This is a genomic window from Faecalibacterium sp. An121, assembly GCF_002160915.1.
Taxonomy (GTDB): domain Bacteria; phylum Bacillota; class Clostridia; order Oscillospirales; family Ruminococcaceae; genus Faecalibacterium; species Faecalibacterium avium.
In genome coordinates, this window is record NZ_NFLM01000002.1 from 115344 (window position 1) to 203274 (window position 87931).

Annotated in this window: 70 protein-coding genes, 3 pseudogenes and 1 riboswitch (1 of these 74 running past the window's edge); of the genes and pseudogenes, 33 read left to right on the forward strand and 40 right to left on the reverse strand. The window is 64.1% G+C overall.

Going from position 1 to position 87931, the window contains the following annotated elements; genetic code table 11:
- The 10 genes from B5E66_RS01745 to B5E66_RS01790 all read right to left on the reverse strand — a co-directional run.
- Window positions 1-328, reverse strand: partial view of a cell envelope biogenesis protein TolA gene (locus B5E66_RS01745; RefSeq protein ID WP_087228255.1) — the start only. The gene continues 941 nt to the left of window position 1, outside the view; 328 of the gene's 1269 nt are visible here — the first part of the coding sequence; it begins with the start codon at window positions 326-328; the stop codon falls past the left edge of the window.
- A gap of 15 nt (window positions 329-343) precedes the next feature.
- Window positions 344-544, reverse strand: a complete 201-nt coding sequence (locus B5E66_RS01750; RefSeq protein ID WP_087228256.1) for a hypothetical protein — start codon at window positions 542-544, stop codon at window positions 344-346.
- Between the two features lie 17 nt (window positions 545-561).
- On the reverse strand, window positions 562-2433 hold the full coding sequence (locus B5E66_RS01755) for a hypothetical protein (protein ID WP_087228257.1): 1872 nt from the start codon (window positions 2431-2433) through the stop codon (window positions 562-564).
- A 12-nt stretch (window positions 2434-2445) separates the two neighbouring features.
- Window positions 2446-2826 carry a hypothetical protein gene (locus B5E66_RS01760; RefSeq protein ID WP_087228258.1) on the reverse strand — a complete coding sequence of 127 codons (381 nt, stop codon included), beginning with the start codon at window positions 2824-2826 and terminating at the stop codon, window positions 2446-2448.
- A gap of 65 nt (window positions 2827-2891) precedes the next feature.
- Window positions 2892-3107 carry a hypothetical protein gene (locus B5E66_RS01765; protein WP_087228259.1) on the reverse strand — a complete coding sequence of 72 codons (216 nt, stop codon included), beginning with the start codon at window positions 3105-3107 and terminating at the stop codon, window positions 2892-2894.
- A 15-nt stretch (window positions 3108-3122) separates the two neighbouring features.
- A complete protein-coding gene (locus B5E66_RS01770; protein ID WP_087228260.1) occupies window positions 3123-4169 on the reverse strand; it encodes a N4-gp56 family major capsid protein in 1047 nt (348 codons plus the stop codon).
- A gap of 59 nt (window positions 4170-4228) precedes the next feature.
- Window positions 4229-5149, reverse strand: a complete 921-nt coding sequence (locus B5E66_RS01775) for a ribosomal-processing cysteine protease Prp (RefSeq protein ID WP_087228261.1) — start codon at window positions 5147-5149, stop codon at window positions 4229-4231.
- On the reverse strand, window positions 5146-6933 hold the full coding sequence (locus B5E66_RS01780; RefSeq protein ID WP_087228262.1) for a portal protein: 1788 nt from the start codon (window positions 6931-6933) through the stop codon (window positions 5146-5148). The genes B5E66_RS01775 and B5E66_RS01780 overlap by 4 nt, the downstream gene beginning before the upstream one ends.
- Window positions 6934-6944: 11 nt before the next feature.
- The gene (locus B5E66_RS01785; protein ID WP_242955958.1) at window positions 6945-8336 is read right to left on the reverse strand and encodes a phage terminase large subunit; all 1392 of its coding nucleotides are present in this window, start codon (window positions 8334-8336) and stop codon (window positions 6945-6947) included.
- Between the two features lie 53 nt (window positions 8337-8389).
- Window positions 8390-8659 (reverse strand): hypothetical protein, encoded by a 270-nt coding sequence (locus B5E66_RS01790; protein ID WP_087228263.1) that lies wholly within the window; start codon window positions 8657-8659, stop codon window positions 8390-8392.
- 250 nt (window positions 8660-8909) lie between these two features.
- Here B5E66_RS01790 and B5E66_RS13065 point away from each other — a divergent pair, with 250 nt between their 5' ends.
- Together B5E66_RS13065 and B5E66_RS01795 are read left to right on the forward strand one after the other, a co-directional pair.
- Window positions 8910-9053, forward strand: coding sequence for a hypothetical protein (locus B5E66_RS13065; protein WP_158098309.1), 144 nt, complete (start codon window positions 8910-8912; stop codon window positions 9051-9053).
- Window positions 9054-9074: 21 nt separating this feature from the next.
- A complete protein-coding gene (locus tag B5E66_RS01795) occupies window positions 9075-9815 on the forward strand; it encodes a histidine phosphatase family protein (protein WP_087228264.1) in 741 nt (246 codons plus the stop codon).
- Between the two features lie 90 nt (window positions 9816-9905).
- Here B5E66_RS01795 and B5E66_RS01800 read toward each other — a convergent pair whose 3' ends face one another.
- The 8 genes from B5E66_RS01800 to B5E66_RS01835 all read right to left on the reverse strand — a co-directional run bounded on the left by B5E66_RS01800 (window position 9906) and on the right by B5E66_RS01835 (window position 22307).
- Window positions 9906-10460, reverse strand: coding sequence for a hypothetical protein (locus B5E66_RS01800; RefSeq protein ID WP_143406919.1), 555 nt, complete (start codon window positions 10458-10460; stop codon window positions 9906-9908).
- Window positions 10461-10619: 159 nt separating this feature from the next.
- Window positions 10620-12998: an efflux RND transporter periplasmic adaptor subunit gene (locus B5E66_RS01805; protein ID WP_087228266.1), complete on the reverse strand. Its 2379-nt coding sequence runs from the start codon at window positions 12996-12998 to the stop codon at window positions 10620-10622.
- 200 nt (window positions 12999-13198) lie between these two features.
- Window positions 13199-14506 (reverse strand): histidine kinase dimerization/phospho-acceptor domain-containing protein, encoded by a 1308-nt coding sequence (locus tag B5E66_RS01810; protein ID WP_087228267.1) that lies wholly within the window; start codon window positions 14504-14506, stop codon window positions 13199-13201.
- The gene (locus tag B5E66_RS01815; RefSeq protein WP_087228268.1) at window positions 14499-15224 is read right to left on the reverse strand and encodes a response regulator transcription factor; all 726 of its coding nucleotides are present in this window, start codon (window positions 15222-15224) and stop codon (window positions 14499-14501) included. The genes B5E66_RS01810 and B5E66_RS01815 overlap by 8 nt, the downstream gene beginning before the upstream one ends.
- A gap of 142 nt (window positions 15225-15366) precedes the next feature.
- The gene (locus B5E66_RS01820) at window positions 15367-16758 is read right to left on the reverse strand and encodes a glycoside hydrolase family 32 protein (protein WP_087228269.1); all 1392 of its coding nucleotides are present in this window, start codon (window positions 16756-16758) and stop codon (window positions 15367-15369) included.
- On the reverse strand, window positions 16755-18143 hold the full coding sequence (locus B5E66_RS01825; RefSeq protein WP_087228270.1) for a PTS transporter subunit EIIC: 1389 nt from the start codon (window positions 18141-18143) through the stop codon (window positions 16755-16757). Before B5E66_RS01825 ends, B5E66_RS01820 begins: the two co-directional genes overlap by 4 nt.
- A 203-nt stretch (window positions 18144-18346) precedes the next feature.
- Window positions 18347-19363, reverse strand: coding sequence for a LacI family DNA-binding transcriptional regulator (locus B5E66_RS01830; RefSeq protein WP_087228271.1), 1017 nt, complete (start codon window positions 19361-19363; stop codon window positions 18347-18349).
- A gap of 160 nt (window positions 19364-19523) precedes the next feature.
- Window positions 19524-22307 (reverse strand): insulinase family protein, encoded by a 2784-nt coding sequence (locus B5E66_RS01835; protein ID WP_087228272.1) that lies wholly within the window; start codon window positions 22305-22307, stop codon window positions 19524-19526.
- Window positions 22308-22672: 365 nt separating this feature from the next.
- On the opposite strand from B5E66_RS01835, the gene B5E66_RS01840 reads away from it, so the two are divergent.
- The 8 genes from B5E66_RS01840 (at window position 22673) to B5E66_RS01875 (ending at window position 32726) form a co-directional block, all read left to right on the forward strand.
- Window positions 22673-24067 carry an MFS transporter gene (locus tag B5E66_RS01840; RefSeq protein WP_087228273.1) on the forward strand — a complete coding sequence of 465 codons (1395 nt, stop codon included), beginning with the start codon at window positions 22673-22675 and terminating at the stop codon, window positions 24065-24067.
- Between the two features lie 211 nt (window positions 24068-24278).
- On the forward strand, window positions 24279-25304 hold the full coding sequence (locus tag B5E66_RS01845) for a glycerophosphodiester phosphodiesterase (protein WP_158098310.1): 1026 nt from the start codon (window positions 24279-24281) through the stop codon (window positions 25302-25304).
- A gap of 210 nt (window positions 25305-25514) precedes the next feature.
- Window positions 25515-26012, forward strand: a complete 498-nt coding sequence (locus tag B5E66_RS01850) for a MarR family winged helix-turn-helix transcriptional regulator (RefSeq protein ID WP_087228275.1) — start codon at window positions 25515-25517, stop codon at window positions 26010-26012.
- A gap of 250 nt (window positions 26013-26262) precedes the next feature.
- Window positions 26263-28014 carry an ABC transporter ATP-binding protein gene (locus B5E66_RS01855; RefSeq protein WP_087228276.1) on the forward strand — a complete coding sequence of 584 codons (1752 nt, stop codon included), beginning with the start codon at window positions 26263-26265 and terminating at the stop codon, window positions 28012-28014.
- Window positions 28014-29939, forward strand: a complete 1926-nt coding sequence (locus B5E66_RS01860) for an ABC transporter ATP-binding protein (RefSeq protein WP_087228277.1) — start codon at window positions 28014-28016, stop codon at window positions 29937-29939. The genes B5E66_RS01855 and B5E66_RS01860 overlap by 1 nt, the downstream gene beginning before the upstream one ends.
- A gap of 173 nt (window positions 29940-30112) precedes the next feature.
- Window positions 30113-30940, forward strand: coding sequence for a Cof-type HAD-IIB family hydrolase (locus B5E66_RS01865; protein WP_087228278.1), 828 nt, complete (start codon window positions 30113-30115; stop codon window positions 30938-30940).
- A 20-nt stretch (window positions 30941-30960) separates the two neighbouring features.
- The gene (locus B5E66_RS01870; RefSeq protein WP_087228279.1) at window positions 30961-31965 is read left to right on the forward strand and encodes a 3'-5' exonuclease; all 1005 of its coding nucleotides are present in this window, start codon (window positions 30961-30963) and stop codon (window positions 31963-31965) included.
- Between the two features lie 158 nt (window positions 31966-32123).
- Window positions 32124-32726 (forward strand): TVP38/TMEM64 family protein, encoded by a 603-nt coding sequence (locus tag B5E66_RS01875; protein WP_087228280.1) that lies wholly within the window; start codon window positions 32124-32126, stop codon window positions 32724-32726.
- Window positions 32727-32776: 50 nt separating this feature from the next.
- Here B5E66_RS01875 and B5E66_RS01880 read toward each other — a convergent pair whose 3' ends face one another.
- From B5E66_RS01880 to B5E66_RS01900, 5 genes are all read right to left on the reverse strand, one after another.
- Entirely contained in the window at window positions 32777-34321 is a 1545-nt protein-coding gene (locus tag B5E66_RS01880) for an AAA family ATPase (RefSeq protein WP_087228281.1), read from the reverse strand.
- Between the two features lie 11 nt (window positions 34322-34332).
- Entirely contained in the window at window positions 34333-35760 is a 1428-nt protein-coding gene (locus tag B5E66_RS01885; protein WP_087228282.1) for a vWA domain-containing protein, read from the reverse strand.
- A gap of 29 nt (window positions 35761-35789) precedes the next feature.
- Complete coding sequence (locus tag B5E66_RS01890; RefSeq protein ID WP_242958056.1) at window positions 35790-36797, reverse strand: leucine-rich repeat protein; 1008 nt, start codon at window positions 36795-36797, stop codon at window positions 35790-35792.
- Window positions 36798-36872: 75 nt separating this feature from the next.
- Window positions 36873-37274 (reverse strand): FMN-binding protein, encoded by a 402-nt coding sequence (locus B5E66_RS01895; protein WP_087228284.1) that lies wholly within the window; start codon window positions 37272-37274, stop codon window positions 36873-36875.
- Window positions 37275-37307: 33 nt separating this feature from the next.
- Window positions 37308-38999, reverse strand: a complete 1692-nt coding sequence (locus B5E66_RS01900; protein WP_087228285.1) for a glutamine--tRNA ligase/YqeY domain fusion protein — start codon at window positions 38997-38999, stop codon at window positions 37308-37310.
- A 281-nt stretch (window positions 39000-39280) separates the two neighbouring features.
- On the opposite strand from B5E66_RS01900, the gene B5E66_RS01905 reads away from it, so the two are divergent.
- The gene (locus B5E66_RS01905) at window positions 39281-40165 is read left to right on the forward strand and encodes a YitT family protein (protein WP_242958058.1); all 885 of its coding nucleotides are present in this window, start codon (window positions 39281-39283) and stop codon (window positions 40163-40165) included.
- 196 nt (window positions 40166-40361) lie between these two features.
- A complete protein-coding gene (locus B5E66_RS01910) occupies window positions 40362-41231 on the forward strand; it encodes a phosphoribosylaminoimidazolesuccinocarboxamide synthase (RefSeq protein ID WP_087228286.1) in 870 nt (289 codons plus the stop codon).
- An 87-nt stretch (window positions 41232-41318) separates the two neighbouring features.
- Here the strand turns inward: B5E66_RS01910 and B5E66_RS01915 are convergent, their stop codons facing one another.
- Both B5E66_RS01915 and B5E66_RS01920 read right to left on the reverse strand, forming a co-directional pair.
- Complete coding sequence (locus B5E66_RS01915) at window positions 41319-41783, reverse strand: Hsp20/alpha crystallin family protein (RefSeq protein WP_087228287.1); 465 nt, start codon at window positions 41781-41783, stop codon at window positions 41319-41321.
- A gap of 261 nt (window positions 41784-42044) precedes the next feature.
- Entirely contained in the window at window positions 42045-42467 is a 423-nt protein-coding gene (locus B5E66_RS01920) for a BlaI/MecI/CopY family transcriptional regulator (protein WP_087228288.1), read from the reverse strand.
- A gap of 312 nt (window positions 42468-42779) precedes the next feature.
- On the opposite strand from B5E66_RS01920, the gene serC reads away from it, so the two are divergent.
- Entirely contained in the window at window positions 42780-43862 is a 1083-nt protein-coding gene (gene serC / locus B5E66_RS01925; RefSeq protein ID WP_087228289.1) for a 3-phosphoserine/phosphohydroxythreonine transaminase, read from the forward strand.
- A gap of 18 nt (window positions 43863-43880) precedes the next feature.
- Window positions 43881-45041, forward strand: coding sequence for a phosphoglycerate dehydrogenase (locus B5E66_RS01930; protein ID WP_087228290.1), 1161 nt, complete (start codon window positions 43881-43883; stop codon window positions 45039-45041).
- 85 nt (window positions 45042-45126) lie between these two features.
- Here the strand turns inward: B5E66_RS01930 and B5E66_RS01935 are convergent, their stop codons facing one another.
- The 12 genes from B5E66_RS01935 to rsmD all read right to left on the reverse strand — a co-directional run bounded on the left by B5E66_RS01935 (window position 45127) and on the right by rsmD (window position 59014).
- Entirely contained in the window at window positions 45127-46605 is a 1479-nt protein-coding gene (locus tag B5E66_RS01935; RefSeq protein ID WP_087228291.1) for a UDP-N-acetylmuramoyl-L-alanyl-D-glutamate--2,6-diaminopimelate ligase, read from the reverse strand.
- A gap of 6 nt (window positions 46606-46611) precedes the next feature.
- Window positions 46612-48006, reverse strand: coding sequence for a cell division protein FtsQ/DivIB (locus B5E66_RS01940; RefSeq protein WP_087228292.1), 1395 nt, complete (start codon window positions 48004-48006; stop codon window positions 46612-46614).
- Window positions 48007-48042: 36 nt separating this feature from the next.
- On the reverse strand, window positions 48043-49170 hold the full coding sequence (gene murG / locus B5E66_RS01945) for an undecaprenyldiphospho-muramoylpentapeptide beta-N-acetylglucosaminyltransferase (protein WP_087228293.1): 1128 nt from the start codon (window positions 49168-49170) through the stop codon (window positions 48043-48045).
- A 30-nt stretch (window positions 49171-49200) separates the two neighbouring features.
- Window positions 49201-50526 (reverse strand): FtsW/RodA/SpoVE family cell cycle protein, encoded by a 1326-nt coding sequence (locus B5E66_RS01950; protein WP_087228294.1) that lies wholly within the window; start codon window positions 50524-50526, stop codon window positions 49201-49203.
- Between the two features lie 27 nt (window positions 50527-50553).
- Window positions 50554-51576 carry a hypothetical protein gene (locus B5E66_RS01955; protein WP_087228295.1) on the reverse strand — a complete coding sequence of 341 codons (1023 nt, stop codon included), beginning with the start codon at window positions 51574-51576 and terminating at the stop codon, window positions 50554-50556.
- A 25-nt stretch (window positions 51577-51601) separates the two neighbouring features.
- The gene (locus B5E66_RS01960) at window positions 51602-53014 is read right to left on the reverse strand and encodes a UDP-N-acetylmuramoyl-tripeptide--D-alanyl-D-alanine ligase (protein WP_087228296.1); all 1413 of its coding nucleotides are present in this window, start codon (window positions 53012-53014) and stop codon (window positions 51602-51604) included.
- 111 nt (window positions 53015-53125) lie between these two features.
- On the reverse strand, window positions 53126-55615 hold the full coding sequence (locus tag B5E66_RS01965) for a peptidoglycan D,D-transpeptidase FtsI family protein (protein ID WP_087228297.1): 2490 nt from the start codon (window positions 55613-55615) through the stop codon (window positions 53126-53128).
- A gap of 126 nt (window positions 55616-55741) precedes the next feature.
- Window positions 55742-56248, reverse strand: coding sequence for a cell division protein FtsL (locus B5E66_RS01970; RefSeq protein WP_087228298.1), 507 nt, complete (start codon window positions 56246-56248; stop codon window positions 55742-55744).
- Window positions 56249-56293: 45 nt separating this feature from the next.
- Window positions 56294-57262, reverse strand: coding sequence for a 16S rRNA (cytosine(1402)-N(4))-methyltransferase RsmH (rsmH, locus tag B5E66_RS01975; protein ID WP_087228299.1), 969 nt, complete (start codon window positions 57260-57262; stop codon window positions 56294-56296).
- A 50-nt stretch (window positions 57263-57312) separates the two neighbouring features.
- Window positions 57313-57732 carry a division/cell wall cluster transcriptional repressor MraZ gene (mraZ, locus tag B5E66_RS01980; RefSeq protein WP_087228300.1) on the reverse strand — a complete coding sequence of 140 codons (420 nt, stop codon included), beginning with the start codon at window positions 57730-57732 and terminating at the stop codon, window positions 57313-57315.
- Between the two features lie 245 nt (window positions 57733-57977).
- Entirely contained in the window at window positions 57978-58439 is a 462-nt protein-coding gene (locus B5E66_RS01985; RefSeq protein ID WP_087228301.1) for an ATPase, read from the reverse strand.
- A complete protein-coding gene (gene rsmD, locus B5E66_RS01990) occupies window positions 58436-59014 on the reverse strand; it encodes a 16S rRNA (guanine(966)-N(2))-methyltransferase RsmD (RefSeq protein WP_087228302.1) in 579 nt (192 codons plus the stop codon). Before rsmD ends, B5E66_RS01985 begins: the two co-directional genes overlap by 4 nt.
- 225 nt (window positions 59015-59239) lie before the next feature.
- Between rsmD and B5E66_RS01995 the strand changes: the two genes are divergently transcribed.
- The 5 genes from B5E66_RS01995 (at window position 59240) to B5E66_RS02015 (ending at window position 64585) form a co-directional block, all read left to right on the forward strand.
- A complete protein-coding gene (locus tag B5E66_RS01995) occupies window positions 59240-61648 on the forward strand; it encodes a glycoside hydrolase family 2 protein (RefSeq protein WP_087228303.1) in 2409 nt (802 codons plus the stop codon).
- A gap of 139 nt (window positions 61649-61787) precedes the next feature.
- Complete coding sequence (locus tag B5E66_RS02000) at window positions 61788-62183, forward strand: hypothetical protein (protein WP_087228304.1); 396 nt, start codon at window positions 61788-61790, stop codon at window positions 62181-62183.
- Window positions 62184-62186: 3 nt separating this feature from the next.
- Complete coding sequence (locus tag B5E66_RS02005) at window positions 62187-63020, forward strand: DUF5685 family protein (RefSeq protein WP_087228305.1); 834 nt, start codon at window positions 62187-62189, stop codon at window positions 63018-63020.
- Between the two features lie 112 nt (window positions 63021-63132).
- Entirely contained in the window at window positions 63133-63879 is a 747-nt protein-coding gene (locus B5E66_RS02010) for a J domain-containing protein (RefSeq protein WP_087228306.1), read from the forward strand.
- 208 nt (window positions 63880-64087) lie between these two features.
- Window positions 64088-64585, forward strand: coding sequence for a pilin (locus B5E66_RS02015; protein ID WP_087228307.1), 498 nt, complete (start codon window positions 64088-64090; stop codon window positions 64583-64585).
- A 63-nt stretch (window positions 64586-64648) separates the two neighbouring features.
- Here B5E66_RS02015 and B5E66_RS02020 read toward each other — a convergent pair whose 3' ends face one another.
- Window positions 64649-64852, reverse strand: coding sequence for a hypothetical protein (locus B5E66_RS02020; RefSeq protein WP_087228308.1), 204 nt, complete (start codon window positions 64850-64852; stop codon window positions 64649-64651).
- A 315-nt stretch (window positions 64853-65167) separates the two neighbouring features.
- Between B5E66_RS02020 and B5E66_RS02025 the strand changes: the two genes are divergently transcribed.
- The 7 genes and pseudogenes from B5E66_RS02025 to B5E66_RS13580 all read left to right on the forward strand — a co-directional run.
- The gene (locus B5E66_RS02025; protein WP_087228309.1) at window positions 65168-66007 is read left to right on the forward strand and encodes a bifunctional hydroxymethylpyrimidine kinase/phosphomethylpyrimidine kinase; all 840 of its coding nucleotides are present in this window, start codon (window positions 65168-65170) and stop codon (window positions 66005-66007) included.
- Between the two features lie 13 nt (window positions 66008-66020).
- Window positions 66021-66527 (forward strand): tRNA (cytidine(34)-2'-O)-methyltransferase, encoded by a 507-nt coding sequence (locus B5E66_RS02030; RefSeq protein WP_087228328.1) that lies wholly within the window; start codon window positions 66021-66023, stop codon window positions 66525-66527.
- 10 nt (window positions 66528-66537) lie between these two features.
- Window positions 66538-67407: a DegV family protein gene (locus B5E66_RS02035; RefSeq protein WP_087228310.1), complete on the forward strand. Its 870-nt coding sequence runs from the start codon at window positions 66538-66540 to the stop codon at window positions 67405-67407.
- Between the two features lie 159 nt (window positions 67408-67566).
- Window positions 67567-67662: riboswitch (PreQ1-III riboswitch) on the forward strand.
- Between the two features lie 8 nt (window positions 67663-67670).
- A complete protein-coding gene (locus tag B5E66_RS02040; protein ID WP_242955954.1) occupies window positions 67671-68210 on the forward strand; it encodes a QueT transporter family protein in 540 nt (179 codons plus the stop codon).
- A 21-nt stretch (window positions 68211-68231) separates the two neighbouring features.
- Window positions 68232-68873 carry an HAD family hydrolase gene (locus B5E66_RS02045; protein WP_087228311.1) on the forward strand — a complete coding sequence of 214 codons (642 nt, stop codon included), beginning with the start codon at window positions 68232-68234 and terminating at the stop codon, window positions 68871-68873.
- A 220-nt stretch (window positions 68874-69093) separates the two neighbouring features.
- Window positions 69094-71704, forward strand: a pseudogene (gene secA / locus B5E66_RS02050) (preprotein translocase subunit SecA); the annotation flags it as partial.
- A gap of 185 nt (window positions 71705-71889) precedes the next feature.
- A pseudogene (locus B5E66_RS13580) lies at window positions 71890-72054 on the forward strand (SEC-C metal-binding domain-containing protein); the annotation flags it as partial.
- Between the two features lie 63 nt (window positions 72055-72117).
- Here the strand turns inward: B5E66_RS13580 and B5E66_RS02055 are convergent.
- Window positions 72118-73296 carry a phosphopentomutase gene (locus B5E66_RS02055; protein WP_087228313.1) on the reverse strand — a complete coding sequence of 393 codons (1179 nt, stop codon included), beginning with the start codon at window positions 73294-73296 and terminating at the stop codon, window positions 72118-72120.
- Between the two features lie 295 nt (window positions 73297-73591).
- On the opposite strand from B5E66_RS02055, the gene pyk reads away from it, so the two are divergent.
- The 3 genes from pyk to B5E66_RS02070 all read left to right on the forward strand — a co-directional run bounded on the left by pyk (window position 73592) and on the right by B5E66_RS02070 (window position 77809).
- A complete protein-coding gene (pyk, locus tag B5E66_RS02060; protein WP_087228314.1) occupies window positions 73592-75358 on the forward strand; it encodes a pyruvate kinase in 1767 nt (588 codons plus the stop codon).
- 12 nt (window positions 75359-75370) lie between these two features.
- Window positions 75371-75823, forward strand: coding sequence for an S-ribosylhomocysteine lyase (locus B5E66_RS02065; RefSeq protein WP_087228315.1), 453 nt, complete (start codon window positions 75371-75373; stop codon window positions 75821-75823).
- A gap of 294 nt (window positions 75824-76117) precedes the next feature.
- Window positions 76118-77809, forward strand: coding sequence for a M3 family oligoendopeptidase (locus tag B5E66_RS02070; RefSeq protein WP_087228316.1), 1692 nt, complete (start codon window positions 76118-76120; stop codon window positions 77807-77809).
- A gap of 114 nt (window positions 77810-77923) precedes the next feature.
- On the opposite strand, the gene B5E66_RS02075 is transcribed toward B5E66_RS02070, so the two are convergent.
- Window positions 77924-79474, reverse strand: coding sequence for an alkaline phosphatase (locus tag B5E66_RS02075; protein ID WP_087228317.1), 1551 nt, complete (start codon window positions 79472-79474; stop codon window positions 77924-77926).
- 422 nt (window positions 79475-79896) lie between these two features.
- On the opposite strand from B5E66_RS02075, the gene B5E66_RS02080 reads away from it, so the two are divergent.
- The 4 genes and pseudogenes from B5E66_RS02080 to B5E66_RS02095 all read left to right on the forward strand — a co-directional run.
- Window positions 79897-84399, forward strand: coding sequence for an acyl-CoA dehydratase activase (locus B5E66_RS02080; protein ID WP_087228318.1), 4503 nt, complete (start codon window positions 79897-79899; stop codon window positions 84397-84399).
- Between the two features lie 454 nt (window positions 84400-84853).
- Window positions 84854-85912: a substrate-binding domain-containing protein gene (locus B5E66_RS02085; RefSeq protein WP_087228319.1), complete on the forward strand. Its 1059-nt coding sequence runs from the start codon at window positions 84854-84856 to the stop codon at window positions 85910-85912.
- Between the two features lie 127 nt (window positions 85913-86039).
- Window positions 86040-87581: a sugar ABC transporter ATP-binding protein gene (locus B5E66_RS02090; RefSeq protein ID WP_087228320.1), complete on the forward strand. Its 1542-nt coding sequence runs from the start codon at window positions 86040-86042 to the stop codon at window positions 87579-87581.
- 19 nt (window positions 87582-87600) lie between these two features.
- Window positions 87601-87931: pseudogene (locus B5E66_RS02095) on the forward strand (beta-methylgalactoside transporter); the annotation flags it as partial.

Sequence of the window (87931 nt, forward strand, 5' to 3'; positions counted from 1 at the left end):
CGGCCGCCTGGGCCGCGGCGTCCGTGCTGGCGTCGTGGGCATTCTGGCGGTAGCTCTGGGCGTACTGGCGGTAAATGGGGTCGGCCGCGTGGTCGTAGCTGAAGGTTTTCTGGCTCAGCGCCTTGTCCAGCAGCCCGTCGATCTGCCCCTGGTACTGGCTCTGGTAGGCCCCGGGCCGGCTGGACTGCCACTGCTCCAGGGCGTCGGCGGCCTGGGTCACCGTCTCGCTGGGACGGTACTGGGCTGCGGCCAGGGCGTTCTGCACCGCGTCCTTGCTGTTCAGGCCGCTGGTGCTGTATTGGATGGTGGTTTTCTTTTTGGTCGCCATCGGGCTCCTCCTTTCTCATTCGGCGCCGGCGTCCGTCCCCTCCAGGCGGCTGCGCAGCCCCTCCGAAAGGTTCTCGGTGTCGATGTTGCTCAATACGTACTGCAGCTGTTCCTGCATCTGATACAAATAGTTTCGTATCACCCGGGCGTCCTCCGGGTCCATCCGGCTGCTCAGCCGGGGCAGGCCCAGTTTGCTCAGCCCTGCAATGCTTGCCATGGCTTTCCTCCTTTCTCTCACAGGCCGCCCCTGGCCGCGGCAAAGGTGCGGCTGGCGCTGCGCAGGGTCAGCTGACCGGCGCCGGTCAGCCGCAGGCGCATCGTGTCATGCCGCCGGGGCGTCAGGGGGATGTACAGCTTTTCCTTGGCGGTGCGGGCAGCCGCGCTGGCCAGCTTTTCCCAGGGGCCGCCGTCGCAGCTGGCCCACACCGTCAGCGTGGAACCGGGCTGCGCGTCCAGCCGCAGGGTCAGCCTGCACAGGTACTGGTCCTCGTTTTCCTCCAGGCCGATGTCCCCTGTCTCCAGGGCGAAGGGGATGCTCTCCTCGGCCTCTCCCGCCCCGCCCGCCAGGACGGCGTCCTCCTCCCGGGCCGGACCGGCCGCCCACAGGGACTGCCCGTCCCAGAGATACAGCTGCCGCCCGCTGGACAGCAGCTCCAGCTGGCCGCTGGGTCCGGGGTCCTCCTGGTGCCACAGCCCCTTTTCGGTGTCGTACACCAGCAGCCGGGCGCCGCTGTCCCGGGCCAGGTAGAGATAATACCGCCCGTCCAGCCAGCCGCCGGCGGCCCGCTGGGCGCCCGCCAGACCGCTGGGGTCCAGCATCCCCGACACCTTCACCGGCAGGCTGCCGTCCCAGGCCATCACCCCTTCCGGGGAGAGATAGTACAGCGTCTCGTTGATGACGCACAGGCTCTCGGCTGCGTATTTGGCCACGCCCCGGCACCGCAGGGAGCTGAGCTGGAAATCGGAGGGCTTGGAGCCGCACAGCTTGTGCAGGGTGTTCTCCTTGAAGAACAGCACCGAGCCCATACAGGTGGCCGCGCCGGTAAAGCTGCCGTCGCTGCCCACCGTCACCGCATAGCTGTCGGCGGCGGTGTTCCGGTAGGAAAACCAGTTGGTGGGGTCCCCCAGCTTGCAGGCATAGATCACATTTTCGCCGCTGCTGCAGCCCCACACCCGGTTGTCGCACTCGGTCAGATAGTCCAGGTCGGGCACCCGCCGGGTGCAGCTCACTGCCTGCTCCGCCGTATAGGTCAGGGTGCTTTTGCCGTCCAGACTGCTCCAGGAGGCCGACTGCCCGGTCTGGACGATGCGGCCATAGAAGTGCTCCCCGCCCGGGGTGATCCGCACCATCAGCCAGTCCTCTCCCGCATCGTAGAGCACCTTTTCCCCGTCCAGGTCATCGCACAGGCCCGCCGCAGCGGCCGCCGTCCCCTGTATCGTCACGGTGTCCCACACGGCAAACGCTTCACCGATGCCGTCGGAGCGGATCTTGCAGTGATCCAGGGTCACCGCCGTCCACCGCTCCAGCGAGCTGCTGTATACTTCCAGGGTGCCGTCGGCGTTCCACGGGCTGGACTGGCTCACCACCTTCAGGAACACTTCTCCGTCCTGGGGGTCTTCGGGTTCCTGGGTGCCCCAGCTGCCCACCGTGTAGGTGTTGCCCTCTCCGTCGCAGGGCACCATCTCCACCGACGCCCCGCCGCCGCTCCAGGCCGCGCCCAGGGGCTTCAGGGTGCCGCCGGCTGTGTCAAAGGCCGCCTTGTCCGGGAAGATCAGCACCCGGGTGCCAAGACCCACCAGGGTCTTTTTCCCCTCCGACAGCACCCCGGTCAAGACGGTGGGTTCCTCCCCGCTGTCGGGGATGTAGGTCAGGCCGCCGCCGCTCACCAGCACAAAGCCATTCAGATGGTACATCCCGTCCACGTTGGCCAGGGTCCGCAGCTTCCGCCGGGGCGTCCGGGTGGACAGAGCCGGAAAGTCCCGGCTGGAGAAGTTCTCCCCCGCCGCGTATTCCGCCTCGCTGCACCCGAAAGTTTCGTTCAGCCCACCGAACACCCGCAGCTGCCGGCGGCTGTTTTTGAGGTCGGGCAATTCGGGCAGATACATCCTCTCACCTCCTCACCAGCGCATCCGCCGCACCGGGGGCGGACAGCTGCGCCGCAGCCACGCCGCAAACTCCCCCAGGATCGCGTTGCACCGGGTCATCGCACCCGCATAGCGGTCGTTTTCCCCCAAAGCCGCGTCGATCATGGCGCACAGGTAGTGGGGATACATCCCGTCAAAAGGGAAGGGCACCAGCAGTACGGCGCTGTCCTCAAGCCCTTCTGCCCACAGCTTGTCTGCGCCCACTTCCCCGTAGTCCGCCGCGCCGCCGGGCTCCACCACCCGCGCCCGGATCTCTCCATCCTGCCGGCGCAGCCATTCCTTCATCTCGTTTTCGCCCACGCTGCAGCCGGGGCGCAGGGCCCTGGCCCGGGCCACCGCTTCGCCTGCTGTCATCTGCAAGCCTCCTTTCTCTGTCACAAAAGGCCCGGCGCTCAGGCTGCTGAACGCCGGGCCGCCGGTCACTTGCCCGCTGCGCCCTCAGCCGCCGCGATGCGGGCCGCAGTCAGGTCGTCCTGCTGCTGGCTGTGCTCCAGCACCTCGGCCACCGAGCGGGGCACTTCCACCTCCACGCCCCTGCGGATCTTGTAATTGACGCCGTTCACGCTGACAAACAGATCGCTTTTGTAGCGCCCGTTGTCCTTGAACAGCCGGATACGGACCTTTTCTTCTTCCATCTTCCTGCTCCTTTCTCAGTTGGCTGCGGCCGAGGCCGAGTAGCTCGACAGGCTCTCGATCCGCACCATGTACTGCTCCACCAGCCGCTCGGCGGCGCGCATTCCCTTCCAGCCCACGCTGGCGCGCTGGTTCAGGGGGTCGTCGCCATAGCCCAGCTGCTTGACGATGTGCTCCAGGCCCCCGCCCTCCAGCTCGGTAACGCCGTAGGCATGGGCGCCCAGCACCAGGGTGCCAAACACCGCATAGTAGCCGTCGCCGTTGGCCGGGCAGGTCTCGTCCTTCCAGATCTTGGCCTCGCTGGTCTCAATGAAGCGGATGTTGCCCAATTTGCCGATCTCGCCCCGGTACATGGCCTCGGGGTCGGCGTACTTGTGCACCTCGATCCACTCCTTGCAGGTCTTGAGGTCATAGGCGGCGTAGGGGTGGATGATGGCCACATAGCTGTCCCCCAGGGTGTCGGCGTTCATGGCGCCCAGCTGAGCTGCCGCCTGGAAAAACAGTTTGGGGGTCAGCTTGCAGTCAAGGGTCAGGGCGGTGCGGCTGGTCACCGCCGTCTCGGCGCCGTCCGCACCCACCTTGGGCGCATAGATCACGTTGGTGCCGCCCGCCAGCACGTCCCGGGTCAGGGAGTCCAGGGTGCGGCCCGCCTGGCTGGCCAGGATACGGGTGGCCTGCACCACGTTGTTGTCGATGGCGGTCATCTGCAGCACGTCGGTCAGGGGGGTCCAGCCGCCGTACTGGTGCAGATCCGCCGTGATGGTGGAGACGGTCAGGGCCTGGCCGTCGGGGGTCACGCCCTCCTGCAGGGGGACGGTGGCCTTGGGCAGGCTGTCGTACTTGCGGAACTCAATGGTCTTGCCGCCGCCCACCGGCATGGGGTAGTAGTCCGCAAACTGGTCGTGTACCAGCCGGGGCTCGGCCTGGTCGATGAGGCGCTTCTCATAAAAGACCTTCATCTCGTTGGTCATGGTGCCGGTGGTGTTCAGCAGTTTGCTGTCCGTGCCCGAAGCGCCGTCCTCCGCAAACAGCTGCAAGTCAAAGATGGCCTTGTAATCTTTCATCTGTCCTGTTCCTTTCTCTTGTGTATGTGGTTCCAGCCCGCAGGCCGGCCGTACCTTGTTCACAGCCGGATCTTGGCGCCCCGCATCACTTCCCGCTCGATGGCTTCCCGCTGGGCCCGGCTCATCCGGCTGACATCGGGACTGGTGGTGGCCGCGCCGGTGGGGCGCAGGCCGTTTTCGGCCGGACGGACGCCCCGCTCCCGGACCCGGTTCACGACGCCCCGTTCCACGGCCCGGGCGGTGCTCTCCATCAGCCGGTCGTAGTTGGCTGCCCGGTAGGCGTCCCGCATCCGCATCCCCGGCATCCGCATCATCCGGCGCATATCGGGGCTTTTCAGCGCCTCCCGGAAGGAATACCCCGGGTCATACCGGCGCATCTCCGCCTCCTCCCGGGCCCATCTGCGGTGCAGCTCGTGGATCATCCGCAAAAAGGCGCCTGCCTCCCCGATGCCCAGCATGGAAGCGGGCCGCGGCTCCGGGGCCTCCTGTTTTTCTTTTGCCCCGGCAGGCTCCGGAGCCGCAGGTTCCGGGCTGCGCCGCCCGCGGCGTCCCATGGTCCCTTCCGCCATCGCCTGGCGCTTCTGCTCCCGGCTCAGGGCGGGGCCCTGCCCGAACATCTGCAGATCCACCATGCAGGCTTCGCCCTCCCGGCTGGTGTCCGCATAGCGCAGGTTGTCGGGGTAGCGCTCGGCCAGCAGGGCCAGGCCCGCCTTGACCAGGGCAAAGCCCCCTGCCACTTCCGGTCCCTCGGCCCCGGGGCCGGCTGTCACCGACACCCGCGGCCCGTCCGGCCCGTCGGACGCGGCGCTCTCCACACCGGCCCGGTCCGCCGTCATCCACACCAGGGCCTGCATCAGGATGCTGGCGCCGGCGCAGACAATGTCCTGCCCTGCGGGGGCGTAGTTGGCGTGGCCCTTCACGCTCAGCCGGCGGGTCACGCCGTCCGGGCCTTCCAGCTCACTGTAAACTGCTTTGATCATACTTGCTGCCTCCTTGTGTTGGTGTTCATGGCCCGGCGTGCCGCGGCGTCGGGAGCGGCGGGCCTTGCAGCCCGCACCGGCTCCGGCAGGCCCTTCCGGGCCTTCACCAGCTGCGCCAAACGGGTCAGCTGCTGCTGGGCCGCCTGCAGCTGCCTGGCGAGGGTGCCGTTCTGCCGCACCCGCTGGCGCACCTTCTCGATCCCTTCAAAGTCCATCATCTCCAGAGCCGCCAGGGCGGCGTCCGCGTTGGCGGGGTTGAAGAAGCCCAGCTGATAGCACTCCTTGGCCGTCTCGTTCTGGGTCAAGCGGCTGAAGGTGGATTTTTTGGCCGCCGAGATGGTGATGTCGAACACCGGCTCCCGGCTGCCCAGTTCCACCCCGGCCAGGTCTTTCACCGGCACAGGCCGCAGCATGGCGGCGCTGAAGGGCAGGTAGACATTCTGCCCTCTCTCCCCCGTGATCCGGAAGACCCGCTCCTCATCGTAGAACTGCCGCATCAGGTCGATGACCAGGTAACACTCCTGGGCAAAGGCCCGGTAGGCGCTCTTGATCATATCCCGGCTCAGCTTGCTGCCCGCCTCCTGCAGGGCCGCGATGGCCGAAGCCGCCGTCACGCCCCCCGAAGTGCCGCCCTGGCTGATGTCCCGGTTGCCGCTGATCTCCTTCAGCTCGTCCACACGGCTGTTGCGGTAGGTGATGGAGCTGGGCTGCAGCCCGGCGGTCTGCAGCTGGTGGAAACTGTCGTCGCTCAGCCGCCCCGACACATGGATGATGTCCCTGCTCAGGTCGGCCAGCTCTTCCTCGTTCACCCCCGCCCCGTCGCTGAGGACATACCGCTGCTTGGAAGCCAGCAGCACGTTCTCGTCCATGGCCTGGTTGATCCGGTCGATGGAGTTCTGGCAGTCCTTCATCACGTCGATGTACCCGAACCCCGCCGGGCTGTCCTCCTCCTGGAACAGCACGTCGAACACAAAGGGATACTTGCCGTGGTCATAAAAGCCGCGCCGGGCCAGCCGGGGATCGTTCTCGCTGGCGTACAGGGGCACCCCGTTGCAGAACTTGCAGTAGTGCACCAGCATCCGGCCGCCCGGCCCCGGCTTTTTGTAATACCAGTCCACCACCACGCTCTTGTGGGTGGTGTCGATGCTGTCGTCGTGGATGTACCGCGCCGCGTCGATGGTGCCGCCGGTGCGTCCTTTCAGCTGGGGCCAGCGCTGGGCCAGCTGGTCCGAGTCCTCCAGGCTCAGGCTGAAAAAGTGGGGGCTGTCCTGGATGTCCATGACGCCCGGCTCCCAGTACAGCATCAGGATGTTCATCGAGCGGATGGCGATCTCTCCCAGGCCCCCCTGGGCCGAGGGGTCCCAGAAGATCCCCTTGACCCCCGTGCCCTGCTTGAGCTTGCGCCACCAGCTGTCCGAATAGACCTGCTCGTAGCCCGCCTGCTCCAGCACCACCGGCAGCACGCTGGACAGGGTGCGCGCGGCGGTCTCATCGTCGGCGGCCCGGGGCATCACATTGGGCTCGGGGTAGTTGTCCATGGCGTCGGCGTGCTTGCTGGCGATGGAGTTGAACAGCCACCCGCTGGAGGGCTGGGGCTTTGCCTCCATCATCCGGTTTTTGTACTGCTTCCAGTGCGCCATCCTGAACCACAGCTCATTGTCGATCAGCCGCCGGTCCAAAGCGGCCTTGCCCGCCTTGTAGCGGTGCAGCGTGCGCTCGGCCTGGGCCACCTGTTCCGTCCCGATGACCGGCGCCGGCTGCAAAATATCTTCCTGTTCGCGCATTTTCTTTCACCTCAGATCCTGTAAAATACCGCTTTCCTGCCGGGCCGCAGGTCCAGCGGGTCGTCGGGCGCCGCCGCCGGGCAGGGCCGCGCCGGCGGCGTGATGGGGTTTTCCATCAGGACATACCGGCACTCGTCGTAGATGTGATCCTCCTGCCGGGTATCCACGTCCTCCACATTGCTTTCGTCGTACACCAGCGCCGGGATGGTCCGCACAAAGTGCTTGCAGGTGCGGAACACCTGGAACATGGGCCGGCCCTCCCCGTCGAAGGCCAGGCGGTAATGCAGCTGCATCTTGCCGGCCAGGCGGGTGTTGTCCGCCGCCGTCCAGTGCAGGCGGCCGGGGCTGCGGGCCATCATGTCCGCGATGCTCTCCCCCCGGCTCTCGTCAAAGATGGCCGGGTCCGCCACCCCGCGGATCACCCGTCCCCGCAGCTGGGGGTCGTTCTGCTCCGCCTCCCGGATCCGCCGGGCCTGCTCCACCGGGTCCAGACGCAGCCCTTCGTTGGGCCTGCCGGTGCTGCCGTACAGCTCCTTGATCCGGTAGATCCGCCCTTCCTCGTCCACCGCGTACCACCCCACCGAGAAGGGCCTGGAAAACCCGAAGTCGTAGCCGCGCCAGATCCGCCAGTGGGCCGGGATGGCAAAGGGTTCGATCACATGGGTCCAGCGCTGGTCCCGGTAGTGTTCGGGGTCGTTGCGCCACTCGGTGAACACCTGCCCCGAAAAGCTGTCCCAGCTGCCATACAGCAGCGCCTGCTTTTCCGCTTCGGGCAGGGCCGCCAGGTTGGCCAGATAGTCCGGGTCGTTGGCCAGCAGGGCCGGGTTATCGAACACGGTGGACTGGATGAACACCCTGGCCCGGGTGTAGGTGCGCTGGGTGCCGTCCGGCATCCTCACCTTATATTCCTCCAGGATGGGGGTGCCCGGCGGGGCCGGCGTGATGAACCGCTCCTTCACCCAGCCGTGCCCCACCCCGCCGGGGTTGGTGGTGGCGCGCAGGTAGACCCGGGTGCCGGGTCCTGTGGGACGGTTGCGGCTCATCATATAGCTGTACTCCTCCCACGCAAAGTGGGTCAGCTCGTCAAAGCCGATGAAGTCGAAGGCTTTGCCCTGGTAGTTGGTGCGGTCCTTGGTGTACTGCATGGCGCCAAAGTAGATCTTGGCCCCGCTGGGGAACACCCACACATGGGCGGTGGCGTTGTACTGCGCCCCCGGGAAGGCCCGCGGATAATAGTTCATGCTCTTGTCCACCAGGTCCGTCAGCTGGGGGAAGGTCTTGCGCAGGATCAGCCCCCGGTAATGGGGGATGTGGGCCTGCCGCAGCGCCTCCACCACCAGTGCATCGCTCTTGCCGCCCCCCGCCGCGCCTCCATACAGGGCTTCGGGTTCGCTGCGGGCCATGAAAGCCCTCTGCCGGGGCTGGGGCTTCCAGATCACCGGTGCGTGCCGGTCTGTCAATCCGATTCCTCCTTTCCTGCGCAGGCTTCGGGCAAAAGCACGACGCCGCATTCTTTCCGGCCCTCCTCCGGGCTCTGTTCGCCCAGGCTCCTGGCCACGGCTGCCAGATCTTTCAGCACGGCGGTGATCTCCTTCAGGGCCTTGATGTCGCCGCCCTGCGTCTTGCGCCGGCCGGCCAGGTCTTTTGCCTCCTGGGCCACAAGGCCGCTCAAAAGGTCGGTGGCCCGCTGCAATTCCGCCAGGCCGCCGCTTTTCTTCCTCGCCATCCCTTTCCTCCTTTCTGCCGTTTCCCGGCTGCCTGGCCACAGGATACCATCTTTTGGCGGCCGGGCACAGTGTGTCCTTTCGGGGCTTTTTCTCTGCGCCAAAAACCACCCTTTTCTTTTCCAAAAGCACAGATCCCGCCCCCACTTTCCTCTTTGGCTCTGTTGTGCTACAATAGATTCAAAGCACCCCCACCTTTTTTGATAAGGAGGACCCTTTCCATGTCCCATCGCGAACGCAGGCTCACCCCTGTTGGCCGAGATCATGATCCTGGGCGGCGGGGGCGATTTTCTCATCCTTCTCCAGCTGCTCCGCTACCGTCCCGCTTCCCCCGACGTCCTCTGCCTGGACCATCCCTACGAATGCGGCTTTGTCGCCTTTGAAAAGGCCGTCTGATCATCCTGGAGGTATACCGCTATGAAACTGCTCATCATCCGCCACGGCGAACCCGATTACGTCCACGACACCCTCACCGAAAAAGGCTGGCGGGAAGTCCGTCTGCTGGCCCGGCGCATCGCCCCCATGGACGTCAAACAGTATTACGTCTCCCCTCTGGGCCGCGCCCAGGACACCGCCCGCCCCACCCTGGAGCTGGCGGGCCGCACCGCCATCACCTGCGACTGGCTGCGGGAGTTCACCGGCAAGGTGGAAAAGCCCAACCTTCCCGGCCAGCAATCCATCGCCTGGGACTGGCTGCCCCAGGACTGGACCCGGGACGAGCGCTTTTTCTCGGACACCGCCTGGCTGGACAACGAGGTGATGGCCGCCGGCAACGTCCGGCAGGCCTACGAGAACGTCATCACCCACTTCGATGACCTGCTGGCGCAGCACGGCTACGTCCGGCAGGGCCGCCTCTACCGCGCCGTCCGCCCCAACAACGACACATTGGTGTTCTTCTGCCACTTCGCCCTGGAATGCGTGCTGCTCAGCCGCCTGCTCAACGCCTCTCCCATGGTGCTGTGGCACGGTTTGTGCGCCGCCCCCTCCTCGGTGACCACCGTGGTGACCGAGGAACGCCGCCCCGGCATCGCCTGTTTCCGGATGCTGCAATTCGGGGATGTGTCCCATCTCCTGGCCCACGGCGAACAGCCTTCCTTCATGGCCCGCTTCTGTGAGTGCTATGGCAATGAGGGCGAGATCTCCGACGACAACGACTGACTGTACAGCAGCAAAAAACCGCCGCGCCAGAAAGCTCTGACGCGGCGGTCTTTCTATTTCTTTATTTCCGTTTCATGCCGGATGCAGCTGTCACTGCTGCACCATCCGGATGACAGCGGCGCCGTCCTGCATGTTCACATCGATGCGGGCCCAGTCCTCGCTGCCGTAGGGCTCGATCTCGGTCTCGGTGCCGTCGCTGTTGATGAGGTACAGGTCATATCCGGCGATGTCCTCCCGGGGGAGCATGACGCTGGCCGTGACCCCCTTCATGGCAGAGACGCCGCTGCTGATGCAGGAGACGGTCATCACCTTCACCCCGTTGTCCAGGGTGCCCATGTGGACATAGGTGTCACTGAAGTTGGAGGAGGTGTCGTCCAGCTCGGTCAGACCGCTCTCCCCGTTCACATCTCCGCACTCGGCGCAGATCACATAGTCCTTGGTCTCGCCGTAGGGGCTGGTGAACCGCACCGTCATCTGGGCGTCGTCGCTGCCCCCGCAGTCGCTGTCCATATGGTCCAGCACCTGGGCGGTGTAGCGGGACGTGCCGTCGGTCCCGGCGGCAAAGCTGGACAGGGCGCCTCCCGCCAGCATACAGGCGGACAGGCTGAGCATAGCGGCGGTCTTGATCCAATTCGATTTCATCATAATTCTCACCTTTCTCCCTTTTGGGGTCGTAATACGAACGTTGTTTGTGATGTTGGGTGTCTTTATCTCCAGAGGCATCGCCTCCTTGGGGCTTGCTGCAAGGATACCATCTCCAGCTTGAGCCAGCCTTGACGGCGCCTTGATTTTTCCTGGAACTTTTCAGTCCTTTTTCACCGCCACCAGCACCCGCACCTTGCCTCCGGCGGCGCAGCCCATGCTGTCGTACCAGCCGATCAGGTGGTAGTTCTCGGCGTCCACCTTGGCCAGGGTGGTGGGGTAATACTGGCCCTTGTACCACAGGTACACCTGCATATCGTCGGCGGTCTCGTAGCGCTTCTCCCCGCTCTTTACCCAGGCGGCCCCCAGCTGGTCCACCATCACCGGCATCAGCTGGGTCATGCTGGTCACATCGCCCGAGGCATTGGTGCCCACGGCGATGCCGCCTGCCACCACCGGATACTTGACGGTGGTGTTGAGGGTGGTGTTCTCCCCGTCGATGTAGCAGCTGTAGCTTGCCCCGTCTCCCAGGAAGCCCAGGATGCTGCTCAAAAGGCCGGTGGTGTTGTCCGAGGCCACCTCCAGCAGCCAGCTGGCGATGCTGCTGGGACTGCTGGTGAGGGTCTCCCACAGGGTACTGCCCACGCTGCCGTCGATGATGCCGTACAGGATCTCGCTGGTGCTGGGCAGCAGATCCAGCAAGCTGGTGCTGCCGCTCACCTCGGTGGAGCTGTCGCTGGACACCGCGTTCACCAGGTTGCGCACATCGTCCAGCACGCCGTAGGTCCACAGGTCCCCTGTGACGTTATCCAGGATCAGCCGGTCGATCTGGCCCTCCTCGTTGGTGGTGTAGTAGCGCACATCCCCGCTGTCCAGGGTCACCCCTGCCAGCCGTTCGGGGCGGACCGTCCCGGCCATCCCGTCCGAGGTGGTGTCCAGGATCTCTACGTTTTCAGCCAGGACCTGCCCTCCCAGCGACCCGCCGTCCTGGCTGAACGTGCCGCTGGTCTGTTTTGGGTCGATGGCCTCCACCTGTTCTCCGTTTTCGTCCACGGTGATCTCCACCAGCCACCCGGCCGGGAAGTTGAGGCTTTTGTCCACGTGGACCGTCCGGGTCACCCCGTCGGTACAGGCCACAGCCACGCTCTGCTGTACATCGGCGCCGTTGTCCTCGGTCAGGCTGCGGGATGCGCTCTGCACCACCCCGTAAAAGACCGCGTCGGCCTGGTCGCCGGTCAGCACCCGCACCACCTGGTCATCCATCCCCAGCAGCAGGGTCACCACCTGGCCCACTCCGCCGCCGTTGAGGGAGGAGATCTGCGCGGCGGCGGAAGCGGTGCCAATGGTGTATTCCGTCCCCGCCACCGTCACGGCGGTGGGAGCGCTGGCCGAGGGGGACACCGCGGTGATCCGGCCTGCGGCCCGGGTGTCATAGATCCACACGGTGCGTGTGTTCTCGTTGTAATAGTAGACGTCGTACTGCTCCAGCCGGGCCGAGGCCGCAGCCTCATCGTTGCGGTAGACCGCGGCGGGCTCAAAGGGCAGCTGGGTGCTCTCCCCCGCCACGAAGGGACCTTCCAGGTTGCCCAGCAGCACGGCGGACACGTCCACCTGTCCGTCGGTGACGGTAAAGCCCAGGGTGCTGGCATAGACCTCGTTTTCCCCGTTCTCGGCCATCAGGGCGTTGTACAGCAGCACCGCGCCGGCCGACGGGGCAGTCAGCGTCTGGGACTTCTGGTAGGCCAGCCGGGCCGAGCCCAAAGCGCTGACCCCATCCACCGAGGCGGTGGCCGCCTGCGCCGACGTCAGGCTCCCTGCGTTGGGCACCGCGATGGTCACCGACCGCACCAGCAGGCTGCCCCCGCTCTGGGTATCCTCTCCCGAGATGGAGCGGATGGTGCCGGTCAGGGTCTCATAGGTGCCGTCCAACGTCACCTGAGCGGTTTGCCCCACCGTAAAGCCGGCGGCGTCCGCCGCGGGGAAATCCACCGTCAGCAGCAGGCTGCTGTCGTCCCGGATGGCGGCCACCTCCTGCCCGGCTTCCACTACATCCCCCGGGGCTACGCTGATGGACACCACCGTGCCCCCGATGTCGGCGTCGATGTACTGACCGTTCACCGCGTCCTCATAGCTGCGCTGGGCCTGGTCCAGGCTGATCTGGGCCCGCTCCACGCTGTTGGCGGCGTCCGAGCTGTCGATGGTGTACAGGACTGTGCCCTTTTCCACCATGTCCCCTTCCTCAAAGCCGGCGGTCAGCACTTCTCCCCGCACCAGCGATTTCACCTCGTAGGAGTTGGCCGCCTCGATGGTGCCCGACTCGCTGAATACGTTGGTGATGCTGCGCCGCTGGGGGGTCACTTCGATATAGGTCGTCTCTGCGGCAGCCGGGGCTGCCAACTGCCTGGCTGCCAGCACACCGGCGGCCACCAGTACGCAGCCTCCCACCGCCAGCAGCTTCCATCTGCGCCGGAGCAGGCTGCCCTTGCCGCCTGCGGCGGCCTTTGGGCTGTCCCTGTCCTCCTGTGGCTTTTGCTTGAACATTGTTGCCCCTCCTTTTTGGTTTGCAGCAGAGCCTCTGTTTGGCCCTCCTGACAGAATGCAGTATACAGGGCATTTCTTAAGCTTCCTCCTGAAGAAATTATTAAGACTCCTTTAAGGCGGGTGAACTTTTTATGAATGCCCCCGCACAGAAAAACGGCGCGGCAGGCGGAAAAACTCCACCTGCCGCGCCGCGGCGTTTCTTATTCCTGTGTGATGGGGAACAGCAGGGTGATGCGGTAATGCCCCGGCTCCCGTTCCACCCGGACATCGGCCTGCATCCGCGCCATCATGGCCTGCACGCTCTCAAGACCCACCCGCGTCCTGTCGGTCCCGGGGGCCTCGGGCAGCGCCTGGTTGGCAAAGGAAAGCCCGGCCCGCGTCTCATCCCGCACATAATCTACTTCCACCGGCTGGGACGGGTCCGCGTACTTGAGCAGGTTGGAGGTGATGTTGTCCAGCACCCGGCGCACATACTGCCCCCGCACCGTCAGCACCACATCCTCGCCGCCCAGCCGGAGGGCGCAAGCAAAGCCGTGCTGCTGCAGCTGTTCGGCCATATCCGCAAGCGGCTCCTCAAAGATCTGGGAAAACCGGGCGGGCGGGTCCATGTCCGCCGGCGCGTCCCGGGTCACCAGCGCATATTCAAACAGGTTGTCCGACATCTGCTTGATCTGCCGGGCCTTGGTGTCGATCTTGGCCAGGTATTCCTGCAGCTGGGCCTGCCCGTCGTACCGGCCTTCCCGCACGATCTCGGTATAGAGCAGCAGGGTGGTCAGGGGGGTGCGCAGGTCGTGGGACATCTCGGTGATCAGGTTTTTGACCCGGGCGTCCGCCTCGGCCTTTTCCTGGTGCTGGCGGTTGAGGGTCTTGCGCATCGAGTCCAGACAGGAGGCCAGGGTGGTCAGCTCGTCCGCCCCCTGCACCGTCACCGGGTGGTCCAGATCGCCCCCCTCCATAGCCTGGATCTCCTCGCTGAGCAGGCAGATGTACCGTACGATCCGCCTGCACCCCAGCAGAAACACCCCCAGGAACAGCGCGATGCACCCCAGCGTCAGCATCCGGGTGGCCAGCATCGCATTGGCCCGCAGCACATCGCAGTAGAGCACCGCGTCCAGCTGTCCGTCGGTAAAGAACACCGGGGCCCGGGGAGTCCAGTCGTAAAAGGGGGCCGCCTGGCCCTCGTGGTTCAGGTCCTGGCGCTCGGGCACAAAGGAGCTGTATACCAGCACGTGGTCCTGATAGAGTTCCAGCAGGGTGAAGTCGTGCTCATCCACCCATCGGGTGATGCCTTCCACGTCGGAGGCGGCCAGCTGTTCCTCGGTCACATAGCTCTGGAAGTCCTCCAGCAGCCGGACCGTCTCCTTCTGGCGCAGGTCGGTCTGTTGGGCGTAAGTCTCCAAAGCCGCCAGCACTACCACCCGCAGCACCATAAACAGCAGCACGCACCCCGCCCCGGTCACCACCAGCAGCCGGATGAACTGGGCCGTCAGCCCTTTGCGCTTAGACATCTTCCCCCTCCCCGCCTCCGAAGTGGTAGCCCTTGCCCCACACGGTGCACACGCGCTTGGGGTTCTGGGGGTCTTTTTCGATCTTGACCCGCAGGTTGCGTATGTGCACCATCACCGTGCCGTTGGACACATAAAAATAGGGCTCGTTCCACACCTTCTCATACAGCGCCTGCACCGGGAAGATCTGCCGGGGGTTCTGCATCAGCAGCCGCAGGATCTTGTATTCGGTGTCGGTCAGGTCGACCGCCTGGCCGTCCACCCACACCCGGTTGTAGTCCAGCGCCAGACGTACCCCGCCGGCGCACAGCATCTGTTCTTCCACCCGCACCCCTGCCTGGGCCTTGCCCTGGTAGACGCAGTACCGGCGCAGCAGCGCCTTGACCCGGGCGCTCAGCTCCGCAAAGGAAAAGGGCTTGGGCAGATAGTCGTCCCCGCCCGCCGTCAGCCCCAGCAGTTTATCCGACTCCTGGGACTTGGCCGTCAGAAACAGGATGGGCACGGTGGAGCTCTTGCGCAGCTCCTCGCACACCCGCAGCCCCGACATACCCGGCATCATCACATCCAGGATCACCAGGTCCACCTCCGGGCCAAATACCTCCAGGGCCCTGGCCCCGTTTTCCGCCTCCAGGATATGGTATCCCTCCCCCGCCAGCAAAATGCGTACGCCATCCCGGATGTCCGGGTCGTCTTCCACCAGCAGAATGGTCTGTGCACTCATGGCAGCATCCTCCTTTTACCATTGTTTCAATCAAAGTATACCAGCCCATTCTTGTCTTTTCCGTGAAAGATTTCTTAGGAATTCTAAAGACGGACCCAAAAGGCCCCGCCTTTTCCCTTTCGGGCAAAGACAGGGCCTGTTTTTACAGAGCAAGGGGCCATACGGTGCCCGCAGCGCCTTCCAGACGGAGGGTGACCGGCCCGGGCTCCGGGTAATAGCGGGTGGTGAACACCGCCTCGCCGCCATTGACAAAGATCTCCAGGCTGGAGGCGTCCGCCAGCACCCGCACCGAGCGGCAGGGCGTTTGCAGCTCCATGGTCCGGCGGTCCCGGCCCGCTCCCAGCGCCTCACCGGCAAACCAGAGGGAGGCTGTGGACCCGGCCTCGTCGCAGGCAAAGGTCAGCCCGCCCGCCACGGTCAGGGCAAAGCTGCCCCCAATCGCCGCCTCCAGCTCAAAGCAGGGGGATACGGCCATCTCGGCGCCGTCGGCCAGCGCCGCCGGGGCGCCCCGCAGGGCTTTCAGCTCGTCGGCGGGCGCTTGCACCAGGAGCTCCCCTTTCCGGCAAAGCTGCCGCGGAAAGGTGAGGCAGTGCTGCCAGCCGTGCTCCACCGTGGGGTTGTGATAGGGGGCGTCGGGCATCCCCATCCAGCCGAACTGCAGCCGCCGCTCCCCGTCGGCAAAGCTCTGGGGGGCGTAATAGTCAAAGCCGCCGTCCAGGGGGTGGTAGTCCCCCAGGGTGCACTCCCCCCGGAAATCCCCGTGCAGGGCAAAGAATCCGCAGCCGTACACATTCTGACAGGGGATGCCCTGGGGCGACACCAGCAAAAACCACTGTCCGTCCAGCTGGAACAGGTCGGGGCACTCCCACATATAGCCAAAGGGTTCGGGCGTGGTGATGGTGTTGATGTGCCGCCAGCGGCGCTTGTCGCTGCTGGACAGCACCAGCACCTCCCCCCGGTCCTCCCGGGTGCGGGCTCCCAGCACCATATAATAGACTCCGTCCTGCCTCCACACCTTGGGGTCCCGCACATGGCAGGAAAGCCCTTCGGGATAGTCCGCGTTGCGCATCAGGCATTCCTTAGTGTCTGCGGTCAGGCAGTCCCGGCTCACCGCCAGACAGAGATTGTGTTCCCGGCCCTCATGGATGTAGTCGTAGCGGCCGGGCAGCTTGACGTTGCCGGTATAGAACAGCCACAGCTGCCCATCCTCGCAGAGCGCCGAGCCCGAGTAGTTCCCGTGGCAGTCAAAGGGCTGGTCGGGGCAGAGCATCACCGGCTGGTGCTGCCAGTGCAGCAGGTCGGTGCTGGTGACGTGCCCCCAGTGCTTGACCCCGCCGGCCGGGTCGAAAGGCCCATATTGGTAGAACACATGGTAGGTGTCCCCCACCTTGCACAGGCCGTTGGGGTCGTTGAGCCAGCCCACCGGGGGCTGGATGTGCAGCTTCTGGCGGTGGGGGTCCGCCTTGGCCCGGGCGGCCCCCAGCCCCTCCACCAGGGGCACCAGACGTTTCAGATCCTGTTCCAGTGCATTCATACGGCAGCGTCCTCCGGTTTCCAGATCAGCCAGGTGACCGCAAAGGACACGCCGAAGGCGATGGCGATCGAGATGATGTACTGCAGGGGAGCGTGCAGGCACAGCAGCACCCCAAAGATGCCGGTGACGCCGGTGCCCGTCGCACCCAGGCCCGCCACACTGGCATACAGCGCACCGCAGGCGCCGCCGGCCAGCCCGCCGAGGAAGGGCTTGAAATACCGCAGGTTGACGCCAAAGATGGCAGGCTCGGTGATGCCCATGCAGGCGGACAGGGCCGAGGGCAGGGCCATCGATTTGACTTTGGTGTCCCTGGACTTGAGGGCGACGGCCAGAGCCGCGCCGCCCTGGCCCATGTTGGCGGCGCTGGCCAGAGGCAGCCAGTAGGTCAGGCCGTACTGGGCCAGCTGGCCCAGGTCGATGATGGTGTACATATGGTGGATGCCGGCCACCACCGTGATGGCGTACAGGCCGCCCATCACAAAGGCGCCGATGCCGAAGGGCAGGGTGATCAGGGTCTGCACCCCGCCGATGATGCCGTTTTCGATGGTGGTGAAGATGGGTCCGATCACCGCCAGGGTGAGGTAGCCGGTGACAAAGACCGACACCAGCGGAGTGACGAACAGGTCGGTCATGGCGGGCACCACCTTGTGCAGCCGCTTTTCGATCTGGCACATCACCCACACCGCAATGATCACCGGGATGACGTGCCCCTGATAGCCCACCAGAGGCACCTCATACAGCCCGCCGAACACCGGCTGCATCACCTGGACGCCCTCCGAGACGGTCCAGGCGTTCTGCAGGTCGGGGTGGATCATGATCATCCCGATGACGGCCCCCAGGAACTGGTTGCCCCCGAACACCCGCGCCGCTGCAAACCCGATCAGGATGGGCAGGAAGGTGTAAGCCGTATTGGAGAACAGCTGGGCGAAAACGTAGATGGAACCGGAAGTGTCAATGTCCAGAAAGCCGTTGTTGACCATGAAATTGAGCGCTTCCATGATCCCCATCAAAAAGCCCGACGCCACGATGGCCGGGATGATGGGCACAAAGATATCCCCCAGGGTCTTGATCAGCCGCTGGGGCAGCGGCGCTTTGGCCGCCGCGGCCTGCTTGACGTCCTCTTTGGTGCCGCCCTGCACCCCCGACAGGGCCGTGAACGCCTCGAACACCTTGTTCACCGTGCCGGTGCCGAAGATGATCTGCAGCTGTCCCTGCGCCTCAAAGACGCCCTTGGCCCCCTCTGCATCTTCCAGAGCCTTTTTGTCCACCTTGCTGTTGTCTGCGATCACCAGACGCAGCCGGGTGGCGCAGTGTGCCGCCGAAACGATGTTGCCCGCGCCGCCTACGGCATCCAGGACCTGCTGCGCTGCCTTGTTGTGATCCATGATCCTTTCTCCTTTCTGTTTTGCCCAAAAACCAGATACGCCAGCCGCACCACTCCGCCTTTTGGAATGGTAACGATTTCATTTTGTGCCCCAATTATATACGTTTTTCCGGCAAAAATCCATTGGCAGAAAAAACAAATCCCCTATTTTTATGTTATTGATTTCATAAAGTTTCAGAAAAAAGGGCGGCCTGCCCGAAGGGTTCAGGTCGCCCAAATATCCTCGCCGGAAGCATCGTCGCCGGTGGAGGCCCTTGGCCGCAGCACAAAGTCCAGCACCCGAGACTGGGGCTGGGCATGGGGCTGGGCCAGACGTTCCAACAGCATCTGGGCCGCCAGACGGCCCGCCATGCGGTAGTGCAGCTGCACGCTGGTCAGGGGGACATAGGCCACCCGCCCGGCCTCGCTGTCCCCCACAGCGGCCAGCATCAGGTCCTCCGGCACCCGGATGCCATGGCTGCGGCAGTATTGCAGGGCGCCGATGGCGATGGAATCGGTCGCACAGAACAGGCAGTCCAGATCCCCTTCCCGGGCCAGCAGACTGCCGGCCTGCTCATAGCCCGCCTCCATATTGAAAGCGGCAATGTTGGCTCGCTTGGGGCTGGGGACCAGTCCCGCTTCCTTCAGGGCATCCTCAAAGCCCCGGCGGCGGTTCAGCCCGGCGGCCAGGTCCTTCATGGTCACCCCCAAAAAGCCGGGCCTGCGCCGCCCCTTGGCCAGCATATGGGCGGTGGCGGCCCGGGCCGCCCCCCGGTCATCGTGGGACACCGAGCAGAATCCCGGGTACTCCTGGCCCAGGATCACCACCGGCAGCCGCAGGCTGGACAGGATGGTGCGGTGCTCCGGGGTAAAGATGGTTGCGATCAGGATCACGCCGTCCACCGTGTTCTGCTGCAGCAGGTTGAGCGCCGCGATCTCCTTGCTGCTGTCGTTGGCGGTATTGATCAGCAGCAGCTGGTAGCCGCTCTCCTCCAGGATGGCCGAGATTCCCTCCACCATCCGGGCGCAGCTCTCACTGGACAGCTTGGGCAGGATCACCAGCACCTGCCGGGTGCGCCGGGTGCGCAGCATCTGGGCCTGGAGGCTGGGCCGGTAACCGGTGGCCGCAGCCGCAGCCTCGATGCGGGCCCGCTTTTCCTCGCTGAGGTAGCCGCCGTTGAAATAGCGGCTGACCGCTGCCTTGGATACCCCGGCATAGGCGGCAAACTCGGTGATGTTCATGGACGGCCTCCCCTCCCTTTTGGTATCGATCTCACCTTATCTCCAGTATAGCGCGGGCAGCCGGCATAGGCAAGGGTTCGAACCGTCCAGCCCTGCCGCCCTTCAGCTGCGGCGGCTTTCCAGGGCGTACAGCCGGTACTCGCCCGCCATCACCGCGTCTTTAGGTCGCGCTCAGGTCCTCCACGGCGTCAAACAGATCCCCGGCCCGCTGGATGGCCTCGCGGCTGCCAAAGGTGCAGCGGACGCCCCGGGCCATCTGCCCGGCCAGGCTGCCGGCCTGCTGCCGCAGCCACTCTGCGGTGACGCCGCACATGGCGGCCCGGTCGGCAGCGGCGATCGGACCGGTGACCCCGCAGAAATACCGGCGGTCCGCCTCCAGTGCCTGCTGGCGGGGCTTGCGGGGCGAATCCACCTGGGCGACCGTGCCCACGATGCACTCACTCAGGCTCTCGGGGGTGTACTCTTTGGCGGCCAGGACTGCCGGCCCCTGGGCAAACTTCCGGTAGCTGCCTGCGGCATGGGGGTCGCGGTAGGTGTAGATCAGTTCAAATTCCGCCCGGCTGAGCATACCGGCCCCATAGGCGCCGCCCTGCTCCCGGATGGCCTGCCACAGATATTCATAGCTCATCACCCGGCTCAGCACCTTGCGGGCGGCGTCACCGTTCATCGGCCAGGCCAGTACGTCATAGTTCACCCCGCCCTGGATCAGGAACGCCTCGTTCCGGGCCTGGGGCAGCGGTTCATGGTAAGGCCGGGCCGGGGCGCGGCCCTGGCCGGCAAAGACGCTGCCGGGCAGCAGCTCCCGCAGCCGCTGGCAGGCGGCGGCGCTGCCATGGCAGCAGACCGTCAGGCTGCAGCGGCGCAGCAGCTTGTTCCGCACCGCCTCCAGTCGGGCCAGCAGGGCCGGCCAGTCCCGCTGCTCCAGCAGCCTGCACACAAAGCGGTACATATCCACGCCGCCGGTCCGCTCCGCCAAAGCAATATCCACCGAAAAGCTGCGGCCGGCCCGCAGGATGGCATAATCGTGCCCGCTCTGGATGAAATCGTGCTCGAAATCCAGCTTGAGCTGCTCCAAGGTCCGGGCGAGGGCCGTCTCGGCCTGGGCCCCCTCCAGTCTGGTGTCGTACAGCAGTTCGCCCAGCAGCTCCACCGCCTTGTCCAGGTTGCGCTCCAGCAGGCTGGCCCGCGCCTCGAATTTCGCGATGCAGGGCTTCTCCGCCTGGCGTCCCACCCAGTGGTCGATGGTCACAAAGCTCTCGCCCAGCCAGGTGTTCCGCAGGGTGGTCAGCTGGATGGCCGTGTGGCTGCCGCTGTCCAGCTCACCCAGCAGGCTGAGCAGCAGGGCGGCATCGCTGACCTCCTCGGGGTCCAGGGCGCCCATATCGTAATAGAAGTTCAGATACAGGCTGCCCGCCGTGGGCCGGGTGACCAAAGTCAGACCGGCCAGCTGTTCTTCCTCCGCATCCGGGAAGTGGAGCGGTTCGGCCAGGTCGGCCACCGTCAGGGGGTGGTCCAGCTGCAGCTTGCCTTCCTGCCGGGCCGAGGGCCCGTCCTCCGGCTGGGGCTTCTGGGGAACCAGGGTGACTTCAACCGGGTCGGCCTCCAGCAGCTGGGCCAGCAGGCCGGTATACCAGTCGGTGCCCACCTTCTCCCGCAGGAACGCAAAGATCTCCTCCACCCGCAGGTCCGCCATGGGGTCTCCTGTGTGCAGCCAGCCGGTCACCGCCTCAATGGCGGCCATCACGCCGTCGGGCAGATTGCCCGGGCGCTCGGTCACCTGGAACTCCAGGCTATTGATGGAGGCGGTCAGAAGCTCCTGGGGGATGCCCTCGGCGCAGATCTTTTCCACCCCGGCCCTGACTGCCGGTGCAAAACGGGCCGCCCGCTCCTGGTCGGTCCCCTTGAGCAGCAGCTCGATCACCGGCTGCTGCACCGAACTGTCAAAGACCACCTGGATATCGGTCCCCAGGCCCTGCTCCAGCAGGTACTTTTTCAGGGGGGACTGGTTGGTGGACAGCAGGGCGTCCAGCAGGATGCTGACGGCCGTCTGCTTTTCCTGCTCCTCAAAACGGCCGGTGTACCAGCCCAGAGCGCACTCCACCGGCACCGTGCCGGGGGTGTCGGTGTAGTAGGGCACCAGCCGCCGGACCCCTGTCTGAGGGACCTGCAGGGGGGTGCGGGGCCGGGGCCCGCTCCGGGGTATTTTGCTCAGATAGTGCTGGTCCAGAAAAGCCAGCTTGTCCGCCATGTCCATCCGGCCATACAGGGTGATGCAGCAGTTATCGGGGCGGTAATGGCGGCGGTAGATCTTGACGTACTGCTCATAGGTCAGCCCCGGGATGGCGGCAGGGTCGCCCCCCGACACAAAGCCGTAGCCGTTGTCCGGGAAAAGGGCCGCGTCCATGGCCGCATCCAGCCGGGCCTCGGGGGAGGCCAGAGCCCCCTGCATCTCGTTGTAGACCACCCCGCTGAAGGAGCCGTCCTCCTCCCGGTGCCAGCCTTCCTGCTCAAAGACGCTGCGCTCCTTCATCGCCAGGGGGCAGAACACCGCGTTGAGGTAGACGTCCATCAGGTTGCGGAAGTCGGCCTCATTGGGGGTGGCAAAGGGGTATACCGTCTTGTCCCCAAAGGTCATGGCGTTGAGGAACGATGCCATGCTGCTCTTGACCAGCTGCAGGAAGGGCGATGTGACCGGGTATTTCTCCGATCCTGCCAGCACCGAGTGCTCCAGGATATGGAACACGCCCGTATCGTCGCTGGGGAAGGTGCCGAACCCGATGCCGAAGGTTTTGTTCTCGTCCTGGTTCTCGATCACCAGCACGGCGGCGCCGCTCACATCGTGGGTCAGGGTGGTGGCCGTCCCGTGGAAAAGTTCGCTCTGCTCGGTCTTTATGGTGGTATAGCCGGGCCACTGCCGGCCCGAAAGGCTGTTGGGTTCCTTCATGGCTTTTTCTCCTTGTGTTTTTTCTTTATTGTATCATTCCCGGCCGGGAAAGGCAATCGCCCCGTTTTTCGCCCCATTTCCTGCCTGCAAAGGGGCCATTTCTCTCAAAATAGTGCATCTTGCACAAATACGCAGACGTAATTTCGGCGTCTTTAAACAGGAGGACCATTAAAATGTAGGGATACAGCACAAAATATTTCTAATTTCTTTTTCCGCATTGTGATATACTACGTTACACGGTAACCAATATTCCGCAGCTTTGTACAGTTGTGACTGTGCAAAGTGACGCAATCCACCCGGGCTGTCCCACACAGGGCAGGCGGTACCCTGCCGGCAGCCCCCAGCCAACAAAGGAGTAATCATTTATGGCAAACACCGGAACCACGGCCGTGCGTCCCTTTGGTATGAGGGACAAACTCGGCTACATGTTCGGTGATTTCGGCAACGACTTCACCTTCATGCTATCCTCCAGCTTTATGATGGTGTTCTACACCGATATCATGGGCGTGCCCGCAGCCATCGTCGGCCTGCTGATGATGGTGGCCCGCTTTGTGGACGCCTTCACCGATGTGGCCATGGGCCAGATCGTAGACCGCGCCAAGCCCACCAAGGACGGCCGTTTCCGTCCCTGGATCAAGCGGATGTGCGGACCGGTGGCCATCGCCTCGTTCCTGATCTACCAGTCCGAGTTCGCCGGTATGCCCATGGCCTTCAAGGTGGTGTGGATGTTCGTCACCTACCTGCTGTGGGGTTCCATTTTCTACACCTCCATCAACATCCCCTACGGCTCGATGGCTTCCGCCATTTCGCCCGAGGCCAACGACCGCACCCAGCTGTCCACCTTCCGCAGCATCGGCGCCACCCTGGCCAACCTGGTCATCGGCACCGCCACCCCGCTGCTGGCCTATGAGACCGTCAACGGCACCCCCGTCCTGAGCGGCAGCCGTATGCTGGTCATGGCAGGCCTGTTCAGCGTCTGCGCCATCGTCTGCTATCTGCTGTGCTTCAACCTGACCACCGAGCGTGTCGTCATCCCCGCCAAGACCGAGAAGTTCGAGCCCGTGGTCCTGCTCAAGCGCATCTTCACCAGCCGTTCCCTGCTGGGCATCATCCTGGCGGCCCTGTGCCTGCTGCTGACCATGCTCACCATGACCGGCATGAACCCCTACATCTTCCCCTACTACTTCAAGAACACCGCCGCACAGTCTGCGGTCGCCATGTGCTCCTCCATCGCCTCCCTGGTGGTGGTCGCTCCCCTGGCCACCATGCTGGCTTCCAAGATCGGCAAAAAGGAGACTGCCATCGCCGGCTCCCTGTTCGGCGCCATCGTCTATCTGATCTGCTTCATCCTCCATCCTGAAAGCGGCTGGGTCTACCTGGGCTTCTACACCGTGGCTTATGCCGGCCTGGGCCTGTTCAACACCATCGTCTGGGCTATGATCACCGACGTCATCGACGACAGCGAAGTCAAGAATGGCATCCGCGAGGACGGCACCATCTACTCGGTGTACTCCTTCGCCCGGAAACTGGGCCAGGCTTTCTCCGCCGGTCTGGTGGGCGCTCTGCTGAGCATCATCGGTTACTCCACCGCCACCCAGCAGGACCCCAACGTCCTGAACGGCATCTACACCATCGCCTGCATGGCTCCCATCATCGGCTTTGCCGTCATCGCCCTCGTGCTGTGGTTCGTCTACCCGCTGAGCAAAAAGCGTGTGGATCAGAACGTCGAGACTCTGAAGGCCCGCCGCGCAGGCAAGTAAACCGCCAGCTCATGTTCCTCTCCTGATCGAGAGTAACTCCAAACCTCCTAGCCATAAAACCAGAGGGGCCCCCGGCTGCAAAGCCGGGGGCTTTTCTGCTTCTTCCGCGCCGTTTTTGAACCCACCGGAAACTTTTTGTGAAAACGCTTGCCAATCCTCTCCCGGGCCGCTATACTGATAGACTGAACGTCAAAAAACAGGAGAAACGATTGTGAGGCCCAAAGTCATCGCACACCGGGGCGCATCCCACCTCGCGCCCGAAAATACATTGACCGCCTTCCGGCTGGCCGCCAGCCTGGGGGTGGACGGCATCGAATTTGATACCCTGCTGACCGCAGACGGTCATCTGGTGGTCCATCACGAATACATCACCGACCTGCACGCCGACCAGAAAAAGGTCATCCCCTGGTGTACCCTGGAGCAGCTGCGCGCCCTGGATTTCGGCAGCTGGAAGGACCCCCGTTTCGCCGGGGAAAAGATCCCCACCTTTGCCGAGGCTCTGGAGGCCTGCAGCACGGTGGAGACCATCCAGGTGGAGTTCAAGTCCCCTCTGGGAGCCAACAACACCACTGATCAGGACGCCTTTGCGGAGCTGATCCTGGAGGAGGTGGAAAGCTCCGGCCTGGCGGACAAGATCGTGGTCACCTCGTTCAACCACGGCATCCTGAGCCGTGTGAAAAAGCTGTCTCCCTGCCAGCGGGTGGGGGTGCTGACACTCAACTCCCTGGACAGCTACCTGTTCCCCCCGCCGGCCCTGCTGCAGGCCATCGGGCTGGAAAACAGCATGGAAGCCGGCCTGCCCGGGGAGGCGGAAGCCACCCAGGCCCTGATGGCCCTCTCCCAGGGACAGCCCCTGGACGAGGAGAACATCACCGCCCGCTGGGTGATGGACCGCATCTGGGCCCTTACCTCCGACCACCCCGGCGAGAACCTGTTCCAGCTGCTGCTGAGTCTGCTGGCCCAGCACGACCTGCCCGCCTACCTGGCCGGCCTGGACTTTGTTCCCGAGGTGGTCAGCTGCCAGTACAACACCTGCTTCCGGGACCGGGACCTTGTGCAGCGGGTGCAGGCCATGGGGATGGAGGCCGCCCCCTGGCCGGTGGACAGCAAGCTGGATCTGCAGAGCATCCTGGATATGCAGCCGGTCTCCATCGTCACCAACCGCCCCGAGCGGCTGCTGCATATGCTGGACCCCGCCTATACCCTTCCTCCCGAGGCCCAGGCCATCCTGGCATGAACCTTTCCCAGCGCTCCCGCGCCCGCCCCAGCCGGCGGTCCGGGGGCGCTTTTTGCGCACCAAATTGTCACCATTTTGCCCTTGACAAAGGAGCTTTGGCGCTCGATAATAGTTTTGTATCGAATTGTTCTTGTCCAGACAGTCCAGGGTGTAAATTGTTCAGCACCCTGCCGACCGGCAAGACAGCCAGCGCAAAGGAGTGCTTCTGTTATGTCCATCAATCCCACACACCTTTCTCCCGACGTCGAGCAGGCTCTGCTGAGCAGACCCGTCAAAGACCTGCCCCAGGTCATCCCGGCCCAGATGCGCCGGGTCAACAACCTCATCTCCCGCCGGGTGAATTATTACAGCCGTCTGAACGGGGTGGAGGATGTTACCGCCATGCACGGGTGGATCCTCGCCTATCTTTACAACTGCCGGGACCGGGAGGTCTTTCAGCGGGATATCGAGCGGGCCTTCTCCATCACCCGCTCCACCGTCACCAACATCCTGCAGCTGATGGAAAAGAAGGGCTATATCCGCCGCATGAGCGTCCCCCAGGACGCCCGCCTCAAGCGCCTGGTCCTCACCGACGCCGGCGCCCTGGCCCACCAGCAGATCATGCTCAGCCTGCGCCAGACCGACCAGTATATCTCCGGCCTGCTGACCGAGGAGGAGAACGCAGAGCTGCTGCGGCTGCTCAACAAACTGCGCGCCGGTCTGGAATAATCCAACGCTGAAATTTCTATGAACAAAATCTGAAACCTTGCCCATACAGGTTGACATCGAACATTTTTTTGGATAGAATGTTCGACGTTGAACAAATTTGTACGCAACCCAACAATAAGAGCTGCGCGTATCCAAAAGCCCAAAGCGCCGACCCCTTTGCCCAAGCGTTCCCATACCCCGCGGCCGGTGCGTTTGCCGGCAGGCAGACCGGGCCGGAAGGCTTCCCGATACGCCATAGGAGGTATGACCCATGATCAAAAAGCTGGCCTCCCATCTCGGCGAGTACAAGCGCGCCGCGATCATCACGCCGCTTCTGTCGGCGCTGGAAGCCATCATGGACGTCCTTCTCCCGCTGCTGATGTCCTACATCATCGACCAGGGCATCGAAAAGGGAGATATGGACGCCGTCATCAAGTATGGCCTGCTCACCTTCCTGGTGGCGGCCATCGCTCTGGTTCTGGGCCTGTCCGCCGGCCGCTTTGCCGCCAAGGCATCCGCCGGCTACGCAGGCAACCTGCGCGACGCCATGTTTGAGCGCATCCAGCACTATTCCTTCACCAACATCGACAAGTTCTCCACGGCGGGCCTGGTCACCCGTATGACCACCGACGTCACCAACGTGCAGAACGCCTTCCAGATGCTGATGCGGATGTGCGTGCGCGCTCCGGTGCATCTGGTCTTTGCCCTCATCATGTCGGTGATGATCAACCCGCATCTCACCGGCATCTTCCTGGTGGCCATGCTCTTTCTGCTGGTGGTGCTGGGCTGCATCATGCTGCCCACCACCAAGATCTTCGACCGGGTGTTCCGCAACTACGACAACCTGAACGCCTCGGTGCAGGAGAACGTCACCGCCATCCGGGTGGTCAAGAGTTTCGTGCGCGAAAAGCATGAGGACGACAAGTACACCAGGGCCTGCCAGGACCTGTACAACCAGTTCGTCAAGGCGGAAAGCCGCCTCAGCTTCAACAACCCCTCCATGCTGGTGGCCATCTACGGCTGCAACCTGGCCCTGTCCTGGTTCGGCGCCCATTTCGTGCTGGACGGCGTGATCACCACCGGCCAGCTGAACGCCCTGTTCGGCTACGTCATGAACATCCTGGCCTCCCTGATGATGCTGAGCATGGTGTTCGTCATGCTCAGTATGTCGGTGGCCTCCTGCCGCCGCATCATCGAGGTGCTGGACGAAAAGACCGACCTGCCCCCCGCCCAGAAGCCCGTGGATCAGGTGCAGGACGGCAGCGTGGAGTTCGACCACGTCACTTTCAAGTATAAGCACGGCACCGGCAGCCCGGTGCTCAGCGATATCACCTTCCGCATCCGGCCCGGTGAGACGCTGGGCGTCATCGGCGGCACCGGCAGCGCCAAATCCAGCCTGGTGCAACTGATCCCCCGGCTGTACGACGTGGACAGCGGCGCCGTCCGGGTGGGCGGCGTGGATGTGCGCGACTACAACCTGGATGTGCTGCGCCAGGAGGTCTCGATGGTGCTGCAAAAGAACGTCCTGTTCTCAGGCACCATCCTGGACAACCTGCGCTGGGGCGATGAGAACGCCACCGAGGAGGAGTGCATGGAAGCCTGCCGCCTGGCCTGCGCCGACGAGTTCATCCAGCGCTTCCCCGACAAGTACAATACATGGATCGAGCAGGGCGGCACCAACGTCTCGGGCGGCCAGAAACAGCGTCTGTGCATCGCCCGCGCCCTCCTGCGCAAACCCAAGATCCTGATCCTGGACGATTCCACCAGCGCGGTGGACACCGCCACCGACGCCAAGATCCGCCAGGCCTTCCGGGAAAAGCTGCCCGGCACCACCCGCATCATCATCGCCCAGCGCATTTCTTCTGTGCAGGACGCTGACCGCATCCTGGTGCTGGACAACGGCCGGATCGACGGCCTGGGCACCCATGAGGAGCTGCTCGCCACCAACAAGATCTATCAGGAGGTCTACAACAGCCAGACCCAGGGCGGCGGCGACTTCGACAAGCAGGGAGGTGAAGACTGATGGCTGAACAGAACGTGAGAACCATCCATGGCCCCGGCCGCCGCGGCGGTATGGGCCCCCGGCCCAAGGTGGCCAACCCCGGCAAGCTGCTCAAGCGAGTCCTGGGTGAGGTGCTGCGGCACTACACCCCCCACTGCATCGTGGTGCTGATCTGCATTTTCCTCAGCGCCTTTGCCAATGTGCAGGCCAGCCTGTTTTTGCAGACCCTCATCGACGACTACATCGCGCCCATGCTCCAGCAGCAGGACCCCAACTTCGGCCCCCTGATCGGCGCCCTGGCACGGATCGGCTGCATCTATCTGGTAGGCATCCTGGCCGCCTGGGGCAACGCCCGCATCATGGTCAATGTGACCCAGGGCACCATGCGGAACATCCGCATCGAGCTGTTCACCCACATGGAGAGCCTGCCCATCAGCTACTTTGACACCCACCCCCACGGCGACATCATGTCGGTGTACACCAACGACGTGGATACCCTTCGCCAGATGATCAGCCAGAGCATCCCCCAGCTGGTGTCCAGCGTCATCACCATCCTGTCGGTGTTCGTCAGCATGTGTATCCTGGATATCCCCATGACCGTCCTGACCATCTGCATGGTGGCCCTGATGCTGTTCTGCTCCAAAAAGATCAGCGCCCAAAGCGGCAAGTACTTCATCTCCCAGCAGCGGGACCTGGGCGCCGTCAACGGCTACATCGAGGAGATGCTCCAGGGCCAGAAGGTGGTCAAAGTCTTTACCCATGAGGAAAAGACCCTGCAGGGCTTCCGCGAGCTGAACGGCAAGCTGAAGGAAAGCTCCATCCGGGCCAACGGCTACGCCAACATCATGATGCCCGTCAACGCCCAGCTGGGCAACGTCAGCTACGCTTTGTGCGCCCTTCTGGGCGCGGCCCTGGCGGTCAACGGCATCGGCGGGGTCACCCTGGGCACCGTCATGGCCTTCCTGGCCCTGAACAAGAGCTTCAATATGCCCATCAGCCAGGTGTCCATGCAGGCCAACAGCGTCATCATGGCGCTGGCCGGCGCCGAGCGCATCTACGCCATGATGGACGCCCCCAGCGAGACCGACGACGGCTACGTCACCCTGGTCAACGCCAAATACGACAAGGACAACAACCTGGTGGAGAGCGACTCCCGCACCGGCATCTGGGCCTGGAAGCACCCCCACCACGACGGCACTCTGACCTACACCAAGCTGGAGGGCGACATCCGCTTCTTTGACGTGGACTTCGGCTACAATCCCGAAAAGACCGTCCTCCACGACATCAACCTCTACGGCCTGCCCGGCCAGAAGATCGCCTTTGTGGGCTCCACCGGCGCCGGCAAGACCACCATCACCAACCTGATCAACCGCTTCTACGACATCCAGGACGGCAAGATCCGCTACGACGGCATCAACATCCGCAAGATCAAGAAGTCGGACCTGCGGGCCAGCCTGGGCATCGTGCTGCAGGATACCCACCTGTTCACCGGCACCGTCATGGACAACATCCGCTATGGACGCCTGGACGCCACCGACGAGGAGTGCGTGGTGGCCGCCAAGCTGGCCAACGCCGACGGCTTCATCCGCCGCCTGCCCGACGGCTACAACACCATGCTGACCGGCGACGGCGCCAACCTCAGCCAGGGCCAGCGGCAGCTGCTGGCCATCGCCCGGGCGGCCGTGGCCGACCCGCCGGTGCTGATCCTGGACGAAGCCACCAGCTCCATCGACACCCGCACCGAGGCGCTGGTGCAGGCGGGCATGGACGGCCTGATGTATGGCCGCACCACCTTTGTCATCGCCCACCGGCTGTCCACCGTGCGCAACGCCGACTGCATCATCGTGCTGGAACAGGGCCGCATCATCGAGCGCGGCAGCCACGACGAGCTGATCGCCAAGAAAGGCAAATACTACCAGCTGTACACCGGCAACCTGGCCGAGTGACCGCCGGATAACCCCCTTTTCCCCGCCCCCGTCTTTCGTTGGGGCGGGGTTTTTATTCTTTTTCGTGAAAAACCGATTTTTTCTCTTTAAACCTGCGCTCTTTTATTGTACAATAGAAAGTAAGACTGTGAAGGCGGCGCAAGGCTGCCTGGAAGAAGGAGAAACGCTTTTCTATGGCGAAACCGAATATCAAGGTGCTGGCACTGGATCTGGACGGCACCCTCACCAACGACGACAAGCAGATCACCCCCCGCACCCGCGCCGCCCTGGACCAGGCCCTGGCCAAAGGGGTGATGGTGGTGCTGGCTTCCGGCCGCCCCACCGAGGGGGTCACCCCTGTGGCGCGGGATCTTGCCCTGGGCCAGAACGGCCGGGCGGGGGCCATCCTCTCGTACAACGGCGGTGCCATCGTGGACTGCGGCCCCGGGGCCCGCATCCTGTGGCAGCAGGTGCTGCCGGCCCCCATGGTGCCCGCCCTGTGCAGCTTTGCGGCGCAGCAGAACGTGGCCATCGTCACATACAGCCCGGAGGGCATCGTCACCGAGCGTCCCCAGGACCCCTGGGCCATGCGGGAGGGCTTCACCAACAAGCTGCCCATGGTCGGCGTGCCCGACCTGCCCGCCTACGTCAATTACCCGGTCAACAAAATGCTCATCACCCTCGACCCCATCCGGCTGCGGCCGGTGCTGCAGGCCGGCCTGGACCGCTTTGCCGGGCAGATCGACCTGTACCCCTCCAGCCCCTTCTTCATTGAGGCGGTGCCTCTGGGGGTGGCCAAGGACCGCAGCCTGGCGGCCCTGCTGGACCGGATGGGCCTGACCCGGGACAACCTGATGGCCTGCGGCGACGGGATGAACGACCGCTCGATGATCCACTACGCCGGCGTGGGCGTGGCCATGGCCAATGCCGAAGGCCCCGTCAAGGCACAGGCGGACTATATCACGGCAGCGGACAACAACCACGACGGCGTCGCAGAAGCCATCGAGCGCTTTATTTTATAAGAATGGGGAATCATACGATCATGCCTCAGCGAAATTTGGTCATTTTTGATTTGGAATGGAACATCGGCTACCATCCCTATACCTTCAACTACCACGGGGTGGAGCAGACTTTGCGGGGGGAGATCATCGAGATCGGCGCCGCTAGGGTGGATGAGGCGGGCAACGTCCTGGACACCTTCTCGATCCATCTGCGGCCCCGCATCTTCCGCAAACTGCAGCACCACATCGCCAAGGTCACCGGCCTGACCCAGGCCGACCTGGACCGGGGCGAGCCCATCCTGCAGGGGCTGCGCCGGTTCATGAAGTGGTGCGGTCCCGACGCTGAATTTGCCGAGTGGGGTCTGGATGACGTGCCGGTGCTCAAGCAGAACCTCTTTTTATGCAACCTGGACGAGAGCCGCCCCACCGTCTGGTACAACCTGCAGCAGATCTTTCTCAGCCAATACCCCCGCAAGGAGGGGGACGGCCTCACGTTGGAGAGCGTGGTCACCCGGCTGGGGCTGCCCACCGAGCGCCCCTTCCACGACGCGCTGTCCGACGCCCTGTACACCGCCGATATCTGCCGCTGCATCGACCTGGAGCGCGGCCTGGCCGAGTATCCCACCGAGGCCGAATCGCTGCGCCAGAGCCTCTGCCCCGAGCCCGGCGACTACCGGGATTTCCGCCTGTGGGAGGGCAACGTGGAGCAGTTTGCCTGGCGCAACGACCCCCGCATCCTCAGCGCGGCCTGCCCGGTGTGCGGCGCCGCCCTTGTCCCCGATGATATCTGGCTGAAAAAGGGCAGCAACAGCTGGTATACCCTGGCCCAGTGCCCCTGCTGCGCCGGCACCGACAGCGAAGCCGGCCAGGGGGTCTTTCAGCGGTACAAGCTGGCCCGCCGGGACGGCCTGCACTGGACCTATGCCCGGTGCCTCCAGATGCCCACACCCGACCTGCTGGCCCGCTGGCACAAGCAGCGCCGCCAGCAGCTGGAACGGCTGCACGCCGCCGAGGCCCGCGCCGCTGCCGCCAAAGAGGAGGGCTGAGCCCCGCCGCTTTTTGACCCTTCCACCCACAACTTGACAGATCGTTCACCGCTTTGTCATAATGGGAGGGTATACTATAATCTAGATCCGGAAGATCCAAAGCGGTCTTTGTTCCGGACAAGACCCGAAACCATCCAAGTACGATAGGAGGACGGCGCATGGAAGACATGCTTCAGTATTGGAGCACTCAGATCACATCCCTGGATTTCTGGAAGAACCTGCTGGACAGCTTTGAGGGGCTCGGACCCCTGGTGCCGGTCCTGCTGGCCATGGTGGAATCCTTTGTGCCGCCCCTGCCCCTCATCGCCATCGTGGCGCTCAACGTGGCCGCCCACGGCCCTGTGATGGGTTTTCTGTACAGCTGGTGCGGCGTGGTGGTGGGAGGCGCCATCATGTTCACCTTCTGGCGCAGGGTGGTCAAGCGGTTTTTCTGGCGGTTCGCCAGCCGCTTCGAGCTGTTCCGCAAGGCTGAAAAGTGGGTCAGCCACTGCGATGTCCCCACCCTGTTCACCCTGGCCATGCTGCCCTTCACCCCCACCTCCTTTCTGCATCTGGCCTTTGGCATCTCCGACTTTGATTCCCGCCGCTACATCCTGACTTTGCTGGCCGGCAAGGCCGTCATGATCGCCATGATGGCCCTTTTTGGCCAGTCCCTCACCAATGCGCTGGAGAATCCCCTCTACCTGGTGCTGGCCATCCTTCTGTGGGTGGGGATGTACTTTGCCTCCAAGCTCTTCTGTCAGAAACATCATCTGGACTAAAAATACACAAGGCCCGCACGGAGCATCCGTGCGGGCCTTTTTCTTTGTACTTAACCTTTGGGGCCGCCGTGGCGCAGTTCCTCGGCCGCCAGTTCCCGGTCGAGGGCCGCCTTGCGGTTATCCAGCAGCAGATCCTTGTTGTAGCGGAAGTACCGCTCACAGCCGTTCTCGGCGATGAACGCGTGGGCCGACGGGGAAACGGTCAGCTCGGTGACGAACACCACCATCTCCTGACTCTCCCCAAACGCCTGCTCCATAAAGTCGAAGGCTGCCTCCAGGGCCGCAGAAGCCTCCTCCTGTCGCTTTTCGCGGTCTGCGGCCAGGGTCTCAAAGTACCCCCGCAGCAGGTCGAAGGCCTCCTGGGTGCCCGCAGCGTGGGCCCGGCGCAAACGTCCTGCCCAGTCCCGCAGGGCGGCCGCCACCCCCAGACGGCGGGCCAGCCCCTCTTTGTCCAGGGCGCCGGCCGTGCGCTGGCGGGCCGTCTCAGCCTCATAGTCCCCGATCTGCTGTTGGAGCAGGTCCTCCGGATCGGTGGGCTCGGGGTCGGGCAGGGCGGCCAGATCCTGCTTGAGCTGCCGCAGCAGGGCATAGCAGGTGTCGGCCACATCGTTCTCCCGGCAGGAATCCCCAAACCGCGCTTTCAGCCCCGCCAGCAGCAGGCTGACCAGGGACAGCCGCTCGTCAAAGGGAGCCTGCAACAGCCGTGCAAAAGCCTCCGGCCGGGGCCGCCCGGCCAGGATCTCCTCGACCCCGTAGTTGTCCCGGTACTTATAGTACAGGTCCAGGTAAGAGGCAAAGTCCTCCGCAATGGTCCTGTGCTGCAGATACTGGCGGATGACTTCCTCATCGGCCTGCATCCCCAGCTTTTCGTAGGTGTCCAGCAGATTGGACAGATCCTCCCAGCCCCGGGCCGTGACGAACTGGGCGCCCTCCACGTCGGCGTTGATCTGATAGAAATTCTGGGGGTGCAGCTCCAGATAGCTGAGGATGGCCCCATGGACCCCCACCTTGCGGGCATATTCCCGCCAGGCGGGCAGGTCGGGCTGAATGTCCATCCGGCGCACCCGGTCCAGGGTGACGATGTCAAAATCCCGGACCGACTTGTTGTATTCGGGGGGATTGCCCGCCGCCACGATGACCCACCCCGCCGGCACGGCCTGGTTGCCAAAGGTCTTGCACTGCAAAAATTGCAGCATAGTGGGGGCCAGCGTCTCGGACACGCAGTTGATCTCGTCGATGAACAGGATGCCCTCCTGCAGGCCGGTGGCCTCCATCTTCTCATAGATCGAGGCGATGATCTCGCTCATGGTATACTCGGTCACCGACACGTCCCGGTCCCCGTAGTGCTTCTGCCGGATGAAGGGCAGACCCACGGCGCTCTGGCGGGTGTGGTGGGTGATGGTATAGGCCACCAGCGCCACCCCGCACTCCCGGGCGGCCTGCTCCATGATCTGGGTCTTGCCGATGCCCGGAGGGCCCATCAGCAGGATGGGCCGCTGACGCACCGCCGGGATGGCGTATTCCCCCAGGGCATCCTTGGCCAGATAGGCCCGCACCGTGCGTTCGATCTCTTCCTTTGCACGTTTGATATTCATAGGCTCTCTCCTCACGAATTGTTCAGATCCCGATAGAGGTCCTGTTCCTCCTCCAGGGCGGCGGCCAGCCCCTGCGCAGGGGCTGCTTCGGGCCCGGCGAACTCCTCCTCATCCAGCACCACCTTCATGGCCCAGGGAGGCACGCCCGCGTCGTCGAACCGGTCCCCCAAAAAGAGGAAGGCCGCGTCGTAGGGGGGCCGCCGGGCGGGATAGGTCCCCATGCCATCGGTGAAATACAGCAGCCCCCGCAGGTTGTGGAACTTCTTCTCCTCGCACAGCCTGGTCACATAGTCGAAGGCGGGGCGGAAATCGGTGCCGCCGCCCCCCGCCAGCTCAAAGCGATCCATCAGGTCGATCAGTTCCTCCTCGGTGGTGACCAGGTGGTCCCGCTGGACCTTGTTGTCTGCCTGGATGATGTGCAGGTTCATCCGGCGGAAGAAACTCTCCCGCTGCTTGAGCATGGCGTATGTCTCGGACAAAAAGCTGCGCACCAGGGCCCCCGAGGTGGAATAACTGGTGTCGATCACCAGGGCGATCTCCTCGATCTTTTTGTTCTCCCGCGTCTCCACCGGCTCGATCAGAGGCATATTGCCGTAGACCGACAGGCCGTAGGTGTAAAAGTTCAGATCGAAGGTGTCGGGGTCCAGCCGGGGTTCCTCCCGCAGCACGCAGAACCGGCGCAGGAACTCCCGGTAGCTGCTGCGGCTGCGGTTGGCTGCCTTGACCGCCTGGGCCAGGTTCCCCCCGTCCTCCCCGGCTTCCCGGTCGTGCAGCTCCAGCTGGGTCTCCATCCGGCGCCCGATCTTCTGCCAGTCCTTCTGGGCCTGGGGCTGGGGGACCGGCTGGTTGGGCCTGCCGGGCCGGGGCCACAGCCTGTGGTCGTCGGCGTAGAATTCCCGGGCCAGCTGCTTTTGCACCCCGGGGGTCTGGGCCAGCAGCCAGCGGTAGGCCGGGGCCGCCGCCGCCACATGGCCGCCCTCGGTCAGGGCTTCATAGGCCCGGCGGCGGACGTAGGTCAGGGGCCGGGTGATGCTCCTGCGCCCCAGCCCGTCGATGACGTTCTCCACCGCGATGTCACAGGCGGTGTGCCACAACACCGGGTCGCGTTTCCCCTGCATCCACAGATGGCGGAATACACAATGGAATATCGTATGCAGATACAACCGATTGAGATATTTCTGGTTCTCCCGGTAGAGCCGCAGCAGGGCGCTGGGCTGGTAGAACAGACTGACCCCGTCGGTGGCCAGCACCCCGCACCGCTCGTCGGGCACAGGGGTCAGGGCGCCCAGGGCCTGGTCCAAAAAGCGGAAGTCCAGATACAGCTCGCTGCGCAGCACCGCAAGCACCTCGCCGCCCATCCGGGCCTGCCATTCCTCCTGGGTCTCGGGCCGCGCCGACTGAAAGGGCGCGTTGAAGTCAACGGGCGCCTTGCGCGCCATGCAGATCACCTCCGTACAGGATCATCGGCTCAAATATCGTCGAATGTATAACGCCGCTTGGGCTTTGGCGGGGCAGCCCGGTACTCCGCGTCGGCCAGCAGGGCCGCCGCCTGGGCGTTGCCCGCCTGCCGGGCGCTGGCCGATGCCTGCGCCAGGGCCGGCCCGTCCAGCACCCCCAGATCCAGCAGGGCGCGCAGCCCCTCCTGGTCCTGGGCGCGGATCAGCCCGGCGGCCACCACAGCCCCCTGCCGGGCCAGGAAAGCCCGGTAGCGGCCCGCGGCCTCACCATCCAGCTGCCAGGGATACCGCAGCCGGTCCAAACAGAGCAGGGCCATATAGGCCGGGTCGTCCCCGCCGTGGCCCTGGGCAAAGACGGCGTCGTACTCGCCGCAGAGCAGCCGCCCGTCCCGGAAGCACTGGCGGTAGTGGTATCCCTGCCCCGAGAAGGTGTGCAGCAGGATGTGGGCGGGGGTCTCCTCGATGTCCTCCCAGTATTCGGGATAGCGGAACGCCCCCTGCACAGCGCCCCCTGCGCGGAACACCGCCCGCAGGTTGCTGGAGATGTTGTTCACCAGGGCAGACAGTCCGGTAGCCTCGTCGGGCGAGGCCTCCAGCACCACCTCGGCCAATTCAAAGCAGTTCAAAAAGACATCGCTGCCCACGGCCAGCGGCCCGCTCCCCACCGTGATCCGGCGCAGGGCCCTGCAGTTGTAAAAAGCGCAGCTGCCGATCTCCCGCAGGGTGCCGGGCAGGGCGACTTCCTCCAGGAAGCGTCCAGCGGCGGGGTGCAGGTCCTGCCCTTCCTCCGCCGGCACAGTCCGCAGGCTGCCGTCCCGTTCCCGGACACAGCGCAGCAGGGGGCCTTTGGGCTTGTCCCGCACCGTCTCGGCAAAGCAGTAGCCCCCCAGCCCGGCCAGCGGCAGAGGCCCTTTGGGCCCCGGCAGCGTCTGGGGCAGGCAGAGGACGGGACTGTCTCCATAGGCCCTGGCCAGGACCGCCCCGCCCGGGCCCAGGGTGTAGTCAAAGGTATCCAGCATAGGGCCCTCCATCCAAAACAAAGCGCCCCCGCAGCGTCAGTTCTGCCGCCCGGAAGCGCTCTGTGGTTTGTTTCGTCAGCCTGCGGCCGCCTGGGTCAGGCAGTCCTGCATCCCATCCAGGACAGCCTGGCTGGTATAGGTGCTGCCCGCCACCACGTCCACCCGGTCGGCCGAGCCGGCCTGGGCCAGCTCCTCCGCCAGCTGCGCGGCAGCCACGCCCCCCAGTGCGGGGGTCTCGCCCGAGGCGTCGGCCTGTACGTCCGATACCATCCCGCTGGAGATGGTCACCGTCACCGTCACCTCACTGATGTAGCCCTGCTGCACCGAGGTATACACCCCGTCGTGGAGCAGGACACTGTTCGGGTTCTCTCCTCCGGGCACGGGTCCTGAGCTGCGGATATAAAACAGCAGGCCCACCGCCATCAAAAAGGTGACGACCGCCATCAACAGAGCATTGCGCCAGATCCGTTTGGGCATAAGCGCAAAGCGCCTCCTTTCGTTTTGTCGTTTTTACTGAGGACAGGCAGGCGCCTGTGCGGGCTTGAAGCTGTCCCGCAGGGTGACCACCCGGTTGAACACTCCGGGGTGCTTGGAATCCGGGGTGAAGAAGCCGTTGCGGACGAACTGGAACTTGTCCCCGGGCTTGGCGCCTTCCAGGGCCATCTCCAGCTTGGCCCCCGCGCAAACGGTGACGCTGTCGGGGTTGAGGTAGTCCTTGTAGGTGGTGCCTTCGGGGAGGTTGTTCATGTTCTCGCGGGTGAACAGCTTGTCGTACAGCCGCACCTCCGCCTCGATGCAGTGGTCGGCGCTGACCCAGTGGATGGTGCCCTTCACCTTACGGCCGTCGGCGGGGCAGCCGCAGCCGGTCTCCAGGTCCGCGGTGCAGTGGATGGCGGTGATCCGGCCCGCCTCATCCTTGTCCACGCCGGTGCAGCGTACGATGTAGGCGCCCATCAGGCGCACTTCGCTGCCCACCGTCAGCCGTTTGAACTTGGGAGGCGGCACCTCGGCAAAGTCCTCCTCCTCGATCCACAGCTCCCGGCTGAAGACCACCTGCCGGGTGGAGCTGTCGCAGGCCTCCCGGTTGGGGTTGTTGGCCAGGGCAAACGTCTCGGTCTGGCCGGCGGGGTAGTTGTCCACCACCAGCTTGACCGGGTGCAGCACCGCCACACGGCGCTGGGCGCACAGGTCCAGCTCACTGCGGACGCAGGCCTCCAGCTGGCGCACATCGATCAGGTTGTCGCACTTGGCGATGCCCGCCTCCCGCACAAAGGTGAAGATGGAGCTGGGGGTATAGCCGCGGCGGCGCAGGCCGCAGAGGGTGGGCATCCGGGGATCGTCCCAGCCGTCCACCATGCCGGTCTCCACCAGTTCGCGCAGATACCGCTTGCTCATCACCGTGTTGGTGACGTTCAGCCGGGCGAACTCCCGCTGCTTGGGGAACTCGGTGCCAAACAGGTTGGTGATCACCCACTCATACAGGGGGCGGTGGTTCTCAAACTCCAGGCTGCACATGCTGTGGGTGATCCCCTCGATGGCGTCCTGGATGGGGTGGGCAAAGTCGTACATGGGGTAGATGCACCACTTGTCCCCCTGGCGGTGATGGGACTCATACTTGATGCGGTAGATGGCCGGGTCCCGCATATTCATGTTGGGGCTGGCCAGGTCGATCTTGGCGCGCAGGGTCTTTTCCCCTTCCTTGAACTCCCCTGCCCGCATCCGGCGGAACAGGTCCAGGTTCTCCTCGGGGGTACGGTCCCGCCAGGGGGAGGGACGGCTGGGCTTGCCTGCGTCCGAGCCGCGGTACTCCCGCATCTCGTCCCGCGTCAGGTCGTCCACATAGGCCTTGCCTTCCAGGATCAGCTTCTCGGCATAGGCGTAGCACTGCTCAAAGTAATCGCTGCCATAAAAGACGCCGCCGTTGGGGTCGGCCCCCAGCCAGTGCAGGTCCTCCAGGATGCTGTTCACATACTCCACGTCCTCCCGGGCGGGGTTGGTATCGTCCAGGCGGAGGTTGAACTTGCCCCCATAGGCCTTGGCGATGGACCAGTTGATATAGATCGCCTTGGCGCTGCCAATGTGCAGATAGCCGTTGGGCTCGGGCGGGAATCGGGTATGGATCTCGCTGACCTTGCCCTCGGCCAGGTCGGCGTCAATGATATCGGTCAAAAAGTTTTTGTCTGCCATCTTGTTCTCCCTCATACTGCTCTGTAACGCCTTTGGCCCCAAAGCCGCAGGCAGGCGCGCGGTCAGAATACGCCCCTATAATGGTATATCATACAACATTTTCGCCTTTCCTGCAAGAAGGACCGGCGCAGTTTTCCCTTTTTATTCACCTTCCGTAATTTTTCTGCCGTCCATTCGTGCAGAATGCTTGACATCCGGGGCGAAGTATCGTATAGTTCTGCTTGGTATAAGAAATTCGCGCTTCGGGCTGTCTGTACATTGCAACCCAAAGCACAGGCAAATGAGGAAAAGGAATTATGATAGACCTGGTCAAAAACGCCTTTAAAAAGGAAACCATGCTTGCAAACGTCCGCTTTTTTATCCTGCTCAACCTGGGTCTGGTGCTGACCGCGCTGGGCATCGTCTGGTTCAAGACCCCCAACCACTTTGCCTTCGGGGGCACCTCGGGCCTGTCGGTGCTGCTGTCGGCCCTGTTCCCCCAGTTCAACGTGGGCTTTTTCATGTGGGTGCTGAACATGGCCCTGGTGGTCCTGGGCTTTTTCACCCTGGGCATCAGCTGTATGGGCTGGACCGTCTACTCCTCGATGGCCCTCTCCTTCTACGTCTCCCTGTGTGAAGCCATCTGGCCCATGACCGCCCCCTTCACCAACGACACCCTGCTGGAGCTGATCTTTGCGGTGCTGCTGCCCGCCATCGGCAGCGCCATCGTGTTCAACATCGGCGCTTCCACAGGCGGCACCGATATTGTTGCCCTCATCCTGACCAAACATTCCTCCCTGAACATCGGCACCGCCCTGATGGCCAGCGATATCCTGATCGTCAGCGGCGCGGCCCTCATTTTTGGCGTCCAGACCGGCCTGTACTGTATCCTGGGCCTGATCGGCAAGTCCTTCGTGGTGGACGGCGTCATCGAGAGCATCAACCAGCGCAAGGTGTGCACGGTGGTCACCTCCAACCCCGAGGACGTCACCGACTTCATCCTGGACGAGCTGCACCGCTCGGCCACGGTGGAGGAGGCCCAGGGCGCCTACACCGGCAAGAGCATGACCGTCATCATGACGGTGCTCACCCGCCGGGAGGCTACCCATCTGCGCAACTTTTTGCGGATGAACGACAACCACGCCTTCATCACCATCGTCAACTCCAGCGAGATCATCGGCAAGGGCTTCCGGGCCGTGTGACGATAAGTCATACTTATTCCAAATCTGCCGCCCGAAAGGGCGGCTTTTTTGGGGTTTTTACCAGAATTTGACCCACGCCGGGCAGCAACTCCCCCATTCTGGCGGTAGGAAAATGCCGGCGGATATGATACAATACCCATGGAACCGAAGGCCGCGGCCTCCAGCCGCCCCATGAGAGAAGAAGGAGTGTTTTCTGATGACTGAGTACAAGCCTTTCAAAGAGGGCAAGGTGCGCGAGATCTATGACGTGGGCGATGCCCTGGTCATGGTGGCCACCGACCGTATCTCCGCCTTTGACGTGATCCTCAAGAACAAGATCACCAAAAAGGGCGCCGTCCTGACCCAGATGAGCAAGTTCTGGTTCGACTATACCAAAGACCTGCTGCCCAACCATATGATCTCGGTGGATACCGCCGATATGCCCGCCTTTTTCCGCCAGCCCCAGTTCGAGGGCAACAGCATGCTCTGCCGCAAGCTGACCATGCTGCCCATCGAGTGCATCGTCCGCGGCTACATCACCGGCAGCGGCTGGGCCAGCTACCAGAAGACCGGCAAGGTGTGCGGCATCACCCTGCCCGAAGGCCTGCGGGAGTCGGACAAACTGCCCGAGCCCATCTACACCCCCAGCACCAAGGCAGATCTGGGCGACCATGACGAGAACATCTCCTACGAGCAGAGCATCGATGTGCTGGAAAAGCACTTCCCCGGCAAGGGCGCAGAGTACGCCCAGAAGCTGCGGGACTACACCGTGGCCCTGTACAAGAAGTGCGCCGACTACGCTTTGAGCCGCGGCATCATCATTGCCGACACCAAGTTTGAGTTCGGCCTGGACGAAGCGGGCAACATCGTGCTGGGCGACGAGATGCTCACCCCCGATTCCTCCCGCTTCTGGCCCCTGGAGGGCTATGAGCCGGGCCACGGCCAGCCCTCCTTCGACAAGCAGTTCGTCCGCGACTGGCTGAAGGCCCATCCCGACAGCGACTACCTGCTGCCCCAGGACGTCATCGACAAGACCATCGCCAAGTACCTGGAAGCTTACCAGCTGCTGACCGGCAAGGAACTGTAATTTTTTGAATGCAAAAAACGCCCCCGGGAGGCTTTCCGTCTCCCGGGGGCATCTGTTTAAGACGCGCTTTTTGGGGCGCAGCCGCCGTTACTCGATCTCAATGAGATTGGTGTTGGCGGCAGGCAGTTCCTTCTCGGTCTGGGGATGGGGCAGGGTGATCTTCAGCACACCATCCTCAAATTTGGCGCGGACGTCCTCTTTCTTGACATCCTCACCGACGTAGAAACTGCGGGCGCAGGTACCGGAGAAGCTCTCACGGCGCACATAGCGGCCTTGCTTGTCTTTCTCCTCGTTGCTGTGCGAACGGACCGCCTGGATGGTCAGATAGCCGTTGTTCAGCTCCATCTGGACGTCCTCTTTCTTGCAGCCCGGCAGATCGACGGCCACTTCATAGGTGGTGCCGGTATCCTTGACGTCGGTCTTCATCATGTTCGCGCCGCGCTTACCAAAAACCTGGCGGGACCCGCGGTCCAGCTCCCGATCCATATCCTCAAAGAACGGATCAAACCAATCATCGAACAGATTCTCATGAAAAACAGCAGGCAGAAGCATAAGTCAAACCTCCAATCGCTGCCCTTGCGGGCCGATACTTTGCCGCCGGTGTGGAAGGGCCCGGATGCTTTTTACATCCCATCGCCCTTCCTCCTGAGCACGGCTTTAGTATAGCACCAACTTTTAGCACTGTCAAGCATAGAGTGCCAAAATTAATTTTTCTATCACACTCTGTCCATCTTTCATGCAATTTTCCGCTTTTTCAAACGCATCATCGCAGTTTCAAAAATCCGCATCTCTGTCCACAAGTTGCGTCCGCACTCAGAAAAAGGCGTCGTAGCTGTCGTACTCCTCCGCCTCGGCCCGCTTTTCCTCCAGTACGGCGGCAGCCTGCTCCAGCTGGCCGGGGGTCGCCCCGCACTCGCTGACCAGCGCCCGCACCGCCGCTGCCAGATCCCCACCAAACAGGGTATCCAGCCGCTCCCGCATACAATAGACCCCATAGGCCCGCCGTGTGACGGTGGGGGTATAGACATTGCGGTTCGACTCCTTTGTCACCTGCACCCAGCCCTTGGCCTCCAGTCTGCTCAAAAAACTCAGCAGGGTGCCGTCGGCCCAGCCCCGGCTCTCCAGCTGCCGGCCGATCTGCTGCCGTGTGGCCGGGGGCGGCGCCTGCCAAAGCGCCAGCAGCACCTGTTCCTCCGCCCCGGACAGGGGCCTGCATCGCTGCGGGATCCCGTACATACGCCCGCTCTCCTTTCTTTTTTCTTATACATTTGTCTTGGTTTTGTCCATTATACCAGCTTCAGGCCCGGCGCACAAGGGCGCATTCTCCTGTTTTCTCCTCGTTTTTCGCCTATCTTTTACATTTGTATTAGATATTGTATTTGTATGGCGCACATTTGTGTGTTCTGCGCCATCACAGCCCCTTTGTGCCGGCCTTTTTGTGCAAAAGAGCTCTTGTTTTTGCCGCCGCAAAACCTTTATACTGTTTTATATCGATCGCATCTGTTCCGCCGGACACCGGCGGGTTTGGATAGGACGGAGGAATGTACTATGGCACGAGTTTACAATTTCAGCGCCGGTCCCAGCATGCTGCCCGAGCCGGTCCTCAGGAAAGCTCAGGCGGAGCTTCTGGACTACCACGGCAGCGGCCAGAGCGTCATGGAGATGAGCCACCGCAGCAAGTGGTTCGAACAGATCATCCAGGACACCGAGGCCTCCCTGCGCCGGCTGATGCAGATCCCCGACAACTACAAGGTCGGCTTTTTCCAGGGCGGCGCCACCCAGCAGTTCGCCATGGTGCCCCTCAACTTCATGACCACCGGCAAGGCCGACTACATCGTCACCGGCAACTTCTCCAACCTGGCCGCCAAAGAGGCTGCCAAGTTCGGACAGGTGAACGTGGTGGCCTCCAGCAAGGACAAAAACTTCACCTACATCCCCGACGTCAGCGCCATCCCCTATGACGCCGACGCCAGCTACATCCACATCTGCCAGAACAACACCATCTTCGGCACCCAGTATGTGGAGCTGCCCCAGGTAGACGGCATCCCCCTGGTGGCCGACATGAGTTCGATGATCCTGTCCCGCCCGGTGGATGTGACCCAGTATGGCTGCATCTACTTTGGCGTGCAGAAAAACGTGGCCCCCGCCGGCATGGCCATCGCCATCATCCGGGAGGATCTGCTGGGCCACGCCGCCGACACCGTCCCCACCATGATGAACTACACCACCCTCATCAACAAGGACAGTATGTATAACACCCCGCCCTGCTGGTGCATCTATATGACCGGCCTGGTGCTGGATTACCTCGAGCACGAGGTGGGCGGCCTTGCGGCCATGCAGCAGATCAACGAGGCCAAGGCCAAGGTGCTGTATGACTATCTGGACAGCCAGGACTTCTACCGCAACCCGGTGGAGCACCGCTACCGCAGCACCATGAACGTCACCTTCACCAGCCCCGACCCCGACACCGACAAAAAGTTCTGCGCCCAAGCCGCCGAGGCCGGCCTGGTCAATCTGAAGGGCCATCGCCTGGTGGGCGGTATGCGGGCTTCCATCTACAACGCCATGCCCCCTGCCGGCATCGACAAGCTGGTGGAATTCATGGAAGCGTTCCGCAAGGCCAACGCTTGAGCACAGGAGGGACAGGAAATGTTTACCATTCAGACACTCAACGCCATCAGCCCGGTGGGGCTGGCAAAGCTGCCCAAAAACCTGTTTGAGGTGGCGGTGGACACAGACGCCCCCGACGGCATCCTGGTGCGCAGCGCCGACCTGCTGAACACTGAGTTCAAACCCAATCTGCTGGCCATCGCCCGGGCCGGGGCCGGGGTGAACAACATCCCCCTGGACCGGTGCAGCGAGCAGGGCATCGTGGTGTTCAACACCCCCGGCGCCAACGCCAACGCCGTGGCCGAGCTGGTGGTGGGGATGCTGATCGCGGGCAGCCGCAACGTGCCCGCGGCCTCCGGCTGGGCGCAGGGCCTGGCCGGCGACCCCAACCTGAAAAAGGATGTGGAAAAAGGCAAAAAGCAATTTGTGGGCAATGAGATCGCGGGCAAGACCCTGGGCGTCATCGGTCTGGGCGCCATCGGTTCCCGGGTGGCCAACTGCGCCCTGTCCCTGGGGATGGACGTCTACGGCTACGACCCCTATATTTCCATCGACGCCGCCTGGAACCTCAGCAGCCAGGTGCACCACTGCGTCAACCTGAACGATATGCTGCCCCTGTGCGACTATCTGACCATCCATGTGCCCTATCTGCCCACCACACGGGACACCATCAACGCCCAGACCCTGGCCCTGTGCAAGGACGGCGTCAAGCTGCTCAACTACGCCCGGGGCGAGCTGGTGAACAACGCCGCCCTGCTGGAGGCCCTGGAGAGCGGCAAGGTGTCCGTTTATATGACCGACTTCCCCGCCGAGGAACTGCTGGGCAGGTCGGGGGTCATCTGCACCCCCCATCTGGGCGCCTCCACCCCCGAGGCCGAGGACAACTGCGCCATCATGGCCGCCCAGGAGCTGAGCGACTACCTGCGCAACGGCAACATCACCCATTCGGTCAACCTGCCCGATGTGCAGCAGCCCCGGGCCGGGGGCCGGCGGATCTGCGTCATCCACCGCAACGAGCCGGGCATCATCAGCCAGGTCACCGCCCTGACCACCGCCGCCAGCCTGAACATCGAGAACATGGTCAACAAGAGCAAAAAGAACATGGCTTACACCATGCTGGACGTCACCGGCGCCATGACCGGCGAGCTGAAGGAAAAGCTTTCCGCCATCCCCGCCGTCATCCGGGTCCGCATCCTGTGACCGCCTGATCCACAAAAATGCCCCCGGGCCTGTCTGCACACCGCAGCGGCCCGGGGGCATTTTCTCTTGTTTTAACGACGGGCCGTCACTCCAGGCCGATCTGCCGGGCGTATTCCTCCAGCAGTTCCCGCTCCAGGAAGGGCGTCTTGACCCCCATCCGGTCCCGGTAGGTCTCGTGGCCCTTCCCAATGACGGCGATCAGGTCGCCGGGCTGGGCGTGGTCCACCGCGTAGTGCAGCGCGTCCAGACGGTCGGGGATCTCCACGAACCGGGCGTCGGGGTTGCCCCGCAGCATCCCCTGACGGATGTCGGCCAGGATGTCCTCCACCTTTTCAAAGCGGTTGTTGTCCTCGGTCAGGATGGAGAAATCGGCCATCCGGGCACAGATCTCTCCCATGCCGTACCGCCGCAGTTTGGAGCGGTTGCCGCCGCAGCCAAACACCACCACCAGCCGGTGGGGGTCGTACGCACGCAGGGTGGTCAGCAGGCTCTCGGTGGACACCTCGTTGTGGGCGTAATCCAGCAGGACGGTGAACTTTTTGCTGATGGGCACCAGCTCCACCCGGCCCTTGACTACACAGCGGCCCAGACCGTCGTGGATGGCCTGGTCGGGCAGGTCCAGCACCTTGCTCACCGCCAGGGCCGCCAGGGCGTTGTAGACGCTGAACTGGCCCGGCATATTCACCTTGACGTCCATTTCATCCCGGCCGCTGACGTGGAATGTCACCCCCAAAAAGTCGTGGGTGCGCAGCAGCTGGCAGTCGCTGGCCCGGTAGTCGGCCCGGCTGTCCATCCCGTAGGTCACCAGGGCGCAGGTGTGGCCCTCCAGCAGCGCCTGCGTGTTGGGGTCGTCGATGTTCACCACGCCCACATCGCACCGCCGGAACAGCTGGCCTTTCCAGCTGCGGTACTCCTCAAAGCTGGCGTGCTCCCCCGGGCCGATGTGGTCGGGAGAGAGGTTAGTGAACACGCCCACCTGGTAATGGATACCCGCCACCCGGTCCATCATCAGCCCCTGGCTGGATACCTCCATCACCACCGTGTCGCAGCCCGCGTCCACAAAGGTGCGGAAGTATCTTTGCAGCTCATAGCTCTCGGGGGTGGTGTTGGCGGTCTCCTCGTGACGGCCCATATAATAGACCCCGTTGGTGCCGATCATCCCCACCTTGCGGCCCGCCGCCTCCAGCACGCTGCGGATCATGTGGGCGGTGGTGGTCTTGCCCTTGGTGCCGGTCACGCCTATCATGGTCATCCGGCGGGCAGGGCTGCCGAACAGGTTGGCGCTCATCAGGGCCATGGCCCGGCGGCTGTTGTCCACCTTCAGCACCGTCACCCCCGCAAGGCCGCTCAGGTCAATGTCGTGCTGGATGACGACGGCCGCCGCTCCTTTGGCTGCGCAGTCGGCGGCAAAGTCGTGGCTGTCCCGCTGGGTGCCCACGATGCAAACGAACAATACCCCCGGGGCTGCCTTCCGGCTGTCATAGACGATGTCGGTGATGTCGGTATCCAGGCTGCCCTGCACCAGCGTACAGGCCACCCCCTGGGTCAACGCGGATAGCTTCATACTGTGTCACTCCTCATTGGTCGTCCCCTCCAGGGGGGCGTCTGTGCCTTCTTGTCCGGCCTCCTGCCCGGCCGTGTCCGGCTGGCCGTCCTGCGGCTGGCCGGACGCTGCCTCGGCGCCATCCTCCGGCGCTGCGGCTTCCGTCTGTTCCGGCGGCAGATAGCCCGAGGGCAGGTCGGGCGTGCCCTGGGCAAAGATGGCCTGCAAGGTGCCGTCGGTCCGCACATGGCTGCAATCCAGCTGGCCGGTGTCGGTCTCGGCGCAGCCCTTGCCCTCTTTGTTCAGCAGCATATATTCGGCGTAGTCCATCTTGTAGTCCAGCTCGTTCAGGGTGCCCAGCAGCACGCTGATCCGGTCCTGATAGAGGAAGGCCAGCTGTTCCACATCGGCGTATTCGATCCGGGTCACGTCCTCCAGCAGGCCGTGCTCCTCCAGCGCCCCCAGCAGGGTCTCCAGGGCCCTCATGCGGCTGTCCGCCGTCTGGCCCGTCTGGCTGTCCGCCGCCTGACTGGAGGCCTCTCCCTCCGGCGGCACGGCATAGGCCAGCTGGTCGCCGGGGGTCACGCTCACCGGGTCCCCGCCGTACAGCACCGGCAGCCCTTCGGGCTGCACCGGCTCCGCCGCCAGGATCTTGAGCCCCGCCGACAGGCTGATCCATCCGGTGGGGGTCTGCATGGCATAGGCAGGGGCTGCGGGGGTCACCTGCACCACCACCGTACTGGGGTATACCCGCTGCACCTGGATCTGTTCCAGCAGGGGAAACTCTTTTTCCAGCTGGGCGGCCTTGGCCTCGGGGTCAAAGCTGAAGATGTTCTCCTCCACCTGCACCCCCAAAGCATCCAGGATCTGGCTGCTGGTGTAGGGGCCCGCCTGGGCGAGGTCCGCCCCGTCGGGACCGGCCACCCGTATGGCGTTGATCTTGAACAGCATGGTCATGGTCAGGTAGATGCCCGCCCCCGCCACGCACAGCACCAGAAAAGCCGCGGTCAGCCGCCGCATCATCCGGCGGCGGCGCAGCATCTTGCGGGTCACCCGGCGGCGTCTGCGGGCCTCCTGGCGGGGCGGAGCGGGCCGGGCCGGCCGCGCGGCCTGGGGACGTCTGTCCCGGGCGGGACGGGCCGTCTGGGGCCTGCGGCTGTCGCCGCGGGGCGGCCGGGCCCGTCCCCCTGTGGGGAACTGCACCGTATTGTCCCGGCGGGGCGGATGCTCATAAAAGAAGCTGTCCTCCACCCGCTGGCCTGGGCTGCGGCTTTCGAACCGTATCCCTTCGGTATATTGTCCCGGCGTGCGATACGGATCGTTATTCACCGGCCGGTTGGGGGCCGGGCGTCTTCCCTGCCCCTGGGTGCGGCGCGGGACGGCCTGCCCGGCCGGCCTGCGTCTGCGCTGCTTTGCGGGCATACCGCCCCCCTCCTTTCTCACAAAGTATGCGGGGCCTTACGGCTCCCGCAGCAGGTCCTGCAGCCGCCGGACGATCTGGTCCAGGCTGTCGTCCACCGACAGGGTGCGGGCATTGCGGCCCATCCGGGCCAGTCTGCCCTCCTCGGCCAGCAGCTGCCGTACCTCGGCCACCAGCTTTTCGCCGGTCAGATCCTTTTCTTCGATGACCACCGCCGCGTCCACCTTGGCCAGCTCCAGCGCGTTGTAATACTGGTGGTTCTCGGCCACGTTGGGACTGGGGATCAGCACGGAAGCCCGGCCTGCGGCCTCCAGTTCGGCCAGGGTCAGCGCGCCGGCCCGGCTGATCACCAGGTCTGCCGCCGCCAGCAGCTCGGGCATATTGTCGATGTATTCCCGCACCACCAGGTTTTCGCCCCGGGCAAAGCCCTTCTGCTTTTCCAGGTCCCGGAACAGCTGCACGCCGTACTGGCCGGTGGCGTGCAGATGCAGGATGTCCCTGTGCTCCTTCTGCTCCCAGGCGCACAGGTCGGCCACCACCTCATTGATCCGCCTGGCCCCCAGGCTGCCCCCAAAGGACAGGATGACGGTGCGGTCCCCGGCGTGCAGCTTGGCGCGGGCTTCGGCCCGGCGGGCCGCCCATCCAAAGACCTCGGGGCGGACAGGGTTGCCCACCACCACCGTCTTGCCGGGGGCGCCCAGACGGTCCGCCCCGGCCTGCACGGCGGCAAAGACCACATCCACCTCGGGGGCCAGCAGCTTGTTGGTCACCCCGGGGAAGGCGTTCTGTTCGTGGATCGCCGTCTTGATGCCGTGTTTGGCGGCGGCCCGTACCACCGGGCCCGACACATACCCGCCGCAGCCGATCACCAGATCGGGCTGCACCTCTTTGAGGATGGCCCTGCAGCGGGGGCCTGAGCGGGCCAGGTTCCACACCGTGACCAGGTTGCGGCGCAGGTTCTCCAGGGAAGGCCGCCGCTGGAAACCGGTCACCTCGATGTGGTGGAAGGGATAGCCCGCCTGGGTCACCAGACGGTATTCCATCCCCTCTTGCCGGCCCGCAAAATGGATCTCGGCGGCGGGGTCCGCCCTCCGCAGGGCCCCCGCGATGGCCAGAGCCGGGTTGATATGGCCGGCCGTGCCGCCGGCTGCGATCAGTACACGCATATGGATGATTCCTCCTGTCTGCCGGGCTGTTTACAGCTGTGCCCGGTGCTGTGCGCCGGAGCGGCGCAGATTACCCAGTACGATGGGCGGGCGGGCCGTGGTCTGCCGCACCTGCTCCATCCGGGCGGCCCGGCGTGCCTCGGCGGCCTGGGCGCCGTTGCGCCCGATGTGGATCATGACCCCCATCTCAGCCATCAAAAGCAGCAGGCTGGTGCCGCCCGAGGAAAAGAAGGGCAGGCTGATGCCGGTATTGGGCAGGGTGTTGGTGACGACGGCCACATTGCAGAACACCTGCCAGCCCACCTGGGCCATGATGCCCACCCCCACCAGGGTGCTGAACCGGTCGGACGCCTGAAAGGCGATCAGGAACCCCTGCACCAGCAGCAGCACGAACAGCAGGATGACCACCACGGCCCCCACAAAGCCCAGTTCCTCGCACACCACGCTGAAGATGAAGTCGTTGGTGCACTCGGGCAGCCAGAGCTGCTTTTCCACGCTGTTGCCCAGGCCCAGGCCGGTCAGACCGCCCGAGCCGATGGCGTACAGGCTCTGAAGGGTCTGATCGGTCATCTTGTTGAGGTCCTGGGTCCAGCCGTCCAGACGGTCCTGCAGGTAGGGGATGGAGTCGATGTGGGAGAGGATGGTCTCCAGCAGCAGCACGGCGGCCGCCGCGCCCCCGTAGGTGATGATGCCGCCGCTGCCGTTCAGCAGCAGGATGCTGCCCACGATGGCGCACATCAGCACGATGCCCGACATATGGGGTTCCAGCGCCAGCAGCACCACCACCGGCAGCAAAGGCGCCAGGGGAACGGCCAGCTCCCGCACCACCTTCTGGAACAGCCACTGGCCAAAGTTCCCCACAGTCCGCCTGGCCGAAGGATCTCCCTGGGGCCTGGGATGGGGGGTGCGGCTGGCCAGGTGCGCGGTGAGCAGGATCATCTCAAACTTGACCAGCTCGGACACCTGCAGCGTGGGCAGGCCCTTGAAATTCAGCCACCGGCGGCAGCCGTTCAGGGGTTCGCAGAACAGCACCACGATCAGCAGCAGGATGCTGACCAGATACCCCGCCCATACGAATTTGCGGATGAACCGCAAGTCGAAATACGAAAACAGGAACATCACCCCCATGCCGATCAGGGCATAGAGGGCCTGCGATTTGATGTAGTGATAGCTGTCCCCCATGCGGAGGTAGCCCGTGGTATAGCTGGCGCTGAACAGCATCACCAGCCCGAAGATCACGATCAGGATCAGGGTCGCCAGCCAGCTGATCAGCAGCGGGGTCCACGGCCCGGGGTCCCGCTGAAAGACCACCACCGGCCCCCGCGGGTCGGGGTGTCTTCTGTGTGCAACCGCCATAGAAAACCTGCCTTTCTCTCTGCGCGTTCAAAACTGCGCCGTACGCAAAGCGGCCAGGGTGCCTGCCAGCGCCAGAGCGCAAAAGACATAGAAAGCGGCCACCGGGCCGCCCTTTCGGCGCAGCCAGGCGTCCAGGCTGCCCGCCTTGAACAGGGGCCGGCCCCGCATCCGGCGCCACAGCCCCTGCAGCACCGCCGCCAGCCCCTCCGCCCAGAAGGGCAGGCCCAAAGCCAGGGCGATATCCGCCCGTCCGATGGACAGGGGGATCCCCCCCACCGCCCCGGCCAGGAACAGGCAGCCCACCGCCCCGGGCATCAGCCGGGCGGGGTAAAAGTTCCACAGCAGGAACGCCATCAGCGCCCCCGCCAGGGCCGCAGGCAGCACCGCCAGCGGGAAAAATCCCAGGATGGTCTCGGCCCCCATCAGGCCCAGCATGGCCACAAAGGCGGCCCCCGCCACAGCCCCGTCGGTGGGGCCGGCCAGCCGGGCCGATTCGGCCAGGGCCACCAGCATCGCCGCCCACAGGGGCGCCGCAGCGGCCCCCAGCTCGACGTAGCCCGCCAGGGGCACCGTCAGGCCGGTGGGCATATATTCGCCGGCCCACAGAGCGGCCACCGTCACAGCGGCGGCAGCCCCCTCCAAAGCCAGCCGGGGCCCTGTCCGCAGCCCCAGTACCTGCCGGGGCCGCAGCCGGACCAGATCGTCCGCAAGGCCCGCCGCGCCCAGCAGGAAGCCGGCGCTCAGCCCCAGCATCAGACGGCCGGTCAGGCCGCCGCCCAGCAGTTCAGGCTGCACTAGGCAGACCACCACCCAGCCCACGCCCACCGCGGCCAGGGTGCCGATGATGAAGCACAGCCCGCCCATGGTGGGCAGGCCCCGGGGCGGCTGGGGCTGTGGTTCCTCCTTGTCCTTGCTTTGCGGCTGGCCGCCGGGGCCAGTCTCCTTCTCGGGCGGGACGAGGGCCCGCAGCAGCGGGACCAGCAGGTTCCCGACCGCGGTCGTCAGCGCAAACCCCAGCACCGACGCCACGATCAAGGCAAAACGTATCATGTCAGGTTATCTCCGATCGGTCGATTTAGTCTCCGTTCTCTTTCGGACCGTCCTGGGCGGCGGCTGCGGCGTCCTGCAGCTCCTTCATCCGCTCCACGGCGTTTTCCAGGGCCATGGCGCGGCTCCCTTTGAACAGCACCGCATCCCCCGGCTGGGCCGCCTTGGCCAAAAAGCCCGCGATCTCCTCGTAGTTGTTGGCGTGGATGGTGCGGACCCCCTTGGCGGCCGCCACCGTGGCGGTGCGGCGGGCCAGTTCGCCGTAGGTCATCAGCAGGTCGATGTTGCTCCGGGCCACCAGGCGGCCCAGCTCCTCATGGGCGGCACGGGCCTGATCCCCCAGCTCCAGCATATCGGCCAGCACCGCGAAGCGCCGCTTGCAGGGGTACTCCTTGAACATCTCCAGCGCCGCCTGCATACTGTTGGGGTTGGCGTTGTAGCAGTCCTGGATGATCCGCACCCCGTGGCTGTCCATCATCTGCTGGCGCATACCGGTCTGGCGGAACTCCTTCATCAGGCGGATGGCCTCCTTGGGGGTCAGCCCCAGCTGGCTGGCGGCGCAGTAGGCCGCCAGGGCGTTGGCCACATTGTGGCGGCCCAGAGCGGGGATGTGCACCATAAAGCAGCCGTTCTCGGCGTCATCCAGCAAAAAGCTCATCCCGTCGTTTTCCTGCCGGATGGCGGAGGCATACACGTCGGCCTCCTGGCTGGTCATGCTGTACCACACCGGGCGCACATGGGCGGGCAGTTCCGCCTTGCGCAGGAACGGGTCATCGTAGTTGAGGACCAGCGGCGCGCCCTCGGGCATCCCGTCGCAGATCTCCAGCTTGGCCTTGCAGATGTTCTCCTGGCTGCCCAGGTTGCCGATGTGGGACAGGCCGATGCAGGTGATGACCCCCACATCGGGCCGGGCGCAGCGGGACAGCCGGCTGATCTCCCCTGCATGGTTCATCCCCATCTCGATCACCGCATATTGGGTGCTGCCGTCGATCTGGAACAGGGTGCGGGGCAGGCCCAGCTCGTTGTTCTGGTTGCCCTCGGTCTTGATGGTTTGGCCCAGCCCGCTGAGGGCGACGGCGCAGAATTCCTTGGTGGTGGTCTTGCCCACACTGCCGGTCACGCCCACCACTTTGGGGGCGAACTGGGCGCGGTAGTTGGCGCCCATCTGCATCATGGCCTGGTAACTGTCGGGACAGAGGATGGTCTTTTCTTCGGGCACCCCCTCCACCGGGTGGTTCAGCACCACCCAGGCGGCGCCGGCCTCCAGGGCCCGGGCCGCAAAGTCATGCCCGTCAAAGTGCTCTCCAGGGAAAGCCACAAAGACGCACCCGGAGATCACCTCCCGGCTGTCGGTGGTCACCAGGGTGATGTCCTGCCCGTCGGCAAGGCGCTGGGCAGGGACCAGCCCTGCCAGAAGGGTCTTTGCTGCGATGTGTTCCATTCGTTCCTATCCCCTTTCATAATGGTTCTTACAGGATTGCCGCTTTTATTATAAAGCCCTGCGGCAGGCTCTGGCAAGCCGGACGGCCTGCTTTTCGCCCATCCTTCACTTTTAGCCGCAGGTGATGGTGACGATGGTGCCCAGCTGCACCCGGTCGCCGGGGGCGGCGCTCTGGCTCTGTACCAGGCCCTGGCTGTCCCCTTCGATGGTGCAGTTCAGTCCGGCGGCCAGCAGCATCTGCCGGGCAAAGTCGGCGCTCTTGCCGGTCAGGTCGGGCACCTCGGTGGTCTGTCCGCCGTAGCCCTCCGTGTACAGATAGACGGTGGTACCGCTGGGCACGGTGGTGCCCGCCGTGGGATACTGCCAGGTGACCGGGGCGGCGGTGTTGTCGGTGGTGCTCTCCACCAGATGGTGGGCCAGGCCCCGGATGTTCAGGGACACCTGGGCGTTGCTCCACTCGGTGCCCACCAGATTGGGCACCTTGACGGTGGTGCCGCTGCGGTCGATGCCGTCGGTGGCGATGCCCAGATAGGGGGCGATCTCACTGATGATGTTGCCCACCACCGGCGCGGCCAGCACCGAGGAATAGTCGCTGTTGACGTTGTTGGGGTCGTCCAGCATCACATAGACCAGGATCTCCGGGTCGTCTGCCGGCAGCACCGCCACGAAGGAGGCCGCCTTTTTGTAGTCGCCGTCGGCGCGGCGGTCCATGTTCAGCAGCTCGGAGGTGCCCGACTTGCCCCCGATGCGGTAGCCGGCCACATAGGCGCGGTAGCCGCCGCTCTGGGTGGTGCCGTCCCCCACTTCGTACTCCATGATCTGGCGGATGGTCTCGCTGGCCGTCTCGCTGATCACCTGACGGCGGACATTGGCCCCGATCTGCTGCACCACGTTGCCGTTGGCGTCCACGATCTGGTCCACCACATGGGGGGTCACCAGGTATCCCCCGTTGACCGACGCCGCAATAGCGGTGCACACCTGCAGGGGGGTGACCGCCATGGACTGGCCGAAGGCCGAGGACGCCAGCTCCACCTCGCCCATGTTCTGGTCGGTGTAGTACTGCATATAGGACGTCTCGTTGGGCAGGTCCACGCCGGTGCGCTCGGTGAAGCCGAAGGCCTGGAAATAGTCATAGAAGGTCTGCGCACCCAGGCGCTGGCCCAGCTGGATGAAATAGATGTTGCAGCTGTTGCGCAAAGCGTCGGCCAGGTTCTGCATCCCGTGGCTGTGGCGTCCGGCGCAGTGGTAGGTCTGTTTGGCCACGGCATAGGCGCCGGAGCAGTTGAGGGTGGTATTGTAAGAGGCTTTGCCCGAGTCCAGGCCCATGGCGGCGGTGATGACCTTGAACACGCTGCCGGGGTAGTAGAGCTCGGTGATGGTCTTGTTTTTCCACATGATGTCCCGGAAGTAGCCCGAGTAGTCCGCCTCGGGGTCCAGGATGCGGTTGCCCTCCTCGTCGGTGACGTAGCTGCCGTCCTCGTTTTGGAGGTAGATGCCGTACAGTTCGGGTTCCGCCCGCACCAGTTCTTCCAGGTAGGCCTGGTTGGCGGTGTAATTGTTGGGGTCGTTGGGGTCGAAGTCCGGCTTGGAGGCCATGGCCAGGATCCCGCCGGTGTTCACGTCCATGACGATGGCGCAGCCCCGGTTCTCCACCGTGTTGGCCGCCACCGCCTCCACCAGGTATTTCTCCACCACTTCCTGGATGGTGCTGTCCAGCGTCAGCACCAGACTGTTGCCGTCTTTGGCGTCGTAGGTGACGGCGCTGCTGTCCGCGATGGCGTTGCCCCGGGCGTTGCGGATGGTGATGGTGCGTCCGTCGGTACCCGACAGCACATCGTCGTAGGACTTCTCCAGCCCATAGGCCCCGTCGCCGTCCGCGTTGGTGAAGCCCAGCACCGCCGCCGCGAACGCCCCATAGGGGTAGTTGCGCTGGTAGGTGCGGGAGGAGGACACCGACAGCCGGCCGGTGCCCTGGGCCGCATTGCGGGTGCTGACGTATTCCTCGATGGATTCCTTCACCGCGTTGTTGACCTTTTCGGCCAGCACCTGGTAGGAGGAATCGATGCTGCTGAGGGCCGCATACACTTTCTCATACTGCTGGGTGTACTCCGCCGAGGCCGTGTTGACGGAATCCAGGCTGACGCCGTCCCCCGACAGCAGCCGCAGGGTGATCTCCCGGCTGATCTCGGCGCAGGCCGCGGCGTCCAGGGTGCGGACGGTGCTCTCGGTCTCCTGGCCGGCTTCGTCGGTGCCGGTGAGGGTCTGGCTGTTGTACAGCGCGCTGGAATAGCTGGGGTCGCACCAGATGTCCCACACCACACTGGTGGAGGCCAGCACCTTGCCGGTGGCGTCGTAGATCTCCCCGCGGGTGGCCTGGATGGTGCTGTCCAGCAGCTGCTGGTCGCTGGCGTACCGGCTGAACATCTCGCCGTTGCGGATCTGTATGTTGTACAGGCTGCCCACCACGATGGCGGTCGCCAGCGCCACCGCCCCGATCGAGACGGCCAGCCCCACCTTCCGGGTCCGGGAAGGGATGGGCGCATAATCTGGGTCGCGGCGGAGGGAGCTGCCTTTCCGCCTGCGGTCGTTTGGTTGGTTCATCTGCTTCTCCTGACGGCGGCTCCCGGGCCCCAATGCCCAAAGGCCGCCTGAAACCGAAAAAGCGTGCGCAGCGGCACGCTTCCCCGGGTGATATGCCTCCCGGTCGCCCTGGGAGGCTCTGCTTTTTTACTGTGCGTCTGCCGGCGGCTCGATGGTGCGCAGCAGGCTGGACACCCCTGCCTGCAGGGTATCGGTCCACTTCTCCACGGCACTCTCGCGGCGGGTCAGAACGCTCTGGTCGTCCAGGCGGATGTAGGTGATCTGACTGTCGTCGATCTTCATCAGGCCCAGCCGGCCCGCCGCGTCCTCGACGCGGTTGATGCTGGACTGGACGTTGATGGTGGTGGTGTAGTAATCATTCTGGCTCTGGGCCGAGACAAGGGCGGCCTTGGCCTGCCGGATGTCCCCGCTCAACTCTACGATGCGGGCTTCGCTGAACAGCAGCGCCACCGACAGCCCGGCCAGAAGCCCCAGCGCAAGGATCTGCACGCCGTGCTGCATCATGGCCCGAAGGGGTGAAAGACTGCGCTTGCCCCCCTGTTCGACCCGCAGATCTACCCGCCGGCCGGGCTGGGGCGCCGGGCGGCGGACCGTCTGTGCACTGTAATTGTAATCATATGCAGGCTGACCCATGATGTATCCTCTTCCCTTCTGCGCTCGCCCCTGTGGGGCGGCGCCTTACAATTTTTCCAAAACACGCAAATGGGCCGAACGGCTGCGCCGGTTGCCGGCCAGCTCGTCGGGCTTCGCTTCGATGGGTTTGCGGGTGATCAATTTCGCCTTGGCCCTGCCGCCGCAGACACAGACAGGGAACTCAGGCGGGCAGGTGCAGGCGGTCGCCCAGCGGCGGAACTTGTTCTTCACCAGCCTGTCCTCCAAAGAGTGGAAGGTGATGACGCACAGCCTCCCGCCCGGGGCCAGCGCCCCGAAGATGGCCTCCAGTCCGTCATCCAGCGCGTCCAGCTCGTGGTTGACCGCTATGCGCAGCGCCTGAAAGCTGCGCCGGGCCGGGTTCTTGTCCTTGCGGCGCACCGCAGGGGGCACAGCCGACGCCACCAGCCCCGCCAGCTGGAGGGTGGTCTGGATGGGGGCCTGGGCACGGGCCTCCTCGATGCGGCCCGCGATCTGCCAGGCATAGGGTTCCTCGCCGTAATCCCGCAGGATGCGGGCCAGCTCCTCCCGGGGGAGGGTGTTCACCAGGTCGGCCGCGCTGGTGCCTTCCTGGCTCATCCGCATATCCAGCGGCGCGTCGGCCCGGTAGGAGAACCCGCGCTCCGCGTCGTCCAGCTGGTGGCTGGATACGCCCAGATCCAGCAGGGCGCCGTCGATCTGAGGGATGCCCAGATCAGCCAGAGCCTGCGCCGCATAGCGGAAATTGATCTGCACCACCGTGGCGGGCAGCCCCGCCAGACGCTGGCGTGCGGTCTGCACCGCGTCGGGGTCCTGGTCCAGAGCCACCAGCCTGCCTCCGGCCGCTGCGTCCAGCCGGCTGGCGATGGCCCGGGAATGGCCCGCACCCCCCGCCGTGCCGTCCAGATAGATGCCGCCGGGCCGGATGGCCAGCCCTTCCAGGCATTCCTCCAGCAGCACCGGCACATGGGCAAACGAGGCCGGGTCAAAAGCCTGCTGTTCCTGTTCCGTGGCCATTGGCCTCGCCCCCTTTCGGTCCAAAATCAAAACTACAGCCCGCCCCGGGATCAGATGTGCAGCTCCCGCAGGCGGGCGGCGCGCTGTTCGTTGGTGATGGCGGCGCGGCGGGCATCCCACCGGGCTGCATCCCAGATCTCCACATGGCTGCGGTTGCCGATCACCGCCGCCGTCCTTTCCAGCCCTGCATACTGCCGCAGGCTGGCGGGCAGCAGGATGCGGCCCTGCTTGTCCGGCGCCACCTCGCAGGCGGTACTGAACAAGTCCCCCGTGATCTCCCAGCTGGTCACCAGCTCGTCGGCGCCCAGGCGCTGGGAGATGCGTTCCACTTCCTCCATGGGCAGGGCGAACAGGCACTGGTCCAGCCACTCCATCACCACAAAGCTCTCGCCCATCCCTTCCCGGAACCTGGCCGGGAAGTTCAGGCGGCCTTTGGCGTCGATGGTGCAGTCATACCGTCCAAAGAACACTGCCGCCGCCCCCCTTTTTGTGGAGCAGGATGGGGACAGCTCCCCACTTCTCCCTACTTTACTCCACTGATACGACTTTATTGTAACAAAACGGGTCACCGATTGCAATAGGTTTCGCCCGACTTTTTCAGTCAATTTCTTTCACAGTGTATAAAATGTACGACTCATTTTTCCCCGGAGCGCATTCTGCGCACAAAAAAGCCCCCTCTGCCCCACAGGGCAGAGGGAGCCAAACGGCATATGGTTTACGGCTGCTTTTTGGGCGGCTGGCGCAGGCTGGAGCGGACGCTCTTGACCTGGGAGGCGTTGGCGATCATGACCTCCTCGGTGTTTTTGAGCATATTGTCGCAGTAGTCTGCGGTGGTCTGGCGCAGGGTGCGGCTCTCGGCCTGGGCCTGGGCCAGGATCTCCGAGGCCCGCTGCTGGGCGTTCTTGACGATCTCCGACTCGCTCACCAGCACCCGGGCCCGCTCTTCCGCCTTGCGGACGATGGCCTGGGCCTGGGCGTTGGCCGAATCCACGATCTGGGCCCGGTCGTTCACGATGGACTGGGCCTGGCGCAGCTCGTTGGGCAGGTTGGCCCGCACCTCGTCCAGGTAATCCCGGATCTGGTCCACATCCACGATCCGCTTGCCCCCGCTCAGGGGCACGCTGGCGCTCTCCTGCAGAGCATCCTCGATGGTATCCAGCAGTTCATTCACGTTCATACACACTCTCCCCCTTCCGCTCCGGCCTGGTCTGCCCGGGGCATGGTATAGCGCCACAGCAGCACCCGGCCGTACCGGTACTGCTTGCGCAGGGTCAGCCGGCCCACCTGGGCAGGCAGCACCAGCTTGGCTTCGCTCTCGCACAGGACGATCCCGCCCGGTGCCACAGCCTTCTCCACCAGCGGCAGGATCTCCTCCAGCATCCCCTGGCGGAAAGGCGGGTCCAGCAGCACCAGGTCGAACTGCTCGCGGCAGGCGCCCAGCCAGCGGACGGCGTCCCCCACGCTGACCCGGCTGCGGTCAAACACGCCGCAGGCCTTGCAGTTGCGCATCACGACTGCGGCGGCATCCCGGTCCTGGTCCAAAAAGACGCATCGGGCCGCGCCTCTGGACAAGGCCTCGATGCCCAGCTGGCCGCTGCCTGCAAAAAGATCCAGCACCCGGGCCCCCGGCAGGTCGAACTGGACGATGCTGAACATCGCCTCCTTGACCTGGTCCAGGGTGGGGCGGGTCACATCGGTGCCGGGCAGCGACTCCAGCCGGCGGCCCCGCGCTTCACCTGCGATCACACGCATCTGCATCCGCTCCTTTCAATGGCAGGTTGTTCATTTCATTATTGCAGAGCAGGGCCCGCTTGTCAAGATGCAGGCCGGCGGCCGGCCCCAATGCCTCCGTTTTTGCCAAAATTTCCTCCCGCCGGCCCCGCAAATTCTTTATTCGTTCATATCTTTGTGCTATCATGAAGCTGGTTATGTATGTAAAATCCGGTCCTGTCCGGACACAGAGGAGCCTTGCAACAGATGGAACGCACCGAACATTACGACTGGAACGACGGCTGGCTGTTCACCCCCCAGTTCGACCCCTCGCTGCTGGAACCGGACTGTTCCGGCCTGGAGCTGGAGCCGGTCCGCCTGCCCCACACCGTCAAGTCCCTGCCCTTCAATTACTGCAACGAAAACGACTATCAGATGATCAGCGGCTACCGCCGGGTGTTCACCGCCCCCCGCAGCTGGGAGGGCCGCACCCTGCTTCTGACCGTCGGGGCGGCGGCCCATGACGCCACGGTCTACTGCAACGGCCAGCGGGCGGGCCATCACGCCTGCGGCTACACCGCCTTCACCGTCAACCTCACCGGCATGGTGCGGCTGGGGGAGGAAAACGTCCTGGCCATCCGCTGCGACAGCCGCGAGACCCTGGACATCCCGCCCTTCGGGGGCCAGACCGAGGAACTGACTTACGGGGGGCTGTACCGCGGGGTGGCCCTGGAGGTCAAAGAGAACGCCTGGCTGCGGGATGTGTTCATCCAGGCGGGGGCGGAGGGGGATTTCCGCATCTATTCTGCTGCCGAAGGCGAGACGGTGGGCTGCACCCTGGAGGCCGAGATCCGCGCCCCTTCCGGGCGGCGGGCCGTCTACACCGGGGAACTTTCCCTGCCCATCACCGGCAGCCTGAACGGGGTGCAGCCCTGGAGCTGCGAGCACCCCACCCTCTACACCCTCACCCTGCGGCTGATCCGGCCCGGCACCCTGGGCCTGCCCGACCGCGTGCTGGACCAGAAGGTGATCCGGTTCGGCTTCCGCACCATCCAGTTTGTGGCCGGCGGGCTGTACCTCAACGGCGCCCGTGTGGAGCTGCGGGGGCTGGCCCGCTTCCAGAGCTACCCCTACCAGGGGTACGCCATGCCCGACAGCATCCAGCGGCTGGACGCCCAGGCCCTGCGCAAGGAACTGGGCTGCAACGTGGTGCGGTGTTGCTGCCCGCCCAGCCCGGCCTTCCTGGACGCCTGCGACGAACTGGGCCTGCTGGCCTATGTGGAGATGCCGGGCCGCAGGCACATCGGCGGCCCCGCCTGGAAGGCCCAGGCCCTGCAGAACTGCCGGGAAATGGTCTGCCAGTGCCGCAACCACCCCAGCGTCTTTTTGTGGGGGGTGCGGGTGGCCGGCAGTGCCGACGACGACGCTTTCTATAAAAAGACCAACGAGGCCGCCCGCCGGCTGGACCCCACCCGTCCCACCGCCGGCAGCCGCCGGCTCAAAAAGAGCCATCTGTTCGAGGACGTCTACGCCTACGACGATTTTTCCTTTGGCGGGGCCGGGCCGGGATGCCAGCCCCGGGCCGCCGTCACCCCCGACCTGCGCAAGGGCTACCTGATCAGCGCTTTTGGGGGGATGATGTACCCCACCAAGAGCTTCGACCCCGGCGCCCAGCGTCTGAGCCAGGCCCTGCGGTGCGCCGCCGTGCTGAACGACGCCGCCGCCCAGCAGGGCGTGGCGGGCTGCGTGGGCTGGACCATGGCCGATTACAACACCCATCCCTCCTACGGCAGCGGGGACCATGTCAGCTACCACGGGGTGATGGACCTGTTCCGCAACGAAAAACTGGCGGCAGCCGTCTTTGCCAGTCAGAAGGACCCCCGGGTCCCCTCCGATATCGTATTCCAGGTCTCCCCGGCGGCCGGCTTCGGGGATATGCCCGCGGGCTACCCCGGCGGATGCTGGGCCTTCACCAACGCCGACGCGGTGCGGATGTACCGCGGGCGGGACTTCATCGCCGAGTTCCGGCCCGACCGCCAGGGCCGGTTCGCAGCCCTGGCCCATCCCCCCATCCAGATCGACGATTTCGTGGGGGTGCTGCTGGAAAAATACGAGGGCATCGGCCACAGCGAGGCGGTGCAGCTGGCCGGCTGCCTCAACGCCCTCCGGCGGGACCCCGCCGCCCCTTCCCCCCTGCTGCGGGCCCGGCTGACCCGGCTGCTGCGGACCCTGCGGATGAACGAGGCCACCCTGAGCCGGCTGTACCACACCTATATCGGGGCGCTGGGCGGCCCTGCCGTCCGCTACCAGTTCGACGCCATCTGGAAAGACCGGGTGGTACGCACCATCGTGCAGGAACCGGTGCAGCGGGTCCGGCTGGAATGCACCGTCCGCAACGCCATCCTCACCGACGGCCCCACCTGGGACTGCGCCACCATCGCCCTGCGCGCCATCGACCAGAACGGCTGCCTGCTTCCCTATTGCAGCGAGGCGGTGCAGCTGACCGTGGAAGGTCCCGCCCAGCTGCTGGGCCCTGCGGTGGTGCCCCTGCGGGGCGGCATGGCGGGCGCCTACCTGGCCACCACCGGCCACCCCGGCCGCGCCACCCTGCATTGCAGGATGGAGGGTGCCTTGCCCACGGAGGCCTCGGTCATCATCCGGCGGAGGGAGGCGTAAACTGTATTTTACGATTGCTTTGCAGTCTGTTCAAAGTTTCATCATTTCCGGCTGGCATACTAAAGGCCGGTATATAAGTACAATGGACGGCCTTTCCGCCCGCCGGGCAAAGGCCATCAAGATTGGAGCCATTTGAGCTATGCGTGAAAAATTCCGTCGTTTTATGGCAGGCCGCTACGGCACCGACGCCCTGAACCAGTTTCTGAGCATCCTGGCCGTGGCGCTGCTGCTGGTCTCGCTGATCACCCGGGTGGGGCTGTTCACCTGGCTGGGCCTGGCAGCCCTGATCTACTGCTATTTCCGCACCTTCAGCCGCAACATCTCCCGCCGCACCGAGGAGAATTACAAGTTCTACACCATGCAGGAGCGGGTCTCGGGCAAGCTCAAGGGGGTCAAGCGCCGCTGGGCCGACCGCAAGACCTACCGCTACTACCGCTGTCCCAAGTGCCGCCAGATGCTGCGGGTGCCCCGGGGCCGGGGCCGGATCGAGATCTCATGCCCCCGGTGCGGCACCCAGTTCATCCGCAAGAGCTGAGCGATGTTTGGCTATATCATCCCGGACCAGCAGGCCATGACCCCCGAGGCCCAGCAGCGCTACCGGACCGCCTATTGCGGGCTGTGCCGGCGCACCGCAGCGCTGCACGGTATGGCCGGCCGGCTGACTTTGAGCTATGACCTGACCTTTCTGGATCTGCTGCTGTGCAGCCTGTACGAGGGCGAGACCCCCGAGACGGTCGAGACCGGCCGCTGCCCGGTGCACATGATCCGCCCCATCCAGTGGCGGTACAGCGGCCCCACCGACTATTGCGCCGACATCGGGCTGGCCCTCCACTATTACAGCGCGAAGGACAAGTGGCAGGACGACCGCAGCCTGCCGGGCCTGGGCTACATGAAGCTGCTGCAGGCCCGCCGCCAGGAGGCGGAGGCGCGCTGGCCCCGTCCGTGCCGCGCCATCACCCGAGGGCTTGCGCAGCTGGCCGAATATGAGACCGCCGGCTGCGAGGACCTGGACCTGGTGTCCGGGTGCTTTGGGGATCTAATGGCCGAGCTGTTCGATTACAAACAGGACCGCTGGTCGCCCGAACTGCGGGCTGTGGGCGCGAATCTGGGCAAATACATCTATCTGCTGGACGCATGGGACGATCTGCCCCGGGACCTGCGCCGCGGCTCTTACAACCCCCTCAAGAGCCTTTCCGCCGCCCCCGACTACGAGGAACAGATGCGGGAGATCTTCGAGCTGCTGCTGGCCCAGGCTGCGGCCGCTTTCCGCCGTCTGCCCTGCGTGGAGGACGCCGACCTGCTGGAAAACATCCTCTATTCCGGCGTGTGGCTGAAATATCATGTGGAAAACCGGCGCAGACAGTCCCGATGAGGTCAGTAGGGGCTTGCTTTTTGCGCCTCGATACGCTAGAATAGATAAGATTCTTGAACGAACCAGGGGCCATCCCCCCTTTTGACAGATAGAGACGTGAGGAAGTTATCCCATGAGAGATCCCTATGAGGTACTTGGCATCCAGCGGGGTGCCAGCGAGGAAGAGATCAAAAAGGCCTACCGCGCCAAGTGCAAGCGCTGGCATCCTGACCTGAACCCCAACGACCCGACGGCCGAGGAGCACTTCAAGGAGGTGCAGGCCGCTTACGACGCCATCATGAAGGGGGACACCGGTCCCCAGAATCCCGGCGGCTACAGCCAGCAGGGCTATGGCGGTTACAGCCAGCAGAGCTACCAGCAGGGCGGCTATACCCAGGACGGCTTCGACGGCGGGTTCTACGGCTTCGATCCCTTCGGCTTTGGGTTCGGGGGCTTCGGCACCTACGGCGGCTACAGCCAGCAGGGGCCCAGCGCCTATGCCGGCGACTCCGCCGAGATGCAGGCGGCCCGCAATTTCATCATCAACCGCCGCTATGCGGAGGCCCGCCGCGTGCTGGATGACCAGCGCCAGCGCAGCGCCCGGTGGTACTATTACTCCAGCCTGGCCTACCAGGGTCTGGGCCGCACGGTGGACGCCATGCAGGATGCCCGCCGCGCGGTGCAGATGGAACCGAACAACAGCGAATACCGCGCAAACCTTGAGCGGATGCAGGGCCCCAGCCAGGCCTACCGGGCCACCCAGAGCACCTACAATCCCGGGGGCGGCATCATGCGGTGGTGCTGGTCCATGATCCTGCTCAACCTGCTGTGCAACTGCTGCTGCGGCAACCGCTTCTTCTACCGGCCCTTCGGCTTCTGATCTCCGTCTTTCCACGCCCCGCCCCTTTGCCAAGAAGGGGCGGGGTTTTGCCGTCTTGGGTCGGGCGCTGTATCCTTGTCCTAAATTTGACGCGCTCTTGACATTTTGGAAAAATGGTGCTATCTTGATAGTGGGGTAGTTTGCACACATTTTCAGCGTTTCGTACCGGACTGCCTGCTTCTGCCCCTGAGGAAAGGATGTTTGAATCATGACCCGTACTTTTTATAGACAGCTGTCGGCGGCGCTGCTGGCGCTGGCCCTGCTGCTGGCCTGCGGGCTGCGCGCGGGGGCGGTGGGCGCTGCGGACAATTTCACCGCCACCCTGCCCGTTTCGGTGACCTTCTGGGAAGAGGACAGCGAAAGCCTCTCCGTGGTCAGCGACGGCGTGGATGACGGCCGCGAAGCCACCCTCATCCGCCAGTCCAACGGCACCTACACCCTGGTGCTGCCCATCCAGACCGTCTCGACGGTGGTGTTCACCGGACACCTGTCCGGGCTGACCATCGGTGACATCCCCTACGACGGGGAAGTGACCGGCAGCTTTGACGACAACACCGCCGTGCTGACCATCCGCAACCTGCCCTCCTCGGTGCTGACGGGCAGCAATGTCAGCCGCTCCCTGCTGGTGACCTGCGCCATCGAGATGGACGTGGACCTGCTGGGCGAGACCACCAAAACCGCCCGGATGTGCATCGCCGTGCTGTAAACGCATCGCCTGCGCGAAAAAGGCTGCGGGGCTCATCGCCTGCCGCAGCCTTTTTTTGCCCGGTCAGAAGCGGTCGATCAGGTCGTTGGCCATCTGGTCCAGACGGCCCACAGCGTGCTCGGCCCCTTTGGCCATCTTGCGGGCCGCCCGGCGTACGCCCCGGGGGTCCTGATGGACTGCGGCCATCACGCCCGCGGCCCCCACTGCGGCCCCTGCCGCCAGGCCCAACAGCATGCCGGCGGCAGATCTCACCTGTTGTTCTTTCATCTCAGTGCCCTCCTTTTTCGTCCAGACCCGCTGCCGCAAAGGCAGCTGCGGTCGTGCATCCGGGAAGCGGAAAGCTTCCCCAACACGTCTTCCAGGGTGCATCTGAAAACTCCCCCACGCTGATTTATTCTACCAAAAAGCACCATCTGCTGCGTTGCATTCGCTTGCATTCCATCGTCAGGAGTGCGGCGCTCATGCGCCTTGCAGCTGGCACTTTTTGGTGAATCTCTCAGCATGTTTGACTTCTCAGATACACCCTAGTATCCCCGCGGGGCGCCGGGATATCCAACCTGTCAAATAAAGGAGGCTTGCCTTTTGTTCCAACCTTCTGAACCCAAAAAAGTCCTGTGCATCCACGACCTGTCCGGGGCGGGGCGGTGCAGTCTGACCGTCATCCTGCCGGTACTGGCCGTGATGGGCGCCCAGCCCATCCCCCTGCCCACCATGCTGCTGTCCACCCATACCGGCGGCCTGGGCGACCCCGCCCGGCAGGACTGCGGGGCCTTTGGCCGCGCCGCCCTGGAGCATTACCGCAGCCTGGGCCTGGAACCCGACTGCATCTACACCGGCTATCTGGGCAGCGAGGACCTGGTCTGCTTAGCCGCCGAGGCTTTCCGTCTGTGGCCCGGCGCGCTCAAAATCGTGGACCCTGTCATGGCGGATGGGGGCAGGCCTTACAGCGGGTTTGGCCCCGGACTGATCCAGGCGGTGGGGCAGCTGTGCCGCTCCGCCGACCTCATCCTGCCCAACCTCACCGAGGCCCGGCTGCTGCTGGGCCAGGACCCCGCCCTGCCCGAGGGCTCGGTATCGGAGCAGGAGGCCCTTGACCTGGCCGGCCGGCTGACCGGCCTTGCGGGCCGGGCGGTGGTCACCGGGCTGCCCATGGGCAAGTTCGTGGGCTGCGCCGGCGCGGGCGAGGAGCCCTTTGTGGTGCGCCACCTGCACATGGACCGCAGCTTCCCCGGTACCGGGGACCTGTTCGGGGCCATCGTCACCGGGTCGCTGCTGCGGGGCAACGCCCTGAGCGCCGCCGCCGACGCGGCCGCCGGCTTTGTGGCCCAGGCCATCCAGCACACCCCCCGGGACGCGGACACCCGCTGCGGGGTGTGGTTCGAGCCTCTGCTGCCCCGCCTGGCGCCTATGAGGGAGATGTGAAATGGAGGAAAAGATGCCACAGAAACCCACCCTGAACATCGTCCTGGTGGAGCCCCGCATCCCCCAAAACACCGGCAACGTGGCCCGCACCTGCGCCTGCACCGCCTGCCGGCTGCACCTTGTGGGACCGATGGGTTTTGCGATCGACGATAAAAAATTGAAGCACGCGGGGCTTGACTATTGGCCCATGCTTGATATAACATATTATCAGGGACTTGAGGAGTTCTTTGCAAAGAACAGCGGCCCCTATTATTATTTTTCCACCAAAGCGCCGCGCCGCTACACCGACGTGGCCTACCCTGACGGCGCCTACCTGGTGTTTGGCCGGGAGGACGCCGGGCTGCCCGAAGCTCTTCTGGCCGCCAACCAGGACTGGTGCATCCGCCTGCCCATGCGGGAAGGCGCCCGCAGCCTGAATCTGTCCAACAGCGTGGCGGTGGGCGTGTTCGAGGTGCTGCGCCAGTGGGATTTCCCCGAGCTGCTGGACCATGGCCACCTGCGTGATTATGAATGGAAGTGAGGACCTGAGTATGAACAAGACCGCCATCCTGACCGATTCCTCCTGCGACATCCCCCAAGAACTGGCCGACAAATACGGCATCGATATCATGAGCTTCCATATCATGCTGGACGGCGTGGATTACCTGGAGCGGGTCAGCTGCACCAACGAAGAATTTTACGGCCTGATGCGCAAAGCCAAGGGGGTGCCTTCCACCGCCGCCATCACGCCTCTCCAGTTCTGCGAGAAATACTGCCAGTACGTGGATGAAGGGTACACCGACCTTGTGCACATCTGCATCAACCGGTCCGGCTCCTCCACCTACGACAATGCGGTGATCGCCCAGGGGATGCTGCGGGAAGAGCGCCCTGAGCACAAAATGCGCATCCACCTGCTGGACAGCCACACCTATTCGATGGTGTTCGGCTGGTATGTCTGCGAGCTGGCCCGCAAGCTGCGCAATGGCGCCGAACTGCGCCATGTGGTGCGGGAATTTGAGACCCAGATGGACAAGATGGAGATCGTCCTGGGACCTTACAGCCTGCGCCAGATGAAAAAGAGCGGCCGCATCTCGGCGGCGGCAGCCTTTGCAGGGGAGCTGCTGGGCCTGCGCCCCATCATCACCCTGATCGACGGCAAGACGGTGGTGGAAAGCAAGGTGCGCGGGGACGACAAGGTGATCCCCGCCATGATCGACCTGTGCAAAAAGCGCACCGCCGGGGTGGATGACTTCGAATACATCATCGGCCATACCGGCATCCCCCAGGCCGAGGACCTGCGCCGGGCCTGCAAAAAAGCCTTCGGCCAGGAACCTCTGGTCGTCTTTGAGCTGGGCGGCGTGGTGTCGGCCAACACCGGCCCCGATACTTTGGCCATCGCCTACACCGGCAAGCTGCGCTGAATCTCTTTTTGACCTCCGGGACGTCCCGGCCGGTCTGTGCCCTCTGCAGGGCGCGGACCGACCGGGGCGTTTTTTCTCTTGCCTTGCCGGCCCTTTCTGTGCTATACTATCCGGTAGCGTGCGCACAGGCGCACCCCTCAAATCCAAATAACGTTCTCAGAGCAACTTAGGATTTTAGGCTCCCCGGCAGGACCGCTGCCGGGCCAAACCTCCGGGGGCTGGCGGCCCCGGCAGGTCAAAATCTTTCCGCCGGGAGTATTGCAATGATGCGAAAGGAATCCCTGTCCGTCCTCAAACTGGTCCGCTGCGCGGTGGTGGCCGCCATCTATGTGGCTCTGTGCCTTGGCCTTGCCCCCTTCTCCTACGGGGCCATCCAGGTGCGCGTGGCAGAGGCGCTGTGCCTGCTGCCCATCTTTGGCCCTGAGTATATCATCGGCGTCACCCTGGGCTGCGCTCTGGCCAATCTGCTGGGCTCCACCTTCATCGACGTGGTCTTCGGCACCCTGGCCACCTTCCTGGCCTGCCTGTGCACCTACGCGCTGCGCCGCGCACGGGTCAAGGGCCTGGCCATCCCGGCGGCTCTGCCCCCCATTTTGTGGAACGCCGCCATCGTGGGGCCCGAGATCGCCATTTTCTTCTCGGACTCCCCCGCCACCCCCGCCCTGGTGCTGTTCAACGCTTTGACGGTGGGCGCCGGCGAAGTGATCAGCTGCGGGGTGCTGGGCGTGGCCCTGGCCCGCCTGATCGAATCGGACCCCCGCCTGCGCCGGCTGTTCTCGGACGAGGGGGTCCGCACCGCCTGACACACCGAAAGGAGGCCCCTTATGGCAGATACAAGCCTGGTCTTTTGGGACTGGAACGGCACCCTGATGGATGACGTCCGTTACAGCGTGGCCTGTCTGAACGGCCTGCTGGAGGAATACGGCTACGAGCAGCGGTATTCGCTGGGGCGCTACCGGGAGATCTTCGGCTTTCCCATCGAGGCCTACTACCGGCGGGCCGGGTTCGACTTTGACCGCGACCCCTATCCCGTTCTGGCCGACAGCTATATGCAGCGCTACAACGCGGACATGGACGCCTGCCCCCTGACGGCGGGCGCGGCCCGCGCCCTCGAGACGGTGGCGGGCCGGGGTATCCGGCAGGCCATCCTGTCGGTATCCCGTCAGGATTATCTGGTGCAGCAGGCCGGCCATCGGGGCATCGGCGGGCTGTTCCAGGAGATGCTGGGGCTGAAGGACATCTACGGCGCCGGCAAGGTGGACCTGGGGCGGCAGTATCTGGCAGGCAGCGGGGCCGACCCCGCCCGCTGCGTCATGGTGGGGGACACCGACCACGACGCCGAGACCGCCCGGGCCATGGGGGTGCGCTGCATCCTCTACACCGGCGGCCACCAGAGCCGCGCCCGTCTGGCCGCCACAGGCTGCCAGCTGATCGACAGCCTGGAACAGCTGCCCGGGCTTCTGTGATCGCGTTTTCTGCCGCCTTGTGCCCCGGCTTTGGGCCGCACAGGGCGGCATTTTTGCTCTGTTCACAGAAATTTTACCTGAAACCGCCCCAAATGTTTGACACCCCTTCCCGCTTTGGTGTATCATAGAGGCGGCGTGCCCGGGCTGCGGCCCGGCTGATCCTGCTTTCAGCATCACTGCTTTTTGATAGACAGACCATCCTGTATTTTGAGGTGAAACTATGTCCCTGGTAGAAAAAATCTTTGGCACTTTCTCGGACCGGGAGTTGAAGAAGATCAACCCCATCACCAAGAAGGTCCTTGACCTGGAGCCCACCTACGCAGCCATGTCCGACGGCGAGCTGCAAGCCCAGACCCCCGCCCTGAAAGAGCGGCTGGCCAAGGGCGAGACGCTGGACGACATCCTGCCCGACGCCTTTGCGGTCTGCCGCGAGGCCGCCTGGCGGGTGTTGGGCATGAAGCACTTCCCGGTGCAGATCACCGGCGGCATCGCCCTGCACCGCGCCAACATCGCCGAGATGCAGACCGGCGAGGGCAAGACCCTGGTGGCCACCCTGCCCGCCTACCTGAACGCCCTCAGCGGCGAAGGGGTGCACGTGGTCACCGTCAACGACTACCTGGCCAAGCGCGACAGCGAGTGGATGGGCAAGCTGTACCGCTGGCTGGGGCTGACGGTGGGCCTGATCGTCCCCGGCCTGGACGGCGCCGCCCGCCGCAAGGCCTACAACGCCGATATCACCTACGGCACCAACAACGAGTTCGGTTTCGACTACCTGCGCGACAACATGGTGACCTACAAGGCCAACATGGTCCAGCGCGGTCATGCCTACGCCATCGTGGACGAGGTGGACTCCATCCTCATCGACGAGGCCCGCACCCCCCTGATCATCTCGGGCCGCGGGGAGGACTCCTCCTCCCTCTACACCCAGGTGGACCAGTTCGTCCGTTCGCTGCGCAAGAGCGTGGTGGTGGAGCTGGAGAGCAAAGAGGAGGCTGACGACCAGGCCGACGGCGACTATGTGGTGGACGAAAAGCACAAGACCGCCACCCTGACCGCCAGCGGCATCCGCAAGGCGGAGGAATATTTCAAGGTGGAGAACCTGGCCGCCGCCGAGAACATGACCCTGGTGCACCACATCGAGCAGGCCATCAAGGCGCACGGCGTCATGAAAAAGGACATCGACTATGTGGTCAAGGACGGCGAGGTCATCATCGTGGACGAGTTCACCGGCCGTCTGATGATCGGACGCCGCTACAATGAGGGCCTGCACCAGGCCATCGAGGCCAAGGAAGGCGTCCACATCGCCTCCGAGAGCAAGACCCTGGCCACCATCACCTTCCAGAACTACTTCCGTATGTACAAAAAGCTGTCCGGCATGACCGGTACAGCCCGCACCGAGGCCACCGAGTTCACCGAGATCTACGGCCTGAACATCGTCACGGTGCCCACCAACAGGCCCAACATCCGCAAGGACTACCCCGATGTGGTCTACTCCACTGTGGCGGGCAAGTACCGCGCCGTCATCGACCAGGTGATGGAGTGCCATGCCAAGGGCCAGCCGGTGCTGGTGGGCACGGTCAGCGTGGAAAAGAGCGAGATCCTGGCCAAGATGCTCCAGAAGCGCACCCGGGACTTCAACGTCCTGAACGCCAAGAACCACGAGCGCGAGGCCGAGATCGTGGCCCAGGCCGGCAAGAAGGGCGCCATCACCATCGCCACCAACATGGCAGGCCGCGGCACCGACATCATGCTGGGCGGCAACGCCGAGTTCATGGCCAAGGCCCAGATGCGCAAGGAGCAGTTCTGTGAAAAACTGCTCAACCCCGAAGCACCCCAGGACGCCCTGCCCGAGCAGGTGGAGGATCTGCTGATCGAGGCGGACGGCCACAGCGAGACCACCGACGCCAACATCCTGGCGGCCCGGGCCCGCTTTGACCAGCTGTACCGCCAGTACAAGGAGGAGATCGCCAGCGAGGCCGAGGAAGTACGGGCCGCAGGCGGCCTGTTCATCATCGGCACCGAGCGCCACGAAAGCCGCCGCATCGACAACCAGCTGCGGGGCCGCGCCGGCCGCCAGGGAGACCCGGGTGCCTCCCGCTTCTACCTGAGCCTGGAGGACGACCTGATGCGCCTGTTCGGAGGCGAGCGGGTCCAGAACCTGATGAACAGCATGGGCCTGGACGAGGATACCCCCATCGAGACCCGGATGATCACCTCCACCATCGAGAGCGCCCAGAAGAAGCTGGAGGGCCGCAACTTCGAGATCCGCAAAAACGTGCTGCGGTACGACGACGTCATGAACCAGCAGCGCGAGATCATCTATGGCCAGCGCCACAAGGTGCTGGACGGCGAGGACGTGAGCGCCGACATCCACAAGATGCTGCGGGACAACGTGGACAGCAGCTGCGCGCTGTTCCTGGCCGGCGAGGACAAGGATACCTGGGACTTCGCCGCCCTGCGCCGCCACTACAACGGCTGGCTGGCCACCGAGAACGACTTCCAGTATACCGACGAGCAGCGCGCCGGGCTGACCCAGCAGGAAGTGGCCGACAGCCTGTACGACCGCGGGATGAAGGTGCTTGCCGACAAGGAAGCCCGCTACGGCGCCCCCCTCATGCGGGAGCTGGAGCGCATCTGCCTGCTGCGCTGCGTGGACCGCTACTGGATGGACCACATCGACAACATGGACCAGCTGCGCAAGGGCATTTCGCTGCGCAGCTACGGCCAGAAGGACCCTGTGGTGGAATACCGCATCGAGGGCTTCGATATGTTCGACCAGATGGTGGACTCCATCCGTGAGGACACCGTCAAGATGCTGCTGATGATCGAGGTCCGCCCGGTGCAGCCCGGCCAGCAGCCTGCCCAGGCTCCGGCCGCCCGGCCCGCTCCCGCCCCTCAGGCAGCCGCACCGGCTGCGCAGGCCCAGCCTGCACCGGCCCGGGCGCCCATCCCGTCGGCCAACCCCAGCTCTGCCGACGTGGCGGCCCTGCGCCAGAAGATGACCGGCCAGAGCGCCGGCGCCAAGGCAGCCGCTGCGGGCCAGGTGGCAGGCGCCGCCAACAAGCCCGTTCGGGTGGGCAAGATCGGCCGCAACGATCCCTGCCCCTGCGGCAGCGGCCTGAAGTGGAAAAAGTGCACCTGCCAGCAGTATCACCCCGACCTCTACCCCTCCAAGAAATAAGCCGATCCTAAAATAAAACGCCCCCGCCCTTCTCAGAAGAAAGGCGGGGGCATTTTGCGGTTCTCAGCAGCGGATCTCGTCCCAGGCGCTCTGGCCGTCCAGGGTGGAGGCGTCTACGTCCAGATAGGCGCAGATGGTCTTGGCGATGGTGCCAAAGCACATCCGGGTGCCCAGATCGGCGCCGGGGCGGACGTGCTTGCCATACACCAGCCAGGGCACATACTCCCGGGTGTGGTCGGTGGTCTTGGTGTAGGAGGGGTCGCAGCCGTGATCGGCCGTGACCATCAGGATATCATCCTCCCGCATACCGGGCAGAAAGCCCTCCAGGAAGCGGTCGAACTCGGTGGCGGCGGCAGCATAGCCGGCCACGTCGCGCCGGTGACCGTACAGCATATCGAAATCCACCAGGTTGATGAAGGCCAGACCCTCAAAATCCCGGGTCTGCAAAGCCTGGGTGAAGGCGATGCCGTTGGTGTTGCCGGTGGTCTTGATCTTCTCGGTCAGACCCTGGCCGTCAAAGATATCGTAGATCTTGCCCACCGAGATGACGTCCAGGCCCGCCTTCCGGATCAGGTCCAGCATGGTGTCCCGGGGGGGCTTGAGGCTGAGGTCGTGACGGTTGGTGGTCCGCTTGAAGTTTGCGGCGCAGTCCCCCACAAAGGGCCGTGCAATGACCCGGCCCACCCCGTACTTGCCGGTGAGCATCCGGCGGGCCGTCTCGCAGATGCGGTACAGCTCGGGCACCGGCACCAGCGCTTCGTTGGCCGCCACCTGGAACACGCTGTCGGCGCTGGTGTAGACGATCAGGGCGTTCTGGGCCATCGCCTGCTCGCCGTAGTCCTTCAGCACTTCGGTGCCCGAATAGGGCTTGTTGCACAGCACCTTGTAGCCGGTCTTTGCCTCAAAATCGGCGATCAGCTCGGGGGGGAATCCGTCCGGGAAGGTGGGCAGAGGCTCCGGGCTGACCACGCCGGCGATCTCCCAGTGACCGATGGTGGTATCCTTGCCCATGCTCTGCTCCTGCAGGCGGGCGTATGCCCCCAGGGGCGCGGGGTCCTTCTGCCCCACCGTCACCCCGTCGATGTTGAACAGGCCCAGCCTGCCCATGTTGGGGCAATGGAACGCGGGGTGCCCGGCGATGGCCCCCAATGTGTTGGTGCCCTCGTCCCCGAAGGCGGCGGCGTCCGGCTCAGCCCCGATGCCGAAGCTGTCCAAAACGATCAGGAATACACGTTTTGCCATTCTTGATCCATCCTTTCTGCGGCGGGCGGCGGCGCGGCCGGTCCTGCCGGCGCTCAGCCCGCCGTATGATGCAATGTTTTTTGCTATTGTACCATATTTTGCGCCGGAGAGAAAGAGGCCCGGTCACCTTCCGCGCCCATTTTGCAGGGCAGCGCGGCTTTTGGGACGGCGGGCAATATTTTACAAAAAATTGCTTGCCCAATTGTATTCATCCCGTTATAATAGGGATGTATGGAAACAAAGCAAAACCTTATACATACAGCATACAGCAACCGGTTTGCTAGGAGGTATCGCAATGCGCAAAACCAAGATCATCTGCACCCTGGGCCCTTCCACCGATAAGGAGGGCGTGCTGCGGGCGCTGGTGGAAAACGGGATGAACGTGGCCCGTTTCAATTTCTCGCACGGCTCCCACGAGGAGCACAAGGGCCGTTTTGAGGCCCTGAAGGCCATCCGGGAAGAGCTGGACAAGCCTGTGGCGGCCCTGCTGGATACCAAGGGCCCCGAGATCCGCCTCAAGGAGTTCAAGAACGGCTCGGAGGTCCTGGAGGAAGGCCAGACCTTCACTCTGACCACCCGCGAGGTGGAGGGCACCAACGAGATCGTCTCCATCACCTACAAGGACCTGCCCCACGATGTGGCCCCCGGCGGCACCATCATGCTGGACGACGGTCTGATCCAGCTGTCCATCCGGGACGTGTCCGACACCGACATTGTCTGCACCGTGCTGAACAGCGGCAAGATCAAGAACAAGAAGGGCGTCAACGTTCCCGGCGTCCACCTGTCCATGCCCTATATGAGCCAGCGCGACCGGGATGACATCATCTTCGGCATCGAGCAGGGCTTCGATTTCATCGCGGCCTCCTTTGTGCGCACCGCACAGGACGTGTATGAGATCCGCAACCTGCTGAATATGTACGACTCCAAGATCCGCATCATCGCCAAGATCGAGAATCCCGAAGGCGTCGAGAACATCGACAGCATCCTGGCGGCCGCCGATGCGGTGATGGTGGCCCGCGGCGATCTGGGCGTGGAGATCGACTTCTCCGAGCTGCCCAGCATCCAGAAGTCCATCATCGACCGCTCCTACTCCTTCGGCAAGCCCATCGTCACCGCCACCCAGATGCTGGACAGCATGATCAACAACCCCCGTCCCACCCGTGCCGAGATCTCGGACGTGGCCAACGCCATCTACGACGGCACTTCGGCCATCATGCTGTCGGGCGAGACGGCCGCCGGCGCCTATCCGGTGGAGGCCCTCCGCACCATGTCCCAGATCGCCGAGCGCACCGAGGCCGACGCCCACTACCAGGTGCACCGTCTGGGCCGGATGAAGATCAGCGGCACCACTTCGGTCAGCGACGCCACCGCCCACGCCGCCTGCCTCACCGCACAGGACGTCAATGCATCGGCCATCGTCACCGTGTCCGAGTCGGGCAACACCGCCCGCCTGCTGAGCAAATACCGTCCCGACCAGCCCATCATTGCCTTTGTGATGCGGCCCCAGGTGCAGCGCCAGCTGTCCCTTTCCTGGGGCATCACCCCGCTGCTGATGCCTCTGGCCCACAGCACCGACGAACTGATCGAGGTCTCCACCGGCCTGGCTGAGAAGTACGGCTACATCCACAACGGCGAGCTGGCCGTCGTCACCGCCGGCGTGCCGGTGGGCGTCAGCGGCACCACCAACATGGTCAAGATCCACATGGTGGGCAACTGCCTGGCCTCCGGCGTGGGCGTGGGCCGCGAGGACAGCGACAACGCCAGCGCCACCGGCAAAGCCTGCGTCTGCCACACCCTGGACGAGATCAAGGCCCGCTTCAAGCCCGGCATGATCCTGGTGCTGCCCTTCACCAACAACGATATGACCCCCTACATCCGCGACGCCGCCGCCCTGGTGGTAGAGGAGCCCGGCCTCAACAGCCATGCGGCCATTGTGGCCAAAGCCCTGCTCAAGCCCGCCATCGTGGGCGCACAGGGCGCCACCAGCCACATCCGCGACGGCCTGGACATTGCGGTGGACTGCGCTCACGGCAGCGTCCAGTCCCTGCAGAGCCAGGTGTAAGGGGGCGCGGGTATGGAGCGGATCGCCAGCTTTTGCGTGGACCACACCAAACTGATGCCCGGTATGTACCTTTCCCGGCAGGACGGCGACGTACTGACCTGGGATATCCGGATGAAGCGCCCCAACCAAGGGGACTACCTGTCCACCGGGGCAGCCCACACCATCGAGCATCTGTTTGCCACCTACGCCCGCAACAGTTCGTACAGCCAGGGCGTGGTGTATGTGGGGCCGATGGGCTGCCGCACCGGTTTTTACCTGCTGACGCGCGGGCTGTCCCCTGCCCAGGCCCTCGCGCTCACGGTGGACTCCTTCCGCTTTATGGCCTCGTATGAGGGGCCCATCCCCGGCGCCAGCGAAGTGGAGTGCGGCAACTACCGCGACATGGACCTTCCCGCCGCCCGGGCGGAATGCGCCGCCATGCTGCCGGTCCTGGAGGCCCTGACCGCCGACGGCCTGCACTACTAAACCGTTTCATCGCTTCCTAAATCTGCAAACAGCCCCCGGCTTTCTTCCGCGAGAAGGCCGAGGGCTGCATTGCCATGGTCGAAACCTTCGACGGCTCGTATTTTGCCGTCGCGTTGACTTGGCACCACACCTTGCGTCCCGAGCTCCAGTATATTCTGAGCACCCTGTAACTTCCGGTCCCCGCTTCGGCGGGGGCTTTTTGTTTTCCCTTCCCTTTTTCACAGTTCCGTGGTATGCTAGAGCTATTATCAGGAATCCTATTGCAGATAGGAACAGGAAGGAGAATCACACCCTATGAAGTTCAGCGAAATGCCCTATGCACGCCCCGACATCGACGCCATCCTGGCCCAGTGCGCCCGGTTTGCCGCTGACGCCGCAGCCGCCTCCACCGGTGATGCCCTGGTCAAGCTGTACTACGACCAAAGCGCCGCCCTGGCGGGCTTTTCCACGGCCGCCAACCTGGCCAATATCCATTACACCTGCGACACCCGGGACCCTTATTGGCAGGCCGAGCAGGACTTTTTCGACACCAACAGCCCCGCCGTCTCCAACGCCGTCACCGAGATCTATCGGGCCATCCTGGCCAATCCCCATCTGGACGCCCTGACCCGGGCCTACGGCTCCACCTGTGTGCCCGGTATGCGCAACGCGGTGCTGTCGGTGGACAGCCGGGTCACCGCCCTGCAGCAGGAGGCCAACACCATCTCCAGCCTGTACCAGCGTCTGTACGGCGGCGCCCTGGTGCAGCTGGACGGCAAGGAGCTGACCATCCCCCAGCTGGGCCCCTACAAGCAGAGTCTGGACGCCTCGGTCCGCCGCGCCGCCTTTGAGGCCGAAGCGGGCTACTTTGACGCACACCGCGTCGAGTTCGACGAGCTGTACGAGCGCACCGTCCAAAACCTCAATCAGCAGGCTGCCGTCCTGGGCTACGCCGACTACAGCCAGCTGTCCTACGCCCGGATGAACCGCATCGGCTACGGCCCCGAGGAGATCCGCGCCTTCCGGGACCAGGTGGCGCAGGACGTGGTGCCCCTGCTGGCCGAGGTGGTAGCCCGCCGGGCCCAGCGGGCCGGCATCCAGCATCCCACCTTTGCCGACCTGAACGTGGCCTTCCCCGACGGCAACCCGGTGCCGGTGAAGGGGTATCAGGTGCGGATGGACGCCGCCCGCACCATGTACCACGAGCTGAGCAGCGAGACCGCCGAATTCATCGACTTCATGCAGGACAACGAGCTGTTCGACGTGCTCAGCCGCCCGGGCAAGGCCAATGGCGGCTATATGACCATCCTGCCCGACTACAAAGCACCCTTCATCTTTGCCAACTGGAACGACACCGCCGGGGATGTGGACGTGCTGACCCACGAGGCCGGCCACGCCTTTGAGGGCTATATCGCCGCCCGGGATGCATCCATTCCCGAGGATCTGAAGTGCCCCAGCATGGAGAGCGCTGAGATCCACTCGATGGCCATGGAGTTCCTCACTGCGCCCTGGCATTCGCTGCTGTTCGGGGCCGACACTCCCAAATACGCCCTGACCCACGCCGAGGAGAGCCTGATCTTCCTTTCCTATGGCTGCGAGGTGGACGAGTTCCAGCACATCATGTACCAGCACCCCAACCTGACGCCGGACCAGCGCAACGACGTATGGCTGCGCCTGGAAAAGAAATACCGCCCCTGGATCGATTTCGACGGCCTGCCCTTCTACGGCCGGGGCGCGGGCTGGCAGCGGCAGCTGCACATCTACGAGTGCCCCTTCTATTATATCGACTACTGCCTGTCCACCATGGCGGCCCTGCAGTTCTTCCTGCTCAGCGAGGCCGACCACGCCGACGCCTGGCAGCGGTATCTCAAACTGTGCCGCCGCGGCGGCACCGCCAGCTACACCGAGCTGTGCGCCACCGCCGGCCTGCGCACCCCCTTTGAGCCGGGCAGCGTCAAGGCCATCGCCCAGCCGGTGGCCGAGTGGATCCGCCGGCACCAGGTCTAACCAGCACAAAGAAGCCCCCCGCCTGCACCGTGTCGCGCGGTGCCCCGGCGGGGGGCTGTCTTATGCTTTAAAGAAGGTAAAGAAGGAGTTTTGTGTTTTCAGGAGCAGAGTGCATCACTGCACGTTGGTCAGTTCCGCCAGCTTGTGGAAGATCTCGGTGTTGTCGAACGCACCGGTGAACTTCTCGCTGCCGGCGCCGATGGCGTAGATGTTGACGGGGGCGCCGGTGTGGGACCAGGTGGTGTGGTCCATGCCGGACTTGTGGTTCAGCACATGGCACAGGGCGGCGGAGAACGGCTGGTAGGTGCCGTACAGCTCGTAGTCGCGCTGGCTCATCTCGTCCTGGCTGGAAGCGCCCACGGTCATGCTGCGCTCATAGGCCTCACGCAGCTGATCCAGCTCGTAGTCGGTCAGGATCAGGTTCTCGTACTCGGGGTTGGACGCATCGGGATCGTTGGCGGTGATCAGGCCGAAGCAGTTCTTGACGTCGGTCAGGGCCTCCTCGAAGGAAGCGCCCACAGCGCGCAGCTTGTCGATGTGGTCGGTATCGAACTTGATGAAGGAGGTGGTCTGCTTGGTCAGGTTGGTCAGATAGGTGTCGTAGTTGGTGGTGGTGAAGCCGATGGTCATACCGCCGGTCTCATGGTCAGCGGTGACCAGGATCAGGGTATCGTTGGGGTGCTGGTTGTAGAAGTCCACAGCCACCTGCACAGCGTTGCTCATCTCCAGCACGTCGTGGATGGAAGCAGCGGTGTCGTTGGCGTGGCAGGCCCAGTCGATCTTGCCGGACTCCGCCATCATGAAGAAGCCGGTGGGGTTGTCCAGCAGCTCGATGCCCTTGCGGACGTAGTCGGACAGCTGCCACTCGCCTGCGGCTGCGTCGATGCTGTAATTCATGGCGGCAGCGTCGGCGCGGTGCTCGGCAATGATGAGGGTCTTGCCTGCGCCGGCCTTCAGGGCCTCAGCGCCGGCCTGGGTGGTCACCAGGTTGTAGCCGTTGGCGATGGCCATGTCGTAGTTGGAGACAGCGCCGCCGCGGGGCTTCTGGAAGTCGCCGCCGGCAAAGTACTCAAAGCCGCTGTTGGCCAGCTCCTGGCCGATCTCATAGTAGTTGCTGCGCTTGGCCTGGTGTGCGTAGAAGGCAGCGGGGGTGGCGTGGTCGATGTTGACGGTGGACAGAACGCCGATCTTGTAGCCCTTCTGCTTGTGCAGCTTCTCCGCGATGGTCTCAAAGGGGACGTCGCGGGTCCAGGGGGTCATGTTGATGACGCCGGACTCGGTCTTCTCGCCCGAAGCGATGGAGGTGGCAGTGGAAGCGGAGTCGGGGCAGAAAGAGGTGGAGTCATAGGTGGTGACGCTGCCGGTGAAGGGGAACTTCATGAAGCTCAGCTCAGCGGGGATCACAGCGCCGTTGTTCTCGACGGTGCCCTTATAGAAGGAAGCGGACTGGATCTGGGGCAGGCCCATGCCGTCGCCGATGAACAGGAAAATGTACTTGGGGGTCTTGCCGCCGAACAGGCCGTCCAGCAGGCCGTTCTCCTGGGCTGCGGCAGCCTTGGGCTCAGCGGCAGAAGCAGCTGCGGCGTTGGCGGCCACCAGGCCCGCCACCGAAGCGGCGGCGCCGGCCTTCAGAAAGCTGCGGCGGGAAAGCTTAGCGTTTTTCATAACCATAATTCCTTTCTCTCTACGGTACCCAATCTATCATCCGGCGCGTCTTGCGGCGCGCCCCGGCCCGTCCGGCGGGCCTTTGCTTGCTCTGTGTGGGACGGTTTTATTGTACTCAAGGCCCCGCCGGGGCGAAACCATATTCGCGCAAAGCTTTGGTAAAAAAACGGAGCCTGTTTGGGCGGCAAATGTAAAAACCTGGTGCCCCGTGTAAAATTTTGGCGCATTTGCCGCATCCAGTCCAAAAAGCATTTTAAGATCCGCAAGAATTCTGAGCAATGCTACAAAAAAGCGCAAAACTTGCCTCAAATTGTTGAAATGTTCACATTGCCGTGGTATTCTGTGTGATATCGAACGATACAGGGACTTTCACGTCCCTGCGCCCGATCCACACAAACAGCACGACATAAGATGGTAATACAATGAAAGAATTGTTAGAACGTTTGACCCTTGGCCTGGACGTCGGCTCCACCACCGTCAAGGCCGTTTTGACCGACCGTGTCACCGGCCGGACCCTGTTCCGCCGCTACCAGCGCCACCACGCCGAGCAGCGCCGCACCCTGTGCAGCCTGCTGGACGCCATCTGCGCCAAATTTGCAGGCAGGCCCATGCGGATCGCGGTATGCGGCTCGGGCGGACGCCCCCTGGCCGACCAGATGGGCGTATGCTATGTGCAGGAAGTGGTGGCCAACGGCGCCGCCGTCCGCGCCCTCTACCCCGCCGCCCGCACCGCCGTCGAGCTGGGCGGCCAGGACGCCAAAGTCATCTTTTTCCGCCAGGAGGAGGACGGCACCCTCACCACCTCGGATATGCGGATGAACGGCAGCTGCGCCGGCGGCACCGGCGCGTTCATCGACGAGATCGCCGCCCTGCTGCGGGTGCCCTCGGACCAGTTCGAGGCCCTGGCGGCCCAGGGCCGGCAGGTGTACAGCATCTCGGGCCGGTGCGGCGTCTTTGCCAAGACCGACATCCAGACCCTCCTCAACCAGGGCGCCAGCCGGGCCGACATCGCCCTGTCGGCTTTCCACGCCATCGCCAAGCAGACCATCGGCGGCCTGGCCCAGGGCCTGGAGATGACCCCGCCGGTCATCTTTGAGGGCGGCCCCCTGACCTACAATCCCACCCTGGTGCAGGTATTCGCCCAGCGGCTGGGCCTGTCCCAGGACCAGATCATCCGCCCCGACAACGCCGACACCATCGTGGCCCTGGGCGCCGCGCTGGCCATGGAGGAACTGTATCCCCTGCCGGTGGGCCGGGCGGCGCCCATCACCCCCGAGGAGGCTCTGGAGCGGCTGTCCGCCGCGCCTCCCGCCGCCGAACAGCACACCGCTGAGCGGTACTTTGCCACCGACGCCGAGCGGCAGGAATGGCAGGCCAGCCATACCCTGCCCGAGCTGGCGGCTCCTCAGGTCAAGGCCGGGGACACCCTGCGGGTCTACATCGGCGTGGACGCCGGCAGCACCACCGGCAAGCTGGTCCTGCTGGACGAAAACGAGCAGGTGGTGGACCGCTTTTACGCCAACAACCGGGGCGACCCCATCGAGGTGATCCGCCACGGCCTGCAGCAGCTGCACCGGAAATACGCCCTCCAGGGCGTCACGCTGGAGGTGCTGGGCCTGGGCACCACCGGCTACGGCGAGGTGATGCTGAGCAAGGCGTTTGGGGGCGACTACCACACGGTGGAGACGGTGGCCCACGCCGCAGCCGCCTGCCACTATGTACCCGACGTCACCTTCCTGCTGGACATCGGCGGCCAGGACATGAAGGCCATCTGGATCCAGGACGGCGTGGTCACCAATATGCTGCTGAACGAGGCCTGCTCCTCGGGGTGCGGCTCCTTTCTGGAGGAGTTCGCCGCCTCCCTGGGCATCCCGGTGGACGGCATTGCCGATGCGGCGTTCCGGGCCTCCACCCCCGCCGAGCTGGGCAGCCGCTGCACCGTCTTTATGAACAGCAGCATCATCACCGAACAGAAGAACGGCCGCACCCCCGACGACATCATGGCGGGGCTGTGCCGCTCGATCATCAAAAACGTTTTCACCAAGGTAGTGCGCATCCCCAACACCGACGTGCTGGGCAGCCGCATCGTGGTGCAGGGCGGCACCTTTAAAAACGACGCGGTGCTGCGGGCCCTGGAGCAGTATCTGGGCCGCACCGTCACCCGGGCCCCCTATCCCGGCGAGATGGGCGCCATCGGCGCCGCCCTGCTGACCAAGCGCCAGGCCGAGGCCAGCGGCTTCCCCGCCAGCCATTTCATCGGCTTTGCGGCGCTGGACGCCTTTACCTATACCCAGAGCCAGAACGAGCCCTGCCCCTTCTGCCAGAACCACTGCAGCCGCACCGTCATCCGTTTTCCGGGGGGCGAGAGCTTTGTCACCGGCAACCGGTGTGAGCGGGGCGAGATCCTGGGAGACCCCAAAGACAAGGCCGTCCAGGACAAGGTGCGCCAGGCCAATCAGTCCATGCAGCGGATCCCCAACCTGTTCGCCGTGCGGGAAAAGCTGCTCTTTGCCGACTACGACGCACCCATCCTGGCCCCCGACCGGGGCGTCACCATCGGCATCCCCCGGGTGCTGTCCTTCTGGGAGACCATGCCCTTCTGGAACGCCTTCTGGCGCAGCCTGGGATTCCGCATCCAGCTGTCGGGCAAGAGCACCCGCCCCATGTATGAGGAAGGTCTGTCCGCCGTCACTTCGGACACCGTCTGTTTCCCCGCCAAGCTGGTCCACGGCCACCTGCGCGATCTGGCCAAAAAGAAGGTGGACCGCATCTTCATGCCCACCATCACCACCGTCCAGCCCGAGGGCACCGCTTCCACCAGCGAGTCCATGTGCGCGGTGGTCAAGGGGTATCCCATCGTCATCCGCAATTCGGACGATCCCCAGCGCCGCTGGGGCATCCCCTTTGACGCGCCCCTGTTCCACTGGCACCACCACGCCGACCGGGACCGCCAGCTGGCCGACTATATGGCCGCCGCCTTCGGGATCAGCCGGGAGCTGACCGGCCGGGCCATTGCCGCCGGCGACGCGGCCCAGGCCAGCTTCTCGACCCAGCTCAAGGCGGCGGGCCAGGCGGTGCTGCACCACTGCCATCAGGAAAACCGCTACGCGGTGGTGCTGGCCAGCCGTCCCTACCAGAACGACGAGCTGGTCAACCACGCCCTGCCCGAGCTGTTCGTCAACCTGGGCATCCCGGTGCTGACCAACGATTCCCTGCCCGATGTGAACAAGGTGGACCTGAGCCGCAGCCGCCTGGACATCGTCAACAACTACCACGCCCGGATGCTTGCATCGGCGGTGCTGGCCGCCCAGGATGAGTGCCTGGAGTATGTGCAGATCGTCAGCTTTGGCTGCGGCCATGACGCCTACCTCTCCGATGAGATCACCCGCATGATGCACGAGATCTCGGGCAAGAGTCCCCTGATCCTCAAGCTGGACGAGAGCGACGCCCAGGGCTCCCTGCGCATCCGGGTGCGGTCCTTTGTGGAGACGGCGGTCATCCGCCGGGCCCGTGGCATCCGCCATCCGGTCCGCCAGCTGCCCGACCCCTACCCGGTCAAGTTCACCCGGCAGGACAAGAAGGACCGCGTGGTCCTGGTTCCCAACACCTCCCACGCCTTCTGCCGGGTGATGTCGGCGGCTTTTGCGGCCCAGCGCCTTCGGGCGGTGCCCCTGGCCGTGGGCCGGGAGGAGGCCATCCGCCTGGGCAAGCAGTACGTCCACAACGACATCTGCTTCCCCGCCCAGATCGTCATTGGCGAGGCCCTGGCCGCCCTGCGCAGCGGGCAGTACGACAACAGCGAAGTGGCGGTGGCTATGGCCAAGTACATCGGCGACTGCCGCCTGACCCATTACAGCGCCCTGCTGCGCAAGGCCCTGGATGACGCAGGCTATGCCGACGTGCCCATCCTGACCAACGACGACAAGGACAGCCACAATATGCACCCCGGCTTCAAGATGAACCTGGTGTCCTCGGTCAACCTGGCCTTCTCCCTCCCCATGATCGACGTGATGGAGGAGCTGCTGCGGAAGATCCGCCCCTATGAAAGGGTCCCCGGCGCCGCCGACCGGGCCTTTGAGGCCGGGATGGACGCCATTGTGGACGGGATGACCCGCCGCGGCATCCCCGGCCTGAAAAAGGGCTTTGAACAGGCCATCCGGCTGATGAAAGAGGTGGAGTACGACCGCAGCCGGCCCCGCCCCACCGTCCTGATCGTGGGCGAGTACCTGCTCAACTTCCACCCCGGAGCCAACCACGACATCGAAAAATACCTGGAATCCAACGGCTTCGAGATCATCGAGGCCCGCATGACCGACGTCATCCGCAAGACCTATTTCTATATGGATTCCCAGATCAAAGAGTACCGCATCTCCAAGCCCCTGGGCGAAAAGCTGTGGTACCGCACCGCCGACGAGGTGTTCAACGCGGCCCACGCCCTGACCGATTCCATCGCCAAGCAGCATCCGCTGTACCACAGGGCTGCCCGGATGCAGGACATCGTGCGGGCCAGCGACCCCATCATCCACCACACCTTCGACGCGGGCGAAGGTGTGCTGATCCCCGCCGAGATCCTCCACCACGCCAAAGAGGGCTGCCGCAACTTCATCATCCTCCAGCCCTTTGGCTGCCTGCCCAACCATGTGGTGGGCCGCGGCGTGGCCAAGCGCCTCAAGGAGATGTATCCCGACGCCCAGATCCTGCCCCTGGACTACGATCCCGACGTCAGCTTTGCCAACCTGGAAAACCGGCTGCAAATGCTGATCATGACCGAAAAGGCCCGCAGCCAGTCCGCCGCCCGGAACGACAGGCCCGGCAGCGCCACCCCGCCGGCCCCCACTCTGGCCCCCCGGGAGCAGCAGGAAAAACCTGCCGCCCGCCAGCGCCGGGGCGGACGGACCGCCGCCGTGGTGCCGGCACAATCTTAACCCCTAAAGGCAGCGCATGGAAAACTCCATGCGCTGTTTTTGTTGCGCGGGCGGCAGGCGGGAGCAGCGCGAAACTTTAGCAATTTACCTCAGTTTGCCAAAAACAACAATACTCCATGTAAATAGTGCAAAACCACATGGCCGTTCCCTGTGTGAAATCCCGCTTGTTTTCCAGACAAGCAGGCCGGCGGGCCGCCGGAGAAAATCGTCCCAAAGCGAAACTTTTGTACATATGATGCTTGTACATGCAATTTTGTGCCGTTTATGGTAAAAAGTACAAGCTTACCTTGTTTTTGTTGTACAACTGGCACAAAATTTTTAATATAACCTTGTCTGTTTTTACTATTGCACACAGTTTCAGACCAAATGTATAATAGATTCAGTACAGGGCTTGTCCCTTAGCGTGTGGGGGGCCTGCCCGAAACGAGTGTATTTGATGAAGGAGAATGCTATTATGAAAATGATTTCTCGCCGCGACTTTCTGAAGGCATCTGCCGTTGTCGGCGCGACTGCTGCCCTGACAGCCTGCGGCGGCGGTGATTCCAGCTCCGTTGCTTCCACCGCGACTTCTGTTGCTTCCTCTGCTGCTTCCACGGCTTCCTCGGCCGCCGCAGCTTCCGGCAGCGCCGACATCGGCGTGTGCATCTACCAGTTCGCCGACAACTTCATGACCCTGTACCGTGCAGACCTGGAGGAGTATCTGGGCGAGCTGGGCTACAGCGTCACCATCATGGACGGCAAGAACGACCAGAACACCCAGACCGAGCAGATCAGCACCTTCCTGCAGCAGGGCGTGGACGTCCTGATCATCAACCCGGTGCAGACCACCTCGGCCCAGACCATCGTGGACACCATCTCGCCTTCCAACATCCCCATCGTCTTCATCAACCGCGAGCCCGACAAGAGCGTGCTGGACAGCTATCCCGACAAGTGCTGCTACGTGGGCGCTGACGCCCGCCAGTCCGGCACCTACCAGGGCGAGCTGATCCTCGCCACCGATACCGAGGGCGATATCAACGGCGACGGCACCATTACTTACATCATGTGCAAGGGCGACCCCGAGAACATCGACGCCCAGTACCGCACCGAGTACTCCATCAAGGCTCTGGAAGACGCCGGCAAGACCGTCAACTGCCTGTACGAGTACCTGGACAACTGGGACCAGACCCTGGCCCAGCAGGACGTGGCCAACGCTCTGGCACAGTACGGCGACCAGATCGAAGTGGTCTTCTGCAACAACGACGCCATGGCTCTGGGCGCCCTGCAGTCCATCGAGCAGGCCGGCCGCACCGTGGGCACCGACATCTACCTGGTGGGTGTTGACGCTCTGGCAGAGGCTGTGCAGGCTGTCATCGACGGCCGCATGACCGGTACCGTCCTGAACGACGATGTGGGCCAGGCCACCGCCGCCACCGAGGCCACCCGTATGTATGTGGAAGGCGAGCCCGTGGAGCAGTACTACTGGGTCGACTACGTCAAGGTCACCGCGGAGAACGCCGCAGAGTATCTCTGATGAGCGTGCCGTCTGAACGGAACCGCTGATAAGGAATGGGAGGTGCGTGCGTGGAAGCGGCTGCTTCTCGCGCACGCCCTCTTTGTTGTGTGTTGTGTTATTTTAGCAGAAAAGGAGGCTCTACGGAATGGCAGAGTACCGTCTGGTCATGCGAGACGTCGTCAAGGTCTTCCCCGGCGTCAAAGCTCTGGACCATGCCCGGCTTGAGCTCCGCCCCGGCGCGGTCATGGCCCTGATGGGCGAGAACGGCGCCGGCAAGTCCACCCTGATGAAATGTATGTTCGGCATTTACAAGATGGACGAAGGCGAGATCGAGTACGAAGGGCAGAAGGTCACCATCCCCACCCCGCTGGACGCACTGAACCGGGGCATCGCCATGGTGCACCAGGAATTGCAGCCCATCCCGGCCCGCACCGTTGCAGAGAATATCTGGCTGGGCCGTTATCCCACCAAACGCTTCGGGCCCATCGTCACGGTGGATCACCCCAAAATGTACAAGGACACCGAGGAGCTGCTGAAAAAGCTCAAGCTGGACATCAATCCCCGGGCCAAGCTTGGCAGCCTGAGCATCGCGCAGATGCAGATGGTGGAGATCGCCAAGGCGGTCTCGGCCAACTGCAAGGTCCTGATCCTGGACGAGCCCACCTCCTCTTTGACCTCCAATGAGGTGGAATCCCTGTTCCGCATCATGCGGGAGCTCAAGAGCCAGGGCGTGGCGCTGGTGTACATCAGCCACAAGATGGACGAGATCAAGGTGATCGCGGACGAAGTGACCATCATGCGCGACGGCCAGTACATCGGCAAGTGGGACGTGTCCACCATCACCAAAGAGGAGATCATCGCCAAGATGGTGGGCCGCGAACTTTCCAACCAGTATCCCCCGCTGGAGAACCATCCCTCCAGCGACGTGGTCCTCAAGGTGGAGGACTTCACCTCCATCCATCCCCGCAGTTTCCGCCACTGCAACTTTGAGCTGCACAAGGGCGAGATCCTTGGCGTGGCCGGCCTGGTGGGCGCACAGCGCACCGAGCTGATGGAAGGCATTTTCGGCCTGCGCGCCCATACGGCGGGCAAAGTCTGGATCAAAGGCCAGGAAGTGCACATCAAGCAGCCTCGGGACGCCATCGCCAAGAGCCTGGCCCTGCTGACCGAGGACCGCCGCGCCACCGGCATCATGGGCGTGCTCAGCGTTGCCGACAATATCTCCATCGCCTCCCTGGACGACCTTCGCAAAGGCCCCATCATGCTGGACAACAAGAAGATCCTGGATCTGGTGCAGTCCAACAAGGAAAAAATGGCCATCAAGGTGCCCAGCCCCAAGACCCAGATCAAGAGCCTGTCGGGCGGCAACCAGCAGAAGGTCCTGATCGCCCGGTGGCTGGCCAACAACCCCGACATCCTGATCCTGGACGAGCCCACCCGCGGCATCGACGTCGGCGCCAAGTATGAGATCTACTGCATCATTGCCGAACTGGCCAAAGCCGGCAAGAGCATCATCATGATCTCCTCCGAAATGAGCGAGATCATCGGTATGTCCAACCGGGTGATGGTCATGTGTGACGGCCGCATCACCGGCTTCATCGACGGCAAGGACGCCACCCAGGAGAACATCATGGCCCTGGCCACTCAGTTTGAGACCGCACCCGAAAAGGCTGCGGCCAATCAGTGAATAAGGAGGCAGTCTAATCGTGGAAGCTACCAAGAAATCCACCGGCCAGATCTTTAAAAGCTGGCTGGGCAACAATGCTATCATCGTGCTGATGGTGCTGGTCTCCCTCATCGTCGGCATCATCCACCCCAACTTCTTCGGCCCGACCAACATCATCAACCTGCTGAAGAACGTGTCCATCCGCTACATCATCGCCCTGGGCATTTCCGGCTGCCTGATCACCACCGGCAACGACCTGTCTGCCGGCCGTCTGGCTGGTTTTGCAGCCTGCCTGGCCTGCATCTTCGCCCAGACCTCCGACGCGCCCAACAAATTCTATCCCGGCCTGCCCACCCTGCCCACCCCCGTGG

Coding starts and splice junctions, on each gene's coding strand:
- B5E66_RS01750 (WP_087228256.1), bottom strand. CDS start 544: ATGGCAAGCATTGCAGGGCTGAGCAAACTGGGCCTGCCCCGGCTGAGC.
- B5E66_RS01755 (WP_087228257.1), bottom strand. CDS start 2,433: ATGTATCTGCCCGAATTGCCCGACCTCAAAAACAGCCGCCGGCAGCTG.
- B5E66_RS01760 (WP_087228258.1), bottom strand. CDS start 2,826: ATGACAGCAGGCGAAGCGGTGGCCCGGGCCAGGGCCCTGCGCCCCGGC.
- B5E66_RS01765 (WP_087228259.1), bottom strand. CDS start 3,107: ATGGAAGAAGAAAAGGTCCGTATCCGGCTGTTCAAGGACAACGGGCGC.
- B5E66_RS01770 (WP_087228260.1), bottom strand. CDS start 4,169: ATGAAAGATTACAAGGCCATCTTTGACTTGCAGCTGTTTGCGGAGGAC.
- B5E66_RS01775 (WP_087228261.1), bottom strand. CDS start 5,149: ATGATCAAAGCAGTTTACAGTGAGCTGGAAGGCCCGGACGGCGTGACC.
- B5E66_RS01780 (WP_087228262.1), bottom strand. CDS start 6,933: ATGCGCGAACAGGAAGATATTTTGCAGCCGGCGCCGGTCATCGGGACG.
- B5E66_RS01785 (WP_242955958.1), bottom strand. CDS start 8,336: ATGGCCCGCAGCGAACCCGAAGCCCTGTATGGAGGCGCGGCGGGGGGC.
- B5E66_RS01790 (WP_087228263.1), bottom strand. CDS start 8,659: ATGGCGAGGAAGAAAAGCGGCGGCCTGGCGGAATTGCAGCGGGCCACC.
- B5E66_RS01795 (WP_087228264.1), top strand. CDS start 9,075: ATGAAACTGCTCATCATCCGCCACGGCGAACCCGATTACGTCCACGAC.
- B5E66_RS01800 (WP_143406919.1), bottom strand. CDS start 10,460: ATGATGAAATCGAATTGGATCAAGACCGCCGCTATGCTCAGCCTGTCC.
- B5E66_RS01805 (WP_087228266.1), bottom strand. CDS start 12,998: ATGTTCAAGCAAAAGCCACAGGAGGACAGGGACAGCCCAAAGGCCGCC.
- B5E66_RS01810 (WP_087228267.1), bottom strand. CDS start 14,506: ATGTCTAAGCGCAAAGGGCTGACGGCCCAGTTCATCCGGCTGCTGGTG.
- B5E66_RS01815 (WP_087228268.1), bottom strand. CDS start 15,224: ATGAGTGCACAGACCATTCTGCTGGTGGAAGACGACCCGGACATCCGG.
- B5E66_RS01820 (WP_087228269.1), bottom strand. CDS start 16,758: ATGAATGCACTGGAACAGGATCTGAAACGTCTGGTGCCCCTGGTGGAG.
- B5E66_RS01825 (WP_087228270.1), bottom strand. CDS start 18,143: ATGGATCACAACAAGGCAGCGCAGCAGGTCCTGGATGCCGTAGGCGGC.
- B5E66_RS01830 (WP_087228271.1), bottom strand. CDS start 19,363: ATGAACATCACCGAGTTTGCCGCCTATGCCGGGGTATCCAAGGCAGCG.
- B5E66_RS01835 (WP_087228272.1), bottom strand. CDS start 22,307: ATGAAGGAACCCAACAGCCTTTCGGGCCGGCAGTGGCCCGGCTATACC.
- B5E66_RS01840 (WP_087228273.1), top strand. CDS start 22,673: ATGGCAAACACCGGAACCACGGCCGTGCGTCCCTTTGGTATGAGGGAC.
- B5E66_RS01850 (WP_087228275.1), top strand. CDS start 25,515: ATGTCCATCAATCCCACACACCTTTCTCCCGACGTCGAGCAGGCTCTG.
- B5E66_RS01855 (WP_087228276.1), top strand. CDS start 26,263: ATGATCAAAAAGCTGGCCTCCCATCTCGGCGAGTACAAGCGCGCCGCG.
- B5E66_RS01860 (WP_087228277.1), top strand. CDS start 28,014: ATGGCTGAACAGAACGTGAGAACCATCCATGGCCCCGGCCGCCGCGGC.
- B5E66_RS01865 (WP_087228278.1), top strand. CDS start 30,113: ATGGCGAAACCGAATATCAAGGTGCTGGCACTGGATCTGGACGGCACC.
- B5E66_RS01870 (WP_087228279.1), top strand. CDS start 30,961: ATGCCTCAGCGAAATTTGGTCATTTTTGATTTGGAATGGAACATCGGC.
- B5E66_RS01875 (WP_087228280.1), top strand. CDS start 32,124: ATGGAAGACATGCTTCAGTATTGGAGCACTCAGATCACATCCCTGGAT.
- B5E66_RS01880 (WP_087228281.1), bottom strand. CDS start 34,321: ATGAATATCAAACGTGCAAAGGAAGAGATCGAACGCACGGTGCGGGCC.
- B5E66_RS01885 (WP_087228282.1), bottom strand. CDS start 35,760: ATGGCGCGCAAGGCGCCCGTTGACTTCAACGCGCCCTTTCAGTCGGCG.
- B5E66_RS01890 (WP_242958056.1), bottom strand. CDS start 36,797: ATGCTGGATACCTTTGACTACACCCTGGGCCCGGGCGGGGCGGTCCTG.
- B5E66_RS01895 (WP_087228284.1), bottom strand. CDS start 37,274: ATGCCCAAACGGATCTGGCGCAATGCTCTGTTGATGGCGGTCGTCACC.
- B5E66_RS01900 (WP_087228285.1), bottom strand. CDS start 38,999: ATGAGGGAGAACAAGATGGCAGACAAAAACTTTTTGACCGATATCATT.
- B5E66_RS01905 (WP_242958058.1), top strand. CDS start 39,281: ATGATAGACCTGGTCAAAAACGCCTTTAAAAAGGAAACCATGCTTGCA.
- B5E66_RS01910 (WP_087228286.1), top strand. CDS start 40,362: ATGACTGAGTACAAGCCTTTCAAAGAGGGCAAGGTGCGCGAGATCTAT.
- B5E66_RS01915 (WP_087228287.1), bottom strand. CDS start 41,783: ATGCTTCTGCCTGCTGTTTTTCATGAGAATCTGTTCGATGATTGGTTT.
- B5E66_RS01920 (WP_087228288.1), bottom strand. CDS start 42,467: ATGTACGGGATCCCGCAGCGATGCAGGCCCCTGTCCGGGGCGGAGGAA.
- serC (WP_087228289.1), top strand. CDS start 42,780: ATGGCACGAGTTTACAATTTCAGCGCCGGTCCCAGCATGCTGCCCGAG.
- B5E66_RS01930 (WP_087228290.1), top strand. CDS start 43,881: ATGTTTACCATTCAGACACTCAACGCCATCAGCCCGGTGGGGCTGGCA.
- B5E66_RS01935 (WP_087228291.1), bottom strand. CDS start 46,605: ATGAAGCTATCCGCGTTGACCCAGGGGGTGGCCTGTACGCTGGTGCAG.
- B5E66_RS01940 (WP_087228292.1), bottom strand. CDS start 48,006: ATGCCCGCAAAGCAGCGCAGACGCAGGCCGGCCGGGCAGGCCGTCCCG.
- murG (WP_087228293.1), bottom strand. CDS start 49,170: ATGCGTGTACTGATCGCAGCCGGCGGCACGGCCGGCCATATCAACCCG.
- B5E66_RS01950 (WP_087228294.1), bottom strand. CDS start 50,526: ATGGCGGTTGCACACAGAAGACACCCCGACCCGCGGGGGCCGGTGGTG.
- B5E66_RS01955 (WP_087228295.1), bottom strand. CDS start 51,576: ATGATACGTTTTGCCTTGATCGTGGCGTCGGTGCTGGGGTTTGCGCTG.
- B5E66_RS01960 (WP_087228296.1), bottom strand. CDS start 53,014: ATGGAACACATCGCAGCAAAGACCCTTCTGGCAGGGCTGGTCCCTGCC.
- B5E66_RS01965 (WP_087228297.1), bottom strand. CDS start 55,615: ATGAACCAACCAAACGACCGCAGGCGGAAAGGCAGCTCCCTCCGCCGC.
- B5E66_RS01970 (WP_087228298.1), bottom strand. CDS start 56,248: ATGGGTCAGCCTGCATATGATTACAATTACAGTGCACAGACGGTCCGC.
- rsmH (WP_087228299.1), bottom strand. CDS start 57,262: ATGGCCACGGAACAGGAACAGCAGGCTTTTGACCCGGCCTCGTTTGCC.
- B5E66_RS01985 (WP_087228301.1), bottom strand. CDS start 58,439: ATGAACGTGAATGAACTGCTGGATACCATCGAGGATGCTCTGCAGGAG.
- rsmD (WP_087228302.1), bottom strand. CDS start 59,014: ATGCGTGTGATCGCAGGTGAAGCGCGGGGCCGCCGGCTGGAGTCGCTG.
- B5E66_RS01995 (WP_087228303.1), top strand. CDS start 59,240: ATGGAACGCACCGAACATTACGACTGGAACGACGGCTGGCTGTTCACC.
- B5E66_RS02000 (WP_087228304.1), top strand. CDS start 61,788: ATGCGTGAAAAATTCCGTCGTTTTATGGCAGGCCGCTACGGCACCGAC.
- B5E66_RS02005 (WP_087228305.1), top strand. CDS start 62,187: ATGTTTGGCTATATCATCCCGGACCAGCAGGCCATGACCCCCGAGGCC.
- B5E66_RS02010 (WP_087228306.1), top strand. CDS start 63,133: ATGAGAGATCCCTATGAGGTACTTGGCATCCAGCGGGGTGCCAGCGAG.
- B5E66_RS02015 (WP_087228307.1), top strand. CDS start 64,088: ATGACCCGTACTTTTTATAGACAGCTGTCGGCGGCGCTGCTGGCGCTG.
- B5E66_RS02020 (WP_087228308.1), bottom strand. CDS start 64,852: ATGAAAGAACAACAGGTGAGATCTGCCGCCGGCATGCTGTTGGGCCTG.
- B5E66_RS02030 (WP_087228328.1), top strand. CDS start 66,021: ATGCCACAGAAACCCACCCTGAACATCGTCCTGGTGGAGCCCCGCATC.
- B5E66_RS02035 (WP_087228310.1), top strand. CDS start 66,538: ATGAACAAGACCGCCATCCTGACCGATTCCTCCTGCGACATCCCCCAA.
- B5E66_RS02040 (WP_242955954.1), top strand. CDS start 67,671: ATGATGCGAAAGGAATCCCTGTCCGTCCTCAAACTGGTCCGCTGCGCG.
- B5E66_RS02045 (WP_087228311.1), top strand. CDS start 68,232: ATGGCAGATACAAGCCTGGTCTTTTGGGACTGGAACGGCACCCTGATG.
- B5E66_RS02055 (WP_087228313.1), bottom strand. CDS start 73,296: ATGGCAAAACGTGTATTCCTGATCGTTTTGGACAGCTTCGGCATCGGG.
- pyk (WP_087228314.1), top strand. CDS start 73,592: ATGCGCAAAACCAAGATCATCTGCACCCTGGGCCCTTCCACCGATAAG.
- B5E66_RS02065 (WP_087228315.1), top strand. CDS start 75,371: ATGGAGCGGATCGCCAGCTTTTGCGTGGACCACACCAAACTGATGCCC.
- B5E66_RS02070 (WP_087228316.1), top strand. CDS start 76,118: ATGAAGTTCAGCGAAATGCCCTATGCACGCCCCGACATCGACGCCATC.
- B5E66_RS02075 (WP_087228317.1), bottom strand. CDS start 79,474: ATGAAAAACGCTAAGCTTTCCCGCCGCAGCTTTCTGAAGGCCGGCGCC.
- B5E66_RS02080 (WP_087228318.1), top strand. CDS start 79,897: ATGAAAGAATTGTTAGAACGTTTGACCCTTGGCCTGGACGTCGGCTCC.
- B5E66_RS02085 (WP_087228319.1), top strand. CDS start 84,854: ATGAAAATGATTTCTCGCCGCGACTTTCTGAAGGCATCTGCCGTTGTC.
- B5E66_RS02090 (WP_087228320.1), top strand. CDS start 86,040: ATGGCAGAGTACCGTCTGGTCATGCGAGACGTCGTCAAGGTCTTCCCC.